Origin of the sequence: Streptomyces sp. NPDC058295 (genome assembly GCF_042880655.1) — a bacterium.
Taxonomy (GTDB): domain Bacteria; phylum Actinomycetota; class Actinomycetes; order Streptomycetales; family Streptomycetaceae; genus Streptomyces; species Streptomyces coriariae.
In genome coordinates this window covers 57,510-171,348 of sequence record NZ_JBHVYO010000018.1, presented here as the reverse complement: position 1 = coordinate 171,348, position 113,839 = coordinate 57,510, and the positions used below count along the sequence as shown (strand labels likewise).

Sequence of the window (113,839 nt, the reverse complement as noted above, 5' to 3'; positions counted from 1 at the left end):
GGCCGGCGGCGCCCGTCCCGCCGTCGGCTACTTCCTGCCGCGGCGCAGCAGCAGATAGGCGACGGTCAGCGCCACGGCGGCGCCGATGAGGGCACCGCGGTGGTCACGCACCTGTCGGGGTGCCTTGTCCTGCCACAGCTGCTCGGCCTGCCCGGCCTTGGCCCTGACCTGGACGGCGGCCGCGGCGGCCGTGTCCTTGACCGGGGCCGGGACCTTCTCCTCCAGGAGGTGGGCCGCCCCGGCCGCCTTCGCCCTGGCCTGCTCGGACAGCTGCGCCGCCGTGCTGCCGGCCTGTTCCTTGAGCGCGGTCGCCTTCTCCTGCGCGCGAGCCTTGACGTCGGTCTTCGCGGCCAGCGCCTCGACCGTCTCGCCGAGTTCGTGGCGGGTCTGTTCGACCTGTCGGCGCAGGTCCTCGGGACCGTCGGCGGTGGGCTCGTCATGGGGTGGCTGGGTCATCGTCGTGCACTCTCCTTGATCTCCGACACATCGGCTTTCACGCTGTCGACGGTCCGCTCGGGCACCGGTGGGGCGGCCGCGCCGACCTGCTTCTTGCCGGTCAGGGCCAGCACGGCGGTGATCACCGCCAGGACGGCCGTGACGATCAGGGCCGCGGCCCACACCGGGAGCGGCACCGCGATCGCGGCGATCGCGGTGGCGATCAGCGCCTGAAGGGTGAGGAAGCCGAAGAGTCCGGCCCCGCCGAACAGCCCACCGCCCTTGCCGTAGCGTTTGCCCTTCTCGACCATTTCCGCCCGTGCGAGCTGCATTTCGCCGCGCACCAGTTCGGTCAGCTGCTGCGAAGCGCGTTGCACCAGGTCGCCGACCGACTCGCCGCCGTCGGCGGTCCGCGCGCCGCGTTCACCGTCCGTGCCGTACCGTCCTGCTTCAGCCATCGCCTTCACCCCTTTCTCTCGGTGCCGCACCGGGTACCCGGTGACGGGCGGGGAAGACATCCCTGCGCGGAACGGGACGAGTCACGCCTACGCCCGCGTCTCGCCCGCGCCGGCCGTGTCGGGAAGGGGCACCAGGTCGCTGGTGCAGAACCCGCAGCGGCGCGCCTGGGCGGGCACGGGATTGAGGCACTCGGGACAGTCCCGCTTGTCCGCCTGGATGTCCTGGTGCGGGGCGAAACGTTCGTGCAGCTTGTTGACCGGCAGGACCACGAGGAAGTACAGAACGCAGGCGATCAGCAGAAACCCGATGCCGGCGTTCACGAAACTTCCGTACGGGAAGACCGTCCCGCCGAGGGTGAAGGTCCTGCGGCTGTAGTCGCCCGTCGCGCCGGTCGCGAAGCCCACGATCGGGGTCAGGAACGCTTTCACGAAGCCGTTGACGAGTGCGGTGAAGGCCGCCCCGATCACGATGCCCACGGCCAGGTCGACCACGTTCCCGCGCAGTATGAAACTGCGGAACCCTCCCAGCAGATCCCTCACGGTCCCCTCCCTCTCCTCGGCCTCGCCCGGCCGTTCGCGGCTTCCTCCGGCCGCGGCGGTCGCGGCGGTCGGAGTGCGTCTTGCCGCGCCGGCGCCGGTCACACCACCGCCCGCCGACCCGCGGATCGGGGCGGCTCCACCCGGATGGCCGCCCGCCTCGCGCGAAGGCGTCGGTCGTTGCCTAGCGTCGGAGCGACGGCCCCCGGCCAGGAGGAGACACCCATGCCCCATCGCACCGTCGTCGCGGGCATAGCCGCGACGATCATGACTTTCGCTCCGCTGTCCGGAGTCGCCCACGCCCAGGACCTCGACTGCCGCGACTTCACCTTCCAGGAGGACGCCCAGGCGGAGTTCGACCGGGACATCAGCGACCCCAACCGCCTCGACGAGGACCAGGGAACGGACGACGGCGTCGCCTGCGAGGTCCTCCCGCGCCGGCCGCTGCCCACCCTCGTACCCGCCACGAGCATTCCCGCGCCGGTCCCGACCGGCTCCGCGCCGGTGACGATCAGCCCCGCGGCGCTGCCCAGCCTCGGTGTGCGCGGCGGCGTCGGCGGCGCCGTGACCGCAGGACCGTCCGGCCGGGACATCGGCATCGGCGCCGGCCTGACGGCGGCGGGCCTGCTGGCCGGCGCCGCTTGCGTGCGGCGGCGCCGACGCCGCGTCTGACCGGCCCCGGGAAGTGCCTCGACAGAAGCGCGGTGCGGGCGCCCCGTGCGGACCGACCCGCACCGCGTTTCAGGAGGCCGCGTCGCCGGGATGCCGTCCGGGGCCCTCGGTCCGGTCGGCCAGCGGAGTCGGTGACAGGACGGTGTCCTCTTCGCCCGGCTCCAGGAGGGTGGCCGCGGCACCGACGACCAGTGGATCCGGACTGCCGACCGCCTCGGCGTCCTTGGCCGTGTAGTCGACGCGGTGCAGCAGACTGCGCATCGCTTCGATGCGGCCCCGGCGTTTGTCGTTGCTCTTGACGACCGTCCAGGGGGCGTGCGCGGTGTCGGTGACGCGGAACATCTCGACCTTGGCGGTGGTGTACTCGTCCCAGCGGTCGAGGGAGTCCACGTCGGTGGGTGAGAGCTTCCACTGGCGTACCGGGTCGACCTGGCGGATCGCGAACCGCGTCCGCTGTTCGGTCCGCGAGACGGAGAACCAGAACTTCACCAGGATGACGCCGTCCTCGACCAGCATCTCCTCGAAGAGCGGGCACTGCTTGAGGAACAGGTCGTATTGCTGTTGCGTGCAGAAGCCCATGACCCGCTCGACGCCCGCCCGGTTGTACCAGGAGCGGTCGAAGAAGACGATCTCACCCGGCCCGGGCAGATGGTCGACGTACCGCTGGAAGTACCACTGGCCCTTCTCCTGTTCGGTGGGCTTGCCCAGCGCCACGATCTTCGCGCCGCGGGGATTGAGGCGTTCGGTGAAGCGCTGGATGGTGCCGCCCTTGCCCGCCGCGTCGCGCCCCTCGCAGATCACGATCAGACGGGCGCCGGTGTCATTGACCCAGCGCTGGAGTTTGAGCATCTCGATCTGGAGGACGCGCTTGGTGCGCTCGTACTCCCTGCGGCTCACCTTGCGGTCGTAGGGGTAGTTCTCCCGCCACGTCGTGATCGGCTGACTCGCGCCGTCGAGCAGCACCGGCTGTTCCGGTCTGCGGTCGTCCACCGTCAGCCCGTCGAGCAACCGGGCCTCCACCTCTTCACGATCCATCGGTTCCGCGCCTCCTCGGAATGCGTCGCTCGCGTCTGCGGCCGGGTTCCGTACCGGTGACCACCCCAAACGCGTTGACCTGCCGGAAAGCCGTTTGGCCCGGCCCTGCGCGGAAACCCCGACGGTCGACGGAGCCCGGTGCAGGGGAGTTCACCCCAACGGTGCGCGCCTGGTGCGCGGCCCTCCGGGTCGTGAGAGCGTGATACGCCAAATGTCCTTTTTATACATTTTCGCTACACATCGGAGGACTGTCACCCCATGAGCGAGACCAACCCCATCAAGCGGGCGGCCCAGAAGATCACCGACAGCCTCCAGGGCGACGGCGGGGCGCCGGAGGAGGGCATTCCCGGCAAGCCCGCGCCCGAGTCCCCGTCACTCGCCGAGCCGACGGAACCCCGCGACCCGCTGCCGCCCAAGGCGGACCAGAGCGGTCCCGACACCGTGTCACCGACCGGGCAGCCGACGGGCGCCGACCAGGCCCGCATGGCGCAGTCCGGCCGCTACCTGACGAACGCCCAGGGCACCCGGCTCCCCGACACCGACCACTCGCTCAAGGCGGGGCCCCGAGGGCCCGTGCTGCTCCAGGACCACCATCTGCGCGAGAAGATCATGCATTTCGACCACGAGCGCATCCCGGAGCGCGTGGTCCACGCCCGGGGCGCCGCGGCGCACGGCACGTTCCAGAGTTACGGCACGGCGGCCTCCGTGACGAAGGCGGCTTTCCTCGCCGAGGACGAGGAGACGCCGGTGTTCGTGCGCTTCTCCACGGTGCTGGGTTCCCGGGGATCGTCCGACACCGTACGGGACACCCGGGGATTCGCGACGAAGTTCTACACCAGCGAGGGCGTCTTCGACCTGGTCGGGAACAACATGCCGGTCTTCTTCATCCAGGACGCGATCAAGTTCCCCGACATCATCCACGCCGGCAAGCCGCACCCGGACCGGGAGATCCCGCAGGCGCAGAGCGCGCACGACACCTTCTGGGACTTCGTCACCCTGCACACCGAGGCCACCCACCACACGCTGTGGAACATGTCCGACCGGGGCATCCCACGCTCCTACCGGACCATGGAGGGCTTCGGCGTCCACACGTTCCGCCTGGTCAACGCCGAGGGTGCGACCACGCTGGTCAAGTTCCACTGGAAGCCCAAACTCGGCGTGCACTCGCTGGTCTGGGAGGAGGCGCAGATCATCAACGGCGTCGACCCCGACTTCCACCGGCGCGACCTCGCGGACGCCATCGAGGCGGGCGCGTACCCGCAGTGGGAGCTGGGCATCCAGACGTTCCCCGACACCCCGGACCAGATGTTCGAGGGCATCGACCTGCTGGACCCGACGAACCTCGTGCCCGAGGAACTCGCGCCCGTCCAGCCGGTCGGGCTGCTGACCCTCGACCGCAACCCGTCGAACTTCTTCGCCGAGACCGAGCAGGTCGCCTTCCACGTCGGCCATCTCGTGCCGGGCGTCGACATCACCGACGACCCGCTGCTCGCGGGCCGGCTGTTCTCCTACCTGGACACCCAGATCACGCGCCTGGGCGGCCCCAACTTCCCGCAGCTGCCCATCAACCGTCCGCACGCGCCGGTCAACGACATGCTGCGCGACGGCCTTCACCAGACGGCCGTGCACCGGGGGGTCGCCCCCTACCGGCCCAACTCGCTCGACGGCGGCTGCCCGTTCCTCGCCGGGGCGGACACCGGGGCGTTCATCGAGGCTCCGGTCCGTGTGCCGGAGAGCACCAAGGTCCGCGAGGCGCCCGAGTCGTTCGCGGACCACTTCAGCCAGCCCCGCAGGTTCTGGCTGAGCATGTCCCCGCTGGAGCGCGAGCACATCATCGGCGCGTACACCTTCGAACTCGGCAAGTGCTACGAACAGGCCATCCGGGAGCGGGCCTTGCAGGTCCTGGCCAACATCGACCCGGAGCTGTGCGGTGAGGTGGCGACGGGCCTCGGGCTGCCGGCGCCCGCACCCACCGTGCCGCTGGCCGACGTCCAGCCCAGCCCGGCGCTGTCGCAGCTCGGCCGCACCTGGCCGACGGACGGCCGCGTCATCGGCATCGTCGTCGGCCCGGACGGCGACTTGGACGGCGTACGCGCCGTGCGCGAGGCGGTCGTCGAGGGCGGCATGGTCCCGCTGGTCGTCGCCCAGGCGGGCGGCGTCCTCGGCTCCGGTGAGGGCGCGGTGACCGTGCAGCGCACCTACGCCACCGCGCGGTCCGTCGAGTTCGACGCGGTACTGCTGGCCGGTCTGCCCGGGGTCGGCAGCGACGCGTACGGCGCCCGCGACGCCAAGGCGTTCCCCGCCGCCGCACAGCAGCTGACGGGCGATCCCCGAGTCACCCTGCTGGTGACCGAGGCCTTCCGGCACGGCAAGGCCGTGGGCGCCTGGGCGGGCGGCGAAGCCGTCCTCGAAGGGGCCGGGGTACCCACCGGGGCACCTGGCGTGGTGGTCGGTGACACCGGTACGGCCGCCCTGGAACAGCTCGTCCCCCTGCTGGGCGGGCACCGTGCCTGGGACAGGTTCACCGCGGCCTGAGCAGTCCGGCCGGGGCAGCAGCCGTCGATCGGCGTGCCGCCCCGGCCGCGTGGTGGAAACGCTTCCGGCATACGGGGGTTGGACCATGCAGACGTTTCTGCCGTACCCGGACTTCACCGAGTCGGCGGCCGCCCTGGACGCGCGCCGGCTGGGCAAGCAGCGCGTCGAGGCGCTTCAGGTGCTGCGGGGTCTGACGGTTCCCGGCTACGGATGGCGCCACCACCCGGCGGTGCGCATGTGGACCGGGTACGAGGAGGCGCTGGTGCGCTACGGCCTGGACGTCTGCGGGGTGTGGACGGCGACCGGACGTGCGGACACCTGCGCCGCCTCGCTGGTGGCCGGCTTCGACGGGCCGCCGGCCGGGGTCCGCACCCAGGAGCGGCTCGCCGAGGCGGGGGAACTGCCGCCGTGGCTCGGCGATCCCGCCTTCCACCGCAGTCACCGGTCGGCGCTCGTGCGCAAGGATCCCGAGTTCTACGCGGCACTGTTCCCCGGCGTGCCCGACGATCTGCCGTACGTCTGGCCGGCGTCGGACCGGGCCGCGCCGCGCGAGGGGTGAGCCCCTCGCCACGGCCCGTCGTCAGGTGCAGTCGAGCGCCGTGAGGTCCACCGCGCCGGCCATCGCCCGCATCCCCTTCTCAGACCGGCGGCGAGGAGGGTGCGTCTGTCGGGGTCCGTCGGGCGGGGGTTCATGGCGGCTCCGGAGGTCGGAGGGCCCGGGTGCGGTACCACAGGTCACGGACGGCCGCCTTGCCGGGAAGCCGAGCGCCGTCCAGTCGGCGCTGACCGGGGCCGGCGCGTCGGCCAGGTTGAACAGGGCGACTGGAGGCACCGTCGGCGTCAGCGCCGTGTCCGCAGGCGGGCCAGCAGGCCACGCGCCTGGGCCCGACGGCGCGGATCGGCCGCCGCACGCCGTGCCTGCTCCATCGTGCGCCGGCCCTGCGGGCTCCTGGCGAACTCCTTGATGCGCTGGATGACGCTCATCTCTGTCCTCCCCTTGTCTGTCGTCGTACTCCTCTTGCGGTCGTCCGGCTACCCCCGAACACGCCGATCAGGCCCGTCGGACGGGGTGTTCGGGGGCAGCCGGACCAACACGCCGCTCCCCCGCCGCCCGCCGTCGCCCGCTCACGCCGCGCGCCCCCTGGCCGCCGCCGTCCGCACCGGCGCGGCCGCGAGGCGGGCGCCCGCGGGCCGGGTGCGGGCGGCGCGGACCCGGTAGGTGGTCTTCGTCGGGTCCGTGACGGGCTCGCCCACCGTGATCCGGCCGGCCGCGTACAGCTCGTCACACTCGGTGGCGGACAGCGCGACATAGCAGCCACCCCGGCCGCTGTCGGCGTCCAGCGGCCGCCAGTAGCCGTACACACGGCGTCCGCCGGCGTGCTCGGTGACGAACACGGGTGTCCGTGGGTCGGAGAGGATGCGCAGCACGTCGGCCCCGGCGCGGCCCGGCGACACGCCGGGGCGGGGCGGCTGGGCCGGCCGCCCGTTCCGGACCGCACCGCCGTCGCCCGTGCGGGCCGGTCGCGGGGCCGGGGCCGGTGCCGGACGGGTCGCCGGACGCGCCTTCTCCTCGCGGCCGATCGGGAGCGGGCCGCGCTGCCGCGGCACGCCGCCCGCCGTGCCGACCGTGCCCGCCGCGCCGGACCCCTCCGCGCTCCGACGCTGCCAGGGGTGAGCGCCGGAACGTACGTCGAGGAGCTGCGGCTGGAGGGCGGTGGGCGGCATGATCGGTGACCTTTCCTCGGCGGGGACATGAGACCGACTACCCGGTTGAGCCGAAGTTGATCTCATGTGGGGCATCCTTCATGACGGCACTGACAACGGGCGGGTTCACCGGCGCCGCATCCCGCGCCGCCGGCGGTTGACCTCCAGCGATACGGGCACTCGGCGAGCCACGTGTCAGCGACTGCGGGAGGTGCACGGTGGCGGTACGGCATCGGCTGGTCAAGGCGAGTCCTCAGACGGTGTGGGACGTTCTCGCCGACGGTGACCGCTACGCGGAGTGGGTGGTGGGCACGTCGTCGACCCAGGAGAAGACGGGCGAGTGGCCACGCGTGGACGCCAAGATCGCCTACGAGATCCGGGTGGGGCCCGTCACCCTGGCCAACGAGACGGTCGTCCGGCGCTGCAGGGAACCGGACGTGCTGGAGCTGGAGGCGCGGGCGGGCGTGCTGGGCACGGCGCGGATCGCGTTCGAGCTGCGGCCGTGGGGCCCCCACTGTCTGGTGATCCTGGACGAACATCCGCTGCAGGGCGTCGGCGGGCTGTTGCACAACGCCGGCGTGGAGGTGGTGACCCAGCTCCGCCACCGGGCCCTCCTCGGCCGGCTGGCCAAGGTGTGCGAGGCCGACGCCCGCGGCGGAGTCCCCGACGGCGGGCGGAGGGCGCCCACCGGGGCGCGACCGCACGCCGCGGGAGGCGCCGATGCCTGACGCGGTGGTGATCGGCGCCGGACCCAACGGGCTGGTGGCGGCGAACCTGCTGGCCGACGCGGGCTGGAGCGTGGAGGTCCTCGAGGAGCAGCCGGAGCCCGGCGGCGCGGTGCGGCACGACCGGTCGGTGGACCCCGAGTTCGTCAGCGACCTCTTCAGCTCCTTCTACCCGCTGGCCGCCGCCTCACCCGTCCTGACCAGGCTGCGACTGCACGAGCACGGTCTGCGCTGGAACCATGCGCCCAGCGTCGTGGCCCATCCCCTCACCGACGGCACCTGTGCGGTCCTCGACCGCAGGGTCGACGTCACCGCCCGCTCCCTCGACGCCTTCCACGCCGGGGACGGAGCCGCCTGGCGTCGCCTGCACGAGGTGTGGGAACAGCTCCGCCCGGACATCCTCGACGCGCTGTTCACCCCGTTCCCGCCGGTGCGGGCCACGGCCAGGCTGGCGGCCAAGCTGCGCGCCGCGGGCGGTCTGCGACTGGCCAGGACGCTGGCCCTGCCGGTGCGGCGGCTGGGCGAGGAGGAGTTCGGGGGCGAGGGCGGCCGGCTGCTCCTGGCCGGCAACGCCCTGCACGCCGATCTCGCTCCGGAGGCCGCGGGCAGCGGCGGGTTCGGCTGGCTGATGGCCATGCTCGGCCAGTCCTACGGCTTTCCGGTGCCGGCCGGCGGCTCCGGCGCCCTCACCGAGGCCCTGGTCAGGCGGCTGCGCGCCCACGGCGGCGTACTGCGCTGCGGGCAGCGAGTCAGCCGGATCGTCGTCCGGGACGGGCGCGCGGTGGGGGTGCGCACCACCGACGGGGAGCAGGTCGCCGCAGGCCGCGCGGTGCTGGCCGACGTCTCCGTCCCCGCGCTGTACGGCGCACTGGTCGAGCCGGAGCACCTGCCGTCCCAGCTGCTGGCCGACCTCGAGCGTTTCCAGTGGGACTTCGCGACCTTCAAGGTCGACTGGGCGCTGAACGGGCCGGTGCCCTGGCAGGCCGAGGCGGCGCGTCGGGCCGGGACCGTGCACCTGGCCGACGGCCTGCACGAGCTCACCCGGTTCGCCGCCCAGCTCGCCATGCGTCAGGTTCCCGACCGGCCCTTCGCCCTGTTCGGCCAGATGACGACCTCCGACCCCGGGCGCTCCCCCGCCGGCACCGAGTCGGCCTGGGCCTACACCCATGTGCCGCAGCTGGTCGAGGGCGACGCCGGCGACGAGGGGCTCACGGGCGCCTGGGACGCGAGCGAGCAGGAGCTGATGGCCGACCGGGTCGAACAACAGGTCGAGCGGTTCGCGCCCGGCTTCCGGTCCCTCATCCGCGCCCGCCGCATCCTCGCCCCGCCCACGCTCCAGTCCCTCGACGCCAATCTGCACGGCGGCGCGATCAACGGCGGTACGACCGCGCTGCACCAGCAGCTCCTCTTCCGGCCGCTGCCCGGCAGCGGGCGCCCGGAGACCCCGGTGCGCGGGCTGTTCCTGGCCTCCGCCGGCGCCCATCCCGGCGGTGGTGTCCACGGCGCGCCGGGCGCCAACGCCGCCCGTGCCGCGCTGCGCCGGCACCGCCCGCCCGGCGGGACGTTCGTACAGCGGGCGCTCGCCCGCCGGGACCGCACCGGCGCGAAGAAGCCCACCGCCGGCTGACCGGCACCGCTCCCGCCGGACCACCGAGAGCCCGAGGACCGAGGACCCCGGGAACCGAGAGCCGACGACCCGAGGAATCGAAAAGCCGACGACCCGAAGAGCCGACGTCCCGAGGAGCCGAGAACCCGAGGAACGGAGCACGCCGTGCACGACAGTCCCCTCGAAGACCGCACCGCCGTGGTCACGGGAGCCGCCCGCGGGGTGGGAGCGGCGCTGGCTCGGGAGCTCGCACGGCGCGGAGCGCGCCTGGCGCTGATCGGCCACGAGGGGGCGGCACTGCGGTCCGTGGCCGCGTCGCTGCCCACTCCCGCGCTGGCCGTCGAGGCCGACGTCACCGACGGCGAGGCGCTGGAGCGGGCGGCCGAGGTCGTCCGTTCGCGGCTGGGGCCGCCCTCGGTGGTCGTCGCGAACGCGGGCATCGCGGAGGGCGGCCCGTTCGCCTCGGCGGACATGGCCTCCTGGCGGCGGGTGATCGACGTCAACGTCACGGGCAGCGCCCTGACGGCACGCGCCTTCCTGCCCGACCTGGTGGAGACGGCGGGCTACTACCTCCAGATCGCCTCGCTTGCCTCGATCGGGGCCGCTCCCCTGATGAGTGCCTACTGCGCCTCGAAGGCCGGCGTGGAGGCCTTCGCGCACGCGCTGCGGGCCGAGACGGCCCACCAGGGCGTGGCGGTCGGCATCGCCTATCTGAACTGGACCGACACCGACATGATCCGCGACGCGGACCGGCATGCGGTGCTGCGTGAGCTGCGCGCCAACATGCCGCCGCCCGCCCGACGCGTGTTCCCGCCGGAGTTCGTCGCGACGCGCCTCGCCACGGCCGTGGAACGCCGGCGCACCGCCGTCTACGTCCCGGCCTCGCTGCGCCTCGTCCAGGTGACCAGGGCCGCGCTGCCGGCCCTGGTCCTACGCCGCGCCCGCCGCGTGCTGCCCCGCCTGGAGGCCTCGGAAGCGTTGCGTCCCACCGGGCCGCTGGGCGCCGGTGGCCGAGCCGACGAAGCGGCGGCGGCACAGCGGCGGCACGCGCCCGACGGGCAGTGAGCACGGTGAGCGCCGGGGCTTACGACTCCCTTGCCTCGCGGGCCCATTCCTCGACGACGGGCACACATCTCTCGGCGAAGTACCCGTAGTCGTCGGGGGTGTTGTAGACATGGGCGGACAGCCGGAGGTAGCCGAGTCCGTCGAAGCTGGTGAACGCGGCCTCCACGCCCAGTTCGGCGGTCGCACGGTCGCGCAGGGCGTCCGCCGCGACCCGGCTCGTGCCCAGGCCCTCGGGCAGGCGGACCAGCCGCATCCCGGGGACGGGCATACCGACGTCGACGGGGTCGGCCGGGGTCCCGGTCCGGGCGAAGGCCTCCGCGACGACACGGGCGCCGTGGTCCGCCAGTTCGTCCATGTAGCGGCGGGCCGTGTCCCAGCCCCAGGTGTCGTCGATGAAGTCCAGTGCGGCGGGCGCGGCCAGGAAGCCGGTGGCGTCGAGCGTGCCCTGGTGGTCGAAGCGGTCCGGGAAGGGTTCGGCCGCGCCCCATGAGTCGATCAGCGGGTGCAGGTCCGCCCGCAGCGGGCCGTGGGCGACGAGCGCCGCCGTGCCGCGCGGGGCACAGCCCCATTTGTGAAGGTTGCCGACCCAGGCGTCGCAGACCAGGCCGTCCAGGGGCGCGGCCAGCAGACCGGGGGCGTGCGCGCCGTCGACGAGCAGGGTGATCCCGCGTCGCGCGGCTTCGGTCCCGACGCGTTCGACCGGCATCAGCCGGGCCGTCGCGGAGGTGATCTGGTCCAGGACGATCAGGGCGACGCCGTCGTCCACCTGCGCCATCACCGCTCGGTACGCCTGCTCGGCATCGGCCGCCAGGGGCACCCGGGCCGTGCGTACGCCGGTCCCCCAACGACGGGCCAGCCGCTCCGCGCCCATGGTGACGGCTCCGTAGCCGTGGTCGGTGACCACGATGTCCCCGCCGGGCCGGGCGGCCAGGGCGGTGTAGACGACGCTGGCCCCCGCGCTGGCGTTCGGCACGAGCGCCAGGTCCTTCGCGTCGGTCCGCAGGCGACCGGCCACGGCCGCACGGGCCGCTGCGATCCGGCCGGGCAGCGACGGGAACCACGCGACCGGGGCGCGTTCCATCTCCGCCCGCAGGGCGTTCTGCCGCTCCTGCGCCACTCGCGGGACGGCGCCGAACGAGCCGTGGTTGAGATGCCGCAGGTCCGGGTCGAGCGTCCAGGCCGCCAGCGCGGGCCGCCCGTCGGGCAGCGTCAACGGCCGGGGCACGGTGACGACTTCGCCCTCGTTCACGGATCTCCTCGGATCGTCCCTGGTCGGGTGCCCTGCCGGTGCCGGGCGGGCCCACGATACCCAGGCGGACGGGGACCCCGGGCGCGCGTCCTCGGGACCTCAGACCCCGGGAACCCCAGACCCCCGAGCCCCAGACCCCCGAGCCTCGGGACCTCAGCCGAAGAAGGACCGCTGCGCGGGCAGGCCGGGGGTGAAGGAGGACGGGGCGCTCATGACCCGGTCCAGGTCTCGCTTGATGCGTTCGGCCTCGCCTTTCACCTGAGCGGGCACGTCGCCCCGTTCGATGATGAGGCGGTGGTAGATCGGGGTGTCGTCGAAGACGGGGATCACCGAGGGGGCTCTGCTTTCGTGGACGGTCGGGCGGGCCGACACGGCAGGACTTGCTTCGGACACGGCCGACGATCCGACGGAGCGAACCGGCGTTTTTGCGACGTCTCCTGACGGTTCGACAGCCGAACCGACCGTGGTGACGTCATCGTATTGTCCCCGATGGCCTGGGTGCGGGTGACCACGGGGGGCCGGGAACGGTCGCGGTGGGCCGCGCGGAGGTGCCCCGGTCGGGCTCCGGCCGCCCTCGGCGCGGCCCCTCGCCGGCGGCGTGCGCTCCGCCCGCTGTCACCACGCCAGGGGGCCGTCCGCCGCGCAGGCCTCGGCGGCGAGACCCTCGATGTCCGGCTCAGGTCGCAGGAGTTGGGCGACGATCGCGGCGGTGGCGCGATGCCAGTCGGCGCACCGCCGGAGCATGGCGTGGTCGCCGCGGCGGACGAGGACGATGCCCGCCTGCGCCGCCGCCCGCCGGGCCCGCCGGACGTACTCCGCGGACTCCCCCGGATCGGTCACCCGGTCACGGTCTCCGTGCAGTACGACGATCCGCTTCCCGCCGAGATGGTCGACGGGTTCGCCGGGCGGGCACCACGGCGCCAGTGCGAGGACACCGCGCACCGCGGGATCGGCCGCCGCCCGCAGGGCCGCCCGGCCGCCCATCGAGTGGCCCACCAGGGTCACGGGCACCTCGCCGACCGTCCGGCGCAGTTCGCCGAGGGCCCGTGCGGTGTCGTGCACGGGATCGGCGGTCGCGTTCCAGCCCCGGTAGCGGTAGCGCACCTCGCCGACCAGCACGTCCTGACGGTCCGTCGCGGCCACGGCCGCCCGCAGGACGGGACGCATGCGCAGGGCGGCCAGGTGCCATCCTCGGGATGCCTCCCGGCTGTGTTCCCGGCCGCCGTGCAGGACCACGACCGCGGCGCCCGGGGCGCCGTCCGGCCGCTGCCGCACCACCAACGCGGAGGTGCTCCCCGCGGCGCCTCCCCCGTCTCCGGCCGCTTCCCCGACCGCCCCTTCGCCCGTTTCTTCGCGCACTGCCCGCCGCCCCTCTCGCCGCACATCCGGATCTTCTCGACGGTCACCGGTTCAGCCCACCACGAACTCCGGCTCCCACGGCCTCGGGCCCGCCGCGTCCTGCCACAGTTGAAGGTCCTCGCCGTCCACGCACACGATGCCGCATCGGCTCGCGTACTCGACGGCGGGTGCGGTGAAGTCGCCGGTGGTGACGACGGCCGCGACCTCGGCCCCGTGCACGGGGAAGCACGTCCCGCCGAAGCGCTGCATGTCCTGGGAACCGACACGGTTGGTGTCGCTGTACCGCTTGCACTGGATGACGAGCACGCGCCCGTCCGGTGTCCTCGCGACGACGTCGGCGCCCAGGTCGCCGGCCCCGCCGACGACCTCCACCTCGGTGCAGCCGTCGCGCCGGCACAGCTCGGCTATCGCCTCCTCGAACTCGTAGGGGTCCAGCTCGTAGGGGTCCACCTCCGCGTAGCGGATCTCCTCGGTGACGGCCGTCAGGTCGTCGAGGGGCTGGTCGAGCGGGATCGTCCGCGCCACATCGGGTCCCCCACCGGCCGGGCCCGCGGGAACGACGGCAGGCGTGGCCTCCAGGGTCTCGACCACCGTCTCCGTGGCTGCCTCCAGGGACTTCGCGGCGCGACGCGCGAGCCTCGCCGCCGAGAACCGGCGCTGCCCGCGCCAGCCGGCGAGGACGGCAGCGGCACCGACGAACACGATCGCGACAGCCCAGCCGGGGCGGTGCTCCGCCGCGGCCGTGGCGGTGCGGGCGACCGTGCCCAGCAGGGTCAGCAGAAGAGCGAGCAACACGAAGTACACGGCCGTGGAACGCAGTTCGAACCGCCGCGGACTGCGCGCGGGCTGCGGAACGTGCGGCGGTACGGCCATGGCGGTGCGTCCTCCCGGTACGTCAACGAAGATCATCAACCGTGTGCCCAGGCCCGGACGATCTATCGCCTGAGGAGTCGGTGTCCGCCCTAGGCGAAGGCGAGCAGGGGGAGTTCGGCGGAGTCGCTCAGTTCGGCCCAGACCGTCTTGCCGCGGCGGGCGTGGCGGGTTCCCCAGCGTTCGGCGAGCTGCGCGACCAGGAGCAGGCCTCGGCCGCCTTCGTCGAAGACACGGGCCCGGCGCAGGTGAGGGGTGGTGCTGCTGCCGTCGGAGACCTCGCACAGCAGGGTGCGGTCGTGGATCAGGCGCAGCCGGATGGGAGGTTGGCCGTAGCGGATGGCGTTGGTGACCAGTTCACTGACGACCAGCTCGGCGGTGAAGCCGAGTTCCTCCAGGCCCCATTCGCTCAGCTGCCGGGAGACGTCCGCGCGGGCCCGGGCGACGGCGGCGGGTTCGGCGGCCAGGTCCCAGGTGGCGACCTGGGAGGCGCCCAGGGCGTGGGTGCGGGCCAGGAGCAGGGCGACGTCGTCGTCCGGCCGGGTCGGCAGCAGGGCCTCGATGACGTGGTCGCAGATCTCCTCCAGCGAGGGAGCCGGCTGGACGAGGGCCTGGCGCAGCCTGGTGAGACCGGCGTCGACATCGTGGTCGCGGGACTCGACCAGCCCGTCGGTGAAGAGGGCGAGGAGGCTGCCTTCGGGGAGTTCGAACTCCGCCGCCTCGAACGGCACGCCGCCCAGGCCGAGTGGCGGGCCGGGCGGCAGATCCAGGATCTCGGCCGTTCCGTCCGGGGTCACCAGTGCGGGCGGCACGTGTCCCGCGCGGGCCAGGGTGAAGCGTCGGGAGATGGGGTCGTAGACGGCGTACAGGCAGGTGGCGCCCAGGTCTCCGGCGACTTCGCCGTCCACGTCGTCGGAGGCTTCGCCGGACAGGCGCAGAACGATGTCGTCGAGGTGGGTGAGGAGTTCGTCGGGCGGCAGGTCGATGTCGGCGAGGGTGCGTACGGCGGTCCGCAGCCGGCCCATGGTGGCGGCGGCGTGGATGCCGTGGCCGACCACGTCGCCCACCACGAGGGCGACCCGGGCGCCGGACAGCGGGATGACGTCGTACCAGTCGCCGCCGACGCCGACCTTGTCGCCCGCGGGAAGGTAGCGGTAGGCGACCTCGGCCGCGGACTGCCGCGGCGCACCGCGCGGGAGCAGGCTGCGCTGGAGGGTGAGGGCGGTGGCGCGGGCGTAGCTGTAGCGGCGGGCGTTGTCGACGGCCACGGCCGCCCGGGCGGCGATCTCCTGGGCGAGGAGCAGGTCCTCGTCGTCGTAGAGGTCGGGGTTGCGGTGCCGGGAGAACCGGGCGACGCCCAGCGTGGCGCCCCGGGCGCGCAGCGGCACCACGAGGGTGGAGTGGACGCGCGGGGCGGCCGCGTCGCCGTGGTGCTTGGCGGGCTGCCCGGTGATCAGGGCGAGAGCCTCGGGCGACCCGTCCGGGCAGGTGTGCAGCTCCTGCGTCGCGGGGCCCGGTTCGGGACCGTCGTCCGTCACCGAGGCCCGCGCGGTCCGGCGCAGCACGAGGGGGCCCTCGTTCGAGAATTCGTGGCTGTGCAGGGCGGCGTCGAGCAGGTCGACGGTGACGAGGTCGGCGAAGCGCTCGACGGCGTGATCGGCCAGTTCTTGCGTGGTGCGGGCGATGTCCAGGGTGGTGCCGATGCGCACGCCCGCCTCGTTCACCATCGACAGCCGCCACTGCAGCCGGCGGTCCCGCTCCTCCTGGAAGGCAAGGACGCCCTGTTCCGAGGTGCGGTCCACGTACGCGGCCGCCGTCGCGATCACGTGCCGTGCGGCTTCGCTGACCAGCTCGGCGTCGTCGGTGAACCGGGGCATCTCCGCGAGCAGCCGGTCGAGGACGATGGACTGCGCCAGCCGGAAGCCCCGCAGCATCGTGCCGAGCGGGGTGCCGTGCCGGGCCAGCCGGCGCGCGCGGTCCAGGTCCGCCGGCGGTGGTTCGATCAGCGACGGTTCGACGGCGTGCTCGAGGCCGAACAGCCCGGCGGCGACGTGCTCGGCGACGTTCTCCGCCACCATCCACGCGATGCCGGGGTCGTCCCACAGCTCGGGAAGCTCCCGCCGCAGGCCACGCTCCACCTCGGCGATCAGCTCGTCCGCTCGCGAACCGAGCTCGCGTACGACACGGGACACGAGACCGGCAGCCGTCAGATCCACAAGGACGACGTTACGCCGTACGGGCGCGTAGGCCTCGTCGGGAGAGGGTCCGCCCGGGCGCCCCACTTTCCGTAGCGGTCACTCCAGGCGACGGCGGGCGCGCACTCCCGGGGAGAAGGGGCGCGCCCGACGAAGCCGTCTCCCCGCAGAACCAGTCGACAGGAGGCCTGCGGGGCCGGTATCCGGGGCGGTGCCCGGCCCCGGTGATCCGGGGCGGTGTCCGGGGCGGGTGATCCGGGGCCGGGCGGGCGGTTACGGCTTGCGTCCTACACCGCAATAGGCGTCGACGGCGGTGAAGTTGGCCGAATCGTCGGGGTGCGCACGCCACTTGGTGACCTGGACGATCCCCGGTTCCACCAGCTCCAGCCCGTCGAAGAGGCCGCCGATCTCCTCGACGGCGCGGACGTGGTAAGGCACGGCGCCGCTCGCGTTGTACGCCTCCGACGCGGCGATCATGCCCTCGCTGGTGGCCGTGCTGTCGCTGATCACCAGGTGGCTGCCCGAGGGGAGACCGGCCATGAGCCGCCGGACCAGGTCGCGTGCCTGCGCGTAGTCGCCGACGTGGCCGAGCGTGTTGAGGATCATCAGAGCGACCGGCCGGGAGAGGTCCAGCGTTCCCGCGGCGGCTTCCAGCACGGCTTCCGGGTCGTACAGGTCCGCGTCCAGATAGGCGGTCCTGCCTTCCGCTGTGCTCGTCAGCAGGGCGTGGGCATGGGCCAGGACCACGGGGTCGTTGTCGACGTACACGATCCTGGCGTCCGGGGCCACGCTCTGCGCCACCTGGTGGGTGTTGTCGGCGGTGGGCAGACCGGTACCCACGTCCAGGAACTGGCGGATGCCCCGCTCTTCGGCGAGGTGCCGCACCGCTCGTCCCAGGAAGTGCCGGCTGGCGACCGCCACGTCGACGAGGCCGGGGAAGATCTCCTTGATGTGGTCGCCGATCTCCCGGTCGACCTCGTAGTTGTCCTTGCCGCCGACGAAGTAGTTCCAGAACCGGGCCGAGTGCGGCTTGGACGTGTCGATCCGGCCGGGTGTTCCGGCGGTCGCGGTGGTCTGGGAAGTCGGGTCCGACACGGCAAGGCCTCCTGCACGGCTACGTAGTTGATCAGGGCACCAACGTAGGCGAACTTTCTTCCCGGGCAGGGACGTTGAGAGCGCTTACTGTCGGCCGCCATGCCGTTTCGGCCATACGGCAGCTCGGGGCGGCGCGTCGGCCCCGGTAAGCCGTTTCCCCAGAGTGATCGACGATGGCCGACGGAGACCGACGGCGGCGGACGTCCGCGGCGGACCGGCGGGCGGGTGGTTCAGCCGGCGCTGTAGCCGAGTTGGCGTCTCATGTACGGCGTCATGAGGGTCTTCGCCTTCGCGAGCACCGAGGTGCGACCGCCCAGTACGGCACTCTCGCCGCCCGGCACGGGCAGCACGGTCAGCCCGTCGGCGGGGCCGAAGGGCACGATGAGCGGGGTGCGCCGGACCGGCCGGTAGAGGCGGGGCTCCTTGCGGTGCCGGCCGGAACTCCTCAGGTGGACGCGGATGTTGTGCGCGGCGAGATCGGCCTGGGCCAGCGCGGCGGGGGTGATCTTGAGTTCGGTGGCGTCGTTCACGTCACCGACCGCGAACACGTCGGGGCGCCCCTCGACCCTGAGCCTCCGGTCGACCTTGATGTGCCCGGCCGCGTTCAGCCAGTCGCCGTGTCCGGCCAGGCGCAGCCAGAGCGTGTTGGGTGTGGTGCCCGTCGCCCAGAAGGAGAGGTCCGCGTCGATGATGTTGCCGCGCGCGTCGCGATAGGTGCCGAAGTCGTTTCCGGGGGACATGAACGAGTCGAGGCGTACCTCCACGTCGTGGGACTCCAGCCAGGCCAGCGCCCGGCGCCCGGCCCGCCGGCTGCCGGCGGAGTTCAGCAGCGCCGGCCCCGCATGGGCGAGCGTGACCCGGGCGTCCGGCCGGGCCAGGCGTATCTCGGCGCTGAGTTCGACGCCGGAGGGCCCGCCGCCGACGACGAGAACGTGTTCGGCGGCGGCGACCTTGCGCTGGTGGCCGGCGAAGGACTTGATCGTCTCCTCGGTGGTGGTGCCGGTGAAGCGGGCCGGTTCGGGGTAGTCGGCGCCGGTGGCGATCACGACGACGTCGTAGGGAAGCCGTTCGCCCGTCGCCAGGACGACCTGCCGTTCGTCGGTGTCGACGCGGACCGCCTTGCCCACGACCACCCGGCCGTCGCGCAGCAACCGGTCGTACGGAATGAAGGGGGTGACCGACCACTCCGGGCGCACACCGGCGCGGAGCGAGGCGATGCGGTGGAAGAACACCTCTTTGCGGTCCACCAGCGTGACCCGGGCCGTCGCGTCCAGTCGTTTCGCCAGCCGGATGCCCGCGTAACCTCCGCCGATCACCACTATGTCGCCGTCGCGCACGCGTGTCTCCTGTGCAGGGGGGAAGCGAGCGGCCGCGCCGTGGGGGGGGGCTCCCTCGGCCACTCGAACTGCCGACGAGCGTAGCGCTTGAAGTTTTAAGTTCTGGTGGAGGCGTGTGCAGCTGTGTGCACGTTCGGTGAAGCCGTGCGGCCGTGCGGGCGCGAACGGTTCAGGTGGCTCGCGGCAGGCGCGCACGGTTCAGGTGGCTCGCGGCCAGGCGCGCAGCAGCGCGGCGATCCTTCCGGCGGTGCAGGCGGGATCCCGCAGCAGGTCGCGCAGGGCCACCGCGTCCTCGCGGGTGGGTTTGACCGGGATGCCGGAGGCGTCCAGGTACATCACGCCCGTCGCCGCGGCGACGGCCATGTTGGACCGCTCGAGCCAGCGGCAGCGGCCGAGGACGTGCACCAGGGCGGCGGCGCGGGCGTAGGGCCCGTCGTAGACGGGCTGCTCGAGCAGATCGGCGCGGTGGCAGGCGACCGCCGCCACCGGCACCCCGTAGTCCTCGGGGGTGGGGTCGGCCGCGCCGGCGACCTCGGCGACCTGGAGGATCCAGGGAACATCGATGTGGACTTCCATCAGGCGGCGTGCGCTCCCGGGACGCGCCGGTCGGCGTCCTCGGCCTCGTCGAAGACGGCCTGGTGCTCGTCCAGGAAGCGCCGTGCCGCGTCCAGGCCGCGCTGCCGCAGCCCGTCGGCGTCCTCACGGACCAGGGCGGCGATGTACTCGCCGAGCGGCAGGCCCCGGTCCTTGGCCCGGGCCCGGGCCAGCTCCGCGATCTCGTCGTCGACGCGCGCGCCCAACTGTGTCTTCGCCATACGCAGACGGTAACAGCTGTTACCAGGCTGCGGCAGCCCCCTTCTTCAGCGGCGCGGGTTCGCCGCACCCGCGGCCGCGACGACACGGTCCCGCTCGGACCGTGTGAGCAGGCCCTCCGCCGGCCAGACGTCCGCCAGGGCACGCACCGCGTCCACGAAACGGGCGGCGGTCGCGAACGGCGCCTGCTGCCAGAGGACGTCGAGGAAGGTCAGGCCGTCCCCCCGGCGCGGTTCGCCACCCCCGAGTCGGTGGCGCCGAAAACGACGACCGGCTCGGCGCGCCTGAAGTAGGCGTGGCAGGCGGCGTCGTCCGCGAGGTGGAACGGGGCCAGGGCCAGGCCGTGCGCGGTGAAGTGCTGCGGACGCCCCTCGGGCCGGACCGCGTCGGCCAGATCGCCCCGGAGGGTGAAGTCACGGTAGAAGGAGAACTGCTGGGCGGACACGCAGGGTGGAACGCGTAGGGCGGGCGCCGCTCGGCCGGACGTGCCCTGCCGGTCGCCCACCGGTGCACGACTAGTCCCCGGGGGGCGCGGTCGGCGGTTCCGTCGTGGTCGGCAGCCACACCCGCATGGTCGAGGGGCCTCGGCGCGCCCAGGAGTGGTAGGGCACCAGGACGATGCCGGTGCGCTCGGCAGCGGGGGCAGGGGCCTGGCCGAGCGGCTGGTAGGGCCAGGTGGCGTCGTGCGGGGCGACGAGTTCACCGGGCGCCAGGACCGTGTCGTCCGGCCCGTCCTGCGGTGTCGCGGACGGATCCACTCGTACGGCGTCGACCTCGTGCCCGTCCGGCAGGTCCACGGACTCGGCGCAGTACACCAGCGGGCCGCGCTGGACGGCGGCGGTGCCGCGCACCGCGTCGATGCGCGGGTCGGGCGTGATCCAGCGCGGGATCACCGGCAGTTCGAGCCGTACCTCCTCACCGGGCCGGAACAGCCGGGTGACCGTGGCCGTGCCGGGTGCTACGGCCCGGCGCGCGCCGTCCGGGCCGACCAGCCGGACGGGGGCACCCTCCGTCCACGCGGGGACACGCAGCGACAGCGTCCAGGGGCGGTCCGGCGACCGGTCGATGCGCACGCTCACGCTCCCCCCGGTGGGGTAGTCGGTACGGATGCGCAGCGCGACACCGTGACCGCCCGCGAGGGAGGTGGCGATCTCGGCGTCGGCGTACTGGTGCAGCTGGATGCCGTGGTCGTCCGCCGTCGCCAGGTAGCCGGGCAGCAGCGCCAGGGTCCGGGACACGTTGGTCGGGCAGCAGGACACCGCGAACCAGGGGGCACGCAGGCTCGATTCGGCACGTGGGCTGTCGGCGTCCGGCGGGGGTACGGTGCCGCGGCGGCGCCGGTGCAGGGTGTTGGCGTAGAAGAAGGCGCGGCCGTCCTCGGACGGGGAGGTCGCGACCACGTTGAACAGGGTCCGCTCCGCCAGGTCGGCGTAGCGCGGCTCGCCGGTGGCCAGCAGCAGCCGCCAGCTGAGCATCACGGAGGCCACCCCGGCGCAGGTCTCCGAGTAGGCACGGTCCGGCGGCAGCACGAAGTCGTCGCCGAAGGACTCGTCCCGGTGGTGCGAGCCCATGCCGCCGGTCAGGTAGGTGCGCCGGGCCACCCCGGTCTCCCACTGCCGTACGACCGCGTCGAGCAGGGCGTCGTCCCCGGTCTCCACCGCCACGTCGACGGCGCCGGCCGCGAGGTAGAGGGCGCGGACGGCGTGGCCGCGCAACGCCGTCGCCTCCCGCACGGGCAGGTCGTCCTGGTAGTAGACGCGGCCGAACTCGGGGTCGGCGAGGGTGCCGTGCCCGCGACGGTCGACGAAGAGCGCGGCTTGGTCGAGGTAGCGCTGCTCCCCCGTCACCCTGGCCAGTTCGACCAGGGCCGTCTCGATCTCCGGATGTCCGCACACGCCCTCGATGCCGCCCGGGCCGAAGGTGGCGCACACGTGGTCGGCGGCCCGCCTGGCGATCTTCGCCAGCTCGCCCTCACCGCGGGCCCGGGTCTGGGCGACGCCCGCCTGGATCAGGTGCCCGTAGCAGTACAGCTCATGGCCCCATTCGAGGTCGCTGTAGCGGGGCTGCTGACCGGGGCGGCCGAAAGCGGTGTTGAGGTAGCCGTCCGGTTCCTGGGCGGGTGCGATGACCTCGGTGAGTGCGGCGATCCGCGAGTCGAGCGGACCGCCGGGAGCCTGTCCGGCCTGCCAGGCCATGGCTTCGAGCAGTTTGTAGACGTCGGAGTCGGCGAACTCGCGGCCCCGCCGGTCCCGGTGGATCCGGCCCTCCACGGCGGCCCGGAAGTTGCCGATCCAGCCGACGCGTTCCATCCAGTCCCGGCAGTGGTCGAGTGTGGCGGTCGCGTTGGTCTGCCGACGCCGGGCCCAGAAGCCCCCGGTGATCCGGACCTCGTCGAGGCCGAGCGGCCGCAGCCGTCCCCGGCTCGGCGCCACCGGCACAAAGGATGAGCGCACCGTGTTCTCCCTCACCAGTTCATGCCTTCGATTCGTCCCTTCGGTGGGTCCGTCAGGTGATCGCGCGGTCAGGCAGCGCTTCAGCCCTTGAGCGCGCCCGACATGAAGCCCCGTACGTAGTGCCGTTGCAGCAGCAGGAACAGGAGCAGACAGGGCACGGCGAGCACCACCACCCCGGCTTCGGTGGCGCCGTAGTCGACGGCGCCCATGCTCTGCTGGCGCAGGTTCGCGACGGCCAGCGGCAGCGGCGCCTTCTCGCTGTCCGAGATGAGGATCAGCGGTGCGATGAAGTCGTTCCAGGCCGCGAGGAAGGCGAACAGCCCCACCGTGATCAGCCCCGGTCGCACCGCGGGAAGGAGCACCCGGCGCAGCGCGCCCGCGGTTCCGCAGCCGTCGACCAGGGCTGACTCCTCCAGTTCGCGCGGCACCGCCTCGAAGGAGATCCGCATCATGAAGGTGGCGAACGGCAGTTGGAACATGGCCAGCACCAGACTCAGCCCGAGCAGCGAGTTCTGGAGGTGGAGTCTGCCGAGCAGCACGTAGAGCGGGATGAGGAGCGTGGCGTACGGGACCATGAGGATGGCCAGGGTCAGCAGGAACAACAGGTTCTTGCCCGGGAAGTCGAAGCGGGCGAAGGCGTAGCCGCCGAGCAGGGAGACGCCGAGGGTCAGCGCGACGGTGAGCGCGGAGACGACGGTGCTGTTGCCGAGGTACCGCCACAGGCCGGCGTCGTAGTCGAGCAGCGTGCGGTAGTTGCCGAGGCCGTAGCCGGTCTCCTGCGCGGTGCCGGGCTGTCCCTCGACCGAGGCCCAGGCGTTCCACAGCAGCGGGAAGAGGAAGATGACGGCCAGTCCTCCGGCGACGACGTAGTAGGGCGTCCGGCCGAGGGCTCTGGTGAGCACCGAAGTCTCCTGTCTCGAGCGGGTCATGACTCGTCGGCGCGGCGAAGGCCGCGGAACTGGAGGGCGTTGAGCAGGAGCAGCGCGGCCAGCACGACGATCGACAGGGCTGCGGCGGTGCCGAGGTTCAGCCGCTGGAACGCCTCGCGGTAGATCAACTGCACGACGGTGACGGTGCTGTTGTCGGGTCCGCCCTTGGTGAGGACGAAGAACTGGTCGAAGGCGAGCAGTGATCCGGTGACGCAGAGCAGCAGGGAGAGGGCGAGCGACGGACGCAGCAGCGGCAGCGTGATGGAACGGAAGATCTGTCCGCGGCCGGCGCCGTCCATCCGGGCTGCCTCGTACACCTCGTGGGGGATGCGCTGGAGACCGACGAGCAGGATCAGCATGTAGAAGCCGGCGAACTTCCAGACGACGAGGAACACCGTGGACAGGAGGGCCGAGGTCGGCGTGCCGAGGAAGGAGACCGGGTCGTCGGCGAGGCCGAGCCGCTCCAGGAGGCGGCTGAGCGGGCCGGTGGTGGGGCTGTAGAGGCCCCAGAAGAGCAGGGAGGCCGAGGCGAGGCCGAGGGCGCCCGGCAGGAAGTACACCGTACGGAAGAAGCCGGCGCCGGGTCGGGACTCCTGTACCAGCAGGGCGAGGAGCAGCGCCAGGCCGAGCAGGACGACCGTGACGATCCCTGTGTAGAGGAGGGTGAAGCGCACGGCCGGCCAGAACAGGGGGCTGTCGGTGACGTCGGTGTAGTTCTCCGGGGCGTTGCCGCCCCGGTCTCCGGCGAGCAGCGGCCAGTCGCTGAGCGACATCTGGCCGACGAGGAGGAGGGGCAGGAGGAAGAAGACGGTGACGAACACGGCGGTGGGGGCCGCGTAGCCGAGGCCCTGGAGCGTGCGGGAGTGCCGGCGGGGCGCGGCGGTACGGGGTCGGCGGGCCGGGCGACGCACCACGGGCCGGTCCGCGGTGGTCGCTCGGTCGGGCGCCTTGACCTGCATGGCTCTCCTCTGCCGGGTGACGTGGGAGGGGTGGTGCCGGGGTCCGGTCGTCCGGTGCCGTGCCGTTCAGTCGGCCAGTGAGGCGGTGACCGCCTTGTTGTCCTTGTCGACGGAGCTTCCGTCGCCGAAGACGGCGTCGCGCATCAGGGACAGCCAGGGCCCGTTGGGGTCGTTGAAGGTCTGGCCGAACTTCAGGGCGTACGGGGTGCGGCCGTTCGCCACGAGCCGGTTGACGGCGACGAGGCGCGGGTCCGCGGCGGAGTACTTGTTGGAGGCGAGGTCGGTGCGGGCCACGACGTCCTTGTGTGCGGCGACCACGTCGACCTGGGCCTCGTCGCCCAGTGACCAGGCGAGGAAGTTCCAGGCCTGGTCGGCCGATCTGCTGGTGGCGGAGATGCCGATGGCGTCACCGCCGACGAAGGTGGAGGTGCCGCCGTCGGGTCCGGGGATGGGTGCGACGCCGAGGTCCAGGTTCTTGGGCATCAGGCCCAGCGTGGTCGAGGGCATGGGCATGACGCCGACCTTTCCCTTCGGGAAGACGCCGGTCCAGGTGGTGCCGGTCTCGTCGCGTGCGCCGGGGGCCACGATGCCGTCCTTCACCCAGCCCCGGTAGGTGTCGTAGACCTTCTTCGCGGTGGCGGAGTCGAGGTTCGCCTCGGTTCCCTCCTTGTTCAGGACCTCCTCTCCCCCGGCCCAGATGGACGGCCACCAGGTGAAGACGCCGCAGCCACCGCAGTTGCCGCCGAAGAAGGTGCCGTCGACGCCGCCGCCCAGCGCGTCCACGGCCCGCGCCTGCCGGTCCCACTCGCTCAGCGTGGCGGGCGGCTTGGCGGGGTCGAGCTTCGCCTTCCGGTAGAGGTCCTTGTTGTAGAAGAGCACCGACAGGTCGAGGGTGTGCGGGACGACGTACTTCTTGCCCTCGTAGGTGCCCGCCTTGATGTGCGACTGGGCCAGGTCGGCGGCGAAGGGCAGGGCGTCGACGCGCTCGGTGAGGTCGGCGAAGAGGCCGCTGGTGGTGTAGTTCGGCACGAACACCACGTCGGAGGCGAAGAGGTCGGGGAGGTCCCGGGAGCCGGCCGCCGCGCCGACCTTGGCCTGGTAGTCGTCGGTGGGGACGACGGTGAGCCTGATCTTGTTCTTGTGGGCCGCGTTGTACGCCTCGACCAGCGCCTCGCTCTGCGGGCGGGTGGCCGCGCGCGTCCACATCGTCAGTGTGGTGCCGTCGTCGACGCCCTTGGCGCCCGCTGCCGCGCCCCCTCCCCCGCCGTCCGGGTCGCCGTCCGACGACCCGCAGGCCGTGATCAGGCTCGCTGCGGCGAGGAGCGCGACGACGCCGGTGGTGAGCCGGCGGACGGGTCCACGTGGTCCGGTCGTGCTCCCCATGACGATCCCCCTTGGATGGGTTCTGCGACGGAAAGAAACCGAAAAGGCTTTCTGAAAGCTAGAACCCGGCTCACGACCCGTCAATCCCCTTGCAGGGAACGGTTGTACGGGCCGCCGCGCCGGGTGATGCCGAAAACTGTGAAAGCCCCTTGCGGGCATCCCGGCCGAAACATCTCGCGTACGGTTTACGCACGCGCCGCGAGACAGGAGAACCTCCATGACACCGGCCGTCGGCCCCTCTCGTTCGCAGCCCGCCACGCTCAGCGATGTCGCCCGGCTGGCCGGAGTGTCCATCGCCACCGCGTCCAAGGCCCTCAACGGCCGCACCCAGGTGCGCGCGGAGACACGGCAGCGGGTGATCGAAGCGGCCGAACGGCTGGCCTTCCGGCCGAACCAGCTGGCACGCGGACTGCTGGTCGGACGGTCGGGCACGGTCGGACTGCTGACCAGCGACCTGGAGGGCCGGTTCAGCATCCCGATCCTCATGGGCGCCGAGGATGCCTTCGGGGCCGGCGAGGTCGCGGTGTTCCTGTGCGACGCCCGCGGCGACGCGATCCGCGAGCAGCACCATGTCCGCGCGCTGCTGGGGCGCCGCGTCGACGGTCTCATCGTGGTGGGCAGCCGGACCGACCCCCGGCCCTCCCTGGGGCGTGAGCTCCCCGTGCCCGTCGTCTACGCCTACGCGCCGTCGGACGATCCGGCCGATCTGTCCATCGTGCCCGACAGCGTCGACGCCGGCCGGATCGCGGTCGAGCACCTGCTGGCCTGCGGCCGCACCCGGATCGCGCACATCACCGGCGACCCCGGGTACCTGGCGGCGCGGGAACGGGCCGAGGGCGCCCTGGCCGCGCTGGCCGACGCCGGTCTCGCCCCGGCCGGCGAACCGAGGTTCGGGGCGTGGTCGGAGGGCTGGGGACGGGCGGCCACCGCGCTGCTGCTCGACCGGCATCCGCATCTCGACGCCGTGCTGTGCGGCAGCGACCAGATCGCCCGGGGCGTCATGGACGTCCTGCGCGAGCGGGGCCACCGGGTGCCGGAGGACGTGGCGGTCATGGGCTTCGACAACTGGCAGGTCCTGACCGCTGCCTCGCGGCCGCCGCTGACCAGCGTCGACATGAATCTGGAGCAGGTCGGCCGCGCGGCGGCGCACGCCCTGTTCGGCGCGATCGGCGGGGTGCGGCGCTCGGGCGTGGAGACCGTGCGCTGCCGCGTGGTGATCAGGGGGTCGACGGCGCCGCTGTCCTGAGCCTCCCACCGCCTCGAACGCCTGGGCCTGCCGCTGCCCCGAACTCCGGAACCTCCCGGCCCGCGGTCCCGGTGCGCCCCGCCCTCTCTTGACACTTCATCAGGTCGCTCCTACGTTGCGAAAACCTTTTAGGTCAGTTTCCGTTCCGCATGTCAGGCACATGCCATTGCCGGCTCGCCGTCACCCTGACAGGGAGCACCTCATGAAGCGCCTCCTCGTCGCACTCGTGCTCATCCTCTGTTCCGTCTGTTCCGTGACCCCGGCCGCCGCCGCGCAGACGATCGGGTTCCCCTCCTTCACCGGACCCGCGATCCCGGCTCCGCCCGTCGCCTACACACCGGGCGACATGATGCGAAGCATCTACGACGCGGAAAGTTCGGGAACCGATTTCTGGATGGACCGGCTGCTGGCCCGCACCGGCGACGACCCGGCCGGGCCCTGGCTGATGAGCCGGGGCCGGGCGGTCTTCATGAAGACCCACAACCCCGCGGTCCTCGGCTTCGGCGGTCATGTCGCCTACTGGGAGAGCGTCAACGACAACAACGCCTACACCGTCGCGATCAGCCCGGGCACCTTCACCGAACAGGTCGCCCAGCGGCGGCAGGTGCCGAGCCACTGGAAGAGCGTGCACACCAACGGCTCGATCACCGTCACTCAGACCAAGTTCCTCACCGAGAACAACGTCGCCGTGACCAACCTGTCGATCAGGAACAACGGCACCGGCTCCACCACCCTCCAGTTACGGGCGACTTCGCCGATCGCCACCACGGGTACCGGCAGCGAGCTGACCGGGCAGGTGAACGCCTACAACAACCTCACCACCATCCGGCCGCGCCTGACCGGCGACGGCTTCAGCGTCTCCGGCGGCGGCCTCGACCGGTCCGTGACCGTCGGCGCCGGAGCCACGGTGACCGCCAAGGTGGTGATGGGCTTCGTCACCGACGAGATCCCCGAGTCGCTCACCGAGTACAACGCCTATGCGGGCTACTCCGACACCACCGCCTTCGCCACCCACGTCAGGGCGTACAACCTGTGGTGGGCGCGGAACGTGCCCTACATCGACGTGCCCGAAGGGGCGATCAAGAAGAACATCTACTACCGCTGGTGGCTGATGCGCTTCAACAACCTCGACGCCGACATCCCCGGGCAGACCTTCCAGTTCCCGACCTCGACCGAAGGTGTCCTGGGCTACAACAACGCGATCGCGCTCACCCAGCCCATGCACATCGACGACCTGAAGTACCTGCGCGACCCGGCCTACGCCTACGGGGACTGGCTCAGCGCCGGCCAGACCTCCAAGGGCGGCCGCTTCCTGGACAACCCCGGTGACCCGGAGAACTGGTCCAACAGCTACACCCAGTACATCGCCGAGGCGGCGTGGAAGAGCTACCAGATCCACGGCGGGCAACCGGCGATCGCCGGCAACCTCGCACGCTACGCGGAGGGAGACGTCAAGGGACAGCTCTCCTCCTACGACCACGACAACAACAAGCTCATCGAGTACGACTGGGGCGCTCTGACGGGCAACGACGCCGATGCCGTCTCCTTCCACTGGAAGCCCGGGAACATGGACCGCGCCGAGTCCGCCTACCAGTACAGCGGCGCGCTCGCCGCCGCCCAGGCCTACGAGGCGGTCGGCAACACGGCCAAGGCCACCGAGATGCGCACCCTCGCGACGCAGATCAAGGACGCCATCGTCAACGTCCTGTGGAACCCGAACCGGCAGCTGTTCGAGCACCGGCTCAAGTCGACGAACGAGTGGGTGCCCTGGAAGGAGATCAACAACTACTACCCGTTCGCGGTCGGGGCGGTCCCCGACACCGCGACGTACAAACAGGCCCTGCGCCTGTACGACGACCCGGCCCAGTACCCCGTCTTCCCCTTCTACACGGCCAACCAGGTGGACAAGAAGGCGGCGGCCGACGCCGGGAACCCCGGCTCCAACAACTTCTCCACCATCAACTCGACCGTGCAGTTCCGGCTCTACTCCTCCGTGCTGCGCAACTACTCCAACTCCTGGATGAACGCGACCGACTACAAGAAGCTGCTGTACTGGAACACCTGGGCGCAGTACATCGGCGGCAACACCCAGTGGCCGGACGCGAACGAGTTCTGGGCGGACTGGAACGGCACCGGGATCGACTACCGGTCCTGGATCCACCACAACATCCTGGGCAGCAGCAACTGGACGGTGATCGAGGACGTCGCCGGGCTGCGGCCGCGCAACGACGCGAAGGTCGAGCTGTCCCCGATCGACATCGGCTGGAGCCACTTCACGGTCAACAACCTCCGCTACCGGGGCGCCGACCTGACCGTCGTCTGGGACGACCCGGCCGACGGCGTGGTGCGCTACCCCGGCGTCCCGGAGGGCTACTCGATCTTCGTCAACGGCAGCCGGGCCGCGACGGTCGGTTCGCTGGTGCCCTTCACCTGGGACCCGGCCACCGGAAACGTGACCACCAGCGGCACGGTCACCCACCACACGGCCGTCGCGGGGCTCAGGGCCCCGAACCAGGTCGTGCAGAACAGCCCCCGGATGGTCGACATGCTCGCCAAGGCGGGCGTCGACCTGACCGCCGACCTCACCAACCTCGCCGCCGGGGCGACCGTGTCCGCCTCCGCCACCGGGTCCGGCAGCAGCACCGCCGGCGCGATCGACGGATACCCCACCAACGAGCCCTTCTGGGGCGCCGGCGGGTCGGCCAACAGCCAGGACTGGTACGAGCTGAACTTCGGCACGGCCCGCACCCTCGACGAGGTACGCCTGTACTTCAAGGACAGCCGCCCGGCCAGTACGACCTACCGGGCACCGTCCGCGTACACCGTCCAGTACCACGACGGCAGTTCCTGGGTGAACGCACCCGGCCAGACCAGGAGCCCGGCGGTGCCACGCGCCAACTACAACCTCGTACGGTTCCCGGCGGTCACCGCCCAACGCGTCCGGGTCCTGGCCACCAACGCCTCCGGTGCCAAGACGGGACTCACCGAGATCAAGGTGTACCACCGGGGCGGCGTCCAGCCACCGGCCAACCTGGCGACGTCCGCGACACCCTCCGCGTCCTACACCTCCCCCTGGGAGGCCGTCGCCGCCGTCAACGACGGAATCGACCCGCCGTCGTCCGACGACACGGTGAACCCGCGCTGGGGGACCTGGCCGGAGACCGGCCAGCAGTGGGCGGAACTGACCTGGCCGTCGGCGAAGACCCTGAACAGGGCCGAGGTGTACTTCTTCGACGACGACCAGGGCATCGACATGCCGGCAGCCTGGAAGCTCCAGTACTGGAACGGCAGCGCCTACGTCGACCTGCCCGGAACCGGCGGCTATCCGCTGGTCAAGAACCAGTACAACACCGTCGCCTTCACCGCCACGAGGACCACCCGGCTGCGGGTGCTGCTCACCGGCAACGGCACCGACTCCGTCGGCCTCCTCGAAGCAAAGGTGTACGGACCGTGACCCGTTCCACATGCCTGGCCGCGCTCATCGCCCTGCTGACCCTGGCGGTCGCCTTCCTCGTGGCGCCGCCCGCCTCCGCCGCCGTCGCGTTCACCTCGACGGGGGTGAACCAGAACGGCGGCAACTGCTTGGATCTACCGGGTGGTTCGACAACCAACGGGGCCCGACTGCGCGCCTTCGCCTGCGGCTCCGGCGCGAACCAGAACTTCGCCCACACGCTGGTCTCCGGGACCAGCGACACGTACACGATCACCACGCAGTCCGGTCAGTGCGTCGACGTCTACGGGGCGTCCACGGCGGACAACTCGGCGATCATCCAGTGGCCCTGCCACGGCGGGACGAACCAGCGGTGGCGGCTCGTCGCGGTGTCGGTCGGCGGCACCGACAAGACCTTCAACCTGGTCTCCGTGAACTCGGGCAAGTGCGTCACACCCAGCGGCGGGTCCTCGGCGTCCGGCACCGACCTGGTGCAGCTGCCGTGCTCCGCCGCGAACGGCAGGGTGTGGCGGCTGCCCGGCTTCACCGGCGGCGGCACCGCTCCGCACACGTTCACCAACCCCCTGTCCCAGCACGGCCCCGACCCCTGGCTCACGTACTACGACGGCTCCTACTACCTCGCCACGACCACCTGGAACTCGACGGTCACCATGCGCAAGGCCAGCACCCTGGCCGGGCTCGCCACCGCCACCGACCAGGTGATCTTCAACCTGACCCGGCCCAACGGGGCGGGCACGATGTGGGCGCCGGAGTTCCATCTGCTCGACGGCCCGAACGGCAAGCGGTGGTACTTCTACTACACGGCCGGCCGCGAGCCCTACGACCTCGGCACCCAGCGCATCCACGTGCTCGAGAGCGCGGGCCTCGACCCGATGGGGCCGTACGGCTTCAAGGCCGACCTGCTCGACCCGACCCAGGACAACACCTGGGAACTGGACCCGGGGATCCTGCGACTCAACGGTCAGCTCTACCTGTTGGGCACCTTCTACAACGGCTCGCAGCCGATGTTCATCCGGCCGCTGTCGAACCCGTGGACCGCGAGCGGCACCCGCCGTGTGCTGTCCACGCCGACCTACAACTGGGAGACGGTGGGCGGCGCGGTCAACGAGGGCGCCGAAGTGCTCCAGCGGGACGGCAGAACGTACATCGTCTACTCCGCCAGCCACTGCTCCACACCCGACTACAAGCTCGGGCTGCTCACCTACAACGGCGGTGACCCGCTCAGCTCCTCGTCGTGGGTCAAGTCACCGAACCCGGTCTTCCAGCGGTCAAACGCCAACGGCGTCCACGGTCCCGGCCACAACGGGTTCTTCAAGTCGCCCGACGGGACCGAGGACTGGATCGTCTACCACGCCAACAACTCCACGGGCGGCGGCTGCGACATGAACCGGACGACCCGGGCACAGAAGTTCACCTGGAACACCGACGGCACGCCGAACTTCGGCACCCCGGTGGCCCTCGGCGTCACACTCACCGCCCCCTCGGGCGAGTAGCCGGACCCGTCATCCGCGGGGCATCGCGTCGATGCCCCGCGGAGGCGTGTCGTCACCCGTCGGCGCAGGTGGCGGCAAGCGTCACGGCGTTCACACCGCCTGGTCCCCCAACAGCTCTCCGGGCAGGACCGGTCGGGGAAGCGAGGTGGCGGCGACGGCCGGCTTGCGGATCAGCAGCAGCGCCGCGTCGTCGTGCAGTCGTCCGCCGACGTGCGCCAGCAGTTCGTCGTGGATCCCGCCGACCGTGCGCGCCGGATCGTCGCCGAGGTGCTGCTCGAGGCCTTCGACGAGCGGGTAGAACTCCCGGTCGCGGTCCCGGGCCTCGATGACCCCGTCCGTGTAGAGCAGCAGTTGGTCACCGTCGGCGAAGGGGAGCACCTGGAGGCTCGGGTTCTGGTCGGTCAGGGCGCGCAGCCCGAGGGGCGGGGCGGGCTGCGGGGGCTCCACCGCCACGACGCTTCGGGAGGCGCCGACCAGCAGCGGTGGCGCGTGTCCGCAGTTCACCATCTCCAGCTCGCCCGATCGCGGGTATCCGGCGACCACGGCGGTGACGAAGTCGTCGGTACCGAGGTTGCGCGCGAGGCTCCGCTCGATCCTGTCGACGACGGCGAGGAGATCGGGTTCGTCGTAGGCGGCCTCCCGGAAGACACCGAGGACGAGTGCGGCGGTCCCCACGGCGGGCAGCCCCTTGCCCCGCACATCACCGACGATCAGCCGTACGCCGTACGGGGTGGGCACCAGCGCGTAGAGATCGCCGCCGATCCGGGCCTCCGCGGCCGCGGCGCTGTAACGGACGGCGACCTCGAACGGACCGACGGTCGCCGGCACCGGCCTGAGCAGCGCGTGCTGGGCGGCCTCCGCGACCGACCGGACGTCCGCGAGCACCCGCTCACGGCGCCCGCGCAGCGCGCTGGCCAGGCCACTCGCCAGGGTGACGGCCACCAGGGCGGCCAGTACGGCGGCCACCTCGCGGCCGGGAGCACCGACCCGGGCGCCGAGCGTCGCGCCGACCACCGCGGCGAGAAGGCCGACGCACAGGACACCGCGCGGGCCGTTGGTCGTGGCGGCCAGCGCGGGCCCTGCCGACAGCAGGGGCAGCCAGATCATCCCCGCGTCACCGAAGAGACCGACGAGCATGATGACCAGGAGGATCAGAACCGGCAGCAGAGGTCCTGCCACCCGGTGTCTGAACGATGTGAACAGCCGTGTCGGGCAGTGATCGCCGCCATGGTTGCGCGCATGACCCATGCTTCGTCCGCAATCCTCATCTGTGCGTGCGCCAGGGCACTCGGAAATGTCCGTTTCATCCAGGAAACGGGTTCGACCCGGCTTTCCACAAGGATCGGATTTTCAGATAGTGAACGATCACCCGGTGAGTGAAAGACCCCTGGTCACGCGGCTCGCGGTCGGGAGCAGCCGGGCCCGCACCTGTTCGAGCCGGGACAGCCGGTCGACCGGCAGCGAGACGCCGAGCGAGCCGAGGATGTCGCCGCTGTAGACGGGCACCGCCACGCAGACCGTGCCCAGGGCGTACTCCTCCAGGTCCGTGACGGCCGGGGCCGCCGGCGAGGAGTCCAGTTGCCGGAGCAGTTCGGGGGCGCTGGTGATGGTCCTGGGCGTGAGATCGGCGAGGTGGTGGCGGGAGAGGTACTCCTTGCGGGCCTCCTCGTCCAGTTCCCGCAGTACCGACTTGCCGAGCGCGGTGGCGTGTCCCGCGTCCTCGAAACCGACCCACAGGTCCACCCGGGGTGCCCGGGGGCCGTCGACGATCTCGGCGACCCGGATCTCCCCCTCCTCGTAGAAGGTGAGGTAGGCGGCGGTGGCGAGCTCGTCCCGCAGTGCGGCGAGGGCGGGCCGGACCCGGCTGAGGAGTGCCTGCGCCCGGCCCGCCGTGTGCAGCGTCTGGAGCCGGTCCCCCAGGATGAACCCGCCGTCCGGGAGTTTCCGCAGGTAGCCGTCGTTCACGAGGGTCCGCAGCAGATGGTAGGCGGTGGCCAGGGGCAGACCCGTCTCGCGCGCCAGCTGTTTCGCCGGCGCGCCGTTCTCGTGCGCGCTCGCCGCCTCCAGCAGGCGGAAGGCCCGCTGCACGGAGGTGATGAGCGTGGGGCCGTCCTGCGCACCCATAGGACCAGCCTGCGCCAGACACCCGGCTCGGGCAAGGCGCGCGGGGCCCCTGCTAGCGCATCCCGCCGGGGGCCGCGGCCGTGCCCAGCAGGGCCGACAGCTGCGGGGAGTACGTGGCGTGCAGCACGAGTGCCGCGCTGCCGACCACCGCCGCGTCCGTGCCGAGCCAGGACGCCTCGACCTCGACGACCCGGACGTGCCGGGACAACGGCCGGCTGGCCAGCGCGGCGGCGACGATCTCGACGTACCGCGACTCGACGTGCTGGATGCCGTGACCGCCGAGGACGATCAGGTCCACGTCGAGGAAGTTCGCGATGTCGACCGCGACCGAGGCGACGTGCTCCGCGGTCTCGTCGATGACCGCCGCCGCGACCGGGTCGCCGGCCGCCGCGGCCACCCCGATGGCGGCGTGGTCGACCGCCTCGGGACGCTCGGCGAACACCCGCGCCAGCGCACTGTCCGGATGGGGACCGGCGGCGAGCCTGCGGTGCACCTCGGCGACGATCGCCGTGGGGTTCACGAGCCGTTCGAGGCAGCCCCGGTTGCCGCAGTAGCACTCCGGTCCTTCGGGCAGCACCGAGGAGTGCCCGAACTCGCCCGCGTTGAGTGAACCGCCCCGGTACACCTGGTGGTTGAGGATGAGGCCGCCGCCGACGCCGGTACCGAAGAAGAAGTAGGCGAAGTCGGCCACGCCCTTGCCCTTGCCCGACCAGCGTTCGCCGACCGCGGCGGCGGTGGCGTCGTTGTCGAGGGTCACCGGCAGGCCGGTCGCCTCGCTCAGCATGTGCTGCACCGGGACCCGCGTCCAGCGGGCCAGCTGGGGCGCGCCGACGATCGTGCCCGCCTCGAGGTCGATCGGGCCGGGAGTGGCGAGGCCCAGCCCGAGGACCTTGCCGCGGTCGACGCCCGTCTCGGCCAGTACGTCGGCGACCAGTTCCGCCATGTCCTTGACGACCCGGGCCGGGTCGATGCCGGGGTCGGTGGGGCGCTTCTTGACGACCAGCGGCCGGCCGAGCAGGTCGACCACGGTGCAGCTGAGCTCCACGGGATCGAAGTGGAGGCCGACCGCGCTGCCCGCCTCGGCGTTGATGCGCAGGGTGGTGCGCGGCTTGCCGCCGCTGGACACCCTGCTCGCGCCGTCCTCCCGCACGATGCCCTCGTCGAGCAGACGCCGCACGATGCCTGAGACCGTCTGCGGGGTGAGGCCCGTGTGCTGGGCGATCTCGACCCGGCTGATGCCGTCGGCGAGCTGGATCTGGTCCAGGACGACGGCCCGGTTGTATCGCCCGACCTTGGGAAGGTTCGTTCCTGCCTGCCGCACGCACGGTCCTCTCTCGTTTCCCCCTACAACCTATCTCTCGCAGCCCATTGACTTAGTAAAACAAATGGATTTAGTGTCCGGCAGACGAAATCTCGGACACGAAGGCACAGGGCAGTGCCATCGGAGGCAAGTTGATGTCCATGCAATGCCGCAGGCCCGAAGGCTCGGGTGCGCCCAGGCGCGTTCCCGGCGGTGGGGAGCACCACTCATGACACCCACCGCCCCGACCCTGCTGGAGATGCGGTCGATCACCAAGACCTTCCCCGGCGTCACCGCGCTCGCCGACGTCAGTCTCGTCGTGCGGGAAGGCGAGATCCACGCCATCTGCGGCGAGAACGGCGCCGGCAAGTCCACCCTCATGAAGGTGCTCAGCGGGGTGCACCCGCACGGCAGCTACACCGGCGACATCGTCTACCGCGGCGAGCGGGTCCGGTTCCACGACATCCGGGCCAGCGAGCAGGCCGGCATCGCGATCATCCACCAGGAACTGGCCCTGGTGCCCGGTATGTCGATCACCGAGAACCTCTTCCTCGGGAACGAACCGCGCCGCCGCGGCGCCATCGACTGGAAGAAGGCCCAGCGCCTGGCCCTGGAGCTGATGGAACAGGTCGGGCTCCGGGAGGACCCCGACACCCTGATCAAGGACATCGGTGTCGGCAAGCAGCAACTCGTCGAGATAGCCAAGGCGTTCGCGAAGGACGTGAAGCTGCTGATCCTCGACGAGCCGACCGCCGCCCTCAACGAGCACGACTCGCAGCATCTGCTCGACCTGCTGCGCGGCTTCCGCGAGCGGGGCATCACCTCGATCATCATCTCGCACAAGCTGAACGAGATCGAGGCGATCGCCGACACCATCACGATCCTGCGCGACGGCCGCACCATCGAGAGCCTCGACGTACGGGCGGACGGGGTCAACGAGGACCGCATCGTGCGGGGCATGGTCGGCCGTGAGCTCGACAGCCGCTTCCCCGACCGCACGCCCGACATCGGCGAGATCTTCTTCGAGGTCCGCGACTGGACGGTACGCCACCCCAGTTCGGACGAGCGGATGGTGTGCAAGGGCTCGACGTTCCATGTCCGTCGCGGGGAGATCGTCGGCTTCGCGGGCCTCATGGGCGCGGGCCGCACCGAACTCGCGATGAGCCTCTTCGGCCGCTCCTACGGCACCTGGCTGTCGGGGCGGGTCTTCAAGGACGGCGAGGAAGTCCGGCTGAAGACCGTGTCGGACGCCATCCGGCACGGACTGGCCTACGTCAGCGAGGACCGCAAGTCGATCGGCCTGAACCTGCTGGACGACATCAAGACCTCGATGGTGGCCGCGAAGCTGTCGAAGATCGCCCGGCGGCGCGTCATCGATCCGGTGCGCGAGCACCGGATCGCCGAGGAGTACCGGCAGAGCCTGCGGATCAAGACCCCCAGCGTCGACGAGGGTGTCGTCAAGCTCTCCGGCGGCAACCAGCAGAAGGTCGTCCTGGCGAAGTGGATGTTCACCGACCCGGACCTGCTGATCCTCGACGAACCGACCCGCGGCATCGACGTGGGCGCCAAGTTCGAGATCTACGGGATCATCCAGCGGCTCGTCGCCCAGGGCAAAGGGGTGGTCGTCATCTCCTCCGAGCTGCCCGAGCTGATCGGCCTGTGCGACCGCATCTACACGGTGTTCGAGGGCACCATCACCGGCGATGTGGCGCGTGGCGACGCTGATCCGGAACTCCTGATGAAGCAGATGACCGCTACCAAGAAGAGCCCCACTCCATGAGCCGTATAACCGACCTTCAGAAGAACCTCTTCGGAGGAACGACCTCCAACGCCCGCCAGTTCGGCATGATCTCCACCCTGGTGGCGATCGTCCTGCTGTTCCAGATCTGGACCGGCGGCCTGACGCTCACGTCGGGCAACCTCATCGCGGTCGTCAGCCAGTACTCCTACATCCTGATCCTGGCCATCGGGATGCTGATGGTGATCGTCGCCGGGCACATCGACCTGTCGGTCGGTTCGGTCGCCGCGTTCACCGGCATCGTCGTCGCCAAGGCGATGCAGGAGTACGACCTGCCGTGGCCGCTCGGCATCGCGCTCGGCCTGCTCGTCGGCGCCGCGATCGGTGCCTGGCAGGGTTTCTGGGTGGCCTACATCGGTGTGCCGGCCTTCATCGTGACCCTCGCCGGGATGCTGCTGTTCCGCGGCGGCAACCAGTACATCGGCAACGCCGACACGGTTCCGGTGCCCGAGGGCTTCCGCAAGATCGGCGCGGGCTTCCTGCCCGAGGTCGGGCCGGACACCGGGTACAACAACCTGACGCTGCTGCTCGGCGTGGCCGCCTGCGCGGGCGTGCTGTGGCGCGAGTGGACGGCGCGCCGGACCCGTCGCGAGATGAGGGCCGACCTGGCACCGCTGTGGGTGACGGGCATCCGCCTGGCCGTCATGTTCGGCGTGATCGTCTTCGCGACGCTGCGTTTCGCCGGCGGCCGGATCGGCACCAGCCTGCCGATCTCCGGCATCATCCTGATCGTTCTGGTCCTCGCGTACTCGCACTACACGCGCAACACGATCGGCGGCCGGCACATCTACGCCGTCGGCGGCAACGCGCGAGCGGCGGAACTGTCCGGTGTGAAGCTCAAGCGGGTCAACTTCCTCGTCATGATGAACATGTCGGTGCTGGCCGCGCTGGCCGGCATGATCTTCGTCGCCCGCTCCTCGGCCTCCGGACCGCAGGACGGCCTGAGCTGGGAACTGGACGCCATCGCGGCCGTGTTCATCGGCGGCGCGGCGGTCTCCGGCGGCCTGGGCACCGTCAGCGGCTCGATCGTCGGCGGCCTGGTCATGGCACTGCTCAACAACGGCCTCCAACTGGAGGGCGTCGGATCCGACATGGTCCAGATCATCAAGGGCCTGGTCCTCCTGCTCGCCGTCGCCTTCGACGTCTACAACAAGAGCCAGGGACGCTTCTCGATCATCGGCGCACTCACGCGCCCGTTCCGGCGGGACGACCCGGCGGCACCGGCTCCACCGGCGGCCCCCGACTCCGACGCCGACAAGGCCGGGATCGCGGGCTGACCGCACAGCCCGGACCTCCTCCCCTGCCGCGCTCGACGGCACACCGCACTCCCGCAACCCGCACACCGTACGAAGGGGCCAACTCCACCATGCGCACACTCGTCATCAGAAGCATCGCCGCCGTCGGCGCCGCCGCCCTGCTCACCCTGGGCACGGCCTGCTCCAACGAACGCGAGGGCTCCACCGGCAGCGACAGCGCCGAAGGCAAGGGCTTCGCGAAGGACTCCCTGATCGGCGTCGCCCTGCCCGCCAAGACCTCGGAGAACTGGGTGCTCGCCGGCGACCTGTTCACCGACGGCCTGAAGGAATCCGGCTTCAAGGCCGACGTCCAGTACGCGGGCGCCTCGACCACCGTCGCCGACCAGCAGGCGCAGATCTCCTCCATGGTCACCAAGGGCGCGAAGGTCATCGTCATCGGCGCGACCGACGCCTCGCAGCTCGCGACCCAGGTGAAGCAGGCCAAGGACGAGGGCGCCACCGTCATCGCCTACGACCGGCTCATCACGAACACGCCCGACGTCGACTACTACATCGCCTTCGACAACTTCAAGGTCGGCCAGCTCCAGGGGCAGGCCCTGATCGACGGCATGAAGGCGAAGAAGGCGAAGGGTCCCTGGACCATCGAGCTGTTCTCCGGCTCGCCGGACGACAACAACTCCAAGGTCTTCTTCGACGGTGCGATGAAGGTGCTGAAGCCCTTGATCGACAAGGGAGACATCGTTGTCGGCTCGGGGCAGACCGACATCAAGCAGACCGCGACCCAGGGCTGGAAGGCCGAGAACGCCCAGCAGCGTATGGACTCGCTGCTGACCTCGGCCTACGGCGGCAAGACGACCCTCGACGGTGTCCTGTCCCCGAACGACACCCTCGCCCGCGCCATCCTCACCTCGGTCAAGGGCGCCGGCAAGCCGGTCCCGGTCGTCACCGGTCAGGACTCCGAGGTCGAGTCGGTGAAGTCGATCATGGCCGGTGAGCAGTACTCGACCATCAACAAGGACACCCGCAAGCTCGTCGCGGAGACCGTCAACATGGTCAAGGCCCTGCAGAAGGGCGACAAGCCGACCATCAACGACACCAAGTCGTACGACAACGGCAAGAAGGTCGTCCCGTCCTTCCTCCTGCCGCCGGTCATCGTGACCAAGGAGAACGCGGCCGAGGCCTACGCGAACGACCCCAAGCTGGCAGCGCTCACCAAGTAGCACCGACCACCGCCTCCGCCCGCCCCGAAAGGCTCTCCGGGGCGGGCGGAGGCGGTCATGCACCAGGCGCCGGGTCGCAGCAGGTGGTGGCTCCGACCTCGCTCGCGGCGGCCAGGTAGGCGAGCACCAGGGGCCGTCTGTCGTCCCGGGCGGCCGCCACCGCCAGCCGGGACGGGGAGATGCCCCGGACCGGTACGGCGATCACCTTGTCCCGGACGACCAGCGGAGCGTTGCCGGTGGCCAGCAGCGCGATCCCCTGACCACCGGACACCGCCTCATGGGTCTCCTCGGCGCTGGCCACCACCCCGCCGATCCGCGGCGGGCGGCCGTCCCGGGCGTCGAGGGCCAGCCAGTAGTCGCGCAACGGGCCGGCCTCCGCGGGGAGGGCGAGGAAGGGCTCCTCCAGCAGGTCGGCGAAGTCCACCTGTCCCTCGGGATCGGACGCGGCCCGCGCGGCCAAGGGGTGCCCCTGCGGCAGCGCGACCAGGCGAGGCTCGCGGGCCACCACCTCGTACCGGTAACGGTCCTCGTCGGGCAGCGGCAGCCAGACGAAGGCGACGTCGCTGGATCCGTCCGCCAACCCGGCACTGGGATCGGCCCAGTTGACCTGACGCAGGACCGGCTGCGCCTGCGGACAGCGGGAGACGAGGCGGGTCCGCAGGGCGGGCAGCAGCCCACGGCCCGGACTGGTGGACATGCCGATCACCAGAGTGCGCCGCTCGGCGGTCGCCGCCTCCCGCACCGCCGCCTCCGCGGCGTGCCAGGCGGCCAGCACCTCGTGGGCGTGCGGCAGCAGGGCCTCCCCCACCGCGGTCAACCGCACCGTTCGCCGGTCCCGTTCGAACAGGACCACGCCCAGTTGCCTCTCCAGCATCCGTATCTGCTTGCTCAGCGCGGGCTGGGAGACGAACAGCCGCTCGGCAGCGCGGGTGAAGCTCAACTCCTCGGCCACCGCGGTGAAATAGCGCAGATCGCGTCCATGGATGTCCATAACTCATGGCTATCACAAGGGGTCTTGGACACCGCCCCGATGCCCGACGAAGGATGAGATCCGTCGGACGGGGAGCCCCGGACGGCGGACGACCAGGGAGACGAAGATGAGCGAGAACGCCAAGGTCTGGCTGGTCACCGGCGCGAGCAGCGGTTTCGGGCGAGCCATCGCGGAGGCCGCGGTCGCCGCGGGTGACACGGTGATCGGCACGGCCCGCCGGATCGAGGCGCTGGACGACCTGGTCGCCGCGCACCCGGACCGCGCGGAGGCGATCAGCATGGACGTCACCGACGGCGAGCGCGTCGACGCGGTGGCCGCCGACGTCCTGGCCCGTTACGGGAGGGTGGACGTGGTGGTGAACAACGCCGGCCGCACCCAGGTCGGGGCGTTCGAGGAGACCACCGATCAGGAGCTGCGCGACCTGTTCGAGCTGCATGTGTTCGGCCCGGCGCGGCTGACCCGGGCGCTGCTGCCGCAGATGAGGGAGCGGGGCAGTGGATCGGTCGTGAACATCAGCAGCTTCGGCGGTCAGCTGTCCTTCGCCGGGTTCTCCGCGTACAGCGCGACCAAGGCGGCGCTGGAGCAGCTGTCGGAGGGGCTGGCCGACGAGGTGGCGCCGTTCGGCATCAAGGTGCTGATCGTGGAGCCCGGCGCGTTCCGTACCAACCTGTTCGGCAAGGGCGCCGCGTACTTCTCCGAGGAGAACCCGGCGTACGCGGAGAAGGTCGGCGCGACCCGGCAGTTGGTGGAGGGCGGCAGCGGCGCTCAGCCCGGCGACCCGGCGAAGGCCGCGGCGGCGATCCGGCTGGCCCTGGACGCCGAGAAGACCCCGCTCCGCCTCGCACTCGGCGGTGACGCGGTCGACTTCCTGACCGGGCACCTGGACTCCGTGCGGGCAGAGCTCACCGAGTGGGAGAAGGTCTCCCGGGGAACGGACTTCGACACGGAGTGACGGCGTGACCGACGGGTGCGGCAAGCCCGGCGAGCCCGGCGGCGCACGGTCGGTTCGGCTTCCTCTTGCCGCTCGGGCATACGATATTGCTCATGACGCAAGAATCCGGTGAGCTGGAGAGCCTGGTACGCAAGCGCATCCGCGCGCTGCGTCTGGCGCAGGGCTGGTCCCTGGAGGAGCTGGCCGCCCGCGCCCAGGTCAGTCAGTCCACGCTCAGCCGTATCGAGAACGGCAGGCGCCGCCTGGCCCTGGACCAGCTCGTGACCCTCGCCCGCGCCCTGGAGACCTCCCTCGACCAGCTGGTCGAGACCGCCACGGACGACGTCGTCTCCAACCCGATCGTCGACGCGGCCCAAGGGATGCGCTGGCTCGTCAAGGCGGAACCCGGCGTGACCGTCGTACGTCAGCGCTTGACGGACCCGCCGCCCGACAACCCCTCGCGCCTGCGCGCCCACCCGGGCCGCGAATGGCTCGTCGTCCTCTCCGGCACCGCGGTCCTGCTGCTGGGCAACCGGCGCTTCCGGGTCGAGACCCACCAGGCGGCGGAGTTCCCCACGATGCTCCCGCACGCCATCGGCGCCGAGGGCGGGCCGTGCGAGGTTCTGGGCATCTTCGACCGCGACGCCCGCCGCGGCCACCAGCGCGGCGAGGACGCCGGAAAGACGAACCGACCGGCACCGTGAGCGCCTTTTTGCGCGTCACGCAATCCAGCGGGCCATCGCCTTGCTCATTACGCAACGGGCGCCCCGGCTCGCCGTCGGCCCGCTTAGCGTGAGCGCATGAACCACCCCTCCCCGCACACGACGCACCCCGCCACGCACCGTCTTCACGAGCAGGAGCACGTGACCGAGCACGAGCACGAGGCGGGCGACCAGGCGGAGATCCTCGACCTGGACGCGGAAGTACTCGCCGAACACATCGCGTCCATCACCGCCTGGCTGCCCGTCGGGACCAGCCCCTCCCGCATCCTGGACCTGGGCTGCGGGACCGGAGCGGGCACCCTCGCTCTGCTCGAACGCTTTCCCGAGGCCGAGGTGACGGCCGTCGACGTCTCGGACGCCCACCTGGACCGCCTGCGGGAGAAGGCCGGCGCGGCCGGAGCGGCGGACCGCGTGCGCGTCGTGCGGGCCGACCTCGACGCGACGGCATGGCCCGCACTCGGCACGCCGGAGCTGGTCTGGGCGTCGGCCTCCCTGCACCACCTGGCCGACCCCGGCCGCGCCCTGCGTCAGGTCCACGACCTGCTGGCACCGGGCGGACTGTTCGCCGTCGTCGAGCTGGCGGGCTTCCCCCGGTTCCTGCCCGAGAGCGCCCCGAAGGACGCTCCCGGTCTCGAGGAGCGCTGTCATGCCGCACTCGACCGCCATCACGCCGAGCGGCTCCCCCACCGCGGTGCCGACTGGGGAACCGAGCTGGCGAAGGCCGGCTTCACCGTCGAGGGCGAACGCACCGTCACCGTCGACATCGGCCCGCCCCACACCGACGCGGTCGGCCGCTACGCGCTGAGCGGTCTGCGCCGGATACGCGGCGGTGTCGCGGCCCTCCTGACGGCCGAGGATCTGGCCGCCTTCGACCGGCTGCTCGACCCCGACAGCCCGCACGGCGTCCGGCACCGCACCGACCTGCGCGTGCGGACCGAACGCACGGTGTGGGCCGCCCGCCGCACCTGACGGCCGGTGCCCGGCTCACCTCACGGGTAGTTCACCAGGTTGGCCACGTTGGTGCCCGAGTTGGACGGTCCACCCCGGTCGTTGATGACGTGCCGGATGGTTCCGGTGCCGCCGAGCGAGACCGTCACCATGTTCTGGAAGCGCACGTTCGGGTTGGCCGGCACCTCGAAGGCGTGCTCGGCGGTGACGCTCGGGTCGACATTGAAGTAGCAGTAGCTGCCGAGTCCGTAGGCCTGGTGGCTGGTGACCGAGTCGGCGACCTTGTAGGCGGCGTAGCCCTGGGTGGAACCGTTCATCCAGGCGGCCTGGTTGGGCGGGTCGTAGGGCATCTCGTTCTGGTAGAAGTACGTCCGGCCGCCGTTGCCGTTCCAGAGGGTCTGGTGCTTCTGGTAGTGCTCGACGAACAGGCCGTACATGGTGACGTCGTCGCCGTTGACGACGAGTCCGGTGGCCGCCGTGTTGGTGTTCCAGCCGATGCCGGTGCCGTGGTCGCCGCGCCAGATCCACATGTGGTCGCCGATGACGTCGTCGCTGTTGACGACGAGGCTGGTGGTCGCCTTGCCCACGGCGGCCCCGCCGACCCGGAAGTAGACATCGTGCAGGGAGGTGGGGTTCGCGGTGTGGTCGGCGGCGGCGCCGGCCGGGCCGATCTCCATGAGGGTCTGCGAGTTGGTGGTGCCCGCGTCGAAGAGGACGCCGGCGACCTTCACTCCGTCGACGTCGGCGACGGTCATGGCGGTGACGCCGTTGTCCGGGACGAACGTGGCGAGGCCGAGCCCGAGCACGACGGTGTCGGGGCGGGTCACCCGCAGGGTCTGGTTCAGGTGGTAGACACCGGGGGTGACCAGCAGGTTCTTGCCCTCGGCAAGCGCGGTGTTGATCTGTGCGGCGGTCGCGCCCGGCTTGACGACGAAGAACTAGTCGATGCCGAGCGAGCTGCCGGCGGCGGTCCCGTTCGCCCAGGTGGTGGCCGAGGAGTCGGCCCGCAGGGAGGGGACGAACACCTTGTAGGCGCCGGCGGCGTCCACGTAGAGGAAGGGCTTCTCCCGCACGCGGGGAGTCCGGTCGACCGTGGTGTGGGGCGGGTTGGGGAAGCTGTTGCCGGGCACCCCCTGGCTGCCGACGAAGACCATGTTCCAGTTGGAGCCGGTCCAGCCGCCGAGTTGGGAGTTACGGGTCAGCCACTGCTGCTGGGTGCCGGACCGCACCTGGCCGTCGATCTTGCTGTCGGCCATGAACCCGCCGCTGGACCAACCGCCGTCGCTCAGCTCCAGGTTGCCGCGGACATGCATGCGCCGGTAGCCGGAGGCCTGGGAGACCGCCCACCGGTCGGTACCGCCGGTCGGGTTGACCGACAAATTCTCCGCGCCGCGCCAGAAGTTCTGGGTGGCGTTCTGCGGCGGGAACCAGTCGGCCTCCACATGCACGGCGCCGTTGATCGTGACCGAGTCGGGCGACTGACCGAGGCCCAGGACCTGGGTGTAGAAGCCGACGTTGACGTCGTTGCTGTACGTGCCGGGCTTGAACATGACCGCGTAGCGCTGGGAGCCGAACTGGTTCGTCTCCTGCTGCTGGAAGATCGAGTTCAGTCGGCTCTGGATCGTGGACGACGGCATCGACGGGTCGAAGACGACGACGCCCGGCCCGAGGTCGACGTCCCCAGGGGCAGTGCTCACCGGCGCGACCTGGAAGCGCTGGGCGGCCGTGCCGTTGCAGGTGTACTGGACCAGTTGGACGCTGTCGGCCGTCGAGGCGGACGGGACGTCGAGGCACTTGCCGCTGTTGCGGTTGACGAAGCGGTAGGCGCCGCCGCCCTCGTCGACGGCCTGCCACTGCTGGTTGGCGCCGCCGCCGTACGTCCACAGGTGCACGGCCGCGTTGTCGGCGGTGGACACGTCGCTCACGTCCACGACCTGCTGGGCCTCGTTGCGGTTGCCGATCCGCACGAAGCCGTCGCCGGTCGCGGTGAAACTCCACTGCTGGGCGGTGCTGTCGTTGCACGCGTACTGCTGTACGGCGGTGCCGTTCACGGTCGCGGCAGCCCGGGCGTCCAGGCATTTGCCGCTGCCGGAGTTCACCACCGTGGACCAGCCGGTGGGCAGGGCGGTGGCCGCGTCGGTCGCGGCCCGGGCGAGCTGGACGCCGGTGAAGAGCGAGACCGCCGTGGCCGCGGCGACGGAAGCCGCGACCCAGGGGCCGGCGAGGGACGGTCGGGGGATGCGGAGCACGTCTTCTCCTGTGCCGCCGGGACGGCGTGAGGGGGATCGGGGAAGGCAGGAACGGGTCGGCGGGGGTGCGCGGGCGGGTCAGCCGGCGTACTGCGCGAAGACCCGGGTGAAGTCCCAGGGCTGCTGGGCGACGCCCGAGCAGGTGTCGGCACCGCCGCCGGTGCAGGGCCGGTCGCGGTTGACCGACCAGAAGGTCAGCCGGGCCAGATGGCGCTGCTGGGCGTACGCGAGGATGGTGCGGAAGTCGGCGACGGTCACCGTCTCGCTGTTGTCGGTGATGCCGTTCATCGAGGAGATGCCGGTGCGCCGGTAGGCCTGGTCGTCCGAGTACCCGTACGCGTTCTTCACCGCGGTCTTGAGTCCCTCGGCGGCCCGGACGGTGAGCTGGCCCATGTTCTGGCCCGCGCCGCCGAAGTCGAACGGCATGATCGTCCAGCTGTCCACGGTGAGCCCGGAGGCGGCGGCCCTGCCGATCAGGCTGCTGTCGGGCCCGTTCTGCCCGGTGCCGAAGGTGATGTACACCTTGATGCCCGGGTTGTTGGCCTTGATGGTCTTCAAGGCGTCGACCGTGCGCTGCTGCACGGTCGGGCTGTCGTAGGCCGCCGCCTCGATGTCGATGTCGATCGCCTTGAGCCCGTAGGCGTTGATCACCTTCTGGTACGCGGCGGCCAGTTCGCCCGCGCTGCCGCAGGAGCTCTCCAGCTTGTTGCCGCTCCAGCCGCCGAAGGAGGGGATCACGTCACCGCCGGCTCCCCGGACGGTGCTGACGGTCTGCTGGTCGACTCCCCCGGTCAGCGGGCGGCTGCCGTCCCACTGCGGGTTGCAGTATCCGTTGCTGAGGACGAAGGCGAGCGTGAACCACTTGACGCCGGTCGCGTTCATCACGGTGGTGGGGCTGGGCGGGCTGCCCCACCCGTTGTAGAGGTACGGCGCGACGGCCATGGCTCCCGGTCCGGGCGCCGGCTCTCCGCCGCCGGCGGGCGCCGTCCACTTCTGGTTGGCGGATCCGGTGCAGGTCCAGATCTGGAGCCGGGTGCCGTTGGCGGAGCTGTTGCCGGTCGCGTCCAGGCACTTGTTCGCCTGCGGGTTGACGATGTCGCGGGCGGCGGTGACGGTCCACTGCTGGGCCGCGGAGCCGTTGCAGTCCCACAGTTGGGTCCGGGTGCCGTCGGCGGTGCCGCCCGAGGTCACGTCCAGGCACTTGCCGAGCGCGCGGATCGTGCCGTCGTCGCTCACCGTCCACTGCTGGGCCGCGCTGCCGTTGCAGTCGTAGAGCTGGACGGCCGTGCCGTTGGCCGTGGCGGCACCCGCGATGTCGGCGCACTTGCCGCCGATCCCGGTGATCTGCCCGGCGGCAGCCGCGGCACCGCTCGCCGGCGTGCCGTTCAGGCCGGTGAGCAGGGCGGCAACGGCCGCCGCGCCCAGCGCGCCGCGTACCGCGCGGCGGTGCGGGAACCTCCTGGTCATCGGGTCACCGTCCACTTCTGCTGAGAGGCACCGGTGCAGGTCCAGATCTGGAGCCGGGTGCCGTTGGCGGAGCTGCCGCCCGTGGCGTCCAGGCACTTGTTCGCCTGCGGGTTGACGATGTCCCGGGCGGCGGGCACGGCCCACTGCTGGGCCGCGGAGCCGTTGCAGTCCCAGAGCTGGACGGGGGTGCCGTCCGCGGTGCCGCCCGAGGCGACGTCCAGGCACTTGCCGAGCGCGCGGATCGTGCCGTCGGCACCCACGGACCACTGCTGGGCGGCGGTGCCGTTGCAGTCGTACAGCTGCACGGCCGTGCCGTTGGCGCTGTTCGCCCCGGCCACGTCCACGCACTTGCCGGCGAGGCCGGTGATGGGGCCACTGGCGCCCGGCTGGGCGGTCTCGGTGCTCACCCGGACGTAGTCGACCAGGAGTTGCTGGGGGAAGGCCGTGCTGCCGTCGGGGTCTCCGGGCCAGTAGCCGCCGACCGCGAGATTGAGGATCAGGAAGAAGGGCTTGTCGAAGACCCACTGCCGTCCGCCGAGGTCGGCCGGGGTGCGCCGCTGGTAGACGGTGCCGTCGACGGACCAGGTGATCGCGTTCGGGCTCCAGTCGACGGCGAAGGTGTGATAGGCGTCGGCGAACGCCTGGCCGCCGGGCAGGGTGTACCCGGCGCCGATGCCACCGGAGCCGGAGTATCCCGGGCCGTGCAGGGTGCCGTGGACGGTGGCCGGCTCGAAGCCCACGTTCTCCATGACGTCGATCTCGCCCGAGGCGGGCCAGCCGACCTGGCCGATCTCGTTGCCCAGCATCCAGAACGCGGGCCACATGCCCTGCCCGCGCGGGACCTTCATCCGGGCCTCGACCCGGCCGTACGTCGTGGTGAACCGGCCGGCCGTGTTCAGCCGGGCGGAGGTGTACTCACACCGGCCGTACCAGCACTGGTAGTTGCCCGGGTTCTCCCGGCGGGCGGTGATCACCAGATGGCCCTGGCCGTCCAGAGCGGCGTTGCGGTTGCCCGCGGTGTAGTACTGCCGCTCGTGGTTGCTGACGTTGTCACCGGTCTCGGTCTGCCATCGGGCGCCGTCCACGGCGGAACCGGCGGGCCCGTCGAACTCCTCGGAGAACGTGACGGCGGCCGCCTGGGGTGCCGGGACGGCACGTGCGGAGGTGTCCTCCGCGGACGGAGACACGCCCAGCGCCGGTCCGGTGGACAGCGACGCGAAGGCGAGGAGCGAGGCCAGCGACAACAGCAGACGCCGGGGCAGGCGCGGAGAGGCCATGGCTCTCCCTTCCTGGCACATGACGGACGGCCACGACATGGTCATGACATCCGTGGGCGCGGCCGGGCGGCTCACCGCTGACCGCGCCGAATGGGTGGGGGGTGCGAACCGGCCCTGACATGGGCTTAGTTCACTACGTGATTTAAGAAGTGAGTAATGACCCTGTCAAGAGTTTGGTCTGGACCAGATTCGCGAGACGCGGATTCGCGGGACCCGGATCCGGAGGCCCGGAAGCGGTAGAGGGGCCTTCGGAGCCGGAGCCGGATGTCATGGAGGGGGTGGTCCGCCGCCCGGCGGTCGCGGGAGGGCAGGATGGGACCATGAGCGTAGTCAAGATCAACGTACTGACCGTCCCGGCGGAACAGCGGGAGACCCTCGAGAAGCGGTTCGCCGCGCGAGCCCACGCCGTCGAGAACTCGGACGGCTTCGAGTGGTTCGAGCTGCTCCGCCCGGTCGAGGGCACCGACACCTACCTCGTCTATACGCGCTGGCGTGACGAGGCGTCGTTCCAGGCCTGGCTCGAGGGCCCGATGAAGGCCGCCCACCGGGGTGACACCGAGGGGGAACGGCCCAAGCCCGCGGCGTCGGGCTCCACCCTCTGGTCCTTCGAGGTGGTGCAACAGGCGGCACCGAAGGGCGAGTAGCCGCCCCCGGGGCGGGTGGCCGCCTGCCGGCCCGCCGCGGCCGTCCACCGCCGGCCGTCACCGGCGAGGGGCGGCCGTCCCGGTCGGCGTCGGGGCGTACCGCTCCGACGCGACCCTCCGGGACCCTCAGGACGTCAGGCCGCTCGGCGCCAGAGCGGGCTCGAGGAAGGTGACGCCGGTCAGTTCCTCGGACACGGTCCACAGCCGCAGGGCGGCGGCCGGGTCGCTGGCCGCCGGGGAGCGGCCGACCAGGGTCGGGGCCCCGCGCATCTCGAAGAGGCCGTCGGGGCCGACGTAGCTCGCGCCGGGCAGGTCCCGGACCGCGGCGTACAGGGTGGGCAGCGCACCGGCCCGGCTGTCCTGGGCGACGAGCCGGTTGCCCAGCCGCATGAAAAGGCGCCGCAGGAAGCTGGCGTCGCGCCCCTGGAGGTTGGTGGCGGCCCAGCCGGGGTGCGCGGCCAGAGCGCGTACCGGCGAGCCCGCCTCGCCGAGCCGCCGCTGGAGTTCCAGGGTGAAGAGCAGGTTGGCGAGCTTGGACTGGCTGTAGGCCGCGATCGGGGTGTACTCGCCGGTCAGGTCGAGGTTGTCGAAGTGGATACGGGGGCTGCCCGGCATCTTGTGCGCGCCGGACGACAGGACGACCACGCGGTCGGTGATGTGCGGCAGCAGCAGATTCGTCAGGGCGAAGTGACCCAGGTGGTTGGTGCCGAACTGGGCCTCGAAGCCGTCCTTGGTGCGGGCCTCGGGGACGTTCATGATGCCGGCGTTGTTGATGAGCAGGTCCAGGTGGCCGCGCCAGCCGGCGGCGAACTCGCGCACGGAGGAGAGGTCGGCCAGGTCGAGCCGGCGCACCTCCACGCTGCCCGGCACGGCGGCGGCCGCCGCCTCGCCGCGCCGGGGGTCCCGCACCGCCAGGACCACATGGGCGCCCGCGCGGGCCAGTGCCTCGACGGTGGCGAGGCCGAGCCCGCTGTTGGCGCCGGTCACCACGGCGGTGCGGCCGGTCTGGTCGGGGATGTCGGTGGTGTTCCAGGGCTGGGTGGTCTTCATGTCCTTTGCCATGAGTCCAATGTATGCGGTGCTCACAATGTTGGCAACGATAACAATGTGGGCACTGCTCACGCCGGGCTAGGCTGAGGGCATGAAAAGCCGCCCCTACCACCACGGAGACCTCCCCGCGGAGCTGCTCGCACGCGCCGAGCAGACCTTGCGCGAGAGGGGATCGGGAGCGCTGTCACTACGGGAACTGGCCCGTGACATCGGGGTGAGCCCCGCCGCGCCGAGCCGCCACTTCAAGACCAAGCAGGCATTGCTGGACGCCTTGGCACTGACCGGCTTCCAGCGGCTGGCCGCCGTCATCTCGGCCGCCCAGGAAGACGTCGGCGAGTCGTTCGCGGAACGGCTGGGCGCCGCGGCCCGCGCCTATGTCGGTTTCGCCGTGACCAACGCCGCGCTGCTCGACCTGATGTTCTCGGCCAAGCACAGCCCGGAGGCGTCGGAGGCACTGGGGACGACGGCCCACCTGTGGTCCGAGCAGCTTCTCGAACTGATCCGCGACGGGCAGCGCCGGGGCGAGGTGCGGCAGGGCGAGCTGGACCGCGTCGCCCTGCCGATCTTCGCGGCGCTGCACGGCTATGCCGGGCTCACCGTGAGCGGGCTGCTGCCACCGGAGATCACCGAGCCCGGCCTGGACGACGTGATCGCGTCCGTCCTGCGCGGCTGCCAGCCGGAGTAGCGCCGCACGGGAGCAGCGCGGTATCGAGGGGGGCCTTACCGAGCACCCCCGTACGGAGCAGGGCCGCTCGGGGCACGGCCGTACAGGGCAGGGCCGTACAGGGCGGGGCCGCTCGGGGCAGGGCCTGCCGGAGCCGGAGAGATCAGGAGCAGGTCCGTACGAGGGGACGGCCGCTCAGACGACCGGCTCGCCGATGCCCAGGAGGTTTCCCTCGCTGTCCCGGAACCAGACCGCGCGCTCCCCCCGTGCCCCCTTGCTCGGGTAGTTCCCGTCGATCTCGGCGATGCCGTCCTTCGTGCCGAACCCGGGTACGTCGACCTCTTCGAACACCACGCCACGACCCTTGAGCTGCGCCACTACCGCGTCCAGGTCGTCGACCTGCCACCCCATCTGGGTGAAGGTGCCGGGCGAGGCTCCCGTCGACGTGAACAGGGCGAACTCCGTCCCTCCGCATCGGTACAGCAGCCCACCAGGCCTTTCGTCGACGGGCTCCAGCCCGAGCCGCTCGGCGTAGAAGCGCCGCGCCCGGTCCAGGTCCCGGGCGGGAAGCCTGGTCGCCACGCGCCCCCGGGCCAGCATGTTCCTGTCGTCTGCGTTCATGCTTCCACTGTCACGCAGGCCCGCGCCGGACGGAGGACGACACCGGGTTCATGACGGCCGTCCGCCGAACTGCCAGTCGTGGACTTCGACGTCGGCATAACGGTCCGGGGCCAGGACGGCGCGCGCCGAGTCCGGGTCGGGGGCTCGGAGCAGCACCGCGGTACCCACCCGGGTAGCCCCGTCGTCGGACAGCAGCGGCCCGTACGCGATCAGCTCGTCCCGGTCGGGCGGCACGACGAGACCGTCGTCCGTGCCCGGGCCGAGGCCCAGCACCACATACCGGTTGCCGCCGCTCCGGCCACCGGGGAAGTCCCACATGGTGCGCCCCAGCATGTTGCGCCACCGGCGCAGCAGCACGTCCCGGTAGACGCCGGCCTGGTAGTTGGGCTCGTCGAAGGCGAACGCTCGGGCGGCGACGGCATCCGGGAGGTCGACGATGTGCACACTGCCGGTGGGCGTGTCGCCGTCGGCGGCGAAGGTCGGACCCCGGGCGATCATCTGCGCCGCGTACCGGTCCATGTAGGACCAGTGCTTCTCGATCAGTTCGTCGCGCAGGGCGGCGGAGGCGGGCCGGTCACGGTGATAGCAGAAGAACTCCATACCGGCAGACCCTTCCCAAGTCCGCCCGGTATCTCAACCGGCTTTCGGCGGGAGGAGCGCGGGCACGGGCTTGCGGAGGACCGGTGACGTGACTGTCACCCGGTCCTGGTCAGCCCACGCCCGCCTCGCGCCGCCGGACGGCCACCCGCCGCAGAACTCCGCCTCGACGATCTTCGCGGGGTCGCCGGCCCGGTCGCCGTTGACGTTGGCGGCGAGGGAGTGCTTGCCGCCCGCCGTGGTGAACGGCACGGAACTGGATCCGTGGATACCGCCGCTGTGGCCCCATCCGGACCCCGCAGCTCAACTCGGTGCCCGGAGCGAATTCGGGCCGGTGACCCATGGCGATCTTCAGGAGCTCGCGGGGAGTGCAGGTGCGGTACCGGTTCTTGAAGAAGTTCTCGGGCAGGAAGACCTCGCTCTGGAGGTCCTCGTCGTCCGTGTAGCTGAAGATGTGGTTCGGTCAGGGGAAGGGACCCGGTGGGCGGGCGCGGAGTTGCCGGGCTTCGGAGGGTTGAGCCGCTTTCGGCCGTTCCGCCCGAGCCGCCCGGCGCCCGCTCACGGTGGTTCGGTCGGCCCGCGGCGGCACTCTCCCACCCGCGCGAAATCCCCTGGTCGGCCCCCGAGCGGTCGGGCCGTCGCCACGGCCGACGGCCCGGTGCGGCAACTGCGTTTCTCACCCGGTAACTTGACGCGCCATCATATAGTTGCGACGGCGCGCGGTGCTCCCCCTGTTCCCCGCCGCGCGGGCGGCCCTCACTGGAAAGGCACGACCCTGCGGAACCAACCGCGCAGCGGCACCGACGACGTCTCCGCCGCCCTGTCCTCGCCCCGTCGGTCGGTGTTCTCCCCCGCCGCCGACGTCATCGGCTCGGAACTCGACCTGCTGATGACCGGCAGCCATGTCGTGCACGCGCTGACCCCCGGATTCTGCGACGCGGCCTCGGTCTACCTGCTGGAGCGGTGGCGCGTCGAGGAGAACGCGCACGTCGGCGTGGACGCGCCCAGGATCGAGGCCCGCCGGATGGCACTGCGTGTCGGGCCGGGCGCGCGGGAGGACTGGGAGGGCATGCTGCCGGTCGGCGAGGTGATCGCCTTCCCCCGGGACACGCCGTACGCCCGCGCGCTCGCCGCAGGGCACGCGCAGGTGCTCGACGCGGTGGACCCGCACACGTCCGAGCGGCTCATCGCCTCCGGGGACGGCGAGGCCCGCGTCTGCGACCTGCTGAGCGTGGCGGCCTTCCTCGTGGTGCCGCTGCGACTGCGGGACCTGGCGATCGGCTTCGTCACCTGCACCAGGGGGCCGGGCGGGGCGCCGTTCGGCCCGGCGGACGTGGCCGCCGTGGAGGCACTGGCCGCGCGGGCCGCCGTGGCCCTCGACAACGCGCGCCGCTACGAGCGCGAACGCCGGACCTCCCTGGCGATCCGCAACAGCCTGCCGCCCGGCACGGCGCAGGAGTTCGGCGGCTGCCGCACCGCGCACGGCTGTCTGCCCGCCGGGCAGGGCAACCTCGTCGGCGGTGACTGGTTCGACGTGCTGAAGCGGCCGGGCGACCGGGTCAGTCTGATCGTCGGGGACGCCATGGGGCACGGTCCCGAGTCCGCCGTCGCGATGATCCAGCTGCGCACCGCCGTCCGTACCCTGGCGGCGCTCGACATCCCCGCGGCCGATCTCATAGGACGGCTCGACGCCCTCGCCGGCGACTCCCCCGGCGTGTCCTTCGCGACCTGCATATACGCCGAGTGGGATGCCCGGCGGCGCACCTGCACCCTGGTGGGGGCGGGCCATCCTCCCCCGCTGTTGCGCGGCCCGGACGGCCGTACGGCGCCGGTCAGGCTGACCGGGGCGGGTCTGCCCCTCGGGCTCGGGGCGGGCAGCTACGAGGAGACCGTGCTGAGCGTGCCGGATCCGGCCCTGCTGGTGCTCTACAGCGACGGTCTGGTCGAGTCCCGCGACGCCGACATCGACCAGGAGATCACCCGCCTCGCGCGCACCGTGGACGCGGCGGCCGCCGCCGAGCCCGTGGGCGGCGACGGGCAGGACGCGCTGCCGTCCCTGTGCCGTCGACTCCTGCACGACCCTTCCGGCGCGGCCGGAGCCGACGACCGCACCCTGCTGCTGGCCGAGCTGACCCCGGCCGGGTGCTGAGTCACCGGGCCCGGCCGCCGGGGCGTGCCGGGTTCCCGGGGCCGCTCAGGCCGTCATGGTCGCCCAGACCGCGTTGCCGCCGGTGAGGCTCGACAGGTCGACTCCCCAGGTCTCGGCGAGCTGCTCCACGAGGAAGAGGCCGCGGCCGCCCTCGTCGTCCGGTCCGGGCTCACAGCGGGGCAGGCCCCGTCCCGTGCGGTCGTGATCGTGCACCTCCAGGCGCAGCCGCCCGTCCGTGACGAGTCCCACACCGCACAGGAACCGGGTGCCGAACGCGTGCCGTACGGCATTGGTGGCCAGCTCGGACACGAGCAGGACGGTGTCCGCGCACAGCTCGCCCGGCAGCCGCCAGGCGGCCAGTCGCGCGCTCATGGCACGGCGGGCCACCGAGACGCTGGAGCGGTGTGCCGGGAGTTCGATCCAGTGCGTCCGATCGGGGCTCCAGGTGTCCAAGGGCCGGGGTGAGGACGTCGTGTGGGGGGACACGGTGGTCGCCTTCCGTGGGGGGCGGCAGCAGCCAGAGGCGGGGAATGGTGAGCAACGGACCTACGAGGAGGGGGTGTTCCGTACGGGCCCGGTACCGCGACCGCCCGAGCGATCCAACTCCTGTGGGGGTGGCAGGGGTCGGCTGGGGAACGCTCGAGTTCGGCAGCACGCTTCACTCAAGTAACTATGCTCGCAACGAAGTTCAAGCTGCAACCGACTGCCTGACAATTTCAGCGAGCCGGTACCCGTCACGTTGCTGCGGCAAGTCGCCGTCGGACTTGCGGCGGTGACACCCCCTCAGGAGGCAGGGCGTGAGCGAAGGCCGTTCGGGCACGGGCAGCACCGGTGACACCCACGGTGCTGCGCGTGATCCTCGAAGGCGACTCCAGGAGCGGCGCCTGAACGCGGGTGGCTTCGACGGCACCGGTCGGACCCGGTGCGGGACCGGCCCCGGTGTCAGTGTTCCCGGGCGGGAAGCCGGTCCAGGCCGGTGTCGAGCAGAATGCGCTCGACGGTCTGCGGGAGCGTGCTGTCGGCGCCGATGACGGTCTCGACGGCGCCCGGCAGCAGATCGAGCTCCCGGTACCAGGCACACAGATCCGCCTCGCCGACCTCGTGGGCGATCGGCTTCGTGGCGTGACGCACCAGGGTTTCGGCGAGCGGCACATGAAGGTAGTAGCCGTGGGTCGGACCTCGGTGCTCCCTGCGCAGTCGTCCGAGCATGGGCCCGTACCGGTCGGCGTAGAGGATGCCTTCGAGGACGACGTGGTAGCCGGCGTCCAGGGCATAACGGGCGACGGCCTCGATCAGCCCGATGTTCGCCGCGCCGGGCCGGTCGTGCTCGCGCAGCACGATCCGGCGGAGGTTGTCCTGCCCGACCAGGGCCAGGCCCCGGCCGAACCTCTCGCGGAGACCGGCCGCCACCGCCGACTTGCCCGAAGCGCTGTTGCCGCGCAGGACGATCAACCGGGTCTCTGGGGTGCCCACCATCACGGGGCTCACGCTACCGGCCCGGCCGACATCGGCGCGCGCGTCGCTCCCGGTTCCGCGCGGTGGCGGGGCCAGTCGGAGGAAGGATTCGGCGGTCTCGATTCACTCGTGCACAGGGCGAGTTGAGGGGCCCGGGAGAGGTACGGGCGGTGTGTCCGACGGCGCGGCCGGACCGGCCGGCAGCCAGGTGTGAAGCCGGCTCGTTTTCGCGTGAGCACCGTTCGAACCGAGCGAAAATGTGAACGGGTGTACGTACCAGGGTCGTTGGGACGTAAGTTGTGGCTCGAACTGCCCACGCCTCGGCCGAAAGACGGACACCCCTCATGACCGACCATGTGACCACGCCCGGTTCAGCGGCACCTCAGAAGATCGACACCTCGGTGCCGCACTCGGCCCGCATCTGGAACTACTGGCTGGGCGGGAAGGACAACTACCCCGTCGACGAGCAGGCCGGCGACGCCTACACCGCCGTGTTCCCCGGCATCGTCACCATCGCGCGCAGCAGCCGCGCGTTCCTGCGCCGCAACATCACGTACCTGGTCTCCGAGGCGGGCATACGGCAGTTCCTGGACGTCGGAACCGGCCTGCCGACCGCCGAGAACACCCATGAGGTCGCCCAGCGCCTCGCCCCCGAGACGCGGATCGTCTACGTCGACAACGACCCGCTGGTCCTGGCCCACGCCCGCGCCCTGCTCTACTCCACCCCGGAGGGCGCGACCTCCTACGTCGACGCCAACGTGCTGGACCCGGAGCGCATCCTGGCGAGCGCCGCGGAGACGCTGGACTTCAGCCGTCCCACCGCGCTCATCCTCAGCAACATCCTGGGCCACGTCGCCGACCACGACCAGGCCCGCTCCATCGTCACCAGCCTGATGGCGGCACTGCCGTCCGGCAGCTACCTCTCCGTCAACGACGGTTCGCGGGGCATCGACCCGGTCTTCGAAGAGGCCCAGGACGCGTACAACGAGAGCGGCGCCGTCCCGTACAACCTGCGCTCCGTCGACGAGATCACGGCGTACTTCGACGGACTGGAGCTCCTGGAGCCCGGAGTCGTCTCGGTCCCCCTCTGGCGCCCGGAGGCCACCTCCCCCGCCCCGGACGTGATCGGCGAACACGGCGGCCTCGCCCGCAAGCCGTAGCACCCGCGCCGCCGCCCTCCGCACCGGACGGGCGGCCGACGCGCGCTGACGCCGCTCCGCCACACCCGCCGTCCAAGCCGGTGCGGCGGAGCCGTTCAACTCTCCTACCGATATTGACGGATAATGTCAGTACTCCGTAAGATCGACCCCGGCATTGAGTGTCAGCATCAAGCCCTGGCTAGCTGACCGGCAACCCTCCTCCGCGGTGGGGTGCTCCAGGTGAAAGCCCGGCGGGGTCACCGACCCCGCAAGCGCGTGGCCCCGGTCCAGGGGCCTGAGACGGGGAGGACCAGCGTGCGGCACAGCGGCAACCTGAGTGCCTCGATCGCGACCGCGGCACTGTTCTCCGGATTCTCGCGCCGACGCCACATCGACCTGCAGCGCTCCGCCAGCTGTCTGTGTCAGGGCTGATCACGCCCACCCCGCAGGCTGACCCTCGCCCACCGCGCGGTCACGCCGTCATCGACGTCGCCATCGACCCGGTCGTCGACGTCCCCTTCCCCTGAACAGTTCTGAGCAGTGCCGGCCCGTGCGGGGCAGGCACCCTCCGCGCATCGCCATGGCCGCGTTCCGCACCGGCCTGTGCGCGGTGACCTTGGAGTAGGAGAACCATCCCGTGACAGCGCATCCGGATTCCCGTACCCCCCGATGGGCGGCGCTCGCCGCACTCGTGACCGGCAGCCTGCTGCTCGGCGCCTGCTCGTCGGGCGGCAGCGGCAGCTCGAGCGGCGAGGGCGGCAGCCCGAAGTCGGGCGGCACCCTGACCTTCGCGGTGGGTTCCGACGCCGGCTGCGTGGATCCGCAGCAGGTGGGCAGCAACGACACCATCTACTCACTGCGTCAGGTCGTGGACTCCCTCACCGACCAGGACCCCAAGACCGGCAAGATCGTGCCGTGGCTCGCGAAGAGCTGGGACATCAGCCCGGACACCACGACGTTCACGTTCCACCTGAGATCAGGGGTGACCTTCAGCGACGGGACACCGCTCACCGCGCAGGTGGTCAAGGACAACTTCGACGCGGTTCCGAAGCTCGGCGCCCTCGGCACCCTCGCCCAGGGGTACCTGAGCGGCGTGGAGAGCACCACCGCCGTGGGCCCGCTCACGGTCCGGGTGAAGTTCAAGCAGCCCAACGCGCAGTTCCTCCAGGCCACCGCCACGCACTCGCTGGGGATCGAGTCGTCGGCGAGCGTGCGCAGGAGCCCGCAGGAGAAGTGCAGCAAGGGAGTGGTCGGCTCCGGGCCGTTCGTGCTGAACGGCTATGTGCAGAACCAGTCGATCACCCTGGCCAAGCGCGCCAAGTACGCCTGGGGTTCCTCGCTGTGGACCAAGCAGGGCGAGGCATACCTGGACAAGCTGGTGTTCAAGGTGGTGCCCGAGGCGGGCGTGCGCACCGGCAGCCTCCAGTCCGGCCAGGTAGACGCGATCGGCAGCGTCGGCAGGGCCAACGAGGCGGCGCTGGGCGGCGGCGCGGTGAACCTCCAGCAACGGGCCAACCCGGGTGTGGTGTTCAACCTCGGGCTCAACAACTCCCGGCCGCTCTTCAAGGACGCGAAGGTACGCCAGGCGATCCTGTTCGCCATCGACCGGCAGCAGATCGTCGACGCCGTGTTCCCGACCGGCACCGAGCCGGCGACCAGCATCCTGGCCCACACCACACCGGACTACACCGATCTCGGCTCCGACCTGACCTTCGACGCGGCCAAGGCGAAGTCCCTGCTGGACTCGGCCGGTTGGCGGGCGGGCGGCGACGGCGTCCGGGTCAAGGACGGCAAGAAGCTGAGCCTGACCGTCAAGTGGTTCGCCAACGCGGCCACCACCCAGCCCGCGCTGGAACTGATCCAGCAGCAGCTCAAGGCCGTCGGTGTCGAGGTGGTGCTCAAGCAGCTCCAGATCGCCCAGTTCTCCCCGACCCTTCAGTCCGGTGACTTCGACGCGGTGTGGGGCAACGTGACCCGCGCCGACCCGGACATCCTGCGCAGCTCGTACTCCACCCGGCTGGCCAACTTCTACCACCTGCCGGCCGGCCCGCTGGACACCGCGCTGACCCGGCAGGCCGCGACGACCGACGCGGCGAAGCGCAAGCAACTCGTCACCCAGGCACAGCAGTTGATCGTGCAGAACGCCTACGTCGTACCCGTGGTGGAGCTCCAGACCCAGCTCGGGGTCGCGAAGAAGGTGCACCACCTCGACTTCGAGGCCTCCAGCCGGATCCAGCTGCACGACACCTGGATCGGATAGCCGCCGGCATGCGTCTCTATGTGGTCAAACGACTCGCGCAGGCCCTCGGCGTGCTCTGGGCGGCCTACACGGTGTCCTTCCTCGTACTGGACTACCTGCCCGGTGATCCCGTCTCGGCGATGGCCGGCGCGGGAGCGGACACCGGGCAGGTCGATCCGGCCCAACTCGCGGCACTGCGGCACGAGTACGGCTTCGACAAGCCGATTCTCGCGCAGTACGCCGACTATCTCGGCAGGGCGGTGCGCGGCGACTTCGGCGACTCGGTGTCCACCGGCCGACCGGTGACCTCGACGCTGGCCGACGCGCTGCCGCAGACCCTCCAGCTGACCGGGGCGGCACTGCTCCTCGCGGTGTTCCTCGGCGGCGGGCTCGCGGTGCTCGCGACCTACACCACCCGGCGCTGGTTGCGGCAGCTGCTGCTGTCACTGCCGCCGCTGGGGGTCTCGGTGCCGACGTTCTGGGTCGGGCTGGTCCTCGTCGAGCTGTTCTCCTTCCGGACGAGACTGTTCCCCGCGTTCGGCAACGACGGGCTGCGGGGCCTGGTGCTGCCCGCGGTCACGCTGGCGATCCCGACCGGCGCCCTGGTGGCGCAGGTGCTGGCCAAGAGCCTGCTCACGGCGCTGGACCAGGCCTATGTGGAGACCGCCCGGGCCAAGGGCGCCGGCCGGCTGCGCATTCATCTGCGGCACGCGCTGCGCAACGCCTCGCTGCCGGCGCTGACGGTCGTCGGACTGCTGGCCGGCCAGCTGATCGCCGGTTCGGTCGTCGTCGAGACGGTGTTCTCCCGCGACGGTCTGGGCCGCGTGACCGCCGCCGCGGTCACGGTCCAGGACATCCCGCTGGTCCAGGGGGTCGTGGTGTTCGGGGCGCTGATCTTCGTGGCGGCCAATCTGATCGTCGATCTCGTCTACCCGCTGCTCGACCCGCGGATCGTGGTGGCGGCGACCAGGAAGGTGCGTCCCGCATGAGCCGGACACTTGCCGACGGTGTCACCGCCGGAACCGCCGGAACCGCCGAAACGGGAGGGACGGCAGGAACTACCGAAGAGGTCGGACCGGTCGGACCGGTCGAAGCCGCGGCCCGCCTGGCCCGGCCGGTGGATCCGGGGGCCGACCCGGGCCCCGCGAGTGCCGGACGCGGTGTCGGACCGCGGCGGTTCCTGGTGTTCCTGCTGCGCCGGCCCGGGCTGCTGGCCTCGGTCCTGGTGCTGGTGCTGGTGGTGCTGGCCGCCTTCTGGCCAGGGCTGTTCACCTCACAGGACCCGCTGCACGGGGTGCCCGCGGAGAACTTCCGGAGCCCCGGCGGCGGGCACTGGTTCGGCACCGACGAGCTGGGACGTGACGTGTTCTCGCGGGTGGTGCACGGTGCCCAGCTGTCGCTGAAGGCGACCCTGATCGCGGTGGGGTTCGCGTTCGTGGTCGGCGGCCTCATCGGCCTGGTCGCCGGGTTCGTCGGCCGCTGGGTCGAGGACGTGCTGATGCGCTTAGTCGACGTACTGCTGTCGATCCCGTCGCTGTTCCTGTCCCTGGCCCTGGTCACCGCACTGGGCTACGGAACGGTGAAGGTGGCCGTCGCGGTCGGCATCGCCAGCGTGGCCGGCTTCGCCCGGGTGACCCGCGCGGAGGTACTGCGGGTGCGGCAGGCGGTCTTCGTCGAGGCGTCGCGCTCCTGCGGGGCCCGCTGGTACTCGGTGCTGGGCCGGCACGTCCTGCCCAACGCGGCGGGCCCGGTGATCGTGCTCGCCACCCTCGAGTTCGGCGCCGCCATCCTCGCCGTGTCCTCGCTCAGCTTCCTCGGCTACGGGGCGCCCCCACCGGCGCCGGAATGGGGCACGTTGATCTCCGACGGGCGCAACTACCTGGCCAACGCCTGGTGGCTCACCGCGCTGCCCGGACTGGCGATCGCGGCGACGGGCCTCGCCACCAACCGCATCGCGCGGGCGCTGGACGGCGAATGGTCCCGCCGGCGATGACCGGCCCCACGACGAACGAACCCGAGACGGACGTACCCGTGACGGAAGAAACCGTGACCCACGAGTCCGTGACCCACGAGTCCGCGACCGACCAGACCGTGCCCGACCATGCCGCGTCCGGCCTCCGCGCGACCGGTCTCCCCACGACGGACAGGGCCACGCCGGACGAGACCGCGACGGCCGGGACCGCAGCCCACAGAACCGCGACAGACGAGGCCGCGACGGCCGAGACCGTGACGGCCGAGACCGTGACGGCCGAGACCACAACCGACGGAACCGCGACAGACAAGGCCACGACGGCCGAGGCCGCCACCTACAAGCCCGCTCCCTACAAGGCCGCCACCGACAGGGTCACGACGGTGGGGTCCGCAACCGACGAAGCCGCCGCCGACAAGGCCGCCGTCGGCAAGGCCTCGACCGACGCCGCTTCGGCGGACGAGCCCGCGCTGCTGGAAGTGCGGGGCCTGTCCGTGTCGTACCGCACGCGTGGCGGGACCGTGCACGCCGTGCGGGGCGTGGACCTCGACGTATGGCCGGGGCAGGTCACCGCGGTGGTCGGCGAGTCGGGTTCCGGGAAGAGCACGACCGCGCACGCGATCATCCGGCTGCTGGCGGCCAACGGCGGCATCGACGCCGGTACCGTCCGCTTCGGCCGGCACGACCTCACCGCCCTGTCGGAGCGGGAGCTGCGTACCGTACGCGGCGCACGGATCGGGCTGGTGCCGCAGGACCCGACGGTGTCGCTCAACCCCGTCAAACGCATCGGCGAGCAGGTCGCCGAGGTGCTGCGCATCCACGGGCTGGCGACCCGCCGCTCCGCTCCGGCGGCCGCGATCGCGATCCTGGACCAGGCAGGGCTGCCCGACGCGGCCACCCGCGCCCGGCAGTACCCGCACGAACTGTCCGGCGGCATGCGCCAACGGGCCCTGATCGCGGTCGCCATCGCCGCGAAACCGCAGCTGATCATCGCCGACGAGCCGACCAGCGCCCTCGACGTCACCGTGCAGCGCGTGATCCTCGACCACCTCCAGCACCTCACCGAGGAGTCCGGCACCGCCGTGCTGCTGGTGACGCACGATCTCGGCGTGGCCGCCGACCGGGCGCAGCGGATCGTGGTCATGGCCGAGGGCCGGGTCGTCGAAGCCGGGCCCACCCGGGACGTCCTGGAGAACCCGCGGCACGCCTACACGCGGCGGTTGCTGGCCAGCGCGCCCAGCCTCACCACGGCCCGGCCGCGCGCCACGGCCGCGGTCACCGCACCGGCTCCCGACGAGACACCGCTGGTCGAGGCCCGCAACCTGGTCAAGGAGTTCCGGCTGCCCGCAGCAGCGGGTGCGGCCCGCACCCTGCGCGCGGTCGACGACGTCAGTCTCACCCTGCACCGCGGCCGGACGCTGGCCCTGGTCGGCGAATCCGGCTCGGGAAAGTCCACCACCGCCCGTCTGGTGCTGCGGCTGGTCGATCCGACCTCGGGGAGCGTCCTGTTCGACGGCGCCGATGTCACGACCGTCCGTGGGGCAGGGGCCCGGCAGCTGCGCCGGCGGGCCCAGCTCGTCTACCAGAACCCGTACGCCTCGCTCGATCCCCGGTTCTCGATCGGCGAGGTGATCACCGAGCCGCTGCGCGCGTTCCGGGTCGGCGACCGTGCCTCCCGGCTCGCCCGGGCCCGGGAACTGCTCGACCGGGTGGCGCTGCCCGGCTCGGTGCTGGACCGCCGCCCGGCGGAACTGTCCGGCGGGCAGCGGCAGCGCGTCGCGATCGCCCGCGCCCTCGCGCTCTCGCCCGATCTGGTGGTGTGCGACGAGCCGGTGTCCGCGCTCGACGTGTCGGTCCAGGCTCAGGTGCTGGACCTGCTCGCCGAACTCCAGGCCGACACGGGAGTGGCGTACCTGTTCATCTCGCACGACCTGGCCGTCGTACGCCAGATCGCGCACCGGGTGGCCGTCATGCGGTCCGGCCGCGTCGTCGAGACGGGCACCGCCGGGGAACTGTTCACCCACCCCCGCCACGACTACACCCGCGAACTGCTCGCGGCGATCCCCGGCGGCCGCCACGCGTCGGCCGGGGCCGCCGACTCGCCTGAACCGAAGGAGCACCAGTGACCGTTCACGACACCTCGGCAGACCTCGACGCCTTCGTCGACGACTGGCAGGAGTGGCATCACCGGCAGGAGGCACGACTCGCCGACCCGCACGGGTTTCTGGCCATCACCGGCCTGCACTGGCTGAGTGATCGGCCGGAACGCTTCCCGGACGCACCGGGGGCGTGGTCCACCGGCGCCGACGGAATCGTCGTGGTCCTCGACGAAGGCGAGGAACTGGTCGTCGACGGAACCGCTGTCCGGGGCGAGCACCGCTTCGGAGTGATCCCGGAGCGCGGCGGGGTCGACGCCGTGTGGGGCGACGCCGTCATCGAGGTGGCCAAGCGCGGCGGGCAGGACATCATCCGCCCCCGGCATCCGGACACCCCGCTGCGCACCGGCTTCACCGGCACACCGGCCTACGACCCGCACCCCCGCTGGGTGGTGACCGGCCGTTACACGGCGTTCGACGAGCCCAGGCCGACGACCGTGGGCGCGGCGGTCGAGGGGCTGGAGCATGTGTACGACGCGCCGGGCCGGGTCGAGTTCGAGCTGGACGGGCGTCCGCTGGCGCTGACCGCGTTCCCCGGGCACGGCCCGGGAAGTCTGCTCGTCCTGTTCACCGACGCGACCTCCGGGGTCACCACCTACGCGGCCAACCGGGCTCTTGCGCTGGACGCGCCCGCCGCCGACGGCACGGTCGTTCTGGACTTCAACCGGGCGGCGAACCTCCCGTGCGCCTACACCGATCTGGCCACCTGCCCGCTGCCGCCCGCGGAGAACCGGCTGCCGGTGCCGGTCGAGGCCGGCGAGAAGATCCCCCGCGAGCGGGGCGGGTCCTGACCACAGAGCACCGAGCACCGAGCACCGAGCACCGCTGAGCCGACCCCGATCCTGAGGACTGGCACCGTATGAGCATCCCCTCCATCACCTCGTTGGCCTTTCTCACCCCGGGCAACTTCGCCGACGACGATCCCTACACCGGTCTGGAGGAGACGCTTCAGCTGTTCGAGTACGGCGAACGGATCGGCTTCGACGGGGCCTGGGTCAGGCAGCGGCATCTCGAACACGGGGTGGGTTCGGCCGCGGTGTTCCTCGCCGCGGCGGGCCAGCGGACCGAGCGGGTCGAGCTGGGTACCGCGGTCATCCCGATCGGGTACGAGAGCCCGTTCCGGCTGGCCGAGGACCTGGCCCTGGCCGACGTGCTGTCCCGTGGCAGGCTTCAGACCGGGTTCAGCACCGGCATGCCGCACGCCGAACTGCTCGGCGATCTGGTGTACGACGGGGACTGGCGCGGCTTCGACCTGTCGTACGGCCGGATCGCCCGCGTCGTCGACAACCTGCGCGGGGACTACCTCGGTGGTCCTGACACCGTGATCCAGTCGCCGGGCAACACCCAACGGCCGCGGCTGCAGCCGCACGCCCCGGGCCTGTTGGACCGTGTCTGGTACGGCGGCGGCAGCCTGCGTTCGATCCGGTGGGCCGCGGAACACGGCCTGAACCTGCTGAGCGGCAACATCGTCACCGGTGAGGGCACCGACGACTTCACCACGGCCCAGCTCACCCTGCTCTCCGAGTACCGGCGCACGGTCTCCGCCGCTCGTCCGGCGCGGGTGGCACTGGGCCGGGTGATCGTGCCGCTCGACAGCGCCGACGCCCCCACCCGGGCCCGGTACCGGGAGTACGCGGCCGCCCGGCACGCGCGCACCCTGGCACCGCAGGGCAGGAACCGGACCCTGTTCGCGCCGGACCTGGTCGGGACGGCGGAGCAGATCCTGGAGCAGCTGGCCGCGGATCCCGTGGTCTCGGCCGTGTCGGAACTGCGCCTGGAGTTGCCGTACGAGTTCCATCGGGGTGACTACGAGCAGATCCTGCACGACGTCCGGCACTTGATCGCGCCGGAGCTGGGCTGGCGGCCCGCCGGTGCGGCCGCCCCACAGGCCGCCCGGCCGGTCGCCGCCCGGGGCGGCGCCGGCTGATGAGCGAGCCCGGGCCGGGGCGGTACGGGCAGGAAGGGTACGGTCAGAGCAGCCGTCGGATGTCACCGCGGACCCGGTAGAAGCCGCCGGCCGCCGTGTGCAGGGCGTCCACCACGTACCGTGCCCCGGGCTCGCGTATCTCGCGCGGGAACTGGACGTTCCACGACGTTTCGTAGCCGTCGGACACCACGTGCACCCGGACCCGCCCCGATTCCTGGACGCACTCGACGACGATCGCCCCGGAGGGCGCCTGGGCCACGGTGGCCACCGTGGCCGCGGCCGTGGCCGGGACGTACGTCGGCAGGGCCGCGGCGAGCTTGACGTCCCGCGCCACCGGCACCGTGCCCTGCTCGGCCGCGGTGATGGCCGCCTCGCTGGCGTCCACGCACACCAGCGAGCCGTCCGTGGTCACCAGGTACAGCCGTTCGTCGCGGTACTGCATCGACAGCGCCGAGCCGCCGCCCGTGCCGAGCTTCCACAGGCGCGTGCCGTCCCGGTCGAAGCAGTAGACGGACGACGACGCGTCTCCGGCGAACACGAAGCGCCCGTTGGGCGAGGTGGCGCAGGAGTACACCGCGCTGTCGCAGCCGTACGTGGCCTCGACCGCGCCGGTGGCCTTCGACAGCCGCTGCACCACCTTGTGCGCGGTCCCCGCGTACACGGCGTGCTCCTCCTGCCAGCCGAACAGGACGCCGCCGCGGGTGGGGGTGTGCCAGAGTTCGCCGCCGCCGTCGGGCGCGTAGGCGGTGACGCCCCGGTGGTGACCGTGGTAGACGGCCCGGTCGTCCGCGCGGACCATCCAGGCGTGCTCGCCCTTGCTGCGGCGGGCCCACTGGTGTTCGTCCTCGTGGTCGATGACGGTGAGCCGGCCCTCGCGGTCCGAGACGTTCAGCAGGCCTTCGTGGATGTCCAGCCAGAAGATGTCGACGTCCGCGGTGATGTCGTACGCCGCGAACGGCAGCTTGGAGGACAGGTCGTAGACCTTGCCGTCGTCGCAGCCCGCGTAGATCCAGAAGTCGTCGGCGACCAGGCACTTCACGCCGTCCGGCAGGCTGAAGCGGGCCAGGACGGCGCCCTCGTGGTCCAGGGTGTAGACGTCACCGGACTGGTTGCCGACCCAGCAGCGGTCGTCGTCCACGTGGATGCCGAACGCCGAGGAGCCGGTGCGGAACCGCCACAGCACCGGGGCCACGGCGCGCGCGGTGGACGGCGCCGAGGTCACCTGACGGCGGGTCACCGAACGTGGGGGGCGCTGGCCTGCGACGGCCGGGGCGTACCCCTTGCGGACCTTCTCCCCGACCTTCCGCGCGGCGGCGGCCCGGGCCTTCTCGGCGGTGGGGAACGTCGTCGTCTGCAGCTGCCCGGTGGCGCCGATCCGCCCGTACCGGACCGTCACCACCACGCCGTCGACGGCCACTTCGTAGAACTTGTGCGCGCCGCCGCCGTCCTGCGACAGCTCCAGATACGTCGTCGACACGGTGCTGGACCCGGTAGCCATGACAAAACCCTCCCCAGGGTGGACCCGCGGCCGTTCCGGCGAGTCCCACTCCCCGAAAGGTAGGCGCAGGCACTGACAATCACGTCGGGCGGTGCTCGGCGCCTCGGCCGGGGTCACCGGCCGCGCAGCGCGGGTGGGACGGCCCGAGACCGGTGCGGGGCGGATCGCCGGCCGGCGAACGACCGTCGCACACCGGGAGCCCCACCCACCGTGGAGGTGTCGACCCGGCCCCGCCCCCTGCCCCTGCTGCGGCCCCGGCGCAAGCGCAAGCCCCGTCAGTTGTTCGTGTTCTTGTGCTCCGGACGCCCCGTGTCCTGGATGTCCTTCGGCGGTCGGCCCGGTGGGGCCTCGCCCGCGGTGAGGTGTTCCAGGACCTCGACCAGTTCCTGGCAGGCGCGTTCCACGGAGCGTCTGGTGTGGTGCTGTTCGGTGATCACCGCGGAGAGCAGCAGGGCGGTCAGGGCCATCGTGCCGTTGAAGGCCTGAAGCTTGATCATCACCTCGACGCGGCTCAGCCGTTCGAAGGGCCCGACGCTGTCCGTCGCGGCGACGGTGGCCATGACCGAGGTGAAGAGGGCGCACAGCATGCTGCCTGCGAGCTGGAAGCGCAGGGCCGCCCAGATCAGCAGGGGATAGACGAGGAAGAGCAGGCTGACGCGGCTGTGGGTGGCCAGGGGGACGAGGGCGCAGGCGATGAGCGCGAGTCCCACGGCCTCTTTCCAGCGGGACAGCCGGAGGGGCCGGGTGATCGTGTACAGCACGAGCAGGACCGGCGTGACGATCAGAACGCCCATCGCGTCGCCGACCCACCAGGCCAGCCAGACCGGCCAGAAGCTGTGCGCGGCGAGCTTGTCGGTGAGGACGAGGAGCCCGACGCCGATGGTCGAGCTCAGCAGCGTCGCGGTGAGGGCGCCCAGGAAGACCAGTGCGAGGCCGTCGCGCAACCGGATGAGGTCGTTGCGGAAGCCCACCTTGCGAAGCATGAGGTACGCGCAGACCGGGGCGGCCGTGTTGCCGATCAGGTTGACGATCACCACGGGCCGTAACGAGGTCAGGGACATGACGACGAAGAGGGCGCCGAGGGCGATGCCCGGCCAGACGCGGATCCCGAGGAGCAGCAGACAGGCGACCGCCACACCCGTGGGCGGCCAGATGGGGGTGAAGACCGCGCCCTCCACGACGAGCTCCCGCATGAGCCCCAGCCGCCCGGCCGCGTAGTAGCCCAGGGCTACGGCCAGCGTCTGCAAGGCGAAGACAGCCGATCTGCGCAGATCCGGGGTACCCACCACAGCAGCCATCAGACACCTGCGCGACGCTGTCGGCGAGGCGAAACGCGCGGTGTCCGGCCCTATGGCTGAACCAGGGGGACGTCCGGCGCCGTCAGCCCGTCGTGTCCGACCACCAGCACGGCCGCGTCGTCCTCGTGTCCCACGCGCTCGGCGCCCTTGATCACCGCGGCGGCGAGGGAGTCCGCCGCCATGCCCGCGACGGCGGCGATGCCGGCGAGCCGTACGACCTGGTCGAGGCCCTCGTCGACGTTCAGGGTCGGCCCCTCCACCACGCCGTCCGTGAGCAGGACGAACACTCCGCCCTTGGTGAGCCGGTAGCGGGTGACCGGGTAGTCCATGCCCTCCTGGACCCCCAGGGGCGGGCCGCACTCGTCCTCGGCGACACCGGACTTGCCGTCCGCCGTGGCCCACACACAGGGGATGTGCCCGGCCCTGGCGCTCTCCAGGACCCCGGTGGCGGGGTCGAGCCGCATGAAGGTGCAGGTGGCGAAGAGGTCACTGCCGAGGGAGAGGAGCAGGTCGTTGGTCCGGGCGAGGAGCTCGCCGGGCTCGCCGGTCACGGAGGCCAGGGCACGCAGACCGACCCGCACCTGGCCCATGAACGCGGTCGCCTCTATGTTGTGGCCCTGGACGTCGCCGATGGACAGGCCGATGCGCCCGTCCGGCATCGCGAAGGCGTCGTACCAGTCGCCGCCCACGTTGAGGCCGTAGCAGGCGGGCGCGTACTGCACGGCCAGGCGGAAGCCGGGCGCCGCGGGCAGGTCCCTGGGCAGCATGCCGCGCTGGAGGGCGAGGGCCAGCTCGACGCGGGAGCGCTGCAGCTCCGCGCGCTCGCGCGCCTGGGCGGTCAGCGAACCGAGTCTGGCCAGCAGCTCGTCGCCGTCGTCCGTGGGGCGCTTGCGGGACATTGATCACTCCGGCGGGACGGCAGCTCGTCGGGAGGGTGGCCACATCGGGCAAACCTCACATTTTATCTTTAGAGGATGATACCGGCCCTGAGGCGCGGCCCGACAGGCCCGGCGTCGCCCAACCGGTGACCACCTGGGTCACCACCGATCTGACCGTCAGCGGCATGACCTGCGCTTGCTTGTCTCAGGCGGGTCGAGAAGAAGCTCGGCAGGCTGGACGGCGTCACGGCGACCGTCAATCCGGCCACCGGACGGGCTCGGGTGAGCCACCCGGCGGTCATCGGCGGTGACGACGTGTGGGAACTGTCGGCCCGCCGCCGCGGCCCGGCGCACGGCGGCCGTCCTGCAGGACGCCGGCACCAGGCCGCCCCGTGCGGGTCGGCCATGTCACCCGTGTCGTCGGCGTCTTCCACTCCCCCGCCGCCATCACCGCCGCCACCGTCGCCGCCCGCGGTTCCCGTGCCGTGCGTGCCGGATGCCACGGGGCCGGAGGCGGTGCCGACGGCGTAGGAGACCGCGAAGATCAGCGCCATGAGCAGGAGGAAGCCGCAGAGGGCGGGCGGGGCCCCGCCCGCCCTGAGGCCGCGCCCAAGCCGGACAAGGAGGAATTCCGGGATACGTCCATCAGCCGCGCCTCCAGGTCACGTCGTACGACGTCGCCTGGGATCGCGCCGTACCGCTTCAGTGGTCGGAGCGGCCGCCGACCGAGTTCCGGAGCAGTGATGTGGCGCGTGTCATGTGGACGGCCGTCCGGCCGGGCGGCTCAGCCGCCCAGCGCGGCGTCGACCACGTCCTTGGCCTCCTCCTGGACCCGGCGGAGGTGGTCGGAGCCGAGGAAGGACTCGGCGTAGATCTTGTAGACGTCCTCGGTGCCCGAGGGACGGGCCGCGAACCAGGCGTTGGCCGTGGTCACCTTGATACCCCCGATGGACGCGCCGTTGCCCGGGGCCTCGGTGAGCACGCCGGTGACCGGCTCCCCGGCCAGGGTGTCGGCGGTGACCTGCGCGGGCGAGAGCTTGCCGAGCAGCGCCTTCTCCTCCCGGGTGGCGGGGGCGTCGATGCGCGCGTAGGCCGGCGAACCGAAGCGGTCGGTCAGGCCGGCGTAGTGCTCGGACGGGGTCTTCCCGGTAACCGCCGTGATCTCGGAGGCCAGCAGCGCCAGGATGATGCCGTCCTTGTCCGTGGTCCAGACCGAGCCGTCGCGGCGCAGGAAGGAGGCACCGGCCGACTCCTCACCGCCGAAGCCGAGCGAGCCGTCGACGAGCCCGTCCACGAACCACTTGAAGCCGACGGGCACCTCGACGAGGCGGCGCCCGAGGTCCGCGGCGACCCGGTCGATCATCGAGGACGACACGAGCGTCTTGCCGACCCCCGCGTCGGCCGGCCACTGCGCACGGTGCGCGTAGAGGTAGGCGATGGCCGCGGCCAGATAGTGGTTGGGGTTCATCAGGCCGGCGTCCGGCGTGACGATGCCGTGCCGGTCGGCGTCGGCGTCGTTGCCGGTCGCGATCTGGAAGCGGTCGCGCTGCTCGATCAGCGAGGCCATCGCGTACGGCGACGAGCAGTCCATGCGGATCTTGCCGTCCCAGTCGAGCGTCATGAAACGCCAGGTCGGGTCGGTGAGCGGGTTGACGACGGTCAGGTCGAGCCGGTGCTGTTCGGCGATCCGGCCCCAGTAGGCGACGGACGCCCCGCCCAGTGGATCGGCGCCGATACGGACACCGGCGGCGCGGATCGCGTCCAGGTCGAGGACGCTCGGGAGGTCGGCGACATAGGTGCCCAGGAAGTCGTAGCGGCCGGTCGTGGGCGCGGCGAGGGCCCGGGTGTAGGGGATGCGCCGTACGTCCTTCAGGCCGGACGTGATGATCTCGTTGGCCCGGTCCTGGATCCAGGAGGTGGCGTCGGAGCCGGCGGGGCCACCGCTCGGCGGGTTGTACTTGAAGCCGCCGTCGGCGGGCGGGTTGTGCGACGGGGTGACGACCACGCCGTCGGCGAGGGCGGCGGTGCGGCCGCGGTTGTGGGCGAGGATCGCGTGGGAGACCGCGGGTGTCGGCGTGTAGCCGTCGGCGCTGTCGACGAGCACCGTCACGCCGTTGGCCGCGAACACCTCCAGGGCGGTGACCCGGGCGGGCTCGGACAGGGCGTGGCTGTCGGCGCCGAGGAAGAGGGGGCCGTCGGTGCCCTGGGCGGTCCGGTACTCGCAGATTGCCTGGCTGGTCGCGGCGATGTGGTCCTCGTTGAACGCCGTGTTCAGCGACGATCCCCGGTGCCCCGAGGTGCCGAACGCCACGCGCTGTCCCGGGTCGTCCGGGTCGGGGTGCAGCGCGTAGTACGCCGTGACCAGCCGGGCGACGTCGACGAGATCCTCGGGGCCGGCCTTCGTGCCCGCTCGCTCGTGCTGCATGTGCCCGCTCCTCCACATCGGTCGATCAAGGCTTACGCCGTCCATCTTCCCTTGTGGGGGCGGCTGTCCGCGAGTACGGGTCGGTTTGCGCCCGGAGCGCTCAGCGCCGGCGGCCGCGCACCGACCAGCCGCTGCCGATGCCCGCGACGTGGAGGGCGAGCACTGTCAGGCCCAGGAGCATGAGGTTGGTCGAGGTGAAGGTGTCGTTGGTGGAGATCTCCGCCGCGTTGATCAGAAAGGCGATGAAGAACAGCACTGCCGAGATGATGGCGAGCAAGGGGTCCGTCCCTTCGGTGTGTCGGCCGCTTCGGGGTGACGGCCGGTTCGGTGGTGCCGGCCGCTTCGGGGTGCCGGCCGGATCGGTGGTGTCGCTCGTGCGGTGTCGTTGCTCTTTCCGTGTCGTTGCTCAGCGGATGCCCCCGACCGGGCCGTGAACACCACGCATTCGGCCCTGGGGGACGGAGTGCCAGGGCGGACGGAGTTCAGGGCCTTCGGCCGGGGGACGGTTCGGGGCGCGCCGCTCCGATGCCACGTCGTGCGACGGTGCGCGTCAGCCGAGCTCGGGCAGCGGGCGCCGGGCGACCTCACGGGCGTCCTGCGAAGGCAGCATGCGCAGCAGCATCTCGGCCAGGTTCGAGGCCGCCTCGTCCCAGTCCAGGTCCGGGCGGGCGAACCGCAGTGCCAGCAGGGAACCGCCCAGGGCGGTCAGGGCGACGGTCGCGTCGCCGACGGTGAACCGGCTGGAGGCGATGCCGGCCTCGAGGTCACGCACGGGGTGTTCCGGCGGCGGCTGAGGACCCGTACCCGCGCGGCCGCTATCGGTCGGGCAGGGCGGACGGGCGCGGGCCCGCCAGGAGAAAGCCGGAAGGTCCGGTCAGCGACAGAGCGCGGTGTGGGTCCGGCACAGGTCGACGTGCCGACGCTTCCGTCCAGGCGGGAGCCAGGACCGGGGTGCGGACCGGCCGGACGGGCACTGTCTTCACGGTGGCTCCCCTCGGTTCTGACGTCTCGATACCGGACGGTGCCCTGCGGCGCGGTGCGTCGCGCGGATTCCGCGGGGCACGCCCATGATCTCCCCCGGTCGTACGCCGCTGCAAGGTCACCTGCTCACCGGCCCTCATCGACCGGACACCCGGAACTACGCCCCGGCGCAGGCGTGTTCACGTCCGATGGTCGAGACAGTCCTTTCCGCCGCACCGACACGGGAGCCCAGGTCTGCCCCGTTCCCGTCCTGCGCTCCGGCGACAGCGGCAGCGCGGCAGCTGCGAAAATCGCCCCCAGGGGGCGGGACGTTCGGGCCGACCACCGGGGCACGATCACCGGAGTTGTGCGCATCAAAGCCGGGTGACGCGGAGTGCTCGATGGAGCTGGAGAGGGGCGAGGGCGGCTGACGCACTGGTTTATTGCTCGCCTGTGTGCAAATATCGACATCCTCCCCGGCCGACCGGAGGTCCGACATGACCGACCCAGGCAGCGCGGGCGGTGGTCGCCGCCAGGCACTGCTCACCCGGGCCCGCATCCTCGAAGCGGCGAGGCGGGAACTCGGCCGTGATCCCGACAGCAGCCTCGGAGACATCGCCGAGGCCGCCGGCGTGGTGCGCCGCACCGTCTACGACCACTTCGGCGGCCGGTCGGCCCTGGTCGAGGGGCTCGTCTCGGACGCGACGGAAGCCCTCGGACGCGCGCTGACGGCCCTACCGGTCCCCGGCCCCGACGCCGTCACGGCGATGGCACGCTTCGTCCTGGCCCTGTGGCCCGTCGGCGACCGCTATCGCACGCTGCTGCGACTGGCACCCCAGGACCTGGGGGCGGAGCGCGTGAACGAGATCCTCGGCCCGGCCCGCGAGATGGCGACGGCGATCATCGAGTGCGGGCAGCGACAGGGCGTCTTCCACACCAGCGTCCCGCCCGACCCGCTCGGCCGAGCCCTCGAAGGGCTGACGCTGGCGCTCCTGGAATGCGTGAACGCCGGGACCTGGAGCGACGACGGCACCCGAACCGCCACGGCGGCCCTGATCGCGGTGGGGGCGGACGGCGACCTCGCCGCCGCCCGGGTCCGCGGGCTCGCCCGCCCCGAGCGGCTCAGCGCCTAGCGCTCCCGCCTGCGCGGCGACCTCGGGGTACGGGGTGAGGGCGCCCGCGAGAAGCCCGTCAGCCCGTCAGCCCGTCAACGATTTCGACAACAATTCCCCGCCGCCGTGGCTCTGCCCGAACCGATCGGTTTCGTGGGGCCACGATGTGCTCGAAATGTCACAAGAGGGGATAATTCAGGGAGCACGGTGGCGCTCGACCGGCGTCCTCCACTCACCAGGAACAGGCAGGTCGGACCATGTCGAAGAAACCACGTTCGTCCGAGCCACCGCACGGCGAGGGTCCTGGCCGGCACGAGGGCGCCGGGCAGCACGGCTGGTCGCCCGATGTGGACGAGACACGCCAGCAGGACAACCCGAGCGCCCACCGCTCCTTCCATGCCGCCCAGTACGCCGACGAGAAGGGCCGGGGCCGGACCAAGTCCGCCGAGGAGACGAAGTCCGTTCCGGGTGACACGGTCGAGAGTCGCAGTGGACGCGGCGAGGAGTACGCGGACGCGGACGAGAAGGGCCGGCGGGACACAGGGCCCAAGGGCCGCTCCCAGCGCCCCAGCGGCACCAGGGACGCGTCCGCCACGACCGGTGTGGACCCGCAGGACCCGCCGTCCGGACGCCGATCGGGCTGACGGCCCGCTCGGGGCGTGGACGGCCGGCTCCCCCACGCCCCGGGCGCGTCACGGCTGCGCCACGCCCCGGGCGCGTCACGGCTGCGCCACGCCCCCGGTCACGTCGCGGATCCCCACGACGCGCGGGACAGCGCGGGATCCGCGTCAGCAGATCCGCGGCAACTGCTCCCCGATCGGCAGATCGACCACCCGGGTTCCGCCCAGCCCGGTCCTGGCCACGACCATCCCAGGATGCGCCTCGACGGCCTCACCGATGACCACGGACTCCGCGCCCAGCGGATGGGACCGCATCGCCTCCAGGACGGCGTCGGCGTGCTCGCGCGGGACGAAGGCCACCAGCTTGCCCTCGTTGGCGATGTACATGGGGTCCAGGCCCAGGATGGCGCAGGCGTTGGCCACGGCCGCCGGGACCGGGACGTCGCGTTCCCGGATGACCACCCCCGCGCCGGAGGCCGCCGCGATCTCGTTGAGCGCGGCAGCCAGGCCGCCCCGGGTGGGATCGCGCAGCACGTGCAGATCCGGGGTGACGGCGAGCATGGCGTCGACCAGGCCGCCGAGCGCCGCACAGTCGCTCTTGATCTCGACCCCGAACTCCAGTCCCTCGCGCACGCTCATGACCGCCACCCCGTGGACGCCGATGGCACCACTGACGATCACCACGTCACCGGGGACGACCCGCTGCGGCCGCAGGTCCACGCCCGCGGGGACGAGACCGATGCCCGCGGTGTTGAGGTAGATCCCGTCGCCGTGTCCGGCCTCCACCACCTTGGTGTCCCCGGTGGCCACCTCCACCCCGGCGGCGCGCGCGGCCGCGCCCAGCGCCTCGGACACCCGGCGGACCACGTCCAGCTCGACGCCCTCCTCCAGGATGAATCCGCAGGAGAGGTAGGCGGCGCGGGCGCCGCTCATGGCGAGGTCGTTGACGGTGCCGTTGACCGCCAGGTCGCCGATGCTGCCGCCGGGGAAGAACAGCGGCCGCACCACGTAGGAGTCGGTGGAGAACGCCAGCCTGGCCCCGCCGACCGTCAGGACGGCGGAGTCGCCCAGCCGGGCGAGCACCTCGCCCCCGAAGGCGGGCACGAAGATCTGCTCGACCAGTTCGGCGGAGAGCACTCCCCCGCCACCGTGGCCCATGACGACCCGGGGCCGGTCGCGCAGCGGCGCCGGACAGGTCCAGCCCTCGACATCGAGGGCGCGGGCGGGGCCGGTGGCGGGCAGATCGGTGATGTCAGACAACGGGGGTCGCCTCCCGGGGCTTGGTGGCCGGCATGTCCAGCCGCCGGTAGAGGTAGTACGCGGCGCAGGCTCCCTCGCTGGAGACCATGGTGGCGCCCAGGGGGGTGCGGGGGGTGCACAGCGTGCCGAAGGCCTCGCACTCGTGCGGCTTGAGCAGCCCCTGGAGGACCTCGCCGCTGCGGCACTCGGCCGGCTCCTCCGTCCGGATCCCCTCGACCGCGAAGCGGTGCTCGGCGTCGTGGTCGCGGTACTTCGACGCCAGCCGCCAGCCGCTGCCGGGGATCACGCCGATGCCGCGCCAGGCCCGGTCGGTGACCTCGAAGACGTCCTCCAGCATGGCCCGGGCGGCCGGATTGCCCTCCGGGCGGACGGCACGGGCGTAGGCGTTGTCGACGGTGTGCTCGCCGCGTTCCAGCTGGTGGACGGCCCGGCGCACGCCTTCGAGGATGTCCAGCGGCTCGAAGCCCGTCACGACGATCGGCACGCGGAAGCGCTCCGCCAGTTCCGGATACTCCTCCACGCCCATCACGCTGCACACGTGCCCGGCCGCGAGGAAGCCCTGCACCCGGCAGCTCGGCGACGACATGATCGCCTCGATGGCCGGGGGCACCCGGACATGGGACACCAGCATGCTGAAGTTCAGGATGCCCAGCTTCCGGGCCTGGTGGACCGTCATGGCGTTGGGGGGAGCCGTCGTCTCGAAGCCGATGCCGAAGAACACCACCTCGCGGTCCGGGTTCTGCTGGGCGATCCGCAGCGCGTCGAGCGGCGAGTAGACGACCCGGACGTCGCCGCCCTCCCCGCGGACCTGGAACAGGTCCCGTCCGGTGCCCGGCACCCGCAGCATGTCGCCGAAGGAACAGAAGATCACGTCCGGCCGGGAGGCGATCTCCAGCGCCTTGTCGATGACCTCCAGCGGGGTCACGCACACCGGACAGCCCGGACCGTGGATCAACTCCAGTTGCTCCGGTAGGAGTTGGTCGATGCCGTGCCGGATGATGCTGTGCGTCTGGCCGCCGCAGACCTCCATCAGCGCCCACGGTCTCGTCACCGTGGCATGGATGTCGTCGAGCAGCCGACGGGCCAGCTCCGGATCCTGGAACTCGTCGATGTACTTCACTGGTTGCCCACCCCTTCGAGCGGGTCCGTGCCCGCCTCCGCCGCCGCCATCTCCCAGGCGTCGCCGAACTCCTCCTGCAGCATGCCGAGTTCGGCGAAGAGTTCGAGCGTCTGCCGGGCCGACTCCTCGTCCAGCCGCTGAAGGGCGAAGCCGACGTGGACGATGGCGTACTCGCCGACCTGGAGGTCGGGCAGATACTCCAGGCACACCTCCTTGACCACACCGCCGAAGTCGACGGTGGCCATCCGGGTGCCGTCCCGGTCCTCGATGTCCAGCACTCTGCCGGGTACCGCCAGGCACATGAGCCTCTCCTCGCTGTGGATCGCGCGTTACTCAGTCGGTGGGAGTCGTCCGGGCGGCCACCATCAGCTGGCCCAGGGCCAGACCGCCGTCGCCCGGCGGCACCAGCCGGTGCCGCAGGACCGTGAAGCCGTCCTCGCGCAGGGTGGCGGCACAGGCCGAGGAGAGCAGCGTGTTGGCGAACACGCCCCCCGTCAGGGCGACCGTGTCCAGGCCGTGCCGCTCTCGGGCCCGCACGCAGATCCGGTGCACCAGGCCGGTCACCGCCCGGTGGAAACGGGCCGCGACCAGCGCGGGTCCGACGCCGGCCCGCAGGTCGGCGACGATCGCGGCGAGGACGGGCGCCGGGTCGGCTCGTACCGCGTCGTCCCCGTTCGCCGCGGGGAGGTCGAAGGCGTAGGCGGCCCGGTCGCCGGTGGGCGCGCCGAGCGCCGCTCCCTCCAGCTCCACGGCGGCCTGTGCCTCGTATCCGGCGCGGTGGCACACCCCCGCCAGGGAAGACACGGCGTCGAAGAGCCGCCCCATGCTGGAGGTGGGGACACAGTGCAGGCCGAGCGCCAACTGCCGTTCCAGCAGACGTAGTTCGTCGGGCGGGCAGGCGGCCGTGCAGGCGAGGTGGTCGGACCAGTCGATCCCGGCCGCCCGCAGATGGGCCAGCGCCATGCGGTACGGCCTGCGCACCGCGGCGTCGCCGCCGGGCAGCGGGACGTACGCGAGGTGCCCGAACCGGCGGAAGCCGTCGTAGTCGGCGAGCAGGAACTCGCCGCCCCAGACGGCTCCGTCGTCGCCGTGGCCCGTGCCGTCGAAGGCGACACCGATCACCGGCCGGGTGCCGTCCAGCCCGTGCTCGGCCATCGCGGCGGCGACATGCGCGTGATGGTGCTGGACGCGGACGACGGGCCGCGCCGCCGCATGACGGTCGGCCCACCGGGCGGAGCGGTAGCCGGGATGCCGGTCGGCCACCAGGGTGGCGGGCCGAACGCCGGTGATGGACTCCAGTTGCGCCACCGCGCCCTCGAAGGCCCGCTGGGTACCGAGGTCGTCCATGTCGCCGATGTGCGCGGACAGCCAGGCGCGTCGGCCCGTCCCCAGACAGAAGGCGTTCTTCAGATCGCCGCCGACGGCGAGGGCGGGGCGGACGGGCAGCGGGAGGGCGACCGGCAGCGGGGCGTAGCCGCGGGAGCGGCGGATCACCAGCGGCTCCCCGTCGCAGACGCGGACGACCGAGTCGTCGCAGGGGACGTGGATCGGCCGGTCGTGCGTGAGCCAGGCGTCGGCCAGCGGGGCGAGCCGCTCCAGCGCCTCGGTGTCATCGGTGACGATCGGCTCACCGGACATGTTGCCGCTGGTCATGACGAGCAGCCGGGGGCCGTCCGGGTCGCCGGGCAGGCCGAGCAGAAGGTGGTGCAGGGGGGTGTACGGCAGCATCACGCCGAGGTCGGGGCTGCCGGGCGCGACGGACTCGGCGGGGCGCGGGGCCCGCGCCGCGTACCCCGGGGCCGGGCGCCGGCGCAGCAGCACCACGGGCCGGGCAGCGCCTTCGAGCAGCTCCCGCTCCTCGGGGGCCGGCCGGACGAGGTGCTCGACGTCGGCCGTGCGCCGGGCCATGACGGCGAACGGCTTGTCCCCCCGTGCCTTGCGGCGGCGCAGACGGGCGACCGCCTCCTCGTTCGTGGCGTCACAGGCCAGGTGATAGCCGCCCAGTCCCTTGACGGCGAGGATCGCGCCGCCCGACAGCAGGACGCGCGCCTCGGTCACCGGGTCCGCCCCCGGCAGGCCGTCGGACGGCGGGACCAGCAGCAGCCGCGGTCCGCAGGCCGGGCAGGCGACCGGCTGCGCGTGGAAGCGGCGGTCGGCCGGATCCGCGTACTCGCGGGCGCAGTCGGGGCACATGGCGAAGCCGGCCATGGTGGTGTGGGCCCGGTCGTACGGCACGCCGGTGACGATCGTGAAACGCGGGCCGCAGTGCGTGCAGTTGACGAACGGGTGGCGGTACCGCCGGTCCGCCGGGTCGGCCAGCTCGACGAGGCAGTCGGCGCAGGTGGCGGAGTCCGGGGAGACCAGGGTGCGGGCCGGTCCGCCGGTCCGGGAGGTGAGGATGGTGAACGCGGTGTCGCCGACGGCCGGCATCTCGCGGTGGTGGACGGACTCGACGCGGGCCAGCGGGGGCGCGTGAACAGCGATCCGGTCGCAGAACCGGGCCACGGCCGAGGCGGTCCCCTCGACCTCCACGACGACGCCCTCGGGGGTGTTGGTCACGTGTCCGGCCAGGGCGAGTTCGGTGGCGAGGCCGTACAGGTAGGGCCGGAAGCCCACGCCCTGCACCACGCCCCGGACGGTGACCCGGCGGCGCAGCGGCGGGTCACTGGCGACCACGGCCGACGGCCGCGACGGAGCGCTCACGAGGGGGTGGGTGCCAGGTCGCCGGCGTCGGTCTCGTCGGCATGGGTGTGCGGGTGGGTGTGCGTGTGGCCGTGCCGGAGGTCCGGCCGGCCGGCCATCACCGGTGTGTGCGGGGGCGCGCCCTCCGCGGCGGCGAGCGCCCGGTCGAGCAGCGCGCCCACGCCCTTCCCGCGGCGTGCCGAGGTCAGGACCACCTCGACGCCCGGATTGACCTGCTGCACGTTGGCGCGGAAGGCGATCTCGTCGAACTCCACGGCCTCCGCGAGGTCGATCTTGGTGACGACGACCAGGTGGGCGAGGCCGAACGCGGTGGGGTACTTGAGCGGCTTGTCCTCGCCCTCCGTCACCGAGGCGAGGACGACCCTCAGGGTCTCCCCCAGGTCGTAGGTGGCGGGGCAGACCAGGTTGCCGACGTTCTCCACGAACAGCAGCCGGGTGCCGTCGGGCAGCCACCCGTCCAGGTGACCGGCGAGCATGCCCGCCTCCAGATGGCACAGTCCGTCGGTGAGCACCTGCTTGACCGGGGCGCCCGACCGTGCCAGCCGGATCGCGTCGTTCTCGGTGGCGAGATCGGCGGTCAGCGCCGCGACCGGCAGGGCCCGCTCCCGTGCCCGCAGCAGTTCACTCTCCAGCAGGGCGGTCTTGCCGCTGCCCGGACTGGACAGCAGGTTGACGACCGTGGTGCCGTGGGCCGCGAGGCGGGTGCGCAGCGTGTGGGCGCTCGCGTCGTTCTTCGCAAGCACGGCCTGGCGCAGGTCGACGACACGACACATGGTTCAGCACTCCTCGGAGATCGGTTCGCGGGTGGGCGTGGGGTCGTCGGTCTCCCACTGCACGGCGGCGATCCGCAGTTCCCGGCCCGCGAGCAGATCGGTGGTCGTCCCGTCGCACGCGGGGCAGGTCAGCCGGGGTGGCATGCCGACGGCCCACTCGTGGGCGCAGGGTGTGCAGCGGGCCCGCCCCGGCACCGCCTCGGTGACCAGTTCGGCGCCTTCCAGCAGGGTTCCGGCGCAGACCAGTTCGAAGCAGAAGGCGAGCGCATCGGGTACGACGCCGGCCAGTTCGCCGACCTGGAGCCGTACCGATCGCACCGCCGTGACATCGCCGGCCCGCTCGGCGGCCTCTGCCACCTGGTCGACGACGGCCAGCGCGACGGACATCTCGTGCATGGGTCTCCGTCCTTGTCGCGGCCTGCCTGCGGTCGGCCTTCATTAGAGGCGCGCGTGCCGGGCCGCGCGGCCCGGCACGCCGTCACCGGCCACCGGGTACGCCGTTCGACGCAACCGCGCGGCAGACCGGCGGCGGCAGTGGGTCACATCCGTCGGATGCGCAGGTAGCGCCGCACGTCGGGAAACACCTCGGCACCGATGGCGACCAGGGCCGCGAGGGCCGCTCCGCCGATGATGATCTTCTTCATCCCGTCTCTCCTCATGTCGACATCCCGTCGGCCGTGGCCCGCGGCGCGGACTCTCCCGGCTCCCCGTGCCGCAGCAGCTCTTCGATCAGCCGGACGGCCTCCGGTACGGCGTCGGACACCGGCGGGCTGAGGCCGATGCCCTCGTCCACCGTGGCCGGTTCGCATCCGACGACCAGGACGCGCCATGGCGGTTCGCCGCCGGTCCCGGCGCACAGGGTGCCCAGCAGCGCCAGGACGGTGTCGGGGGTCATCCGGTGGCCGTCCAGGGCGGGCGTGCCGGGCGGCGGGCCGGCGCCGCCGACGTCGTGTTCGATCACGTACAGCGTGCCGGGGGCTTCGCCGCGCGCGGTGGCGTCCACCAGGACGAGGGTGTCGTAGCCGTCCAGGAGCTGGTAGGCGAGGTGCACCCCGCGCACGCCGATGTCCACGACCTCGACGTGTCCGGGCAGGTCGCGCTCGGCGAGCCGGCGGGCGGTCTCCACACCGAAGCCGTCGTCCGTGAGGAAGATGTTGCCGATGCCCGCCACGAGCGTCCTCGGAGCTGCCGGTGCGGGAAGGTTCATGCGTCGTCCTCCGGCAGGGTGACCTCGTCGGGCTGGAAGTACAGGAACCGGCCCTGCTCACGGCGGATGTCGGCGCCCGGGTCACCGTCGACCGTGACCGCCAGGTGCACGCCGCCGTCGACGTCGTGCAGCACCGCCTCGACCGTCGCGGTGCGGCCGCGCAGGAAGATGTCCTGCGCGTCGGTGCGCCGCAGACCCGGGCGCAGCTCGACGCGGCTGCCCTTGCCCACCGGCCGGCCGTCCACCAGCACGTGGTCCTTCGCCGGGTCGAAGCCCGCCTCGCTCGCGGGGTCCCACCAGGGGGTGTCCGGACGCTGCACCCCGTGCTCGTCGGGGAAGCCGACGTCCGCGGTGACGGGGGCCGGGCCGGTCGCCTCGCGCAGACTGCGCACCGCCCCGTGCAGCCGCTCCAGGACCTCGGCCGGCATCGAGTCCGCCAGCTCGATCACGGCGGCCGCCCGCTCGTCGGTACCGCGGGCCTCGCGTTTCTCCTCGTCGGTGAGGGCCGCGGTGCGCAGCGCGAGGATCTCGTCGATCTCGGTGGCGTCGTAGAGCGCGCCGGGACTCTCCGGTGCGATGGCCGGATGGTCCTCCAGGATGATCGGCGAGGACAGCACGAGGTCGGCGGTGCCGGTTTCGCCGGCGAGCACGGGCCAGGTGTGCAGGTTGCGGCAGGCGGCCACCGCGCCCTTCGCCCACTCGGGAGGATCGGTCATGGACAGGAACGATCCGGCGCTGAGGCCCATGAGGAGATGGGTGGCCACCAGGGAGTGCGGCAGCGCCGCGTCCCGGCCGGCGTCGCGTACCTCGGACGGTGTCCAGTCACTGGTGTTCTCGACGACGGCGGTCAGCCGCAGGGCCCGGTAGGGGCCGTCGAGTTCGCGGGCGGACAGCCGGATCGTCCCGCTGATCTCCTCGCACCGCCGCAGGAGCCGGCCGACGGTGCGGCCGGCCGCGTCCTGGACGGGTTCGGTGTCCTCGCGGGCGGGGCGCCGGAAGGGATGGGTGACGCCGTCGCCGAGGAGTTCGTCCACCGGGGCGACCACCTCGACCCGCTCCTCGCCTCCCTCGTCCCAGGGCACCAGCACCCGGTCGTCGAGGCGAAGTTCGGCGACCGTGTCGAATCCGCCGTCCGGACGTACCCGCTGCACGGTGCGCCGTCGGGCGTGCAGGAAGCGCACCTCGACGGAGAGGGTCGCGCCCGCCTTCGGTTCCATCAGGCATTCGGTGTGCTGGAAGTCGTGCTCCTCGCATTCGGCGCCCCAGCCGGGCGGCACCAGCACCCCGAACTGCCAGCGCAGCCGGTTCTTGGCCGCCGAGGCGCGGTACGGGTAGAGCACATAGCCCTCGAAGAGGACGGCGTCGGCCACCTGCCGGGCGAGGGCGAACCGCTCCTGCGTCTCGGAGGCAAACGCGGTCACGGTCACGGATCCGTCCTTCCGGTGGTGGCGGTGAGCGCGCGCAGCGCGTCGCGCCGGGGCGGGTCCGTGTCGCCGCTGCCGTCGAGCAGGGCCTTGAGGGTGGCGTCCCAGGAGGGCAGCGCGTGCCGGGAGCGGTAGGCGAGGAGGGCGTCCATGGTGTCGCGCGGCAGCCTGATCCAGCCGCATCCGGGGAAGTGCTGCTCGACCATCTCCCGCCAGGTCGCGACCGGCATCCGGAACACCGCCTCCCGGTCCCACGGCACCGGCTCGACCCGGAAACCGCCTTCGCCGACGAACGCCGTACCGGAGAACAGCATCAGCAGCGGGACCTCTCCGGTGGTGAGGGCGTCCAGGTAGCGGGTCGCCGCGATGTCCATGTCGTAGGTGCACGGGACGACGAGGTCGGTTTCGGTCTCTCCGGTGAAGCCGGGGACCATGAGCGAGATCTGCGCGAACTGCACCGGCTGGAGCGTGCTGCCCCAGCGCGAGCGCTCGCCGAACAGATCCACCAGCCCGTCGGCCTCGGCGGACTCGTAGCCGCGGCGGGCGGGTTCGATGCGGATCTGGCAGCGCAGCGCGAGGGCGTGCACCCGCGCGGCGTCCGCGGCGGTGACGCGCAGCCGGAAGACGAGGGTGGGTCCGGCGGCGTAGCGGTCGGCGCGGACGCCGGTGCAGGCGAAGGAGAACTCCGTCATGGCCGCACCGCCTCGTCCACCGGCCGGGCGCGCCGCGCGACGTCCGCGAAGAACGCGTCCAGCGCCGCCCGGGCCTCGGCCCCGCCGTCGAAGCCCTGCCACAACAGGCGCATGCGGCCCACCAGTTCGTAGCAGATGTCGATCGGTACGAGGTGGCATTCGAAGCGGCCGTCGGCGCGGCGCAGCAGCAGCGCCTCGACGTCGGGTTCGAGCAGTCCCGCGAGACGGCTGCCGCCGAGGACCGTCGTCCAGGTGGCCGGTTCGAGTTCGCTCTCAGTGGCTCCGGCCGGGCTCGGGTAGAGGGCGACCAGCCGGTCGAGCGCGGCGTTGCGGAAGAGGAAGGCGACGCCGACCGGGATCTGCAACGCCTCCCACGCGCTCTCGTCGAGACGATGTCCGGGGTCGGTGAGGTAGCGGGCCGGGACCGTGCGGAAGCGGCCCGCGGCGGCGCCCTGCTGCTGCATCAGCAGGGCGCAGGCGGTACAGGCGCAGACCAGGGCACGTTTCTCGGTGTCGACCAGATGGCGGTGGTCCGCCTCGACCGGCACGGCGCACAGCTCGCACCGTTCGGGCCGCGGCGGTCGCTCGGTGAGGAATCTCCGCAGGGCGGGTGTGCGCGTCGCCGGGGACGCCGTCATCGGGCGCCCGTCGGTGCCGTGCCGATCTGCAGGAGCGTGGGCCCCGCGGGCGCGGTCTGTACGTCGACCGCGCCGACCTCCGGTGCGAAGCAGGCGAGGGCCGCGCGCGCGGCCTCCCGGGCGCTGTCGGCGGACCCGCATCCGCAGCCGCCGGCCTCCCGGGCCCGCAGGGTCAGGGCGCCGCTCTTCTCGTCGAAGTCCACGACGGCCAGGGCGTGTTCGCGGACGCTGTCGAGGGCCCGGGTGATGCGGGTGTCGCGGTCCTCGGGGTGCAGGTCGTGCAGAACGAGGAGGCCCGCGACGAGTTCGTCGCCGAGCAGGGCCGCCAGCGGGTCGCCGTCCGGGGCGGCGGACAGCAGGTGGAGGACGCGGGCCAGTCCGGCGCCGTAGAAGTCCATGAGGGAGCGGACCAGTTCCTCGGCCGCCTCGGCGGCGGCCGGGTCACCGCTCGCGGCCAGCCGGTCCAGCACCTCCTCGACACGGCGTCCGGTCTGCTCCGCGTCGACGGGTCGCGCCGCCGTGGGCGCGCTCATCCGCCCAGTCCGCTCAGGCCGGTGGGCACGTGCATGGACTTCACCGTCTTGCCGCCCCCGACGTACATGTGGACGCCGCAGGGCAGACAGGGGTCGAAGCTGCGGACGGCGCGCATGATGTCGATGCCCTTGAAGTTCTCCGGGGTGTTCTCCTCGAAGATGGGGGTGTTCTGCACGGCGTCCTCGTAAGGGCCGGGCGTGCCGAAGGTGTCCCTGGTGCTGGCGTTCCAGGGAGTGGGCGGGTACGGGTGGTAGTTGGCGATCTTGCCGTCGCGGATCACCATGTGGTGCGAGAGGACGCCGCGGACCGCCTCGGTGAAGCCGACGCCGAGCCCCTCGTCCGGGACCTCGAACTTCTCCCAGGTCTGGGTGCGTCCGGCGCGGACCTCCGCCAGGCCCTTCTCCGCGCAGTGCAGGGCGACCGCGGCGGCGTACGCCTGGAAGTAGGTGCGCGCGCGGTTGCGCTCCAGGGCGTTGGACCACTTCGGGATCTTCCACTCGAAGCTGGTCTCCGGCTTGGTCATGGTGCGCGGCAGGTTGATGACCACGCTGTGGCCGGTGGCCTTGACGTACCCGATGTCGACGAGCCCGGACAGCGCCGTGGACCACAGGCGGGCGATGGGGCCGCCGCCGGTGTCCAGGGCGAGGTGGTCCTTGCCGTCGAACCAGCGCGGGGACATGACCCAGCTGTACTTGTCGTCGAAGTTCCGCTTCTGCGGGGCGGGGATGGTGTGCTGGTTCCACGGGTGGCGCGGGTCCACCGGGTTGCCGAGCGGGTCGTGGGTGACGAACTGCTCCTGGCCCTGCCAGTCCTCGTAGTACGAGCTGCCCAGCAGGATGCGGATGCCGAGGTTGATGTCGGTGAGGTCGTTGGTGACGAGCTTGCCGTCCACGATGACACCGGGCGTGACGAACATCCGCCGGCCCCAGTCGGACATGTTGGCGTAGGTGAAGTCGCAGTACTCGGGGTCGTTGAGCGCGCCCCAGCAGCCGAGCAGGACCCGGCGGCGGCCCACTTCCTCGTAGCCCGGCAGCGCCTCGTAGAAGAAGTCGAACAGGTCGTCGTGCAGCGGCACGACCCGCTTCATGAACTCGACGTAGCGCATCAGGCGGCTGAGGTAGTCCGTGAAGAGCTGTACCGAGGCGATGGTGCCGACGCCGCCCGGGTAGAGCGTGGAGGGGTGCACGTGGCGGCCCTCCATCAGACAGAACATCTCGCGCGTGTACCGGCTGACCTGGAGGGCCTCGCGGTAGAACTCGCCTTCGAGGGGGTTGAGCGAGCGCATGATGTCGGCGATGGTGCGGTAGCCGTGCTCGGCCGCGTGCGGGGCCTCGGTGCGTTCGGCGAGTTCGAGGACGCCGGGGTTGGTCTCCCTGACCATCTTCTCGCAGTAGTCGACCCCGACCAGGTTCTCCTGGAAGATGTTGTGGTCGAACATGTACTCCGCGGACTCGCCGAGGTTGATGATCCACTCGGCGAGGTGCGGGGGCTTCACGCCGTACGCCATGTTCTGCGCGTACACCGAGCAGGTGGCGTGGTTGTCGCCGCAGATCCCGCAGATGCGGCTGGTGATGAAGTGGGCGTCGCGGGGGTCCTTGCCGCGCATGAAGACGCTGTAGCCGCGGAAGACCGACGAGGTGCTGTAGCACTCCGCGACCCGCTTCTGCTTGAAGTCGATCTTCGTGTGGATGCCGAGGGAGCCCACGATCCGGGTGATCGGGTCCCAGGCCATCTCCACCAGGCCGCTGCCGTCTCCGGCCGCCTTCGTCGTTGCCATCGTCTTTGCCGTGCCCTTCGTTGCGCGGGGTTCGGTTGTGGGGGTGCGCGAAGCAGAAGCGGGTGCGCGAAGCGGAAGCGGGTCACTCGCGGTGGGGCGTCACCAGGGAGGCCGGTAGCCGGTGGTGATCTTCTCGCCGGTGCGGCGCCACTTGGGCTCCTTGTCCACCGTCTTCGCCGTGATCGAGCGCAGCTTGCGGACCACGGCTCCGTAGGCGCCGCTGGCCGTGCTGGAGAGCTTGGCTCCGGGCGGCTCGTCCATGAACGGCATGAACTTGTCGGGGAACCCGGGCATGGTGCAGGCGATGCAGATGCCGCCGACGTTCGGACAGCCGCCGATGCCGTTCATCCACCCGCGCTTGGGCACGTTGCACTTGACGACCGGACCCCAACAGCCCAGCTTCACCAGGCACTTCGGCGAGTCGTACGACAGGGCGAACTCACCCTGCTCGTAGTAGCCCGCGCGGTCGCAGCCCTCGTGGACGGTGGCCCCGAACAGCCAGGTGGGACGCAGCTTGTCGTCCAGCGGGATCATCGGGGCGGCGCCGGTCGCCTGGTAGAGCAGGTACGTGAGCGTCTCGGAGAAGTTGTCGGGCTGGATCGGACAGCCGGGGACGCACACGATGGGGATGCCGGCCTGGGACTTCCAGTCCCAGCCGAGATAGTCCGGCAGGCCCATGGCGCCGGTCGGGTTGCCCGCCATGGCGTGGATGCCGCCGTAGGTGGCACAGGTGCCGATGGCGACGACCGCCAGCGCCTTGGGGGCGAGCCGGTCGATCCACTCGCTGGTGGTGATCGGCTGGCCGGTCTCCGGGTTGTCGCCGAAGCCGCACCAGTAGCCCTCGGGCTTGATCGCCTCGTTCGGGATGGAGCCCTCGACGACCAGCACGAACGGGTCGATCTCGCCCCGCTCGCCCTTGAAGAACCACTCGATGAACGTGTCCGCGCCGCCGACCGGACCGCACTCGAAGTCGATCAGCGGCCAGTGGACGGCGATCTTCGGCAGCCCCGGCAGCGCGCCGAGCACGATCTCCTCGATGCTGGGCTGCATCGCCGCCGTCAACGCGACCGAGTCGCCGTCGCAGCTCAGCCCCGCGTTGATCCAGAGAATGTGGATCGTGGGTGTCTCGTCGGCGGGCGCAGCGCCGACCGTCTTCGTCGTCGCCTCAGTCATGGGGACCGCCTCCTGGGGAGGTGAGGAATGAAAGCCCCATTTCGGGACTTTCCGCGTTCATCGGATTCTTGTTATCAGCCGACGGGCCGCGACGGGATGCCATGCGGGGCCATTGCGGTGAATTCGGCGGCAGACGGACCCGGATCGGTTTGAGAGGCGGCCAGGTGCGCCGGGGTGCCCGCGGGCCGTTCCTTGTGGACGAACGCCCGGCGCAGCGCGTGGTACGGGGCGTCCGGGTCGTCGAAGGTCCGCCGCATCCGGGCGAGCTCCCGCTCCCGGTACGCGGCCAGCGGGGTTTCGCCCTCCCGACGCTCCAGCTCCGTCTTCTTCGCGGCGATCCGGGTCCCCGTCGCCGGCCGGGCGGCCAGCTGCGCGGCCAGGCGGCCGACCTCCGCAGCGAAGGCTCCCGGCCCGGCGTCCACCACCCGGTCGACGAGCCCGAGACCCAGCGCGCTCGCCGCGCTCACCGGCAGCGCCTCCCGCGCGAGGCGTTCGGCCACCGCCGGGCCCGCCCGGCGGGGCAGGGTGTACGTCCAGTACTCCGAGCCGTACAGGCCCATCAGCCGGTAGTGCGGGTTCAGCACGGCACCCGAGCGGCACCACACCTCGTCCGCCGCCAGGGCGAGCATCACCCCGCCCGCCGCCGCGTTGCCCGCGACCGCCGCGACCACCAGCCGGTCGGTCGTCGTCAGGACCGCCTCGACCAGGTCGTCGATGGCGTTGATGTTCGCCCAGGACTCGGCGGCGGGGTCGTCGGCCGCCTCGATGACGTTGAGGTGGATCCCGTTGGAGAAGAAGTCCCGCTCGCCGCCCAGCACCAGCACCGACGTGGGCCGGGCGCACGCCTCCCGGTAGGCGTCCAGCAGCCGGCGGCACTGCTCGGTGCTCATGGCGCCACCGGGGAAGGAGAAGGACAGGAAGCCCACCTCGCCGCTCTCCCGGTAGCGGATGTCCGCCCAGGTGGCCTCCGGCACCTCGGGCAGGGGCGGCAGCCGGTCGCCGAGGGCCGCGACCGCGGGCAGCTTGTACGTCGGCGGCCGCCCGGGCAGCCGGCGGGCCCGCAGCTCCGGGATCCACACGGCGCCGTCCCTGGTGGCCCGGGAGACCGCTCCGGCCCGGGTCGCCAGCAGCTCGCCCGGGCGGCCGCGCAACACGTTCTCGGGGTGACCGCCGTGCAGGTACCACTCGCCGCCGAGCAGCGTGTCCAGCACACCGGGCTGCGAGTCCGCCGCCCTCAGCTTGCGCAGGACGGTCCCGGTCGCGTCCTCGGCCCAGTCGATGCGCCGGACACTCTGGTCCAGGTACGGACGCGGGCGCAGGCGGGCGTCGGCCGCGCGGACCGTGTCCTGCTCGCACGGCACGTAGGTGCCCCCGGCGAAGCGCTCCACCGCCAGCAGGACGGCTTCCAGCGCGGCGTCGGCGACCTCGCCCCGGTACAGCTCGCTCTTGGACACCCGAGGCAGCCGACAGGGCACACAGGCCCACACGTCGCCGCCGTCCATCTCCCCGTCGGCCTGGAGGACGGTGACACCCCACTCGTCGATGCCCTCGTGGATCGCCCAGTCCAGGGAGGACGGACCACGGTCGCCCACGGGTCCCGGGTGCACGACGAGGCACGTGTACGCCGCCCAGACCTCCTCGGGGATCACGGACTTCAGCATCGGCGCCACGACGAGCTGCGGTGCGTGCCGTCGTACGGCGTCCGGCAGCGAGCTGCCCGGCAGGGCGAGTTCCACCGCCACCCGATGGCCGCGGTCGCGCAGCTCGGCGTGGACGCGCTGGGTGAGGCTGTTGAACGCGCTGGCTAGGAGCAGGATGTGCACGGCTGCCTCCGGGCGGGACGAACGGCAGGCAGAAATGGCCGCCGACGTGATCCTCGGCCCGGGTGGCCCGCCGCCCCTCGACGACAGGCGGTCGGATCATCCGAAATCATCCGAAAGCGGGCAGGCGTCCGGCGTCCGGGTGTCCCCCACCGGCCCTCACCTCACCCGCGGCGCTCGCCTCATCGACGGCGGCGCGGGAACCCCGGCCCCGGCGTCCCGGGTGGGCCGCCGCAGGGGATCACCGTCGTCGCAGGCCGCTGGTGATGCGTTCCCACGGGGAGCGGGTGGCGCCGAAATGGGTCTCGTGCGCCCAGATGTGGGTGCACGACCGGCACTGGAGGTGGAGCAGGCTGCCGGCGTTGGAGAGCAGGTAGCGCCAGTGCTCGGAGCAGGTGCGGCCCTGTTCGCAGGTGGCGCAGCCACGACGGTCGTCACAGTTGGGGCAGGCCACCCAGGCCCGGCGCCCGATGTCGGCCTGGGGGTCAAGCGGCAGCATGGCCACCTCCTCGGCGCGGCAGCACACCGGCCGCGACCAGCTCGTCGTACACGCGCTGCTGCTCCGCGTCGAGGCCGGAGTACAGCAGCTCGTACGCCGCCTCCTCGTCGCGCAGCACGGCCACGGGGTCCCAGTCGGGGCCGAGAGCGTCCAGGACATGGGCGCGCCGGAGCATCTCGTGCGCGGTCAGGTCGATGGTCAGGTCGGACGAGGGGTGGACGCCGGGCCGGTTCGCGGTGGGCCGGCCCGCCGCGCCGGATTCGTCCGGCTCGTCAGGAAGGGCGCGATCATGGGGGGACATGTGACCGAACGTAGGTAAGCCTTCCTCGCCGGGACAAGAGCAGGTGGGAGAAGTCACAGCGGTCCGTGGACGCCCCGGCCTCCCCGGTCGGGACTCACGGCCGTGTTCCGGACCCGGTGCGGCGGACCGGACGCGGAGCGGTGTCACGGCGCCCACCGGGCCCCTCGGCGGACCGCCGCCGGCGCCTTGCCGCCCGCGGGCCCGGTGACCGCGACACTCATCGCGGACGCCGTGGTGTGGTCGCACCCGCACCCGCACCCGCACCCGCACCCGCACCCGCACCCGCACCGACCGTGGTGGCTGCCACCCGTCCCGTCACCACTCGTGCGCGGTGTCGTCCTCGCCCGCCTCCAGCAGGGTGGCCGCCTCGCCGATGATCCGCGGGTCGGGGCGGCCGACGACCTCGTCGTCCTTGTCCGTGTAGTCGAAGCGGGCCAGGACACTGCGCATGGCCTCCACGCGGGCGCGCTTCTTGTCGTTGCTCTTCACCACCGTCCACGGGGCGTGTTCGGTGTCCGTCTCACGGAACATGGCCACCTTGGCGGCGGTGTAGTCGTCCCAGAGGTCGAGGGAGGCCAGGTCCATCGGGCTGAGTTTCCACTGCCGTACGGGATCGACCTGGCGGATCGTGAACCGTGTGCGCTGCTCGCTCTGCGACACGGAGAACCAGAACTTGACCAGTTCGACCCCGTCGTCCACGAGCATCCGCTCGAACAGGGGTGCCTGGCGCATGAAACGGCGGTACTCGTCGTCCGTGCAGAAGTCCATCACCCGCTCCACACCGGCCCGGTTGTACCAGGACCGGTCCAGCAGGACGATCTCGCCGGCGGTCGGCAGATGCTCGACGTAGCGCTGGAAGTACCACTGTCCGCGCTCGCGTTCGGTCGGCTTCTCCAGCGCGACCACACGGGCACCGCGCGGGTTGAGGTGCTCGGTGAACCGCTTGATGGTGCCGCCCTTGCCCGCGGCGTCACGGCCCTCGAAGACGATGACGAGCCGGCGCCCGGTCTCCTTGATCCAGCTCTGCAGCTTCAGCAGTTCTATCTGTTGGAGCCGCTTGTGCAGGTCGTACTCCTTGCGCTCCATGCGCTGGTCGTACGGGTAGTTCTCCCGCCAGGTGTCCACGGGAGTTCCGTCCGGCCGGATCAGCACCGGATCGTCGTGGTCCGTGTAGTCGACGCGCACCCCTGACAGCAGTTGGTCCATCTCGCGATGGAAGCAAGCAGGTGCGTACAGGGGGCGAACGGCGCGCGAAGCACAGGTGTCCGCTGCGGCGAGGGGGCGCCGGGCGATGTTCCCCCCGGCCCTCCCCGGCCGCGCGCCGCCCCGGGCTCACCGCCATGCCCCCGCGCCTGCCGAACGTGCCCGCGCGGCCCGGAGAGGCCGAGGTCACAGGGGTCAAGCGGCCAAGGTCACAGCCGCCCCCTCTGCTGTCGCTCGGCCCCTCTGGCCTAGCATCCGAGCATGACGGTCCTGCCCGACGACGGGCTTTCGCTGGCCGCCGAGTTCCCTGACGCGACCCATGAGCAGTGGCAACGCCTCGTGGCGGGTGTGCTGCGCAAGTCGGGCAGGGACGTCTCGGACGCGGCAGCCCAGGAGGCCCTGTCCACCGCGCTGGAGGACGGGCTTCACCTCCGGCCCCTGTACAGCGCGCACGACACCGCACCCGACCCCGGCCTGCCCGGTTTCGCACCGTTCGTCCGCGGCGGCCGTGCGGAGGGCAACTCGGTCGGCGGCTGGGACGTACGCCAGCAGCACACGGCCGACGGCGCGGTCCTCGCCGATCTGGAGAACGGCGTCACGTCGCTCTGGCTGGTCCTCGGCGACGGCGGCATTCCGGTCGCCTCGCTCGGCCGGGTCCTCGACGGCGTGTATCTCGACCTGGCGCCCGTCGTCCTGGACGCCGGGAGTGACGTCGAGTCCGCCGCACAGGAGTTGCTGCGGCTGTACGAGGAGCGGGGCGTCGCCAGGGAGGCGGCGCGCGGCAACCTCGGTGCCGACCCGCTGGGCCACGAGGCCCGTACCGGCCGGGGGTACGACTTCGCGCCCGTGGCCGGTCTCGCGCGCCGGTGCGCCGAGGCGTATCCGGGCCTGCGGGCGGTGACCGTGGACGCGCTGCCGTATCACGAGGCCGGCGGTTCGGCCGCGCAGGAGCTGGGCTGTTCGATGGCGACCGCGGTGGCGTATCTGCGGGAGCTGACCGAGGCGGGCCTGCCGGTGGAACACGCCTGCGCCCAGCTGGAGTTCCGGTACGCGGCCACCGCCGACCAGTTCCTGACCGTGGCCAAGCTGCGGGCCGCGCGACGGCTGTGGGCGCGGGTCACCGAGGTCTGCGGGACCGCGGTCGGACAGGTGCAGCACGCCGTGACCTCGCCCGTGATGATGTCCCGTCGCGACCCCTGGGTGAACATGCTGCGCACGACCGTCGCCACGCTGGCGGCCGGGGTGGGGGGCGCCGACGCGGTGACCGTGCTGCCCTTCGACCACGCCCTCGGCCTGCCGGACGCCTTCGCGCGGCGCATCGCCCGCAACACGTCCACGATCCTCATCGAGGAGTCGTACCTGTCCCGGGTCGTCGACCCGGCCGGCGGCTCCTGGTACGTGGAGCGGCTCACCGACGAACTCGCCCACGCGGGCTGGGAGTTCTTCCAGGAGATCGAGCGGACGGGCGGCCAGGCGGCCGCGCTGCGCTCGGGCCGGATCGGCCAGGACCTGGCGGACACCTGGGCGGCCCGGAGCGCGAAGCTGGCCAAGCGGCGCGAGCCCATCACCGGCGTCAGCGAGTTCCCGAACCTCGATGAGCGTCCGGTGGAGCGCGCCCCCGCCCCCGCACCCCGCTCCGGCGGGCTGCCCCGGGTACGGCGCGACGAGGCGTACGAGGTGCTGCGCGCCCGCTCCGACGCCCACCTGGCGGCGACCGGATCCCGCCCTCGGGTCTATCTGGCCGCGCTCGGCCCCGCCGCCGCGCACACCGCCCGCGTCGGCTTCGCCGCGAACCTGTTCCAGGCCGGCGGCATCGAGCCCGTCACGGAAGGCTCCTTCGCGGACAGCGGTGCCACCGAGGCCGTCCTCTGCTCCAGCGACGCGCTGTACGAGGAACAGGCGGCGACCCTGGCCCAGGAGCTCAAGGACGCGGGTGCCTCGCACGTGTTCCTGGCGGGCCGCCCGGGGCAGTACCCGGGAGTCGACGCGTACGTCTTCGCGGGCTGCGACGCCGTCGCCGTGCTCTCCGCCGCCCTCGACCGCATGGGAGTGTCCTGATGGGAATCCCCGACTTCTCCGGCATCGAACTGGGGACCCCGGCCGCCGACGGCGGCGCCGACGAGTGGCGTACGGCCGTCAAGCAGGCCACCGGCGGTGACGAGCCGCTGTGGGAGACGCCGGAGGGCATCGCGGTCAAGCCCCTGTACACGGGCCGCGACCTGGAGGGCCTGGACTTCCTGGGCACCTACCCGGGCATCGCCCCGTATCTGCGCGGTCCGTACCCGACGATGTACGTCAACCAGCCCTGGACGATCCGCCAGTACGCCGGCTTCTCCACCGCCGAGGAGTCCAACGCCTTCTACCGCCGCAACCTGGCGGCCGGCCAGAAGGGCCTGTCGGTCGCCTTCGACCTGCCCACCCACCGCGGCTACGACAGCGACCACCCCCGGGTCACGGGTGACGTCGGCATGGCGGGCGTGGCCATCGACTCCATCCTCGACATGCGGCAGCTCTTCGACGGCATCCCGCTGGACAGGATGACCGTGTCGATGACGATGAACGGCGCCGTACTGCCGGTCCTCGCCCTCTACATCGTGGCCGCCGAGGAACAGGGCGTCCCGGCGGAGAAGCTGGCCGGGACCATCCAGAACGACATCCTCAAAGAGTTCATGGTCCGCAACACCTACATCTATCCGCCGAAGCCGTCGATGCGGATCATCTCCGACATCTTCGCCTACACCTCGCAGCGGATGCCCCGCTACAACTCCATCTCGATCTCCGGCTATCACATCCAGGAGGCGGGCGCGACAGCCGACCTGGAGCTGGCGTACACGCTCGCGGACGGCGTGGAGTACATCCGCGCGGGCCGTGAAGTGGGCCTGGACGTGGACGCGTTCGCGCCCCGGCTGTCGTTCTTCTGGGCGATCGGCATGAACTTCTTCATGGAGATCGCCAAGCTGCGCGCGGCCCGCCTGCTGTGGGCGAAGCTGGTGCGGCAGTTCGACCCGCAGAACCCCAAGTCGCTGTCCCTGCGCACCCATTCGCAGACCTCCGGCTGGTCGCTGACCGCGCAGGACGTGTTCAACAACGTGACGCGTACGGCCGTGGAGGCCATGGCCGCGACGCAGGGCCACACGCAGTCGCTGCACACCAACGCCCTGGACGAGGCGCTCGCGCTGCCCACCGACTTCTCGGCGCGCATCGCCCGCAACACCCAGCTGCTGATCCAGCAGGAGTCCGGCACCACCCGGGTGATCGACCCGTGGGGCGGCAGCGCGTACGTCGAGAAGCTGACGTACGACCTCGCCCGCCGGGCCTGGCAGCACATCCAGGAGGTGGAGGCGGCGGGCGGCATGGCCAAGGCGATCGACGCCGGCATCCCCAAGCTGCGCATCGAGGAGGCGGCGGCCCGCACCCAGGCCCGCATCGACTCCGGGCGCCAGCCGGTGATCGGCGTCAACAAGTACCGTGTCGAGACCGACGAGCAGATCGACGTCCTCAAGGTCGACAACTCCTCCGTGCGCACCCAGCAGATCGCCAAGCTGCGGCGCCTGCGCGCGGAACGCGACGAGACCGCCTGCCAGGACTCGCTGGACGCCCTCACCCGCGCCGCCGCCGGCGAGGGCAACCTGCTGGAGCTGGCGGTCAACGCGGCCCGCGCGATGGCCACCGTCGGGGAGATCTCCGACGCCCTGGAGAAGGTGTACGGGCGCCACGCGAGCCAGATCCGTACCATCTCCGGCGTGTACCGCACCGAAGCCGGGGAGTCACCGTCCGTGGAACGCACCCGTACCCTGGTGGACGCCTTCGAGGAGGCCGAGGGCCGCCGTCCGCGCATCCTGGTCGCCAAGATGGGCCAGGACGGCCACGACCGCGGCCAGAAGGTGATCGCCACCGCCTTCGCCGACCTCGGCTTCGACGTCGACGTCGGCCCGCTCTTCCAGACGCCGGGCGAAGTGGCCCGCCAGGCCGTCGAGGCGGACGTGCACATCGTCGGCGTCTCGTCACTGGCCGCCGGACACCTCACCCTCATACCGGCGCTGCGCGAGCAACTCGCCGAGGAGGGACGCGAGGACATCATGATCGTGGTCGGCGGAGTGATCCCGCCGCAGGACGTGCCGACGCTCCTGGAGATGGGCGCGGCGGCCGTCTTCCCGCCCGGGACGGTGATCCCGGACGCGGCCTACGATCTGGTCGAACGGCTGTCGGCCGGCCTCGGGCACGAACTGTAAGCCCCATGGCCATCGACCTCGACACGTATGTGAAGGGTGTACTCGACGGCAAGCGGGCCCTGGTGGCCCGTGCGATCACGCTGGTCGAGTCCACCCGGCCCGACCACCGCGCGCTGGCCCAGGGGTTGCTGACCGAGCTGCTTCCGCACAGCGGCAAGGCGCGGCGGATCGGCGTCAGCGGGGTGCCGGGCGTGGGCAAGTCGACGTTCATCGACGCGTTCGGCACCATGCTCACCGCGCTCGGCCACCGGGTCGCGGTGCTCGCCGTGGACCCGTCCTCCAGCCGGACCGGCGGCTCGATCCTCGGCGACAAGACGCGGATGGAACGCCTGGCCGTCGACCCGGCGGCCTTCGTCCGCCCCTCCCCGACCTCGGGCACACTGGGCGGGGTGGCCAAGGCGACGCGCGAGTCGATCGTGGTGATGGAGGCCGCGGGCTACGACGTCGTCCTGGTGGAGACCGTCGGCGTCGGCCAGTCGGAGACCGCGGTCGCCAACATGGTCGACTCCTTCCTGCTGCTCACCCTCGCCCGCACCGGCGACCAGCTCCAGGGCATCAAGAAGGGCGTCCTGGAACTGGCCGACGTCATCGCCGTCAACAAGGCGGACGGCCCGCACGAACGCGACGCGCGCGCCGCGGCCCGTGAACTGGCGGGCGCCCTGCGGCTCATGCACGGCAGGGACGCCGCCTGGACCCCGCCGGTCCTCAGCTGCAGCGCCCGCGAGGCGGCCGGCCTGGACACCGTCTGGGAGCGCCTCGAACAGCACCGCACGCTGCTCGACTCCACCGGCCGGCTCACCGCCAAGCGCCGCGAGCAGCAGGTCGACTGGACCTGGTCCATGGTCCGCGACGAGCTCCTCGGCCGTCTGCACGCCGCCCCGGCGGTACGGTCCCTGGCACCCGCCCTCGAACAACAGGTCAGAGACGGCGAGTTGACGGCCACCCTGGCCGCGGAGCGCATCCTGAAGGTGTTCGGCGGAGAGGAGAACTGACGAACCGCTCGCGCCCGTTCGCGTGAGTCCGACGCGCCGGTGTGTACTCCCCCGGGCCGGCGCGCGGCGGGCCGGTCCACCCTGTGGGCAGGCGCCGCCGGTCGATATTCCGCTGGAGCAGGTCGTTTCCGCGCTCCTATAGTGGCGGCCATGCGCGCCCCCTACCCCCGAACCCCACATGTGCCCTGGTCACCGGGCTTCTCCGCGGACGATGTGCGGGCCGGTGGTCTGGGCGGGTTCGTCGGGCGGGAGATCGTCGTCACCGAGAAGCTCGACGGGGAGAACACCACGCTGTACGCGGACGGGCTGCATGCCCGCTCGCTGGATTCCGCGCACCATCCGTCGCGGGCGTGGGTCAAGGCCCTGCAGGGGCGAGTGGGTGGACGTATACCCGCGGGGTGGCGGGTGTGCGGGGAGAACCTGTACGCGCGGCACTCGATCCCGTACGACGACCTGGACAGCTTCTTCTACGGGTTCTCCGTGTGGGACGAGCGCGACCGGTGCCTGGGCTGGGACGAGACCGTGCGGTTCCTGCGGGGGCTGGGCGTGCCGGCGCCGCCGGTGCTGTGGCGGGGGACGTTCGACGAACGGGCGCTGCGGCGGCTGCGGGTGGAGACCGGGCGGCAGGAGGGGTACGTCGTACGCACCGTCGAGGGCTTCGCGCGGGAGGACTTCGCCGGGCGGGTCGCCAAGTGGGTGCGGCCCGGGCACGTCACGACGGGGACGCACTGGATGCACGCGGCGGTCGTCGCCAACGGGCTCGGACCCGCGGCCGCGCTGTGGGCCGTGCGGTCCGGGGCGGCGCCGGACGCGGAGGCGCTGGCCGGGCACATGGGCGTGGCGGACGGCGACGCGGACGCCGCCGCCGAGGTGGCTGCGCGGCTGGACACGCTGGGGCGGGGCGGCGAGGCGCGGCTCGCGGGGGTGCTCGCCGCGCTGCTGCACCGCACGCGGCGGCCGTGGCTGATGAGCCGCGCCGCCGGATCGCTGGGCGTGCCGCTCGCGAGGCGGGTCGCCGACCTGGTGGGACTGCACGGTGCCGTGCACCGGCCGTACCCGGACGCGGAGCGCCGGGCCGGACTCGTGCGGATGTCGTTCGCGGCCGACCTGGGGGTGCTGCACGCCGTGGCGGGGGCGGTCGCGGAGGACGAACAGGCGCGGGAGCAGGCGCAGTGGTCGGCTCTGCACGCCGAGGAGGCCGGGCTGCTCGGCGAGACACCTCTCGGGCCGTTGCGGTCCGGGCTGCGCCGGGCGCTGGCCGAGGAGGCGATCGGCGGTGCGGCCGGGGACCGGTGCTGGGCGGAGGCGCGGGAGCTGTACGCACAGGGGCGGGTCTCCACGGTGGAGGAGGCCGTCGCGGCGACGTGGCGGTGGCGGAGCGGGGAGTTTCCGCGGCTGGTGCACCTCGTGGGGCCGTCGGGCAGTGGCAAGAGCGCCTTCGCGGCGCGGCTGAAGGGCGTTTCGGCGCGCGTGGAACTGGACGGACTGCGGGCGGCGCGCGGCTCGCGGGCGGACCAGAAGGCCAACGGCGAGGTGCTGCGGGAGGGGCTGGAGCGGTTGGACGGAGCGCTCGGCGCCGGTGGCACGGTGGTGTGGGACGCCACGTCGCTCAACCCGCACCAGCGGTCCCTGGTGCACGCCGTGGCCCGTCGCCGGGACGCGCTGGTCACGCACGCCGTGGTGCTCGCCGACGAGGACGAGCTGCTGCGCCGCAACGCCACGCGGGCGCATCCGGTGCCGGCGGACGTGCTCGCGGGCCAACTGCGCCGGTTCGTGCCGCCGTACCCCGGTCAGGCGCACCGCACCTGGTACGTGGGCGCGGACGGGACCGTGGAGGACCGCGACGGCACACTGGACGGGGAGGACGTCTGATGCGTACCAGCGAGGAGATCTATCACCGCGTGCGCTGGGACGCCCGCTTCGACCCCGCGCGGTTCGTGCTCGGCATCCACCAGCGCGGCGCGGCGCCGAAGCGGGTGCCGCTGCCGACCTTCGTGCCGGGCGGCGAGATCCCGTGGCACCGGGTGCTGTTCGTGGAGGCGGACGGCGAGGTCGTGTGGGACCGCGCCACGGGCGTGGACCGCGTCGACGCGTCCGGCGCCGGCCGGGTGCGCGAGGCACGGCGGCTGCGGGCGCCCTTCTTCACGGCACGCCCGCCGCACACGTGGGACGCGTCCGCCGGGCGTTGGACGCCCGCGGCGTCCGCCCGGGGGGAGGCGGGGCGCGACCGGGTGCGGGTGCTGACCTGGAACACGCTGTGGGACCGCTACGACAGCGAGCGCATCGACACCGCCCTGCGCCGTCCGCTGCTGCTGGAGGCGCTCGAGCGCGCCGACGCGGACGTCATCGCCCTCCAGGAGGTCGAGGCGGGGCTGCTGGCCATGCTGCTGGACGCCGCGTGGGTACGGGCCCGCTACACCGTCGGCGCCGACCCCTACGGGAAGGACGTCGACGACTGCGGTCTCCTCCTGCTCAGCAGGCTGCCCGTGAGGGAGGCGGCCCTGCATGTCCTGGGCCGCCACAAGGCCGTCACCGCCGTCGTCGTGGACACGGTGTCCGGGCCGCTGACCGTGGCCGCCACCCATCTGACGAGCGACCACTCGGAGGACGGGCCGACCCGGCGCGGCGCCGAACTGACCCGGCTCGCCGAGGGGCTGGCCGGTGTGGCGGGTGGCCTGGTCCTGGTCGGCGACTTCAACGACGGCGGCCCCGGCCCGGCGCGCACGCTCGGCCTGCGCGACGCCTGGACCGAGGCGCACGGGCCGCACGATCACACGCCCACCTTCGATCCCGGCGTCAATCCGCTGGCCGCCGTCTCGTCCCTCTCGGGCCGTGTCTCCCGTCTCGACCGCGTCTTCGTCCGCCCCGGCGACGGTCCGCGCGTCACCGGGGCGACGCTGCTGGGCGACACGCCCACCCCGGCGGGGCTGTTCGTCTCCGACCACTACGGGGTCGTCGCCGACCTGCACTGCGGTGCCGATGCGCCCGTCGACGTGCTCGACGTCGCGCCGACACCTCGTACGGCACTGGCGTGGGTCCCTCCGCGCGAACTGTGGCCGGCGCTCCAGGACGTGCGCCGCGATCACGACGTGCAGATCCGGCGCTGGCCGCCGCACGTCAACGTGCTCTTCGGGTTCGTCCCCGAGTCGGACTTCGAGCGGGCGGCCCCGCTGCTGGCCACGGCGGCCGCGCAGGTCGCGCCGTTCACGGCGCGGCTGGAGGGACTGCACACCTTCGGCCACCGGGACGGCGCCACGGTGTGGCTGGACCCCGCGGCCGAGGACGACACGCCGTGGGTGGAGCTGTGGCAGGCACTGGTGCGGCGCTTCCCGCGCTGCCGTGGACGCCACGACGGCTTCACCCCGCACCTGAGCCTCGGCCGGAGCGCCGACCCGCAGGCCGTCGCCGTCGACTGCGCGGCGCGTCTCTCCCCGATGACCGCGCCGGTCGGCGAACTGGTCCTGCTGTCCCGGCGGGGCGAGGAACCGATGCGGCCACGGGCCACGGTCGCCCTCGGCACCGGCGAGGTGCGGTGGCTTCCCGAGCCTGCCCTCGGCAGGTCCGACCGCGGGTGGGAGGACTGGGCCGCGCCCGCCGCCGACGCGGCCGTCCGGCCCGCCACGGACGACGCGGCGGCCGAGCAGGTCGTACGGCGCCTGACGGACGCGCTCGGCGAGGGCGCCGTCCGTCTCGCGGGGTCGCGGCGCATGGGCTGCGCGCTCGCCGGATCCGATGTGGACGTCGTCGCGGCGCTGCCGGGCGCCGTGGACCTCGCGGCCGTACGGGAGCGGGTCACGGCGGCGCTGCCGGGCGTCGAGCGGATGCGCGAGGTCGTCGGCGCGCGCGTGCCGGGTCTGCGGTTCCGCTGCGGCGGGCTCGACGTGGATCTGGTGGTCGTGGCCACGGGGTCGATGCCGGTGGTGGACGCGTCGGCCCGGCGGGCCGAACTGGGGGAAGAGGCGGCGATCGCGCTCAGCTCGGTCTCCGACGCGGAGGCTGTCCTGACGGCCGTGGGCGCCGACCGAAAGCAGCAATTCGTGGTGCTGGCACGAGGGGTGAAGGCGTGGGCGCGGGCGCGCGGCCTGGACGGGGCACCGTTCGGCGGCCTGCCCGGAGTGGCCTGGGCGGTGCTTGCGGCTCTCACGGTCCGCCGGTCCCCCGACCTCGTGGACTCCGGCGATCTGCTGCGACGGTTCTTCGGCACCTGGGCCGCGTGGGACTGGCGGGAGCCCGTCGGTCTCAGCCCGGCAGGTCGCGGGACCGGCGCGGCCGTGACGGTGCTGACGCCCAGCGACCCCGTGCGCTCCTGCACCGAACAGGTCGACCCGCACGGCCGGGACTTGCTGAGCCAGGAGCTCTACAGGGCCTGGGAGACGGTGGAGACCGCGGCCGAGTCCGGTACGGATCCCTGGCCCGAGCTGCTCTGCCCGCCGCCCCTGCACCGGCGGCACGCGGCCTGGGCCGTCGTGACGGTCCCGCGCCTGCGGGAGGAGTCCTTCGACGAGCTCAACGGGCGCGTACGCGGACGTATGCGCGCGCTGCTCAGGGCGTTGCGGGAGGCGGGGGTGCGGGACGCGCACGCCTGGCCGCAGCCCCTGGCCGCCGGGCCCACGTGCTCCGGGGGCCCCGCGGGCGTGCGCTACGCCATCGGGCTGGGGCACGCACCGCTCGACGCGGAACGGCTCGCGGGCATCGCCGGCCGGTGGGGCACCGGCCTGCAGGGCGTCCAGGTGACACGGGTCGAGGGCGGGGCGATTCCCACCGTGCGCCGGCACACGACGACCGCCGACGCGCCGGGCACTGCCCCGTCCACGTAAGGCCGCGCCCCGCGCCTCGCCCGCCGCGCGGCGGATCCAAGAGGCCCCGCGGGAGGCCGAAGGCGGGCAGTCCCGGCCGCCGCATCGTCAAGGCCTGTGGGTGAGAGGCATATGGACCAAGCGGCGATAGGCGTCCGCGTCGACGTTGCTGCCGCACACGATGGTGGCCACGTGCCGCCCGGCGAAGCGGTCACGGTTTTCGAGGATCGCCGCGATGCCGAGCGCGGCCGACGGTTCGACGACGAGGCCGGCGTGGTCGAGGAGCATCCTCATCCCGGCGATGATCGACGCCTCCTCGACCAGGACGGCGTCGTCGGCGACCAGGAGGAGGTCGTCCAGGACGGCCGGGATGGGGCGTCGGCCGGCGACACCGTCGGCGATGGTGTCGGTCGAGTCGGTGGTGACGACGCTCCGTCGGCGCCACGAGTGGGTCATGGCCGGTGCGCCCAGCGGCTGGACGCAGACCACCTCGACTGCGGGCGCCAAGGCCTTGACCACATGACCCACCCCGGTGGCCAGCGCCCCGCCGCCGAGAGCGATCAGGACCGTGTCGAACGACGGCGCCGTGTCCACCAGTTCCAGGCCGATGGTCGCCGCGCCCTCACAGGTCTCGATGTCCAGACTGTCCTCGACCAGCCGGATGCCTTCGTGCCGTGCGACAGCCGCCGCCCGCTCGCGGGCCATCTCGAAGTCGCCGTCCACCAGTTCCAGCCTGGCCTCCAACGCGCGGATGCGATCAAGCTTGGCCGCGGCAGCGAAGCGGGACGCCACGACGGCGACCTCGAGCCCCCGGGAGCGGCCGGACCAGGCGAGCGCTTGGCCGAGGTTGCCGGCGCTGGCGCACACCACGGCTCGGGGGCCGTGGTCGGCGAGCAGGCTCGCGACGACCTCGGTGCCGCGCGCCTTGAAGCTGCGGACGGGGTTCGCCGTTTCGAGCTTGACGCTCACGGCGCACCCGAGCCGGGGCTCCAGCGTCTCGCAGCGGTACAGCGGAGTGTCGAGGAACACCGGGTCGATCACCCGGCGAGCCGCCCGGATACGAGCGGTGTCGAGGCGCGTCTCCTGCACGACATGGCAGCGTAGTGCCGTCCGCGCTGCTCCATCGAGCAATTGTCCATTCCTGCGCCTCGGTTGAGCTCGACAGCGCAGTGTGAGCCTCGCGGCGCTCGACGACCTGGCCGGGCCCGGAGGGGCTCCGGCGCGATGCGGGCGACGACGTCGGGTGCGTACACGGATCGCCGCGGTGCCCCGGTGGACCCGACCCGGTGGACACGTGGAGAGAAGCATCTCCTCCGCTTGTCCGTACTATCTCTCCATCAGTGCTCTGCACAGGGCTTTGCAGTGGTTCGCCCGGCAGGCATCAACCCGCCCGGAGGGCGGGCCCGGCAGGTCTGTCGACTGCCGCCTCACACCGAGGAAAGGTTGTGCGCTTCATGTCCGAGAACGCATCCGCCACCGAACTCACCTCGCAGTACACCGCTCAGGTGACCGCCGACCTGGAACGCAACACCAAGGAGCAGGACCGTATCGGCGCGGAGATCGCCGCCCTTCAGGAGCAGTTGGCATCCCTCCAGCGGGATCACACGGTGCTCGTCAACATCCAGCAGGCCATCGACGCGGTGCCGGTGCCCGACACGACGGCACCACCGTCCGGCAACGTCCCGGTGCCCGCCCCGCGCAAGAAGGCGGCCCGATCCGGCACGGGCAAGCGGACCCAGCCGAGCAAGAAGACCGCGGCCCAGCCCGCCCGGCCGGCCGGGAAGACGACCGGGAAGACGGCCGGCAACCCGAGCGCGGGCAAGGCCGAAGTCGCGCAGACCGCGCAGCCGACCCTGGTCGACCTGGTCCGCCGCCACCTCACCGAGCAGAGCGAACCCCGCTCGGCGGCGGAGATCGCCACCGCCCTCGGCCAGGCCCACCCTCAACGCGCCATCAAGACCACCGTGGTCCGCACCACCCTCGAAGGCCTCGTCGCCAAGACCCAGGCACAGCGGTCCAAGCAGGGCTCGTCCGTCTTCTACACCGCCGCCGACTCGTCCCGGTCCGCCGAGACCGCACGGTCCGAGGAAGAGCCCGCGCCGGCCGACGCCTGACATGTTCCGTTCCGTGCCTGTGGGTCAGCCCGGAGGCGCGGAGGGAAGCCATCTGAGGCCTGCCGTTCGGCGCGCGCCCTCCTCACCCCCGAGCCGACTCTTCGGCCCCTCCGCAGGCCTGATCGGCACAGATCGCGGCAGAGGATGTCGGGAACGGCCTCCGTCTCAGGGGCGGCTGCGGCGTCCGCGGCCGTACCGCACCGAGGAGACAGCATGGCGAGGAGACCGAGATGTCGGCGATGATACGAGTCATACTTCCGGTCAAGCGCCGCCTCCCCATCATTTCTACAGTGCTGTAGATTCGATTCGGACGTAACCGCGCATGACATCCAGACCGGTCTCGACCGGTCTCGACCCGTCTCAACCAGGAGGAAGACAGTGGGAGTTTCCCTGTCCAAGGGTGGCAACGTATCCCTGAGCAAGGCGGCGCCGGGCCTGACCGCGGTCCTGGTCGGCCTGGGCTGGGACGTGCGGACGACCACGGGCACCGACTACGACCTCGACGCCTCCGCCCTGCTCCTGGACGCGTCCGGCAAGGTCCTGTCCGACCAGCACTTCGTCTTCTACAACAACCTGAAGAGCCCGGACGGTTCGGTCGAGCACACCGGCGACAACCTCACCGGTGAGGGCGAGGGCGACGACGAGTCGGTCAAGGTGAACCTCGCCGCCGTCCCCGCCGAGATCGACAAGATCGTCTTCCCGGTCTCCATCCACGACGCCGAGAACCGTGGCCAGAGCTTCGGTCAGGTCCGCAACGCGTTCATCCGTGTCGTCAACCAGGCGGGCGGCCAGGAGATCGCGCGGTACGACCTGAGCGAGGACGCCTCCACCGAGACCGCGATGGTCTTCGGCGAGCTGTACCGCAACGGCGCGGAGTGGAAGTTCCGTGCCGTGGGCCAGGGTTACGCCTCCGGGTTGGCCGGGATCGCCACCGACTTCGGCGTCAACGTCTGACCGGGGCGGCTTCCTCATGTTCGGACTGAGCGAATTCGCCGTCCTCCTCGTCGTCGTCATTGCCGTCCTCGCCGCCAGGAAGCTGCCCGAACTGGCCCGTTCGGCCGGAAAGTCGGCGCGCATCCTGAAGGCGGAGGCGCGGGCGGCGAAGGAGGAGCAGTCGCCCGACGGGGAGCGTCGGCACCCCGGGTGATCCGTTGAAGCCGTCGGGCACGACCTCGGGCCGGTGTCCTCCCTGAGATGTAGGCGCCAGAAGTACGAGGGACCGGAAGAGCGACGCCCGGGAGGACGTCCCTCGGACGGGGCTCGGTGAGAATGAACCGGTGATGAACGCCGAGGCGGCCGACCGGATACGCGAAGCCGGGACCGCGCTGGTGCGTCCGGTCGCGCCGCCGCCCCGGCCGACCCGACGCAACCTCCTCTTCGACGCGCTGCTCGCTCTGGTCCTCGCCGTCGCCGGAACCCTCTACGCCGTCGATGCCGGGGTCGGCCGAAGCTACCTGCTCGTCGACGGGGTGGAGCGGGCGCGGACCGGAGCGGACACCTGGCCCGGCGCCGTCCTCCCCGCGCTCCTGGTCACGCTGCCCCTGGCGGTGCGCAGGCGATATCCCCTGACCGTGCTGGGGGTCGTGCTGGGCGCGGGGATCTACGCGCCGGACGGCGAGGCCCGCATCGTCTTCTACTCCTTCGTCGTCGCCACCTACAGCGCCATCGCCTACAGCCCGTACCGTGCGGCCCTCGTGGTCGGTCTGCCCCTGGCACTGCTCGTGCTCGCCTCGATCGGCGACGCCGGGGTGCCGGCCGTCCCGGACCGGTACGTCCCGCCGCTCGTCCTCCTCCCGCTCGCCATGGCCGCGTACGGCATACGTACCTGGCGGGCCCGTGCCGACGAACGGCAGACGCGGATGGCCGCGCTGGAACGCGAGCGGGCCGCGGAGCTGCGCCGCGCGGCCGAGCACGAACGGGCCCGCATCGCCCGCGAACTCCACGACGTGGTCACCCACCACGTCAGCGTGATGGTCATCCAGGCCGGCGCCGCCCGCACGGTCCTGGACGCCGCGCCCGCGCGGTCGCGCGAGGCGCTCCTCGCCATCGAGGCGGGGGGACGCGCCGCCATGACGGAGCTGCGGCATGCCATGGGCCTGCTCCTGATGAACTCCGATGACGACGGTGACGACATCGCGGCGGTCTCCGCGAACACGGCACCGCCGCCGGGCCTCGACCAGGTGGAGGACCTCGTCGGCAGGGTGCGCGCCTCCGGCCTGTCCGTCGAGTTGACCGTGACCGGCGCGCGGCTCCCCGTGCCGGCCGGGATCGATCTCGCCGCCTACCGGGTGGTGCAGGAGGCGCTGACCAACACCATGAAGCACGCGGCCGGGGCCCGGGCGGCCGTGACCATCGCCTACGGGGAGGCGGACCTCGGTGTCGAGGTCACCGACACCGGCGGCGCTCCTGGCACACCCTCGGGCACCGGCACCGGACACGGCCTGCTGGGCCTGCGCGAGCGCCTCGCCGTCTACGGCGCCACCCTGCGCAACGGCCCGGCCCCTGACGGCGGTTACCGTGTCGCGGTCCTGATTCCGCTGCTGCCCCGGGAGACGACGTGACCGACGGCCCGCCGCGTGTGGTGGTCGCGGACGACCAGATCCTCGTCCGCACCGGCTTCCGCATGATCCTCACGGCCCATGGCATCGACGTGGTCGCCGAGGCGGGTGACGGCGAGGAGGCCGTCAAAGCGGTCCGGCGTACCCGCCCCGACGTGGTCCTGATGGACATCCGCATGCCGAGGCTCGACGGTCTCGAAGCCACCCGCCGTATCCTCACCGGCACCCCCGGCGAACCACGCGTGATCATCCTGACGACGTTCGACCTCGACCAGGTGGTCTACGACGCTCTCGCGGCAGGCGCCGCCGGCTTCCTGCTCAAGGACGTCACACCCGAACACCTGGTCGCCGCCGTCCGATTGATCCGGACCGGAGACGCCCTCCTCTCCCCGGCCATCACCCGCCGCCTGGTGGAACGCCACGGCGGAGGCGCACACGGACACCGTGCCCACGGCGAGCCCGGTACCGGACCCGGCACCGGCGGCGGACACCGGATGGACGGCCGCCCGGCCCCGGCCGCCGGGGCCGGCGACCGCCATCCCGACCTGACCGCGCTCACCCCGCGCGAACTCGAAGTCCTATGTCTGCTCGCCCAGGGTCTGAGCAACACGGAACTCGCCGCCCGGCTCCACCTGTCCGAGACCACCGTCAAGACACACGTCTCCCGCATCCTGGCGAAGCTCCGACTGCGCGACCGCGTCCAGGCGGTGATCGTCGCCTACCGGACGGGGCTGGTCAGCCCCGCAGAACAGTGAAGTACCTCGACGGCCAACGCCCAACAGTGCTTCGCAGGAGGGGAGTTGGTGGTGCTCGGACCGCCCGGAACGGCGAAGTCCGAGCTGCCCGGGACTCACGGGCAGGGTCGAGGGGGCCGCCTACTGGGAGATCCTCCTGTCGAAGTTCACCGCGCCGACGAGGATGTCCGCCGGAAGCGGCAGGAACACCTCCGGCACCAGCCGCTCAACAATTCCCACCCACTGTCGCGCCTACGACCTGCTTGAGCAGCTGGGCTCGGTCCAGGTCGCCTGCAGGTCACGGCAGACAAGGGTGAGTGTGCCGTCCCAGCAGGCGATCTCGTGGCTGCAGCCGTCTCGGTGCGGCAGGATCTCGTCGAGAATCACGGCCCCGAGGTCCGTTTCTTCTCGGTCCTCGTCGGCGGGATCGACGAGGAAACCGGACACCCCTGCGTAGCGTACGACCAGGTCGCGGTCATGCTTCCAGCAGTTGTGCCGGAACTCGACCACCATCTCCTCATCGCCGGCACCCCGGACCGCCCGAAGCGTCAAATCCTTCACGCAACGCCTGCTGCGGAAGTCGTAGTGGTCCGAGTCATTGGCGAAAGCCCGGGCGCCCGGCGGCAGATCACCGGAGATCGACGGCAGGTGACTCAGGTAACGAGCCGGGTCCAAGACCCCTGACAGGTCGCCGACCTGCGCATCGAGATCGACGTACTGCATCGGCCTTCGCCCCCCTCACTGCTTCCTACCGGCCGGCGAATCGTCGCACAGACTCACCGAAGTGAGATGACGTCCAAGGGTGCGAAGGCCCGCCGTCCCGAGCGGGCGTGTCCCGCCCGTTCGTGTCATCGAAGTCTGATCGCGCAGGTCGGTCGCCGGTGTCAGACCCGTGTGCGAGCGTGTCGTGTGAAAAAGCAGGAGACATGCAAGAGACATGCAAGAGACGTGGTGGAGGGGGATCGGTGGCAGCGGTGAGTGATGGCTGGGCCGGCATGGGCTGGGACTGGACGGATGTGAACGACGTTCGCCGGCGTCTCGGCGAAGGCGCTGATCCAGAGCAGTGGAGCGGAGGCCGGCCGCTGCATCACGCGGCGGCGTTCGGGGCCTCGGAGGTCGTCGCCGAGCTGGCTGGTCGAGTTGCGGATGTGGACGACGTGGAGAACGGGGTGACGGCCTTGTGGGAAGCCGTCGTGTCCAGGAAACCGGAAAACGCACGAGCCCTCGCCGCGGCCGGGGCTGATCCCTGGCGGCTGTCGATCGGCGGCTGGTCTCCGGGGCGGCTGAGCCTGGCCGGACCGACGCCGGGCCTGTTCGCCGTACCGGAGGGGATACGTCTGACCGACACGGAGCGTGCGGCAGCGGTAGAGGCCCATCGGCTCACCACGGCATTGGGCACATTCGACTACGACGGTACGGGGCTGGCCTGCGTGGCCGGCATCGGCGCGGCCGAGGCGGTGCACCGTCTGGAGGCGACGCCGGTGGAGGACGAAGTCATCGACGAGCTGCTGGAAGATCCGTACGAGTACGACATGGACGAGAGCTTGCAGATCATCGGCGTGACATCCGTACCGGGCGGCTGCGTCGTGACACAGCCCTGGGGATACGCGCCGCAAATGCCGGAGGTGCTGACCCGGTTGGCTGCCGACACGCTCTGCTACGGCCTGTACGCCAACCCCAAGAGCGGCAACCAAGGCAGCATCGCCCGTCATGGATCTGTCGAGGGCTGGGACCTGCACCCGGGCGGAGGACCGGACGAGAACGACACCTCCGAGGAGGTGCTGGCCGCATACCTCTACCACCACAACGCCGTGGCCTACGCCTGCGCCTTCACGGGACTACGCCTGGCCGACAGGCGTGCCGTGGTCGGACCTCCGGATGTATGGGTCGAACTGCCGCCTCACGACTAGGGGCGCTGCCGTCGACGAACGGCGATCCAACCGACATGCGGCTGAGCGTGACGCGGTTCCGACGTGATCAACCTCCGCTCGGTCGAGGACTTCACCGACGTGCACGCCGCCGCCGACCTTTTCCGCGTGTTCTCAAGGCGGTCGAGGCATGCCGAGGCATCCGGGTTCGACATCACCGCACTTCGGCGCAACAGGGTTCAGGTGCGAGCGCATTTCGATGCAAGCAGGTTTCGATGCGCGCGGGTTTCGGCGGCAGCGGGGTTTCGGCGTGCTCGTTGAGTATCCGTACTCAGGCGCTCTCCTCCCCCGCGGCACGACACTGAGGCTCCGATCGCCCTTACCGGAGGTTCCCTCGTGTTCAGCCGTGCCGTCATCGCCCTGACACCGTTCTTCGGGCGGCTCACCGTCACCAGTGAGATCAAGCTGCGCCTGCCCGCGGGGACCCTCTTCGTGGCCAACCACGACTCCATGGCCGACCCCGCCGTGGTCATGACCGCGCTGCGGCGGCTCGAGCTCGAGCCGGTGGTGATGGCGACCGCGGGACTGTGGCGCATACCGCTGCTCGGCAGGGCGCTGAGTCGTGACGGTCACATCCCGGTCCACCGTCGTACGGCGCACGCGGCGCTGGCTCTCGACGCCGCCGCCGAGGCACTGGCCGGCGGCCGGCACGTGCTCCTGTACGGCGAGGGCCGACTGCCGCGCCGCAGGGACGCGGCGGCCACCGCACCCGAGCCGTTCCGTACCGGCCTCGCACGCCTGGCGCAGGCGACCGGCGCGCTGGTGGTACCGGTGGGCCACGCGGGCGCCCGGCGGATCGCCTCGGGGTCGGCCGCGAAGCAGCTGGCGGGCACGTTGACGGCGCCCGTCCGGCGTCCGCACTGCCATGTCCACCTCGGGGCACCGCTGCGGCTGCCCGCGGAGACGGAGCGCGGTACGGCGGCCGCCCGACTCGCCGTCACCGCGGCCTGGCGAACGGCGGCCCGCGCCGTGGGCGAACACCCGAGGTAGCCAGCGCGGATCCACAAGGCAGCCACCGCAGACCCCGTTCGGCAGTCACCGCGGACCCCTTCCGCAGCCACCACCAAGGCACCCAGGAGCAGCCGCCACCGGCCACCCGAGGCAGCCACCGCCGGGATCCGAACAGCAGCCAAGGCACCCGAGGCAGCTACCGCCGGCACGCGAAACAGCCGCCAAGTCACCCGAAGCGGCCGCAGCCGGAACCCCGCAGCCGGACCCCCGCAGCCGGACCCCCGCGGCAGCCGCCCCACGGCAGCTGCCGCAGGCGGCCCCCACAGCAGCCGCCCCACGCCACCTGAGTCAGATGCGGCTGTCACCGCTCCACGGGCGGCGGCGGTGGCGCCGTGCTCTGCCGCAGCACCAGCCGCGTCGGTACGAGCGTCGTTCCGTGTTCCGAACCGTCCGGACGCATCTTGCGCAGCACGGCCTGGACGCAGAGCCGGCCGACCTCGGCGAAGTCCTGGTGCAGGGTGGTGAGCGGGGGCAGGAAGGAGCCGGCCTCGGGGATGTCGTCGAAACCGATGACGCTGACGTCCTCGGGCACCCGGCGCCCGCCTTCGTGCAGGGCGCGCAGCAGGCCCAGGGCCATCTGGTCGTTGGCCGCGAAGACGGCGGTGCAGTCCTCTCGGGCGGCCAGCTCGAGGCCGGCCAGGTAACCGGACTCGGCCGACCAGTCGCCCCTGACCAGGGGCGGCGCGGTGCGGCCCGCCTCGGTGAGGGCGGCCCGCCAGGCGTCCGCGCGTCGCTGGGCGGCGAACGAGCCGTCGGGGCCGCCGAGGTGCCAGACGGTCCGATGGCCCAGGTCCAGGAGATGCTGGACGGCGGTCATGGTGCCGCCGGCCTGGTCGGTGTCGACGACGGTGTAGTGGTCGCCGGCGTCGGAGTCCACGACCACGACCTGGACGTGCGGCGGGAGTTTCACGGTGGCCGCGTCCAGCAGGTGGACCTCCATGATGACGATCACCGCGTCGACGGCCAGCTCCTCCAGCCGGGAGAACGCGCCGCGTACCTCGTCGCTGGTGGGGACGGCCACCGGGAGCAGTGTCACCGCGTAGCCCTCGGCGGCCGCCGAGGTCGCGATCGCCTCCAGGGTGCGCACGTTGCCGGTCGTGGACAGCGTGAAGGTGATGACGCCGATCGTGCGGAACTCACCACGCTTGAGGGCGCGGGCGGCGCTGTTGGGGCGGTAGCCGAGCTCCTTCATGGCCTCGAGGACCTGCTGCCGGGTCTCCTCGTTCACACCCGCGTAACCGTTGGAGACCCGGGAGACGGTCTGCGAGGACACCCCGGCGAGCCGGGCGACGTCCGCCATGGAGGCGGTGGCCCTGGCGCGTCCCGGCCCCGGGGCCGGTGTTCTTTCAGCCATGTCCACTCGGTGTGCCCACCTCTCTGTCGGCGCAGGTGCCACGGTCTCCCCGGAGGACCCTTGACCATCGTTATCGGGGCAGTGTAGACATGCCGCCATCAGATGTTTACGTAAACATAACAGCTTGCCGAGCCTCTTGCGTGGCTGATGTTTACGTAAACATCATGGTGGCGGTGGGGCGTTCGGAAATCTCCGCGCAACACCGCCCCGGTTCCAGGACTGGACGAGCGAGGAACGACATGACGACGCTGCAACCGCCGGTGGCCGCCGAGCCGCGGCCGGCACCTCCTCCGGCGAAAGGGGACCGCCGCTCCTGGACGGGGTGGGGTTTCATCGGTCCCTTCGTGGCCGTTTTCGCCCTGGTCTTCCTGGCTCCGATCGCGTACTCGATCTATCTGAGCCTCTTCCGGGACCAGCTGATCGGCGGCAACCAGTTCGTCGGCCTGGACAACTACACGCGGGCCTTCCAGGACGACGCGTTCTGGTCGGCGGTCGGCCGGGTGGCCCTCTTCCTGGTCGTCCAGGTGCCGATCATGCTGGGCATCGGCCTGCTGGTGGCGCTGGCCCTGGACAGTGGCCGGCTCTACGGCAAGAGCTTCTTCCGGATCACGATCTTCCTGCCCTACGCCGTGCCCGCCGTGGTCGCCACCCTGATGTGGGGCTTCATGTACGGCACCAAGTACGGCCTGGTGGGCGACATCAACTCGGCGTTCGGTGTCACCCTGCCCGACCTGCTCTCCCCCGGCTGGGTGCTCGCCTCCATCGGCAACATCGTGACCTGGGAGTTCGTCGGGTACAACATGCTGATCTTCTACTCGGCGCTGCGGGTCATCCCGACCTCGCTGTACGAGGCGGCGGAGATCGACGGCGCCGGCCAGTGGCGGATCATCAGCTCGATCAAGCTGCCCGCGATCCGGGGCGCGCTCGTCATCGCGACGATCTTCTCGATCATCGGCAGCTTCCAGCTCTTCAACGAGCCGAGCATCCTGCGTCCGCTGGCGCTGAACTCCATCACCACGGACTACACGCCGAACTTCTACACGTACTCGCTGTCCTTCAACGGCCAGCAGCACAACTACTCCGCGACGGTGGCCATCATCATGGGCGTCATCACGATGATCGTCGCCTACGCCGTCCAGCTGCGCGGCATGCGCAAGGGAGCGTGACCCGATGAGTACCGCTGTCACCGCCTCCCCCGCGAAGAACACCGCCCCGAGGCTACGAACCCCCCGTAAGAAGCACACCCCGGGCAAGCCGAAGCGCAATGTGCTGCTGACGGTGCTGATGGCCCTGATGGCCCTCTACACCGTGGTGCCGCTGATCTGGCTGGTCATCAACGCCACGAAGACCCAGTCGGGCCTGGCCGACTCCAACGGCCTGTGGTTCGCCGACGACTTCGCCCTGTGGGACAACATCCGGACCACCTTCACCTACCACGACGGCATCTTCGGGCGCTGGCTGCTGAACACCCTGCTGTACGTGGTGCTCGGTGCGGGCGGCGCGACACTGCTGGCCGTGCTGGGCGGGTACGCGCTGGCGAAGTTCCAGTTCCCCGGCAAGCGTGCGATCTTCGCCGTGGTGATCGGTGCGGTCGCCGTGCCGGCTACGGCGCTGGCCGTGCCGACCTTCCTGATGTTCAGCAAGATGGGGCTGACCGACACCCCGTGGGCGGTGATCATCCCGTCGCTCGTGTCGCCGTTCGGTCTGTATCTGATGTGGGTGTTCGCAGCGGAGGCGATCCCGACCGAGCTGCTGGAGGCGGCCCGGATGGACGGGGCGGGCGAGCTGCGGACCTTCTTCCAGGTCGCGCTGCCGCTGCTGGCCCCCGGGATCGTGACCGTGCTGCTGTTCACCACCGTCGCCACCTGGAACAACTACTTCCTCCCGCTGATCATGCTGAAGGACCCGGACTGGTACCCGCTGACGCTGGGTCTGAGCGCCTGGAGCTCCCAGGCACAGACCATCGGTGGCGACGTGATCTTCAACCTGGTGATCACGGGGTCCCTGCTCACGATCCTCCCGCTGATCGCCGCCTTCCTGTTCCTCCAGAAGTACTGGCAGTCCGGCCTCGCCGCCGGAAGTGTCAAGGAGTGACGTGGGCCGCGCCCCCAAGCCCCACATTTGAGCACCACCAGCACCACCCCCACCCTCACCTGTCCCACCCACGAAGAAGTGGAAGCAGCCCCATGCGCAGAACAACGAGCCGCATCCTGCGCGGCATCGCCCTCGTCTCCACCCTCGCCCTGGGCGTCACCGCCTGCGGCGGCTCGGACGACGACTCCGACACGAAGGCCGTCTCCGCCGGCGACATCCAGGCTGCCCTGGACAAGGGCGGCAACATCACGGTCTGGGCCTGGGAGCCCACCCTGAAGACCGTGGCCGCCGACTTCCAGAAGAAGTACCCGAAGGTCAAGATCAACCTGGTCGGCGAACGCTCCGGCGACAAGCACTACACCGCGCTGTCCAACGCGATCTCGGCCGGCAAGGGCGTCCCGGACGTCGCCCAGGTCGAGTACTTCGCGCTCGGCCAGTACTCCCTGACCAAGGGCCTGACCGACCTGGCCCCCTTCGGCGCCGACAAGCTCGCCTCGAAGTACACGCCGGGTCCGTGGAACGCGGTCAGCGACGGCGACAAGGTCTACGGCCTGCCGATGGACTCGGGCCCGATGGCGCTGTTCTACAACAAGACGGTCTTCGACAAGTACAAGATCGCCGTCCCCACCACCTGGGACGAGTACCTGGACGCGGCCCGCAAGCTGCACAAGGCCGACCCGAAGGCCTACATCACCAGCGACCTCGGTGACGCGGGCCTCACCACCTCCCTGCTGTGGCAGGCCGGTTCGCGCCCCTACAAGGTCGACGGCACCAAGCTGGGCGTCAACTTCGACGACGCGGGCGCCAAGAAGTACGAGGCGGTCTGGCAGCAGCTGATCAGCGAGAAGCTGCTCGCCCCGGTCAACGGCTGGACCGACGACTGGTACAAGGGCCTGGGCGACGGCACCATCGCCACCCTGCCCACCGGCGCCTGGATGCCCGCCAACTTCGTCACCGGCGTCCCGAACGCCAAGGGCCAGTGGCGCGCGGCGGCGATGCCGGCCTGGACCGCGGGTGACAAGGCGAGCGCGGAGAACGGCGGCAGCTCGCTGGCGGTTCCGGCGCTGGCCAAGAACAAGGAACTCGCCTACGCCTTCACCGAGTACGCCAACGCCGGTGACGGTGTCGCCACCCGGGTGAGCGAGGGTGCCTTCCCCGCCACCAAGGCGGAGCTGGAGTCGGCCGCGTTCCAGAGCAAGAAGTTCGACTACTTCGGCGGCCAGGAAGCGAACAAGATCTTCGCCGACTCCGCGGCGAACGTGGCGAGCGACTGGTCGTACCTCCCGTTCCAGCCGTACGCGAACTCGATCTTCAACGACACCGTCGGCAAGGCCTACGTCTCCGGCACCAAGCTGGCGGACGGTCTGAAGGCCTGGCAGGACGCCTCGATCAAGTACGGCGAGGAGCAGGGCTTCACCGTCGAGAAGTAGTCGGTCGGCAAGCAGTCGACGGACATTCGACACGCACTCGGCAAGCAGTCGAGAAGCACAAAACGCCGGGCGGCGCGGCACCCGGGCCGCGCCCCCCCCCTGCACCACATTCGGCAGGACCGCCAAGATATCCACCCGCCAGTCCCGCAAGCTCCGCGGGGCGGGCCGTGGCCCCGCGCCGCGG

At 71.8% G+C, this 113,839-nt stretch carries 101 protein-coding genes, 4 pseudogenes and 1 riboswitch; of the genes and pseudogenes, 45 read left to right on the top strand and 60 right to left on the bottom strand.

The window, feature by feature from the left end; genetic code table 11:
• Nucleotides 1-27: 27 nt before the first annotated feature.
• From ACFVYS_RS21165 to mscL, 3 genes are all read right to left on the bottom strand, one after another.
• Nucleotides 28-456, bottom strand: a complete 429-nt coding sequence (locus ACFVYS_RS21165) for a DUF3618 domain-containing protein (RefSeq protein WP_389504093.1) — start codon at nt 454-456, stop codon at nt 28-30.
• The gene (locus ACFVYS_RS21160; RefSeq protein ID WP_389504091.1) at nt 453-893 is read right to left on the bottom strand and encodes a phage holin family protein; all 441 of its coding nucleotides are present in this window, start codon (nt 891-893) and stop codon (nt 453-455) included. The genes ACFVYS_RS21165 and ACFVYS_RS21160 overlap by 4 nt, the downstream gene beginning before the upstream one ends.
• An 87-nt stretch (nt 894-980) precedes the next feature.
• A complete protein-coding gene (gene mscL / locus ACFVYS_RS21155; protein WP_389504103.1) occupies nt 981-1,424 on the bottom strand; it encodes a large conductance mechanosensitive channel protein MscL in 444 nt (147 codons plus the stop codon).
• 231 nt (nt 1,425-1,655) lie between these two features.
• Here mscL and ACFVYS_RS21150 point away from each other — a divergent pair, with 231 nt between their 5' ends.
• Nucleotides 1,656-2,102 (top strand): excalibur calcium-binding protein, encoded by a 447-nt coding sequence (locus tag ACFVYS_RS21150; RefSeq protein ID WP_389504090.1) that lies wholly within the window; start codon nt 1,656-1,658, stop codon nt 2,100-2,102.
• Nucleotides 2,103-2,171: 69 nt separating this feature from the next.
• Here ACFVYS_RS21150 and ppk2 (ACFVYS_RS21145) read toward each other — a convergent pair whose 3' ends face one another.
• Entirely contained in the window at nt 2,172-3,137 is a 966-nt protein-coding gene (gene ppk2, locus ACFVYS_RS21145; RefSeq protein WP_389504088.1) for a polyphosphate kinase 2, read from the bottom strand.
• 258 nt (nt 3,138-3,395) lie between these two features.
• Here ppk2 (ACFVYS_RS21145) and ACFVYS_RS21140 point away from each other — a divergent pair, with 258 nt between their 5' ends.
• Both ACFVYS_RS21140 and ACFVYS_RS21135 read left to right on the top strand, forming a co-directional pair.
• Nucleotides 3,396-5,672 (top strand): catalase, encoded by a 2,277-nt coding sequence (locus tag ACFVYS_RS21140; protein ID WP_389504086.1) that lies wholly within the window; start codon nt 3,396-3,398, stop codon nt 5,670-5,672.
• Between the two features lie 85 nt (nt 5,673-5,757).
• A complete protein-coding gene (locus tag ACFVYS_RS21135) occupies nt 5,758-6,231 on the top strand; it encodes an MSMEG_6728 family protein (protein WP_389504084.1) in 474 nt (157 codons plus the stop codon).
• Between the two features lie 281 nt (nt 6,232-6,512).
• Here the strand turns inward: ACFVYS_RS21135 and ACFVYS_RS21130 are convergent, their stop codons facing one another.
• On the bottom strand, nt 6,513-6,656 hold the full coding sequence (locus ACFVYS_RS21130) for a hypothetical protein (RefSeq protein ID WP_171401420.1): 144 nt from the start codon (nt 6,654-6,656) through the stop codon (nt 6,513-6,515).
• Nucleotides 6,657-6,797: 141 nt separating this feature from the next.
• Entirely contained in the window at nt 6,798-7,397 is a 600-nt protein-coding gene (locus ACFVYS_RS21125; RefSeq protein WP_389504082.1) for a hypothetical protein, read from the bottom strand.
• A gap of 197 nt (nt 7,398-7,594) precedes the next feature.
• Between ACFVYS_RS21125 and ACFVYS_RS21120 the strand changes: the two genes are divergently transcribed.
• From ACFVYS_RS21120 to ACFVYS_RS21110, 3 genes are all read left to right on the top strand, one after another.
• Nucleotides 7,595-8,104 carry an SRPBCC family protein gene (locus ACFVYS_RS21120; RefSeq protein ID WP_389504080.1) on the top strand — a complete coding sequence of 170 codons (510 nt, stop codon included), beginning with the start codon at nt 7,595-7,597 and terminating at the stop codon, nt 8,102-8,104.
• A complete protein-coding gene (locus tag ACFVYS_RS21115; RefSeq protein WP_389504079.1) occupies nt 8,097-9,728 on the top strand; it encodes a phytoene desaturase family protein in 1,632 nt (543 codons plus the stop codon). The genes ACFVYS_RS21120 and ACFVYS_RS21115 overlap by 8 nt, the downstream gene beginning before the upstream one ends.
• A 144-nt stretch (nt 9,729-9,872) precedes the next feature.
• A complete protein-coding gene (locus ACFVYS_RS21110; RefSeq protein WP_389504077.1) occupies nt 9,873-10,772 on the top strand; it encodes an SDR family oxidoreductase in 900 nt (299 codons plus the stop codon).
• 19 nt (nt 10,773-10,791) lie between these two features.
• Here the strand turns inward: ACFVYS_RS21110 and ACFVYS_RS21105 are convergent, their stop codons facing one another.
• The 14 genes from ACFVYS_RS21105 to ACFVYS_RS21040 all read right to left on the bottom strand — a co-directional run bounded on the left by ACFVYS_RS21105 (nt 10,792) and on the right by ACFVYS_RS21040 (nt 25,414).
• Nucleotides 10,792-12,021, bottom strand: a complete 1,230-nt coding sequence (locus ACFVYS_RS21105) for an aminotransferase class V-fold PLP-dependent enzyme (RefSeq protein WP_389504076.1) — start codon at nt 12,019-12,021, stop codon at nt 10,792-10,794.
• Between the two features lie 153 nt (nt 12,022-12,174).
• Entirely contained in the window at nt 12,175-12,414 is a 240-nt protein-coding gene (locus ACFVYS_RS21100; RefSeq protein WP_389504074.1) for a hypothetical protein, read from the bottom strand.
• Nucleotides 12,415-12,636: 222 nt separating this feature from the next.
• Nucleotides 12,637-13,302, bottom strand: coding sequence for an alpha/beta hydrolase (locus tag ACFVYS_RS21095; RefSeq protein ID WP_389504101.1), 666 nt, complete (start codon nt 13,300-13,302; stop codon nt 12,637-12,639).
• A gap of 129 nt (nt 13,303-13,431) precedes the next feature.
• Nucleotides 13,432-14,253 carry a restriction endonuclease gene (locus ACFVYS_RS21090; protein ID WP_389504072.1) on the bottom strand — a complete coding sequence of 274 codons (822 nt, stop codon included), beginning with the start codon at nt 14,251-14,253 and terminating at the stop codon, nt 13,432-13,434.
• A gap of 89 nt (nt 14,254-14,342) precedes the next feature.
• Complete coding sequence (locus ACFVYS_RS21085; RefSeq protein ID WP_389504070.1) at nt 14,343-16,466, bottom strand: SpoIIE family protein phosphatase; 2,124 nt, start codon at nt 16,464-16,466, stop codon at nt 14,343-14,345.
• Nucleotides 16,467-16,718: 252 nt separating this feature from the next.
• Nucleotides 16,719-17,540, bottom strand: coding sequence for an SAM-dependent methyltransferase (locus ACFVYS_RS21080; RefSeq protein ID WP_389504068.1), 822 nt, complete (start codon nt 17,538-17,540; stop codon nt 16,719-16,721).
• A gap of 230 nt (nt 17,541-17,770) precedes the next feature.
• Nucleotides 17,771-18,877, bottom strand: coding sequence for an NAD(P)/FAD-dependent oxidoreductase (locus tag ACFVYS_RS21075; protein ID WP_389504066.1), 1,107 nt, complete (start codon nt 18,875-18,877; stop codon nt 17,771-17,773).
• A 198-nt stretch (nt 18,878-19,075) separates the two neighbouring features.
• Nucleotides 19,076-19,453 carry a fic family toxin-antitoxin system, toxin component gene (locus tag ACFVYS_RS21070; RefSeq protein ID WP_389504065.1) on the bottom strand — a complete coding sequence of 126 codons (378 nt, stop codon included), beginning with the start codon at nt 19,451-19,453 and terminating at the stop codon, nt 19,076-19,078.
• On the bottom strand, nt 19,453-19,692 hold the full coding sequence (locus tag ACFVYS_RS21065) for a hypothetical protein (protein WP_365125757.1): 240 nt from the start codon (nt 19,690-19,692) through the stop codon (nt 19,453-19,455). Before ACFVYS_RS21065 ends, ACFVYS_RS21070 begins: the two co-directional genes overlap by 1 nt.
• Nucleotides 19,693-19,901: 209 nt before the next feature.
• Nucleotides 19,902-20,135, bottom strand: a complete 234-nt coding sequence (locus tag ACFVYS_RS21060) for a hypothetical protein (protein WP_389504063.1) — start codon at nt 20,133-20,135, stop codon at nt 19,902-19,904.
• A gap of 70 nt (nt 20,136-20,205) precedes the next feature.
• Complete coding sequence (locus ACFVYS_RS21055) at nt 20,206-22,143, bottom strand: glycoside hydrolase family 127 protein (protein ID WP_389504061.1); 1,938 nt, start codon at nt 22,141-22,143, stop codon at nt 20,206-20,208.
• Between the two features lie 80 nt (nt 22,144-22,223).
• Nucleotides 22,224-23,045 (bottom strand): carbohydrate ABC transporter permease, encoded by an 822-nt coding sequence (locus ACFVYS_RS21050; protein ID WP_389504059.1) that lies wholly within the window; start codon nt 23,043-23,045, stop codon nt 22,224-22,226.
• A 23-nt stretch (nt 23,046-23,068) separates the two neighbouring features.
• Nucleotides 23,069-24,031: a carbohydrate ABC transporter permease gene (locus ACFVYS_RS21045; RefSeq protein ID WP_389504057.1), complete on the bottom strand. Its 963-nt coding sequence runs from the start codon at nt 24,029-24,031 to the stop codon at nt 23,069-23,071.
• Nucleotides 24,032-24,097: 66 nt separating this feature from the next.
• Nucleotides 24,098-25,414, bottom strand: coding sequence for an ABC transporter substrate-binding protein (locus tag ACFVYS_RS21040; protein WP_389504055.1), 1,317 nt, complete (start codon nt 25,412-25,414; stop codon nt 24,098-24,100).
• 217 nt (nt 25,415-25,631) lie between these two features.
• Here ACFVYS_RS21040 and ACFVYS_RS21035 point away from each other — a divergent pair, with 217 nt between their 5' ends.
• The 3 genes from ACFVYS_RS21035 (at nt 25,632) to ACFVYS_RS21025 (ending at nt 31,604) form a co-directional block, all read left to right on the top strand.
• Nucleotides 25,632-26,660 carry a LacI family DNA-binding transcriptional regulator gene (locus ACFVYS_RS21035; RefSeq protein ID WP_389504053.1) on the top strand — a complete coding sequence of 343 codons (1,029 nt, stop codon included), beginning with the start codon at nt 25,632-25,634 and terminating at the stop codon, nt 26,658-26,660.
• Between the two features lie 202 nt (nt 26,661-26,862).
• A complete protein-coding gene (locus ACFVYS_RS21030) occupies nt 26,863-30,114 on the top strand; it encodes a discoidin domain-containing protein (RefSeq protein ID WP_389504051.1) in 3,252 nt (1,083 codons plus the stop codon).
• Nucleotides 30,111-31,604 (top strand): family 43 glycosylhydrolase, encoded by a 1,494-nt coding sequence (locus ACFVYS_RS21025; protein ID WP_389504049.1) that lies wholly within the window; start codon nt 30,111-30,113, stop codon nt 31,602-31,604. Before ACFVYS_RS21030 ends, ACFVYS_RS21025 begins: the two co-directional genes overlap by 4 nt.
• A 90-nt stretch (nt 31,605-31,694) precedes the next feature.
• On the opposite strand, the gene ACFVYS_RS21020 is transcribed toward ACFVYS_RS21025, so the two are convergent.
• The 3 genes from ACFVYS_RS21020 to ACFVYS_RS21010 form a co-directional block, all read right to left on the bottom strand.
• Nucleotides 31,695-32,852 carry a PP2C family protein-serine/threonine phosphatase gene (locus tag ACFVYS_RS21020; protein WP_389504047.1) on the bottom strand — a complete coding sequence of 386 codons (1,158 nt, stop codon included), beginning with the start codon at nt 32,850-32,852 and terminating at the stop codon, nt 31,695-31,697.
• Between the two features lie 117 nt (nt 32,853-32,969).
• Nucleotides 32,970-33,728, bottom strand: coding sequence for an IclR family transcriptional regulator (locus tag ACFVYS_RS21015; protein ID WP_389504045.1), 759 nt, complete (start codon nt 33,726-33,728; stop codon nt 32,970-32,972).
• A gap of 52 nt (nt 33,729-33,780) precedes the next feature.
• Nucleotides 33,781-35,049, bottom strand: coding sequence for an ROK family transcriptional regulator (locus ACFVYS_RS21010; RefSeq protein ID WP_389504044.1), 1,269 nt, complete (start codon nt 35,047-35,049; stop codon nt 33,781-33,783).
• A gap of 208 nt (nt 35,050-35,257) precedes the next feature.
• Here ACFVYS_RS21010 and mmsA point away from each other — a divergent pair, with 208 nt between their 5' ends.
• The 3 genes from mmsA (at nt 35,258) to ACFVYS_RS20995 (ending at nt 39,302) form a co-directional block, all read left to right on the top strand.
• Nucleotides 35,258-36,808, top strand: a complete 1,551-nt coding sequence (gene mmsA, locus ACFVYS_RS21005; protein WP_389504042.1) for a multiple monosaccharide ABC transporter ATP-binding protein — start codon at nt 35,258-35,260, stop codon at nt 36,806-36,808.
• Complete coding sequence (mmsB, locus tag ACFVYS_RS21000) at nt 36,805-38,103, top strand: multiple monosaccharide ABC transporter permease (RefSeq protein ID WP_389504040.1); 1,299 nt, start codon at nt 36,805-36,807, stop codon at nt 38,101-38,103. The genes mmsA and mmsB overlap by 4 nt, the downstream gene beginning before the upstream one ends.
• Before the next feature lie 89 nt (nt 38,104-38,192).
• Complete coding sequence (locus tag ACFVYS_RS20995) at nt 38,193-39,302, top strand: substrate-binding domain-containing protein (RefSeq protein WP_389504038.1); 1,110 nt, start codon at nt 38,193-38,195, stop codon at nt 39,300-39,302.
• Between the two features lie 55 nt (nt 39,303-39,357).
• Here the strand turns inward: ACFVYS_RS20995 and ACFVYS_RS20990 are convergent, their stop codons facing one another.
• Nucleotides 39,358-40,293 carry a LysR substrate-binding domain-containing protein gene (locus ACFVYS_RS20990; protein ID WP_389504036.1) on the bottom strand — a complete coding sequence of 312 codons (936 nt, stop codon included), beginning with the start codon at nt 40,291-40,293 and terminating at the stop codon, nt 39,358-39,360.
• 106 nt (nt 40,294-40,399) lie between these two features.
• Between ACFVYS_RS20990 and ACFVYS_RS20985 the strand changes: the two genes are divergently transcribed.
• The 3 genes from ACFVYS_RS20985 (at nt 40,400) to ACFVYS_RS20975 (ending at nt 42,915) form a co-directional block, all read left to right on the top strand.
• Nucleotides 40,400-41,245, top strand: a complete 846-nt coding sequence (locus ACFVYS_RS20985) for an oxidoreductase (RefSeq protein WP_389504034.1) — start codon at nt 40,400-40,402, stop codon at nt 41,243-41,245.
• Between the two features lie 92 nt (nt 41,246-41,337).
• Nucleotides 41,338-41,928 carry a helix-turn-helix domain-containing protein gene (locus ACFVYS_RS20980; RefSeq protein ID WP_389504032.1) on the top strand — a complete coding sequence of 197 codons (591 nt, stop codon included), beginning with the start codon at nt 41,338-41,340 and terminating at the stop codon, nt 41,926-41,928.
• Between the two features lie 96 nt (nt 41,929-42,024).
• A complete protein-coding gene (locus tag ACFVYS_RS20975; protein ID WP_389504030.1) occupies nt 42,025-42,915 on the top strand; it encodes a class I SAM-dependent methyltransferase in 891 nt (296 codons plus the stop codon).
• A gap of 20 nt (nt 42,916-42,935) precedes the next feature.
• Here ACFVYS_RS20975 and ACFVYS_RS20970 read toward each other — a convergent pair.
• The 3 genes and pseudogenes from ACFVYS_RS20970 to ACFVYS_RS20960 form a co-directional block, all read right to left on the bottom strand.
• Nucleotides 42,936-45,143, bottom strand: a pseudogene (locus tag ACFVYS_RS20970) (RICIN domain-containing protein).
• Nucleotides 45,144-45,221: 78 nt separating this feature from the next.
• On the bottom strand, nt 45,222-46,610 hold the full coding sequence (locus ACFVYS_RS20965) for a ricin-type beta-trefoil lectin domain protein (RefSeq protein WP_389504028.1): 1,389 nt from the start codon (nt 46,608-46,610) through the stop codon (nt 45,222-45,224).
• Nucleotides 46,607-47,887: a ricin-type beta-trefoil lectin domain protein gene (locus ACFVYS_RS20960; protein WP_389504026.1), complete on the bottom strand. Its 1,281-nt coding sequence runs from the start codon at nt 47,885-47,887 to the stop codon at nt 46,607-46,609. Before ACFVYS_RS20960 ends, ACFVYS_RS20965 begins: the two co-directional genes overlap by 4 nt.
• Before the next feature lie 320 nt (nt 47,888-48,207).
• Between ACFVYS_RS20960 and ACFVYS_RS20955 the strand changes: the two genes are divergently transcribed.
• Nucleotides 48,208-48,531 (top strand): antibiotic biosynthesis monooxygenase, encoded by a 324-nt coding sequence (locus tag ACFVYS_RS20955; RefSeq protein WP_057606645.1) that lies wholly within the window; start codon nt 48,208-48,210, stop codon nt 48,529-48,531.
• A 126-nt stretch (nt 48,532-48,657) separates the two neighbouring features.
• Here the strand turns inward: ACFVYS_RS20955 and ACFVYS_RS20950 are convergent, their stop codons facing one another.
• Complete coding sequence (locus ACFVYS_RS20950; RefSeq protein ID WP_389504024.1) at nt 48,658-49,593, bottom strand: oxidoreductase; 936 nt, start codon at nt 49,591-49,593, stop codon at nt 48,658-48,660.
• 79 nt (nt 49,594-49,672) lie between these two features.
• Between ACFVYS_RS20950 and ACFVYS_RS20945 the strand changes: the two genes are divergently transcribed.
• On the top strand, nt 49,673-50,266 hold the full coding sequence (locus ACFVYS_RS20945) for a TetR/AcrR family transcriptional regulator (RefSeq protein WP_389504022.1): 594 nt from the start codon (nt 49,673-49,675) through the stop codon (nt 50,264-50,266).
• Between the two features lie 174 nt (nt 50,267-50,440).
• On the opposite strand, the gene ACFVYS_RS20940 is transcribed toward ACFVYS_RS20945, so the two are convergent.
• The 3 genes from ACFVYS_RS20940 to ACFVYS_RS20930 are packed head-to-tail and all read right to left on the bottom strand — an operon-like array spanning nt 50,441 to nt 51,715.
• Nucleotides 50,441-50,866, bottom strand: a complete 426-nt coding sequence (locus ACFVYS_RS20940) for a VOC family protein (RefSeq protein ID WP_389504021.1) — start codon at nt 50,864-50,866, stop codon at nt 50,441-50,443.
• 48 nt (nt 50,867-50,914) lie between these two features.
• The gene (locus ACFVYS_RS20935; protein ID WP_389504019.1) at nt 50,915-51,466 is read right to left on the bottom strand and encodes a YciI family protein; all 552 of its coding nucleotides are present in this window, start codon (nt 51,464-51,466) and stop codon (nt 50,915-50,917) included.
• A 33-nt stretch (nt 51,467-51,499) separates the two neighbouring features.
• On the bottom strand, nt 51,500-51,715 hold the full coding sequence (locus ACFVYS_RS20930; RefSeq protein ID WP_389504017.1) for a hypothetical protein: 216 nt from the start codon (nt 51,713-51,715) through the stop codon (nt 51,500-51,502).
• A gap of 589 nt (nt 51,716-52,304) precedes the next feature.
• On the opposite strand from ACFVYS_RS20930, the gene ACFVYS_RS20925 reads away from it, so the two are divergent.
• Nucleotides 52,305-53,612 (top strand): PP2C family protein-serine/threonine phosphatase, encoded by a 1,308-nt coding sequence (locus ACFVYS_RS20925; RefSeq protein WP_389504015.1) that lies wholly within the window; start codon nt 52,305-52,307, stop codon nt 53,610-53,612.
• Between the two features lie 45 nt (nt 53,613-53,657).
• Here the strand turns inward: ACFVYS_RS20925 and ACFVYS_RS20920 are convergent, their stop codons facing one another.
• Together ACFVYS_RS20920 and ACFVYS_RS20915 are read right to left on the bottom strand one after the other, a co-directional pair.
• Nucleotides 53,658-54,098 (bottom strand): ATP-binding protein, encoded by a 441-nt coding sequence (locus tag ACFVYS_RS20920; protein ID WP_389504014.1) that lies wholly within the window; start codon nt 54,096-54,098, stop codon nt 53,658-53,660.
• 456 nt (nt 54,099-54,554) lie between these two features.
• Nucleotides 54,555-55,088, bottom strand: a complete 534-nt coding sequence (locus ACFVYS_RS20915; RefSeq protein WP_389504013.1) for a kinase — start codon at nt 55,086-55,088, stop codon at nt 54,555-54,557.
• Nucleotides 55,089-55,411: 323 nt separating this feature from the next.
• Here ACFVYS_RS20915 and ACFVYS_RS20910 point away from each other — a divergent pair, with 323 nt between their 5' ends.
• The 8 genes from ACFVYS_RS20910 (at nt 55,412) to ACFVYS_RS20875 (ending at nt 64,497) form a co-directional block, all read left to right on the top strand.
• Nucleotides 55,412-56,227 carry an SAM-dependent methyltransferase gene (locus ACFVYS_RS20910; RefSeq protein WP_389504011.1) on the top strand — a complete coding sequence of 272 codons (816 nt, stop codon included), beginning with the start codon at nt 55,412-55,414 and terminating at the stop codon, nt 56,225-56,227.
• A 150-nt stretch (nt 56,228-56,377) separates the two neighbouring features.
• A riboswitch (SAM riboswitch) is annotated at nt 56,378-56,487 on the top strand.
• A complete protein-coding gene (locus ACFVYS_RS20905) occupies nt 56,447-56,638 on the top strand; it encodes a putative leader peptide (protein ID WP_389504010.1) in 192 nt (63 codons plus the stop codon). Its footprint overlaps the riboswitch before it by 41 nt.
• Nucleotides 56,639-56,843: 205 nt before the next feature.
• Nucleotides 56,844-58,466 carry an ABC transporter substrate-binding protein gene (locus ACFVYS_RS20900; RefSeq protein WP_389504009.1) on the top strand — a complete coding sequence of 541 codons (1,623 nt, stop codon included), beginning with the start codon at nt 56,844-56,846 and terminating at the stop codon, nt 58,464-58,466.
• 8 nt (nt 58,467-58,474) lie between these two features.
• Nucleotides 58,475-59,434 (top strand): ABC transporter permease, encoded by a 960-nt coding sequence (locus tag ACFVYS_RS20895; protein ID WP_389504007.1) that lies wholly within the window; start codon nt 58,475-58,477, stop codon nt 59,432-59,434.
• Complete coding sequence (locus tag ACFVYS_RS20890; protein ID WP_389504006.1) at nt 59,431-60,438, top strand: ABC transporter permease; 1,008 nt, start codon at nt 59,431-59,433, stop codon at nt 60,436-60,438. Before ACFVYS_RS20895 ends, ACFVYS_RS20890 begins: the two co-directional genes overlap by 4 nt.
• Nucleotides 60,439-60,884: 446 nt before the next feature.
• A complete protein-coding gene (locus ACFVYS_RS20885; protein ID WP_389504100.1) occupies nt 60,885-62,540 on the top strand; it encodes a dipeptide ABC transporter ATP-binding protein in 1,656 nt (551 codons plus the stop codon).
• Nucleotides 62,537-63,361 carry a DUF1684 domain-containing protein gene (locus tag ACFVYS_RS20880; RefSeq protein WP_389504004.1) on the top strand — a complete coding sequence of 275 codons (825 nt, stop codon included), beginning with the start codon at nt 62,537-62,539 and terminating at the stop codon, nt 63,359-63,361. The genes ACFVYS_RS20885 and ACFVYS_RS20880 overlap by 4 nt, the downstream gene beginning before the upstream one ends.
• A gap of 68 nt (nt 63,362-63,429) precedes the next feature.
• Nucleotides 63,430-64,497 (top strand): LLM class flavin-dependent oxidoreductase, encoded by a 1,068-nt coding sequence (locus ACFVYS_RS20875; RefSeq protein ID WP_389504002.1) that lies wholly within the window; start codon nt 63,430-63,432, stop codon nt 64,495-64,497.
• A gap of 43 nt (nt 64,498-64,540) precedes the next feature.
• On the opposite strand, the gene ACFVYS_RS20870 is transcribed toward ACFVYS_RS20875, so the two are convergent.
• The 3 genes from ACFVYS_RS20870 to ACFVYS_RS20860 form a co-directional block, all read right to left on the bottom strand.
• Nucleotides 64,541-65,995: a WGR domain-containing protein gene (locus tag ACFVYS_RS20870; RefSeq protein ID WP_389504000.1), complete on the bottom strand. Its 1,455-nt coding sequence runs from the start codon at nt 65,993-65,995 to the stop codon at nt 64,541-64,543.
• 275 nt (nt 65,996-66,270) lie between these two features.
• Complete coding sequence (locus ACFVYS_RS20865) at nt 66,271-67,293, bottom strand: MASE1 domain-containing protein (protein ID WP_389503998.1); 1,023 nt, start codon at nt 67,291-67,293, stop codon at nt 66,271-66,273.
• Between the two features lie 50 nt (nt 67,294-67,343).
• Nucleotides 67,344-68,192 carry a PP2C family protein-serine/threonine phosphatase gene (locus ACFVYS_RS20860; RefSeq protein ID WP_142267705.1) on the bottom strand — a complete coding sequence of 283 codons (849 nt, stop codon included), beginning with the start codon at nt 68,190-68,192 and terminating at the stop codon, nt 67,344-67,346.
• Nucleotides 68,193-68,356: 164 nt separating this feature from the next.
• Between ACFVYS_RS20860 and ACFVYS_RS20855 the strand changes: the two are divergent.
• Nucleotides 68,357-68,468, top strand: a pseudogene (locus ACFVYS_RS20855) (cation transporter); the annotation flags it as partial.
• Between the two features lie 487 nt (nt 68,469-68,955).
• On the opposite strand, the gene pgm reads toward ACFVYS_RS20855, so the two are convergent.
• The 3 genes and pseudogenes from pgm to ACFVYS_RS20840 all read right to left on the bottom strand — a co-directional run.
• Nucleotides 68,956-70,596, bottom strand: coding sequence for a phosphoglucomutase (alpha-D-glucose-1,6-bisphosphate-dependent) (pgm, locus tag ACFVYS_RS20850; protein WP_389503996.1), 1,641 nt, complete (start codon nt 70,594-70,596; stop codon nt 68,956-68,958).
• A 100-nt stretch (nt 70,597-70,696) separates the two neighbouring features.
• Complete coding sequence (locus ACFVYS_RS20845) at nt 70,697-70,873, bottom strand: hypothetical protein (protein ID WP_020126694.1); 177 nt, start codon at nt 70,871-70,873, stop codon at nt 70,697-70,699.
• Between the two features lie 273 nt (nt 70,874-71,146).
• Nucleotides 71,147-71,368, bottom strand: a pseudogene (locus ACFVYS_RS20840) (TetR/AcrR family transcriptional regulator); the annotation flags it as partial.
• Between the two features lie 685 nt (nt 71,369-72,053).
• On the opposite strand from ACFVYS_RS20840, the gene ACFVYS_RS20835 reads away from it, so the two are divergent.
• Nucleotides 72,054-72,689, top strand: a complete 636-nt coding sequence (locus ACFVYS_RS20835; RefSeq protein ID WP_389503994.1) for a TetR/AcrR family transcriptional regulator — start codon at nt 72,054-72,056, stop codon at nt 72,687-72,689.
• Between the two features lie 236 nt (nt 72,690-72,925).
• Nucleotides 72,926-73,312, top strand: coding sequence for a hypothetical protein (locus ACFVYS_RS20830; RefSeq protein ID WP_389503992.1), 387 nt, complete (start codon nt 72,926-72,928; stop codon nt 73,310-73,312).
• A 144-nt stretch (nt 73,313-73,456) separates the two neighbouring features.
• Here ACFVYS_RS20830 and hypE read toward each other — a convergent pair whose 3' ends face one another.
• The 18 genes from hypE to ppk2 (ACFVYS_RS20740) all read right to left on the bottom strand — a co-directional run bounded on the left by hypE (nt 73,457) and on the right by ppk2 (ACFVYS_RS20740) (nt 90,415).
• Nucleotides 73,457-74,548, bottom strand: coding sequence for a hydrogenase expression/formation protein HypE (hypE, locus tag ACFVYS_RS20825; RefSeq protein ID WP_389503990.1), 1,092 nt, complete (start codon nt 74,546-74,548; stop codon nt 73,457-73,459).
• Nucleotides 74,541-75,668: a hydrogenase formation protein HypD gene (gene hypD / locus ACFVYS_RS20820; protein ID WP_389503988.1), complete on the bottom strand. Its 1,128-nt coding sequence runs from the start codon at nt 75,666-75,668 to the stop codon at nt 74,541-74,543. Before hypD ends, hypE begins: the two co-directional genes overlap by 8 nt.
• Nucleotides 75,665-75,970, bottom strand: coding sequence for a HypC/HybG/HupF family hydrogenase formation chaperone (locus ACFVYS_RS20815; protein ID WP_389503986.1), 306 nt, complete (start codon nt 75,968-75,970; stop codon nt 75,665-75,667). Before ACFVYS_RS20815 ends, hypD begins: the two co-directional genes overlap by 4 nt.
• Before the next feature lie 31 nt (nt 75,971-76,001).
• Complete coding sequence (gene hypF / locus ACFVYS_RS20810; protein WP_389503984.1) at nt 76,002-78,371, bottom strand: carbamoyltransferase HypF; 2,370 nt, start codon at nt 78,369-78,371, stop codon at nt 76,002-76,004.
• A complete protein-coding gene (hypB, locus tag ACFVYS_RS20805) occupies nt 78,368-79,144 on the bottom strand; it encodes a hydrogenase nickel incorporation protein HypB (RefSeq protein ID WP_389503982.1) in 777 nt (258 codons plus the stop codon). Before hypB ends, hypF begins: the two co-directional genes overlap by 4 nt.
• A gap of 3 nt (nt 79,145-79,147) precedes the next feature.
• Nucleotides 79,148-79,540: a hydrogenase maturation nickel metallochaperone HypA gene (gene hypA, locus ACFVYS_RS20800; protein WP_389503980.1), complete on the bottom strand. Its 393-nt coding sequence runs from the start codon at nt 79,538-79,540 to the stop codon at nt 79,148-79,150.
• A 143-nt stretch (nt 79,541-79,683) separates the two neighbouring features.
• A complete protein-coding gene (locus ACFVYS_RS20795) occupies nt 79,684-79,788 on the bottom strand; it encodes a DUF6893 family small protein (protein ID WP_389503978.1) in 105 nt (34 codons plus the stop codon).
• A gap of 11 nt (nt 79,789-79,799) precedes the next feature.
• The gene (locus ACFVYS_RS20790) at nt 79,800-80,351 is read right to left on the bottom strand and encodes a hydrogenase maturation protease (protein ID WP_389503976.1); all 552 of its coding nucleotides are present in this window, start codon (nt 80,349-80,351) and stop codon (nt 79,800-79,802) included.
• Nucleotides 80,348-81,778 carry a hypothetical protein gene (locus ACFVYS_RS20785; protein ID WP_389503974.1) on the bottom strand — a complete coding sequence of 477 codons (1,431 nt, stop codon included), beginning with the start codon at nt 81,776-81,778 and terminating at the stop codon, nt 80,348-80,350. Before ACFVYS_RS20785 ends, ACFVYS_RS20790 begins: the two co-directional genes overlap by 4 nt.
• Nucleotides 81,775-82,467: a DUF6084 family protein gene (locus tag ACFVYS_RS20780; RefSeq protein WP_389503972.1), complete on the bottom strand. Its 693-nt coding sequence runs from the start codon at nt 82,465-82,467 to the stop codon at nt 81,775-81,777. The genes ACFVYS_RS20785 and ACFVYS_RS20780 overlap by 4 nt, the downstream gene beginning before the upstream one ends.
• Nucleotides 82,464-83,105 carry a DUF5947 family protein gene (locus ACFVYS_RS20775; protein WP_389503970.1) on the bottom strand — a complete coding sequence of 214 codons (642 nt, stop codon included), beginning with the start codon at nt 83,103-83,105 and terminating at the stop codon, nt 82,464-82,466. Before ACFVYS_RS20775 ends, ACFVYS_RS20780 begins: the two co-directional genes overlap by 4 nt.
• Nucleotides 83,102-83,638: a hypothetical protein gene (locus ACFVYS_RS20770; RefSeq protein WP_389503968.1), complete on the bottom strand. Its 537-nt coding sequence runs from the start codon at nt 83,636-83,638 to the stop codon at nt 83,102-83,104. Before ACFVYS_RS20770 ends, ACFVYS_RS20775 begins: the two co-directional genes overlap by 4 nt.
• Complete coding sequence (locus ACFVYS_RS20765; RefSeq protein ID WP_389503966.1) at nt 83,635-85,416, bottom strand: nickel-dependent hydrogenase large subunit; 1,782 nt, start codon at nt 85,414-85,416, stop codon at nt 83,635-83,637. The genes ACFVYS_RS20770 and ACFVYS_RS20765 overlap by 4 nt, the downstream gene beginning before the upstream one ends.
• Before the next feature lie 99 nt (nt 85,417-85,515).
• Nucleotides 85,516-86,589: a hydrogenase expression protein HypE gene (locus ACFVYS_RS20760; protein WP_389503964.1), complete on the bottom strand. Its 1,074-nt coding sequence runs from the start codon at nt 86,587-86,589 to the stop codon at nt 85,516-85,518.
• A 74-nt stretch (nt 86,590-86,663) separates the two neighbouring features.
• A complete protein-coding gene (locus tag ACFVYS_RS20755; protein ID WP_389503962.1) occupies nt 86,664-88,412 on the bottom strand; it encodes an enoyl-CoA hydratase-related protein in 1,749 nt (582 codons plus the stop codon).
• A 238-nt stretch (nt 88,413-88,650) separates the two neighbouring features.
• Complete coding sequence (locus ACFVYS_RS20750; protein WP_142267680.1) at nt 88,651-88,908, bottom strand: hypothetical protein; 258 nt, start codon at nt 88,906-88,908, stop codon at nt 88,651-88,653.
• Nucleotides 88,895-89,209 (bottom strand): DUF6400 family protein, encoded by a 315-nt coding sequence (locus tag ACFVYS_RS20745; protein ID WP_389503960.1) that lies wholly within the window; start codon nt 89,207-89,209, stop codon nt 88,895-88,897. Before ACFVYS_RS20745 ends, ACFVYS_RS20750 begins: the two co-directional genes overlap by 14 nt.
• A 315-nt stretch (nt 89,210-89,524) precedes the next feature.
• Complete coding sequence (ppk2, locus tag ACFVYS_RS20740) at nt 89,525-90,415, bottom strand: polyphosphate kinase 2 (protein WP_389503958.1); 891 nt, start codon at nt 90,413-90,415, stop codon at nt 89,525-89,527.
• 258 nt (nt 90,416-90,673) lie between these two features.
• Between ppk2 (ACFVYS_RS20740) and ACFVYS_RS20735 the strand changes: the two genes are divergently transcribed.
• The 5 genes from ACFVYS_RS20735 (at nt 90,674) to ACFVYS_RS20715 (ending at nt 100,453) form a co-directional block, all read left to right on the top strand.
• A complete protein-coding gene (locus tag ACFVYS_RS20735; protein WP_389503956.1) occupies nt 90,674-92,470 on the top strand; it encodes a methylmalonyl-CoA mutase family protein in 1,797 nt (598 codons plus the stop codon).
• A complete protein-coding gene (gene scpA, locus ACFVYS_RS20730; RefSeq protein WP_389503954.1) occupies nt 92,470-94,644 on the top strand; it encodes a methylmalonyl-CoA mutase in 2,175 nt (724 codons plus the stop codon). The genes ACFVYS_RS20735 and scpA overlap by 1 nt, the downstream gene beginning before the upstream one ends.
• A 5-nt stretch (nt 94,645-94,649) precedes the next feature.
• Complete coding sequence (gene meaB / locus ACFVYS_RS20725; RefSeq protein ID WP_389503952.1) at nt 94,650-95,636, top strand: methylmalonyl Co-A mutase-associated GTPase MeaB; 987 nt, start codon at nt 94,650-94,652, stop codon at nt 95,634-95,636.
• 150 nt (nt 95,637-95,786) lie between these two features.
• The gene (locus tag ACFVYS_RS20720; RefSeq protein WP_389503950.1) at nt 95,787-97,508 is read left to right on the top strand and encodes an RNA ligase family protein; all 1,722 of its coding nucleotides are present in this window, start codon (nt 95,787-95,789) and stop codon (nt 97,506-97,508) included.
• Nucleotides 97,508-100,453, top strand: coding sequence for a poly(A) polymerase (locus ACFVYS_RS20715; RefSeq protein WP_389503948.1), 2,946 nt, complete (start codon nt 97,508-97,510; stop codon nt 100,451-100,453). The genes ACFVYS_RS20720 and ACFVYS_RS20715 overlap by 1 nt, the downstream gene beginning before the upstream one ends.
• An 87-nt stretch (nt 100,454-100,540) precedes the next feature.
• On the opposite strand, the gene ACFVYS_RS20710 is transcribed toward ACFVYS_RS20715, so the two are convergent.
• The gene (locus ACFVYS_RS20710) at nt 100,541-101,521 is read right to left on the bottom strand and encodes a threonine/serine dehydratase (RefSeq protein WP_389503946.1); all 981 of its coding nucleotides are present in this window, start codon (nt 101,519-101,521) and stop codon (nt 100,541-100,543) included.
• A 365-nt stretch (nt 101,522-101,886) separates the two neighbouring features.
• Between ACFVYS_RS20710 and ACFVYS_RS20705 the strand changes: the two genes are divergently transcribed.
• The 6 genes and pseudogenes from ACFVYS_RS20705 to ACFVYS_RS20680 form a co-directional block, all read left to right on the top strand.
• The gene (locus ACFVYS_RS20705) at nt 101,887-102,546 is read left to right on the top strand and encodes a hypothetical protein (RefSeq protein ID WP_389503944.1); all 660 of its coding nucleotides are present in this window, start codon (nt 101,887-101,889) and stop codon (nt 102,544-102,546) included.
• A gap of 378 nt (nt 102,547-102,924) precedes the next feature.
• Nucleotides 102,925-103,500, top strand: a complete 576-nt coding sequence (locus ACFVYS_RS20700; RefSeq protein WP_389503942.1) for a TerD family protein — start codon at nt 102,925-102,927, stop codon at nt 103,498-103,500.
• 16 nt (nt 103,501-103,516) lie between these two features.
• On the top strand, nt 103,517-103,693 hold the full coding sequence (locus ACFVYS_RS20695) for a twin-arginine translocase TatA/TatE family subunit (protein ID WP_389503940.1): 177 nt from the start codon (nt 103,517-103,519) through the stop codon (nt 103,691-103,693).
• Between the two features lie 133 nt (nt 103,694-103,826).
• Nucleotides 103,827-105,107 carry a sensor histidine kinase gene (locus tag ACFVYS_RS20690; RefSeq protein ID WP_389503938.1) on the top strand — a complete coding sequence of 427 codons (1,281 nt, stop codon included), beginning with the start codon at nt 103,827-103,829 and terminating at the stop codon, nt 105,105-105,107.
• A complete protein-coding gene (locus ACFVYS_RS20685) occupies nt 105,104-105,859 on the top strand; it encodes a response regulator (RefSeq protein ID WP_389503936.1) in 756 nt (251 codons plus the stop codon). Before ACFVYS_RS20690 ends, ACFVYS_RS20685 begins: the two co-directional genes overlap by 4 nt.
• Before the next feature lie 51 nt (nt 105,860-105,910).
• A pseudogene (locus ACFVYS_RS20680) lies at nt 105,911-106,025 on the top strand (ATPase); the annotation flags it as partial.
• Nucleotides 106,026-106,090: 65 nt separating this feature from the next.
• Here ACFVYS_RS20680 and ACFVYS_RS20675 read toward each other — a convergent pair.
• Entirely contained in the window at nt 106,091-106,561 is a 471-nt protein-coding gene (locus tag ACFVYS_RS20675; RefSeq protein WP_389503934.1) for a hypothetical protein, read from the bottom strand.
• 242 nt (nt 106,562-106,803) lie between these two features.
• Between ACFVYS_RS20675 and ACFVYS_RS20670 the strand changes: the two genes are divergently transcribed.
• The gene (locus tag ACFVYS_RS20670) at nt 106,804-107,748 is read left to right on the top strand and encodes an ankyrin repeat domain-containing protein (RefSeq protein ID WP_389503932.1); all 945 of its coding nucleotides are present in this window, start codon (nt 106,804-106,806) and stop codon (nt 107,746-107,748) included.
• Nucleotides 107,749-108,102: 354 nt separating this feature from the next.
• Nucleotides 108,103-108,756, top strand: a complete 654-nt coding sequence (locus ACFVYS_RS20665; protein WP_355702981.1) for a lysophospholipid acyltransferase family protein — start codon at nt 108,103-108,105, stop codon at nt 108,754-108,756.
• Nucleotides 108,757-109,078: 322 nt separating this feature from the next.
• On the opposite strand, the gene ACFVYS_RS20660 is transcribed toward ACFVYS_RS20665, so the two are convergent.
• Entirely contained in the window at nt 109,079-110,131 is a 1,053-nt protein-coding gene (locus tag ACFVYS_RS20660; RefSeq protein WP_389503930.1) for a LacI family DNA-binding transcriptional regulator, read from the bottom strand.
• A 239-nt stretch (nt 110,132-110,370) separates the two neighbouring features.
• On the opposite strand from ACFVYS_RS20660, the gene ACFVYS_RS20655 reads away from it, so the two are divergent.
• The 3 genes from ACFVYS_RS20655 (at nt 110,371) to ACFVYS_RS20645 (ending at nt 113,655) form a co-directional block, all read left to right on the top strand.
• The gene (locus tag ACFVYS_RS20655) at nt 110,371-111,297 is read left to right on the top strand and encodes a carbohydrate ABC transporter permease (RefSeq protein ID WP_054239011.1); all 927 of its coding nucleotides are present in this window, start codon (nt 110,371-110,373) and stop codon (nt 111,295-111,297) included.
• A gap of 4 nt (nt 111,298-111,301) precedes the next feature.
• Nucleotides 111,302-112,225, top strand: coding sequence for a carbohydrate ABC transporter permease (locus ACFVYS_RS20650; protein ID WP_054239010.1), 924 nt, complete (start codon nt 111,302-111,304; stop codon nt 112,223-112,225).
• Between the two features lie 92 nt (nt 112,226-112,317).
• On the top strand, nt 112,318-113,655 hold the full coding sequence (locus ACFVYS_RS20645; RefSeq protein ID WP_327186807.1) for a sugar ABC transporter substrate-binding protein: 1,338 nt from the start codon (nt 112,318-112,320) through the stop codon (nt 113,653-113,655).
• Nucleotides 113,656-113,839 lie beyond the last annotated feature (184 nt).

Coding starts and splice junctions, on each gene's coding strand:
- ACFVYS_RS20770 (WP_389503968.1), bottom strand. CDS start 83,638: ATGAGCGCGCCCACGGCGGCGCGACCCGTCGACGCGGAGCAGACCGGA.
- ACFVYS_RS20875 (WP_389504002.1), top strand. CDS start 63,430: ATGAGCATCCCCTCCATCACCTCGTTGGCCTTTCTCACCCCGGGCAAC.
- ACFVYS_RS20895 (WP_389504007.1), top strand. CDS start 58,475: ATGCGTCTCTATGTGGTCAAACGACTCGCGCAGGCCCTCGGCGTGCTC.
- ACFVYS_RS20945 (WP_389504022.1), top strand. CDS start 49,673: ATGAAAAGCCGCCCCTACCACCACGGAGACCTCCCCGCGGAGCTGCTC.
- ACFVYS_RS20950 (WP_389504024.1), bottom strand. CDS start 49,593: ATGGCAAAGGACATGAAGACCACCCAGCCCTGGAACACCACCGACATC.
- ACFVYS_RS21090 (WP_389504072.1), bottom strand. CDS start 14,253: ATGGCCGTACCGCCGCACGTTCCGCAGCCCGCGCGCAGTCCGCGGCGG.
- ACFVYS_RS20815 (WP_389503986.1), bottom strand. CDS start 75,970: ATGTGCCTGGCGGTACCCGGCAGAGTGCTGGACATCGAGGACCGGGAC.
- hypB (WP_389503982.1), bottom strand. CDS start 79,144: ATGTGTCGTGTCGTCGACCTGCGCCAGGCCGTGCTTGCGAAGAACGAC.
- ACFVYS_RS20720 (WP_389503950.1), top strand. CDS start 95,787: ATGCGCGCCCCCTACCCCCGAACCCCACATGTGCCCTGGTCACCGGGC.
- mmsB (WP_389504040.1), top strand. CDS start 36,805: ATGAGCCGTATAACCGACCTTCAGAAGAACCTCTTCGGAGGAACGACC.
- ACFVYS_RS20780 (WP_389503972.1), bottom strand. CDS start 82,467: ATGACGGAGTTCTCCTTCGCCTGCACCGGCGTCCGCGCCGACCGCTAC.
- ACFVYS_RS21115 (WP_389504079.1), top strand. CDS start 8,097: ATGCCTGACGCGGTGGTGATCGGCGCCGGACCCAACGGGCTGGTGGCG.
- ACFVYS_RS21065 (WP_365125757.1), bottom strand. CDS start 19,692: ATGGCGAAGACACAGTTGGGCGCGCGCGTCGACGACGAGATCGCGGAG.
- ACFVYS_RS21030 (WP_389504051.1), top strand. CDS start 26,863: ATGAAGCGCCTCCTCGTCGCACTCGTGCTCATCCTCTGTTCCGTCTGT.
- ACFVYS_RS20965 (WP_389504028.1), bottom strand. CDS start 46,610: ATGACCAGGAGGTTCCCGCACCGCCGCGCGGTACGCGGCGCGCTGGGC.
- ACFVYS_RS20990 (WP_389504036.1), bottom strand. CDS start 40,293: ATGGACATCCATGGACGCGATCTGCGCTATTTCACCGCGGTGGCCGAG.
- ACFVYS_RS20775 (WP_389503970.1), bottom strand. CDS start 83,105: ATGACGGCGTCCCCGGCGACGCGCACACCCGCCCTGCGGAGATTCCTC.
- meaB (WP_389503952.1), top strand. CDS start 94,650: ATGGCCATCGACCTCGACACGTATGTGAAGGGTGTACTCGACGGCAAG.
- ACFVYS_RS20650 (WP_054239010.1), top strand. CDS start 111,302: ATGAGTACCGCTGTCACCGCCTCCCCCGCGAAGAACACCGCCCCGAGG.
- ACFVYS_RS20960 (WP_389504026.1), bottom strand. CDS start 47,887: ATGGCCTCTCCGCGCCTGCCCCGGCGTCTGCTGTTGTCGCTGGCCTCG.
- ACFVYS_RS21130 (WP_171401420.1), bottom strand. CDS start 6,656: ATGAGCGTCATCCAGCGCATCAAGGAGTTCGCCAGGAGCCCGCAGGGC.
- ppk2 (WP_389503958.1), bottom strand. CDS start 90,415: ATGGACCAACTGCTGTCAGGGGTGCGCGTCGACTACACGGACCACGAC.
- ACFVYS_RS20695 (WP_389503940.1), top strand. CDS start 103,517: ATGTTCGGACTGAGCGAATTCGCCGTCCTCCTCGTCGTCGTCATTGCC.
- ACFVYS_RS21070 (WP_389504065.1), bottom strand. CDS start 19,453: ATGGAAGTCCACATCGATGTTCCCTGGATCCTCCAGGTCGCCGAGGTC.
- ACFVYS_RS20975 (WP_389504030.1), top strand. CDS start 42,025: ATGAACCACCCCTCCCCGCACACGACGCACCCCGCCACGCACCGTCTT.
- ACFVYS_RS20940 (WP_389504021.1), bottom strand. CDS start 50,866: ATGAACGCAGACGACAGGAACATGCTGGCCCGGGGGCGCGTGGCGACC.
- ACFVYS_RS21135 (WP_389504084.1), top strand. CDS start 5,758: ATGCAGACGTTTCTGCCGTACCCGGACTTCACCGAGTCGGCGGCCGCC.
- ACFVYS_RS20795 (WP_389503978.1), bottom strand. CDS start 79,788: ATGAAGAAGATCATCATCGGCGGAGCGGCCCTCGCGGCCCTGGTCGCC.
- ACFVYS_RS20910 (WP_389504011.1), top strand. CDS start 55,412: ATGACCGACCATGTGACCACGCCCGGTTCAGCGGCACCTCAGAAGATC.
- ACFVYS_RS20765 (WP_389503966.1), bottom strand. CDS start 85,416: ATGGCAACGACGAAGGCGGCCGGAGACGGCAGCGGCCTGGTGGAGATG.
- ACFVYS_RS20935 (WP_389504019.1), bottom strand. CDS start 51,466: ATGGAGTTCTTCTGCTATCACCGTGACCGGCCCGCCTCCGCCGCCCTG.
- ACFVYS_RS20645 (WP_327186807.1), top strand. CDS start 112,318: ATGCGCAGAACAACGAGCCGCATCCTGCGCGGCATCGCCCTCGTCTCC.
- pgm (WP_389503996.1), bottom strand. CDS start 70,596: ATGCAGCACGAGCGAGCGGGCACGAAGGCCGGCCCCGAGGATCTCGTC.
- ACFVYS_RS20985 (WP_389504034.1), top strand. CDS start 40,400: ATGAGCGAGAACGCCAAGGTCTGGCTGGTCACCGGCGCGAGCAGCGGT.
- ACFVYS_RS21150 (WP_389504090.1), top strand. CDS start 1,656: ATGCCCCATCGCACCGTCGTCGCGGGCATAGCCGCGACGATCATGACT.
- ACFVYS_RS21040 (WP_389504055.1), bottom strand. CDS start 25,414: ATGGGGAGCACGACCGGACCACGTGGACCCGTCCGCCGGCTCACCACC.
- ACFVYS_RS20675 (WP_389503934.1), bottom strand. CDS start 106,561: ATGCAGTACGTCGATCTCGATGCGCAGGTCGGCGACCTGTCAGGGGTC.
- ACFVYS_RS20705 (WP_389503944.1), top strand. CDS start 101,887: ATGTCCGAGAACGCATCCGCCACCGAACTCACCTCGCAGTACACCGCT.
- ACFVYS_RS20915 (WP_389504013.1), bottom strand. CDS start 55,088: ATGGTGGGCACCCCAGAGACCCGGTTGATCGTCCTGCGCGGCAACAGC.
- ACFVYS_RS21015 (WP_389504045.1), bottom strand. CDS start 33,728: ATGGGTGCGCAGGACGGCCCCACGCTCATCACCTCCGTGCAGCGGGCC.
- ACFVYS_RS20745 (WP_389503960.1), bottom strand. CDS start 89,209: ATGTCCCCCCATGATCGCGCCCTTCCTGACGAGCCGGACGAATCCGGC.
- ACFVYS_RS21140 (WP_389504086.1), top strand. CDS start 3,396: ATGAGCGAGACCAACCCCATCAAGCGGGCGGCCCAGAAGATCACCGAC.
- ACFVYS_RS21160 (WP_389504091.1), bottom strand. CDS start 893: ATGGCTGAAGCAGGACGGTACGGCACGGACGGTGAACGCGGCGCGCGG.
- ACFVYS_RS20690 (WP_389503938.1), top strand. CDS start 103,827: ATGAACGCCGAGGCGGCCGACCGGATACGCGAAGCCGGGACCGCGCTG.
- ACFVYS_RS20860 (WP_142267705.1), bottom strand. CDS start 68,192: ATGTCCCGCAAGCGCCCCACGGACGACGGCGACGAGCTGCTGGCCAGA.
- mmsA (WP_389504042.1), top strand. CDS start 35,258: ATGACACCCACCGCCCCGACCCTGCTGGAGATGCGGTCGATCACCAAG.
- ACFVYS_RS21165 (WP_389504093.1), bottom strand. CDS start 456: ATGACCCAGCCACCCCATGACGAGCCCACCGCCGACGGTCCCGAGGAC.
- ACFVYS_RS21045 (WP_389504057.1), bottom strand. CDS start 24,031: ATGCAGGTCAAGGCGCCCGACCGAGCGACCACCGCGGACCGGCCCGTG.
- ACFVYS_RS20655 (WP_054239011.1), top strand. CDS start 110,371: ATGACGACGCTGCAACCGCCGGTGGCCGCCGAGCCGCGGCCGGCACCT.
- ACFVYS_RS20995 (WP_389504038.1), top strand. CDS start 38,193: ATGCGCACACTCGTCATCAGAAGCATCGCCGCCGTCGGCGCCGCCGCC.
- ACFVYS_RS20735 (WP_389503956.1), top strand. CDS start 90,674: ATGACGGTCCTGCCCGACGACGGGCTTTCGCTGGCCGCCGAGTTCCCT.
- ACFVYS_RS20760 (WP_389503964.1), bottom strand. CDS start 86,589: ATGACTGAGGCGACGACGAAGACGGTCGGCGCTGCGCCCGCCGACGAG.
- ACFVYS_RS20865 (WP_389503998.1), bottom strand. CDS start 67,293: ATGGCTGCTGTGGTGGGTACCCCGGATCTGCGCAGATCGGCTGTCTTC.
- ACFVYS_RS20715 (WP_389503948.1), top strand. CDS start 97,508: ATGCGTACCAGCGAGGAGATCTATCACCGCGTGCGCTGGGACGCCCGC.
- ACFVYS_RS20830 (WP_389503992.1), top strand. CDS start 72,926: ATGTCGAAGAAACCACGTTCGTCCGAGCCACCGCACGGCGAGGGTCCT.
- hypA (WP_389503980.1), bottom strand. CDS start 79,540: ATGCACGAGATGTCCGTCGCGCTGGCCGTCGTCGACCAGGTGGCAGAG.
- ACFVYS_RS21020 (WP_389504047.1), bottom strand. CDS start 32,852: ATGGGTCATGCGCGCAACCATGGCGGCGATCACTGCCCGACACGGCTG.
- ACFVYS_RS20870 (WP_389504000.1), bottom strand. CDS start 65,995: ATGGCTACCGGGTCCAGCACCGTGTCGACGACGTATCTGGAGCTGTCG.
- ACFVYS_RS20980 (WP_389504032.1), top strand. CDS start 41,338: ATGACGCAAGAATCCGGTGAGCTGGAGAGCCTGGTACGCAAGCGCATC.
- scpA (WP_389503954.1), top strand. CDS start 92,470: ATGGGAATCCCCGACTTCTCCGGCATCGAACTGGGGACCCCGGCCGCC.
- ACFVYS_RS20750 (WP_142267680.1), bottom strand. CDS start 88,908: ATGCTGCCGCTTGACCCCCAGGCCGACATCGGGCGCCGGGCCTGGGTG.
- ACFVYS_RS20790 (WP_389503976.1), bottom strand. CDS start 80,351: ATGAACCTTCCCGCACCGGCAGCTCCGAGGACGCTCGTGGCGGGCATC.
- ACFVYS_RS20890 (WP_389504006.1), top strand. CDS start 59,431: ATGAGCCGGACACTTGCCGACGGTGTCACCGCCGGAACCGCCGGAACC.
- ACFVYS_RS20955 (WP_057606645.1), top strand. CDS start 48,208: ATGAGCGTAGTCAAGATCAACGTACTGACCGTCCCGGCGGAACAGCGG.
- ACFVYS_RS20660 (WP_389503930.1), bottom strand. CDS start 110,131: ATGGCTGAAAGAACACCGGCCCCGGGGCCGGGACGCGCCAGGGCCACC.
- ACFVYS_RS21125 (WP_389504082.1), bottom strand. CDS start 7,397: ATGCCGCCCACCGCCCTCCAGCCGCAGCTCCTCGACGTACGTTCCGGC.
- ACFVYS_RS20835 (WP_389503994.1), top strand. CDS start 72,054: ATGACCGACCCAGGCAGCGCGGGCGGTGGTCGCCGCCAGGCACTGCTC.
- ppk2 (WP_389504088.1), bottom strand. CDS start 3,137: ATGGATCGTGAAGAGGTGGAGGCCCGGTTGCTCGACGGGCTGACGGTG.
- ACFVYS_RS21035 (WP_389504053.1), top strand. CDS start 25,632: ATGACACCGGCCGTCGGCCCCTCTCGTTCGCAGCCCGCCACGCTCAGC.